The organism is Pseudomonas sp. PvP089, assembly GCF_017875165.1.
Lineage (GTDB): Bacteria > Pseudomonadota > Gammaproteobacteria > Pseudomonadales > Pseudomonadaceae > Aquipseudomonas > Aquipseudomonas fortuita.
Map to the genome: position 1 here is coordinate 5,872,755 of NZ_JAGGME010000001.1, position 115,343 is coordinate 5,988,097.

A 115,343-nucleotide genomic window follows, 5' to 3' on the forward strand; every position below is an offset into this window, starting at 1 on the left:
AAAGTGGTCAAGCTGTACCCATCGATCCTCAACCAGATCGCCATCGCCAAGACCGAGCCGGGCGACGAGAACAACCAGGACATTTCCGCCCTGGTCGGCAAGGTCGATATTCGCAAGCTTGAGGAATTCCCGCAGAACGACGCCGATGCCTACAGCTATTCGGGCGCGCTGTGCCGGGCCAACCAGGGCCTGATGGAATTCGTCGAGATGTTCAAGGCCCCGATCAAGGTCCTGCACCCACTGCTCACGGCCACCCAGGAAGGTAACTACAACAGTACCGAGGGGCTGGGTGCCATTCCGTACACCGGCATCCTGTTGGCCCACTCCAACGAATCGGAGTGGCACACCTTCCGCAACAACAAGAACAACGAGGCGTTCATCGACCGGATCTACATCGTCAAGGTGCCGTACTGCCTGCGCGTCAGCGATGAGATCAAGATCTACGACAAGTTGCTGATCAACAGCTCGCTGGCCAAGGCCCATTGCGCGCCAGACACCCTCAAGATGCTCGCCCAGTTCACGGTACTTTCGCGCCTCAAGGAGCCAGAGAACTCCAACATCTACTCGAAGATGCGCGTCTACGACGGCGAGAACCTCAAGGACACCGACCCCAAGGCCAAGTCGATCCAGGAGTACCGGGACTCGGCAGGCGTCGACGAGGGCATGAACGGCCTGTCGACCCGCTTCGCCTTCAAGATCCTTTCCAAAGTCTTCAACTTCGACCCACACGAAATTGCGGCCAACCCGGTTCACCTGCTGTATGTGCTTGAACAGCAGATCGAACAGGAACAGTTCCCTGCCGAAGTGCGCGAACGCTACCTGCGCTACCTGAAGGAGTACCTGGCACCGCGCTATATCGAATTTATCGGCAAGGAAATCCAGACCGCCTACCTGGAGTCCTACAGCGAATACGGCCAGAACATTTTCGACCGCTACGTGCTGTACGCCGACTTCTGGATCCAGGACCAGGAGTACCGCGATCCGGAGACCGGCGAAATCCTCAACCGCATCGCCCTCAATGAAGAGCTGGAGAAAATCGAGAAACCGGCCGGTATCAGCAACCCGAAAGATTTCCGCAACGAAATCGTCAACTTCGTGCTGCGTGCCCGTGCCAACAACAACGGGAAGAACCCGAGCTGGCTGAGCTATGAAAAGCTGCGGGTGGTGATCGAGAAGAAAATGTTCTCCAACACCGAAGACCTGCTGCCGGTCATCAGCTTCAACGCCAAGGCCAGCAAGGAAGACCAACAGAAACACAACGACTTCGTCACGCGCATGGTGGAGCGTGGCTACACCGACAAACAGGTTCGCCTGCTGTCGGAATGGTACCTGCGGGTCAGGAAATCGCAATAAAGCGGCAAGCTTCTAGCCGCAAGCTGCAAGCTGCCCGGCGTCGGCGCTTCTGTCTACGCCACAGCTTGCAGCCGCGGTGGCTGCTCTTTCTTGCAGCTTGAAGCTCGTGGCTTGCAGCTGCATCCAGTCACCGGAGGGACCATGAGCTACGTTATAGACCGACGCCTGAACGGCAAGAACAAGAGCACGGTCAACCGCCAGCGCTTCCTGCGGCGGTACCGTGAACACATCAAGAAAGCCGTCGAAGAGGCGGTAAGCCGCCGTTCCATCATGGACATGGAACATGGCGAGCAGATCAGCATTCCGGGCCGCGACATCGACGAACCCGTGCTCCACCACGGTCGTGGGGGTAAACAGACCGTTGTGCACCCCGGCAACAAGGAATTCACTGCCGGCGAACATATCCCCAGGCCCCAAGGTGGCGGCGGGGGTGGCGGCGGCCGCGGCAAGGCGGGCAACTCCGGCGACGGCATGGATGACTTCGTCTTCCAGATCACCCAGGAAGAGTTTCTCGAGTTCATGTTCGAGGATCTCGAACTGCCCAACCTGGTCAAACGTCACCTGACCGGCACCGACACCTTCAAGACCGTACGCGCAGGTATAGCCAACGAGGGCAATCCGTCACGCATCAACATCGTGCGCACCCTGCGCTCGGCGCATGCCCGGCGTATTGCCCTGACCGGCAGCAGCCGCGCACTGCTGCGCGAAGCACAAAAGGAACTCGACCGCCTGCGGGTCGAGGAGCCGGACAACTTCACCGATATCCAGGAAATCGAACAGGAAATCGAGCGCCTGAAGGCACGCATTAACCGCCTGCCCTTCCTCGACACCTTCGATCTCAAATACAACCTGCTGGTCAAGCAGCCCAACCCCAGTTCCAAGGCGGTGATGTTCTGCCTGATGGACGTCTCCGGCTCCATGACCCAGGCCACCAAGGACATCGCCAAGCGCTTCTTCATCCTCCTGTACCTGTTCCTCAAGCGTAACTACGACCGCATCGAAGTGGTGTTCATCCGCCACCACACCAGCGCCCGGGAAGTCGACGAGGAAGAGTTCTTCTACTCACGGGAAACCGGCGGCACCATCGTCTCCAGCGCGCTCAAGCTGATGCAGGAGATCATGGCCGAACGCTACCCGGCCAGCGACTGGAACATCTACGCCGCCCAAGCGTCGGACGGCGACAACTGGAATGACGACTCGCCAATCTGCCGCGACATCCTCTCCAAGCAGATCATGCCGCACGTGCAGTACTACACTTACGTCGAGATCACTCCCCGTGAGCACCAGGCGCTGTGGTATGAATACGAGCGCATCGGCGAAGCATTCCCCGACACGTTCGCCCAGCAGCAGTTGGTATCGGCCGGCGACATCTACCCGGTCTTCCGTGAACTCTTTCAGCGCAGGTTAGCCACATGACCGCCAGAGCACAGAGACGCCAACCCATTTCCACCGGGTCCGAGTGGACGTTCGAGCTGATCCAGACCTACGACCGGGAAATCAGCCGCCTGGCCGAGCGTTACGCCCTGGACACTTACCCCAACCAGATCGAGGTCATCACGGCCGAGCAGATGATGGACGCCTATGCCTCGGTCGGGATGCCGCTGGGTTACCACCACTGGTCCTACGGCAAGCAGTTCCTCAGCACAGAGAAGTCCTACAGCCGCGGCCAGATGGGCCTTGCCTACGAGATCGTGATCAACTCCGACCCGTGCATCGCGTACCTGATGGAAGAAAACACCATGTGCATGCAGGCACTGGTGATTGCCCACGCCTGCTACGGCCACAACAGCTTTTTCAAAGGCAACTACCTGTTCCGCACCTGGACCGACGCCAGCTCGATCATCGACTACCTGGTGTTTGCCAAGCAGTACATCGCCCAGTGCGAAGAGCGCCACGGCATCGACGCTGTGGAAGACCTGATCGACTCCTGCCATGCCCTGATGAACTATGGCGTGGACCGCTACAAGCGGCCCTACCCTATCTCCGCAGAAGAGGAACGGCGCCGACAGAAAGAACGCGAGGAGCACCTGCAGCGCCAGATCAACGACCTGTGGCGCACCATCCCGAAAAGCGCCGAGCGGGGTAATGAACGCGATGATGCGCGCTTCCCCGCCGAACCACAGGAAAACATCCTCTATTTCATCGAGAAGAACGCCCCGCTACTCGAACCCTGGCAGCGTGAGGTGGTGCGCATCGTGCGCAAGATCGCCCAGTACTTCTACCCGCAGCGCCAGACCCAGGTAATGAACGAAGGTTGGGCAACCTTCTGGCACTACACGCTGATGAACGACCTGTACGACGAAGGGCTGATCACCGAAGGCTTCATGATGGAGTTCTTGCAGTCGCACACCAGCGTGGTATTCCAGCCCGGCTTCGACAGCCCCTATTACAGCGGCATCAACCCCTACGCGCTGGGCTTTGCGATGTACACCGACATCCGCCGCATGTGCGAGAACCCGACCGAGGAAGATCGCCACTGGTTCCCCGACATTGCAGGCAGTGATTGGCTTTCTACCATCAAGTTCGCCATGAGCAGTTTCAAGGACGAGAGCTTCATCCTGCAGTACCTGTCACCCAAGGTGATGCGCGACCTCAAGCTGTTCAGCATCCTTGATGACGACCAGCGCGACGACCTGCTGGTGCCAGCCATTCACGATGAAGCCGGCTATCGGGTGATTCGTGAGCTGCTGGCCGCGCAGTACAACCTGGGCAACCGTGAACCGAACGTGCAGATCTGGAGCGTCGACCGTCGCGGTGACCGCTCGCTGACCCTGCGCCACCAGCAACACAACCGCAAACCGCTGGGCGACTCTACCGAGGAAGTGCTCAAGCACCTGCATCGCCTGTGGGGCTTCGATATCCACCTGGAGACCGTGCAGGGCGAGCATGTGATGAAAACCCACCACATGCCACCCCGTGGCGAGCATGGCGAAAGCGCGGACTACGGGCGCATGGACCTGGCAGTCATTCACCATCTCTAGTGCACCGCCATAACGGCCGACGGGTTATCCTGTCGGCCGTTATGGAGAGTTGCACATGCACATCTACAAAGTCGGCGGCGCCGTGCGCGACCGCCTGCTCGGCCGCCCCGTCAGCGATATCGACTGGCTGGTGGTAGGCGCCACCGTCGAAGAAATGCACGCCAAAGGCTATAGGCCGGTAGGCGCCGACTTTCCGGTGTTCCTGCACCCGAAAACCGGCGAGGAATATGCCCTGGCCCGTACCGAGCGCAAGAGCGGGCGCGGTTATGGCGGGTTCACTTTTCACGCCAGCCCTGACGTCACCCTGGAAGAAGACCTGATCCGCCGTGATTTGACCATCAACGCGATGGCCGAGGACGAAGCGGGGACGGTGTACGACCCCCACCATGGCAAAGACGATCTGGAAAATCGAATTTTACGCCACGTTTCTCCGGCATTCGCCGAAGATCCCTTGCGCGTTCTGCGCGTTGCGCGCTTTGCTGCCCGGTATGCACCGCTGGGTTTCCGGGTTGCCGAAGAAACGCTTGCACTGATGCGCCAGATCAGTGCCTCTGGCGAACTGCAGGCGCTGACTGCCGAGCGCAGCTGGAAGGAGATCGAGCGGGCGCTGATGGAGGCAAAACCCCAGGTTTTCTTCCAGGTGCTGCGCGATTGCGACGCCCTGCCGGCCATGCTGCCTGAGCTTGTTGACGATGCACAGGCCTTGGCGGCGCTGGAGCAGGCAGCGGCGCATGAACAGCCCCTGCACGTGCGCTGGGCCTGCCTGTTGCGCGGGCTGGCACCGGCCTCGATAAAAGCCGTCAACCAGCGTCTGAAGGCACCGCGTGAGTGCCAGGAACTGGCCCTGCTGACAGGCGAATGCCTGGCGCAGGCGAATCAGGCGTTGGAGCTGCCTGCCACGGCACTGCTGGAACTGTTGCAGAAGTTCGATGTTTACAGGAAGCCGCAGCGGTTCGAGGACTTTGTGGTGGTCTGCGAGATGGCGGCGCTGGGCGATGGCGAGCAAGGTTATCCACAGGCCGATTACCTGCGAGGCGCAGCAGCGGCGGCGCGAGCGGTGGATGTGAAACCACTGGTACAGGCCGGGCTGACTGGCCAGGCCCTGGGCGAAGCGCTCAAAGCCGAGCGGCTGAAAGCGCTTGAGGCTTACCAACTCGTCTGACCTTCCCGGCCCTTTCGCGGCTTTAGCCGCGAAAGGGCCGAAACTGGCTTAAGCGGGGGTCAGCTGCAAACCGCGCCACTCGAAGGCGACCGGGGCCAGTACCTGGTCAATCTGTGCCTCTTGCCACAACCGGGCCATGGTCTTGCCCGCGCCCGGATGCATCAGCTGAGGGGCCAGTAACGACAGCGGCCACAGCACAAAAGCGTTCTTCAGGATCTCGGCCCGAGGCAACACCAGCCCATCGAACGTGCCGTGCAGATCGTCATACATCAGCACGTCGATATCCAGCGGCAGCCCTTTGCGGTCCGGCGCGTAACGGCCATTCTCGGCCTCGATGAACTTCAATCGACGGTCCAGTTCGATCAGCGGCAGCGCGGTTTGCCCGGTCACCACGAAATTGATGAACGGCCCGCTCTTGATCCCCACCGCCTGGCTTTCGAACACCGGCGAGCAGCGCATGTCTGTGAGGATGCCCGTCAACGCATCGAGCCCGGCGCACAAATGCGCCTCACGGTCGATGTTGCTGCCAAGGCCCAGGTAAACCGTGCTCAGAGACATCCGCGCTCGATCTCCACGCCAACACCGCCACGGGCCGCTGGTACCGCACCCGGCTTGGTCAGCTTCAGCCGCACCCAAGGGATATGGAATTCTTCCATGAGCGTTGCCACCAGGCGCTCGGCAAAGGTTTCCACCAACTCGAAACGCGCCTGCTCGGCAAACGCCTGGATGCGCGCCGACACACTGGCATAGTCCAGCGCCAGGCTCAGCTCATCACCCGCTGCGGCCGGGCGGTTGTCCCAGGCAAAGCTCAGGTCCAGGCGCAAGCACTGGCGAATATCCCGCTCCCAGTCATAGGCACCGATGACGGTATCGACTTCCAGGCCTTCGATGAACACTCTGTCCAAGCACTTCTCTCCACAGCACGACAAGGGCGACTGGCGCCGTTAGAATCAGGGCGTCCTCGCCCGGAATAGTTAGCATGTTTTGGTTACTGGCGTTGCTCGCCTACCTGCTCGGCTCGCTGTCCTTCGCCATTCTCCTCAGCCGCCTTTCGGGCAGCCCGGACCCGCGTTCCAGCGGCTCAGGCAATGCCGGCGCCACCAACATGCTACGCCTGGCGGGCCGCAAAATGGCGATCCTGACCCTGCTTGGCGACCTGTGCAAGGGCCTTTTGCCGGTATTGCTCGCCCGCCTTGCCGGGCTGGACCTGCACGCGCAGGCCTGGGTGGGCGTATGCGCGGTACTGGGCCACCTGTTCCCCCTGTACTTCCGTTTCCAGGGCGGCAAGGGCGTGGCGACGGCTGCCGGCATGCTCATGGGCCTGTATTTTCCGGCCGCGCTGCTGGCGATCGGCGCCTGGCTGCTGACCTTCTACCTCACCCGTACCAGCTCGCTGGCGGCGCTGATTGCCACGCCATTGACCTTGCCATTGCTGGCCTGGCGCGAGCCCGAAGCCTTGCTGCCGATCACCGTGCTGACCGTGTTGATCGTATGGCGCCACCGCAAAAACCTGCGCGACCTGTTCGCGGGGCGCGAACGGCACTTCTGATCGTTCGCCATCAAACACTACAGCGGCGGTAACTGCTCCATCGGCCAGCGTGCCTGCACGCTGATCGCCAGGTCCTGCTGCTGCCCGGCCAGCAGGCGCTGGCAACCGGCGTAAGCGATCATCGCGCCGTTGTCGGTACAGAACTGCGGGCGCGCGTAGTACACGTTGCCCTTGATGCTGCCGAGCATGTCCTCGAGCGACGCACGCAAGGCCTTGTTGGCACTCACGCCACCCGCGATGACCAGGCGTTTGAGGCCAGTCTGCTTGAGCGCCCGCTTGCACTTGATGGTCAAAGTCTCCACCACCGCCTGCTGGAATGCCAGGGACAGGTCGCAACGGGTTTGCTCACTGTCGTCGCCAGCATTCTTGCATTGCTGCCAGGTGTTGAGGGCAAAGGTCTTGAGGCCGCTGAAGCTGAATTCCAGCCCCGGGCGGTCAGTCATCGGCCGCGGGAACACGAAGCGCCCAGGTACGCCCTGCTCGGCCAGGCGCGCGATTTCCGGGCCGCCGGGGTAGTTAAGGCCGATCAGCTTGGCGGTCTTGTCGAACGCCTCGCCGGCGGCATCGTCCAGGCTCTCGCCCAGCAGCTCGTACTGGCCGATGCCATCGACGCGTACCAGCTGGGTGTGGCCGCCCGAAACCAACAAAGCGACGAACGGAAACTCAGGTGGGTTTTGTTCCAGCATGGGCGCCAGCAAGTGACCTTCCATGTGGTGCACGCCAATCGCCGGAATGTCCCACGCAAAGGCCAGCGCCTGGGCGCACGAGGCGCCCACCAGCAATGCCCCGACCAGGCCAGGACCCGCGGTGTAGGCGATGGCGTCGATCTCGGTGGCGACGCAACCCGCCTCCTCCAGCACCTGGCGGATAAGCGGCAACATGCGCTTTACGTGGTCACGCGAGGCCAGTTCGGGCACCACACCGCCAAACACGCGGTGCAGGTCAATCTGGCTGAACAGTGCGTCGGCCAGCAGGCCGCGCTCGCTGTCGTATAATGCGACGCCAGTTTCGTCGCAGGATGTTTCCAATCCCAGTACTAGCATGGGCTCGTCCCTTGTGGGGGCTGAATTCGAAGGCGCGCATGATAGTCCCCGTGTCGGACGCCGACCAGCGGTTTTCGATCAGAGGCTTTGCATTCCGGCTTGCTAAGGGTTAACATCCGCAACCCTTGAAAACCGACGTTCTCCAGCACACCTTTGTTTTGCCAGGAGCACGTCTACCCCGGTAATGAATTAAGGTAGCCCTGGATGCCAGCCGTCAAAGTTAAAGAGAACGAACCCTTCGACGTAGCTCTGCGTCGTTTCAAGCGCTCCTGCGAAAAAGCCGGTGTACTGGCTGAAGTTCGTAGCCGCGAGTTTTACGAGAAGCCGACCGCAGAGCGTAAGCGCAAAGCAGCTGCTGCTGTTAAGCGTCACGCCAAGAAAGTTCAGCGCGAACAGCGCCGCGCCGTTCGTCTGTACTAATACAGGCGTTCTACGCAAAGCTTCTGCCCTGCCCGGTTAACCACCGGGCGATGGCAGCGGTCGCTTCAAACTTGAGCAGCTAGCTCAAGGCCCTGCACAAGCTCATGCGAACTGCATACGGGGCAACCTGCCTGAAACGTCAGAGCTGGTCTTTCTTGTTGTATGACCAGACGTGCACGTCCGACTGACGGGCCCTTAGGGGCTGGCGACGAGCACACACTCCCTCACACTTCCCCAATCAGCACTCGCCCTATTCGGCGCGTGAGCGATTAGACTTGCCAGTTGCCAGATGACGAGACTGCCATGGCCGGGCTGATTCCCCAGAGCTTCATTGACGACCTGATCAACCGCCTCGACATCGTCGACGTGGTGAGTTCGCGCGTCCAGCTGAAAAAAACCGGCAAAAACTACTCCGCCTGCTGCCCGTTCCACAAGGAGAAGACCCCTTCCTTCACGGTCAGCCCCGACAAGCAGTTCTACTACTGCTTCGGCTGCGGCGCCGGCGGCAACGCCCTGGGCTTCGTCATGGACCACGACAACCTGGACTTCCCCCAGGCTGTCGAAGAACTGGCCCGCGCCGCAGGCATGGAAGTGCCCCGCGAGCAAGGGCGCCGCGACCAGAAGCCTCGCCAGCCAACCGACTCGCCACTGTACCCGCTGCTGGACGCCGCCTCGGAGTTCTATCGCCAGGCCCTGCGCAGCCACCCGACCCGCAAGGCCGCAGTGGACTACCTCAAAGGCCGCGGCCTGTCCGGAGAGATCGCCCGCGATTTCTGCCTGGGTTTCGCACCGCCCGGCTGGGACAACCTGCTCAAGCACCTGGGGGCCGACACCCTGCAGCAAAAGGTGATGATCGATGCCGGCCTGCTGATCGAGAACGCCGAAAGCGGCAAGCGCTACGACCGCTTCCGCGACCGGGTAATGTTCCCCATCCGTGATAGCCGCGGGCGCATCATCGCCTTCGGCGGCCGGGTACTGGGCGACGACAAACCCAAGTACCTGAACTCCCCGGAAACCCCGGTGTTCCACAAGGGCCAGGAACTGTACGGGCTGTACGAGGCGCGCAAGCACAACCGCAACCTCGACGAAATCATCGTCGTCGAGGGCTACATGGACGTCATCGCGCTGGCTCAGCAGGGCCTGCGCAACGCCGTGGCCACCCTTGGCACCGCCACCAGCGAAGAGCACCTCAAGCGTTTGTTCCGGGTAGTGCCCAGCGTGCTGTTCTGCTTCGACGGCGACCAGGCCGGGCGCAAGGCCGCCTGGCGTGCGTTGGAGTCAACCCTGTCGAACCTGCAGGACGGCCGCCGCGCGCGCTTCCTGTTCCTGCCCGAGGGCGAAGACCCAGACAGCCTGGTGCGTGCCGAAGGCACCGATGCCTTCAAGGCCCGCATCAACCAGCACGCCCAGCCGCTGGCCGATTACTTCTTCGAGCAACTGGGCGCTGAAGCCGACCCGCGATCACTGGAAGGCAAGGCGCACATGGCGACCCTGGCCGCACCGTTGATCGAAAAGATCCCCGGGGCCAACCTGCGCCAACTGATGCGCAACCGCCTGAAAGAAATCACCGGCCTGGACCCACAACAGGTCGAGCAACTGGCGCAACAAGCTCCGCCAGCCAGTAGCGTGCCGGACTACGACCCTGGCTACGACTACGATGCCATGGCCAGCTACACCCCTGATTTCGGCGACATGCCGCCGCAGCACGACTTCGCCCCCGCTCAGCAGGAACCGGCATGGAAGCCGAACAAGGGCGGCGGTAAAAAGCAGTGGAGCGACAAACCCTGGGACAAGAACCGCAAGGGCGGCAAGCCCTGGCAGCAACGTGACGAAGCGCCACCGCGCGTGCCAGCACCGGTCGAACCACCTACCCTGGCGGCCCTGCGCACCCTGCTGCACCACCCGTTGCTGGCCGGAAAGGTCGAAGATGCCAGCCACTTTGCCGACGAAGAACACCTGTACAGCCAGCTGTTGGTGGCATTGATCGAAGCCGCACAGAAAAATCCTGGGCTAAGCTCAATGCAGCTGATTGCACGTTGGCATGGCACCGAACAGGGCCGCCTGCTGCGGGCCCTGGCGGAAAAGGAATGGCTGATCGTGGCCGACAACCTTGAACAACAGTTTTTCGACACTATAACTAGCTTGTCCGCCCGCCAACGCGAGCGCAGCCTGGAACAACTGCTCAGGAAATCACGTCAAAGTGAATTGACCAGCGAGGAAAAAACCCAGCTCCTCGCCTTGCTGAGCCGGAAAGTTCCCGCACAAACGCCGACCTCATCTGGCGCGTGAGGCCCATGCTCGGGTATAATCCTCGGCTTGTTTTTTGCCCGCCAAGACCTTCAGTGGATAGGGTGTTATGTCCGGAAAAGCGCAACAGCAGTCTCGTATCAAAGAGTTGATCACCCGCGGTCGTGAGCAGGGCTACCTGACTTACGCGGAGGTCAACGACCACCTGCCTGAGGATATTTCAGATCCTGAACAGGTGGAAGACATCATCCGCATGATCAACGACATGGGGATCAACGTATTCGAGAGTGCTCCGGATGCGGATGCCCTTCTGTTGGCGGAAGCCGACACCGACGAAGCCGCGGCCGAAGAAGCCGCTGCTGCGTTGGCGGCAGTTGAAACCGATATCGGCCGCACGACTGACCCGGTGCGCATGTACATGCGCGAAATGGGTACCGTCGAGCTGCTGACCCGCGAAGGCGAGATCGAAATCGCCAAGCGTATCGAGGAAGGCATCCGTGAAGTGATGGGCGCCATCGCCCACTTCCCGGGTACTGTCGATTACATTCTCAGCGAATATGACCGCGTCACCACCGAGGGTGGCCGCCTGTCCGACGTGCTCAGCGGCTACATCGACCCTGACGACAACATCGCCGCGCCGACCGAAGAGGTGCCGATCCCTGGCGCCAAGGCCGCAGCCGCGAAGGAAGAGTCCGACGACGAAGAGGAAGAGTCCGAAGGCAGTGACGACGAGGAAGAGACCGAGAGCGGTCCGGACCCGGTAGTCGCAGCCCAGCGTTTCGGTGCGGTATCCGACCAGCTTCAGGCGACTGTCAAGGTCGTGAAGAAGAACGGTCGTGCCCACAAGGAAAGCATCGAGGCCCTGCAAGCCCTCGCCGACCTGTTCATGCCGATCAAGCTGGTACCCAAGCAGTTCGAGGTGCTGGTAGAACGTGTTCGTGATGCACTGAACCGTCTGCGTCAGCAAGAACGCGCCATCATGCAGCTGTGTGTGCGTGATGCCCGCATGCCGCGTGCCGACTTCCTGCGCATGTTCCCCAGCAACGAAACCGACCAGACCTGGAGCGGTGACCTGGCCAAGCGCAACACCAAATGGGCTGCCGCCCTGGGTGAAAAGGACGCCGCCATCGTTGCTTGCCAGCAGAAGCTGATCGACCTTGAGACCGAAACCGGCCTGACCGTTGCCGAGATCAAGGACATCAACCGTCGCATGTCGATCGGCGAAGCCAAGGCCCGCCGCGCCAAGAAAGAAATGGTCGAGGCGAACCTGCGTCTGGTGATTTCCATCGCCAAGAAGTACACCAACCGTGGCCTGCAGTTCCTTGACCTGATCCAGGAAGGCAACATCGGCTTGATGAAGGCGGTGGACAAGTTCGAATACCGTCGCGGCTACAAGTTCTCGACCTACGCCACCTGGTGGATCCGGCAGGCGATTACCCGCTCGATCGCCGACCAGGCACGCACCATCCGTATTCCGGTGCACATGATCGAGACGATCAACAAGCTCAACCGTATTTCCCGCCAGATGCTGCAGGAAATGGGTCGCGAACCGACCCCGGAAGAGCTGGGCGAGCGCATGGAAATGCCTGAGGACAAGATCCGCAAGGTACTGAAGATCGCCAAAGAGCCGATCTCCATGGAAACCCCGATCGGTGACGACGAAGATTCGCACCTGGGCGACTTCATCGAGGACTCGACCATGCAGTCCCCGATTGATGTGGCCACGGTCGAAAGCCTCAAGGAAGCCACCCGTGACGTGCTCTCGGGCCTGACTGCACGCGAAGCCAAAGTGCTGCGCATGCGTTTCGGTATCGACATGAACACCGACCACACCCTCGAAGAGGTGGGCAAGCAGTTTGACGTAACGCGTGAGCGGATCCGTCAGATCGAAGCGAAGGCGTTGCGAAAACTGCGCCACCCGACTCGCAGCGAGCACCTGCGCTCCTTCCTCGACGAGTGATGACAAAACCCCGGCCCAGGCCGGGGTTTTTCTTTTCTGCCTTTTGAAGCACTCGCGGTCCCTGTAGAAGCAGCCTTGTGCTGCGAAGAGGCCATCCGGGTCACCGAACACCTCCGCCCATACCGGCCCTTTCGCAGCACAAGGCTGCACCTACACGTATCTCGCTTACCCCACGCTTGCGCAATGCCCGTCTACACTCGACGTCAGACCCCAAGAATGCGAGGCTGCTATGCCACTTATGCCGGCCATTCTGTTGCTGCTCCTGATTCTGTGGAACACGACGGCCGGCGCCCTGACCCTGACAGACGAGGAAAAAGCCTGGTTGGCTGCCCACCCGCAGCTGAGCCTGGGTGTAGACGCCTCTTGGCCACCGTTCGAGTTTCGCGACCAGGAGGGCCGGTACCAGGGATTGGCCGCCGATTACATCGCTGCGATCCAGCAACGCCTGGGCGTGACGCTCAAACCGGTCGAGCCCAGCAGCTGGACCGAGGTACTGGCGCAGGCACGGGATAACCGCATCGACCTGCTGCCAGGCATCATGTCCACGCCCGAACGCCAAGGCTACCTGGCCTTCACCCGTCCGTACCTCGACTTCCCGATCGTCATCCTCGCCCACAAAGGCGGTGTCCAACCGCGCAAACTGGACGACCTGTATGGCCTGAAGATTGCCGTAGTCGAAAATTACGCCCCGCACGAACTGCTGCGTACCCATCACCCCGACCTCAACCTGGTGGCGCTGCCCAATGTCAGCTCCACACTGCAGGCCTTGGCTACCGATCAAGTGGACGCGGTGGTCGGCGACCTGGCGTCAAGCATCTGGAGCCTGCGACAGCTCAAGCTCGACGGCCTCTACGTCAGTGGTGAAACGCCCTACCGCTATCAGCTGGCCATGGCCGCACCACGTGACAACAAAGTGCTGGTGGGCATTCTGGACAAAGTCATGGCTGACATGAGCAGCGGCGAAGTCAGCCAGATCCAGCAGCGCTGGGTGGGTAACGTGGTCGACCAACGGATGTTCTGGTCCGACCTGCTGGTATATGGCTTGCCAACAGTCCTTTTGCTGATGGCCGTTCTGGCCGTGGTCATCCGTATCAACCGCCGCCTCAGCTCGGAAATTTCCCGGCGCATCGCCCTGGAGCAGGAGCTGCGCAGCAGTGAGTACCACTACCGCGGCCTGGTCGAGAGCCTGTCAGCCATCGCCTGGGAAGCCGACGCCAACGACTTCACCTACAGCTATGTCTCACCGCACGCCGAAGACTTGCTGGGTTACCCGCTTGGCGACTGGCTCAAACCGGGCTTCTGGCGCAGCATCCTGCACCCGGAGGACGCGCTCTGGGCGCAGGCATACTGCGACAGCGAAACCGCAGCCGGACGCGACCACAGCCTGGACTATCGGGTGATACGGGCCGACGGTCAGCCATTGTGGATACGCAACATTGTCAGCATGATCGAACACGGGCACCAGCCGGTGATGCGCGGGCTGATGATCGACATCAGCGAAACCAAGCGCACCGAGGACGCCCTGCGTCTTTCCGAGCAAAAGTTTGCCTCGGTGTTCCAGCAGTGCCCCGACATTCTACTGATTGCCCGCCACAGCGACGGCTGCCTGCTGGAGGTGAACGAAGCCTTCGAAGAGCAGATTGGCCTGAACCCGGACCAGGTGCTTGGCCGCAGCGCCACCGACCTGAACCTGTGGGGCGTCGAAGGCTCCGGCCCGCCGCTGCTTGAGCGCCTGCACCAAGGTGGCATCCGCAACCTTGAGATGAGCTTTCGCCGCAGTAATGGCCAACTCTTCACCGGCCTGACTTCGGCCGAAACCTTCGAACTGGACGGCACCCCCGCGCTGGTTGTGGCAGTTCGCGACATCAGCCAGCTCAAGGAGACCCAGCAGCAGCTGCAAACTTCAGAAGAAAAGTTCGCCAAGGCCTTCCACGCCTCGCCCGACGGCCTGCTGCTGTCGCGCCAGAGCGACGGTTTGCTGCTTGAGGTGAACGAAGGCTTCTGCCGTCTGACTGGCTATGACCTGAACCCGACTATCGACCAGACCTCGCTGGACCTGGGTATCTGGGTCGACCTCAACGAACGCAAACGCCTGGTCGACCAGCTCAACCGCGACGGTTTCGTGCGTGACTTCACCTGCCACATCCGCCGCAGCGACGGGCAGGTCCGCCTGTGCGAGCTGTCCGCCAGGCCCCTGCCGATTGCCGGCGTCGACTGCATGCTGACCATCGCCCGCGACATCACCGAGCGCCACCTGATGCAGGAAAAACTGCAACTGGCCGCCACCGTGTTCGAGAACACTGCCGAAGGCGTGCTGATCACCGACATCGACCAGCGCATCAGTGCCGTCAACCGTGCCTTCAGCGAAATCACCGGCTACAGCGAAATCGAAGCCCTCGGCCAGACCCCGCGCCTGCTTGCCTCCGGCCAGCACGACAGCGCCTTCTATGCCGCCATGTGGCACCAGCTTACCGCCGAGGGTCACTGGCAAGGCGAGATCTACAACAAGCGCAAGAACGGCGAACTGTACCCCGGCTGGCTGACCATCAGCGCCGTGCGCAACAGCGACCGCGAGATCACTCACTTCGTGGCTGTGTTCGCCGACATTTCCAGCCTCAAGCATGCCCAGGCCAAGCTCGACTACCAGGCCCACCACGACCCGCTGACCGGCCTGCCCAACCGTGCCTTGTTCGAGAACCGCCTGCAGGCCGTGCTCACCTGCGCGCAGGTGTCCAACCGCCAGGGTGCGGTGCTGTTCCTCGACCTCGACCGCTTCAAGCACATCAACGATAGCCTCGGCCACCCGGTCGGCGACTTGCTGCTCAAGGGCATTGCCCAGCGCCTCAAGGAGCAGGTGCGTGACGTCGACACCGTGGCCCGCCTGGGCGGCGACGAGTTCATCATCCTGCTGCCCGGCCTGCACAAGCCCAGTGACGCCAGTACCATCGCCAACAAGCTGCTGGCCTGCTTCATCGCACCGTTCCAGGCCGGTGAGCATGAGTTTTTCACCAGCGCCAGCATCGGCATCAGCCTTTATCCACAGGATGGCAGCGACGTTGCCACACTGATCCGCAACGCCGATGCTGCCATGTACCGCTCCAAAGCCAAGGGCCGCAACCGCGTCGAGGCCTACACCCGCGACCTCACCGCCCAGGCCAGCGAACGGATTGCTCTGGAACACGAACTGCGCCGTGCCGTCGAACGCAACGAAATGAGCCTGTGCTTCCAGCCCAAGCTCAGCCTCAAGACCCAGAGCCTGGTCGGCGCCGAGGCGCTGATCCGCTGGAGCCACCCGACCTTTGGTGAAGTGCCCCCGGAGCACTTCATCCACCTGGCGGAGGAGAACGGCACCATCCTCCAACTAGGCGACTGGGTATTGGAACAGGCCTGCCAGCAGATGCAGGCCTGGAAGCAGCACTACGAACCCTTCGGCCCCTTGTCGATCAACCTCGCGGGCGCCCAGCTACGCCAGCCGCACCTGGCACGGCGCATCGAACAGTTGCTCAAGCATCACCAACTCAAGGCAGGTGACTTGCAGCTGGAGATCACCGAAAACTTCATCATGAGCCAAGCTGAAGAGGCCTTGGCCGTGCTGTACCAGTTGAAAAAACTGGGCGTGCAACTGGCCATCGACGACTTTGGCACCGGCTATTCATCGCTGAGCTATCTCAAGCGCCTGCCGCTGGACATTCTGAAGATCGACAAGTCGTTCATCCGCGGCCTGCCCGACGACCCGCACGATGCCGCCATCGCCCGTGCAATCATTGCCCTGGGCCGCAGCATGCAACTGACCATCATTGCCGAAGGTGTGGAAAACCAGGCCCAGCAACGCTTCCTGGCGGCCGAGGGCTGCGAGCAGATCCAAGGCTACATCGTCAGCCTGCCACTGCCGCCCGAGGAGTTCGCGACAGCGTTTCTTCGCATAGCACTATCGGATCTTTCAGATGGCACAGGTGCGAAACCCCCGTTATAATCCGGCCACTTACTGAGGGCCTATAGCTCAGTTGGTTAGAGCAGAGGACTCATAATCCTTTGGTCCACGGTTCAAGTCCGTGTGGGCCCACCACATACGAAAGCCGCGCAAATGCGCGGCTTTTTTTTGCCTGTAGACCAACTGCGCAAACACGCCCGCTTTTTCCGTGCACACCCTGCCCCGGGTCGCTGCTGCATGTGCCGGGCATGACGCCGGGCCAGGCCGCCGCGGGGGTCAAGAGAAAGCGCAGCTTGTTGTCCTTGAGTACACGGCACTCCGGCCTTGCCCTGATTGCCACTCGCTGGCTAGGCTAGCAGGCCAACCGAAGAGACTCGCCATGTCGGATTCCCGCTCCATCACGCTGGATGAAATCGATCGCCAACTGATCGCCCTGCTGCAAATCAACGCCCGCGAAAGTGTCGCCACCCTCGCCCGCCAGCTGGGTATCGCCCGCACCACCGTCAATTCGCGCCTGGAGCGTCTGGAGAAGAACAAGGTCATCTCCGGTTATGGCGTACGTCTGGGTCAGCGGGTGCTGGGTGGCGGGCTGCAGGCGTATGTGGGGATCAAGGTGCAGCCGCGCTCCGGCAAGGAAGTGGTGCGGCGCTTGAGTGCCATGGGACAGGTGCAGCAGCTGTGCGCGGTAAGCGGCGAGTTCGACTATGTGGCCTGGCTGCTTACGGACTCACCTGAGCAACTGGACCAGTTGCTCGACCAGATCGGCAGTGTCGACGGGGTGGAGAAGACCACCACGTCGATCATTCTCAGCAGCAAGGTGGATCGCGGTCAGCCGCTCTGATCAATCAGGCCTCCTGGCCGTCGAGCAGCCCCTCCAGAATCGCCGAAAGGCTCTCGGCAGAATGCTGCATCGACCAGACGATGTCTCGGCTACGCTCGGGGGCGTGGTGCTGGGCGTAGTCAGTGGCAATCTGGTTGAGGCCACGGGCCAGCAGGCAGGCGTGGACTAGAGCGTCGGCGGCGTCGATGCCAGGACGGATGGCGAATAGCGGCGGGTGGCTGGATTCGCAGTTGCAGAAGGGCTTTTCAGCGGTGGGTTGCAGTTTTACAGGTTGATCGGGCAAACGGTCAGTCATGGTATAGCCTCCAGATCACAGGGATGACTGGCGGCCAATCGCTTCCTTCTCACGGGAATTGGGTGGCAGCCATGCGCGAGGTGAGAACCGGCGAACTTGGAGGCGCATACCCGGCCAGGCAAAGCCTGCCCGCGCACAGCTGCCATAACAGTGCGCCTCTAGAAAGATCAGCGGGTTCTCACGCCCGATCACCGAATTTTCGGCGACCCGGTGAAGTTAACGATGAAGCCGTTCCCGCGATGCCAGACTGAGGCGATAGCGAGCGTAGGGTAATTCTTTATTCCGAGCGTTGGGTGTAGGAATTGGCTGATCAGAGCCCGTCCAAAGTGTACTTATGCCCGCCAGAGAGGCCGCATGAGGCCACCAGGTGCTTGCCTTGCAATTTACTGCGCCTATCAGATCGAGCGCCGCCCGCGCGGCGCATCGCGAGCTGCGCTCGACCTGATAGGCACAGCAAATCGCACTACAAGCACTTCGTCATAAATAATTTTAAACTTACTTTTTCGACGAAAAGTAATACATTAAGACGCCAATATGCACCTTAATTACGATTCCCCCACGCCTTAAAATGACCTCCAGCCATCTCCTATACTCAGGCTCCGCCACCCGCGCAGCCTCTCTGGCAAGGTCACTTCATGAACAAGAAAAACCGCCACCCCGCCGACGGCAAGAAGCCGATCACCATCTTCGGCCCGGACTTCCCCTTCGCTTTCGACGACTGGCTGGAACACCCCGCAGGCCTGGGCAGCATCCCAGCTGAGCGTCACGGTGAGGAAGTGGCAATCGTGGGTGCTGGTATCGCCGGCCTGGTGGCGGCCTATGAGCTGATGAAACTGGGCTTGAAGCCGGTGGTGTACGAGGCCTCCAAGCTGGGTGGCAGGCTGCGTTCGCAAGCCTTCAACGGCACCGACGGAATCATCGCCGAACTCGGTGGCATGCGCTTTCCGGTGTCGTCCACTGCCTTTTACCACTACGTGGACAAGCTGGGCCTGGAAACCAAGCCCTTCCCCAACCCGCTGACCCCGGCCTCGGGCAGCACAGTGATCGACCTGGAAGGCCAGACCTACTACGCCGAAAAAACCACCGACCTGCCCAAGCTGTTCCACGAAGTAGCCGACGCCTGGGCCGATGCGCTGGAAAGCGGCGCCCAGTTCGCCGACATCCAGCAGGCCATCCGCGACCGGGATGTACCGCGCCTGAAGGAACTGTGGAACAAGCTGGTCCCACTGTGGGATGACCGCACCTTCTACGACTTCGTCGCCACCTCGCGCTCGTTCGCCAAACTGAGCTTTCAGCATCGCGAAGTGTTTGGCCAGGTCGGCTTCGGCACCGGCGGGTGGGACTCGGACTTCCCCAACTCGATGCTGGAAATTTTCCGCGTGGTGATGACCAACTGCGACGACCACCAACACCTGGTCGTGGGCGGAGTGGAGCAGGTGCCGCAAGGTATCTGGCGCCATGTGCCTGAGCGCTGCGCCCACTGGCCGGAGGGCACCAGCCTGAGTGGCCTGCATGGCGGTGCGCCGCGCACCGGGGTCAAGCGCATTGCCCGTGCCGCCGATGGCCGCCTGGCGGTCACCGACAACTGGGGCGACACCCGCCACTACGGCGCCGTGCTCGCCACCTGCCAGACCTGGCTGCTGACCACCCAGATCGACTGCGAGGAATCGCTGTTTTCGCAAAAGATGTGGATGGCGCTGGACCGCACCCGCTACATGCAGTCGTCGAAGACCTTCGTCATGGTCGACCGGCCGTTCTGGAAGGACAAGGACCCGCAAACCGGCCGCGACCTGATGAGCATGACCCTCACCGATCGCCTCACCCGCGGCACCTACCTGTTCGACAACGGCGACGACAAGCCGGGTGTGATCTGCCTGTCCTACGCCTGGATGAGCGACGCGCTGAAAATGTTGCCGCACCCCGTGGAAAAGCGCGTCCAGCTGGCCCTGGATGCGCTGAAGAAGATCTACCCCAAGACCGATATCGCCGGGCACATCATCGGCGACCCAATCACTATTTCCTGGGAGGCAGACCCGCACTTCCTCGGCGCCTTCAAAGGCGCACTGCCGGGCCACTACCGCTACAACCAGCGCATGTACGCGCACTTCATGCAGCAAGACATGCCTGCCGAGCAGCGCGGCATGTTCATCGCCGGTGACGACGTGTCGTGGACCCCGGCGTGGGTGGAAGGCGCGGTGCAGACATCGCTGAATGCGGTGTGGGGTATCATGAACCACTTCGGTGGCCAGACCCACCCGGACAACCCCGGCCCGGGCGATGTGTTTGACGAGATCGGCCCGATCGCCCTGGCAGACTGACACAAGGAGGCACCATGCGCATTGCTCTGTTCCAGGGCGCTCCCAAGCCACTGGACGTGCCCGGTAACCTGCAACGGCTGCACCACCAGGCCCAGCTGGCTGCCGAGCGCGGCGCGCAACTGCTGGTGTGCCCGGAAATGTTCCTGACCGGCTACAACATCGGCCTGGCCCAGGTAGAGCGGCTGGCCGAAGCCAGCGATGGACCGGCGGCGATGGGCGTGGTGGAGATTGCCCAGGCGCACCGTATCGCTATTGTCTACGGCTATCCCGAGCGCGGCGATGATGGTGCGATCTACAACAGTGTGCAGTTGATTGATGCGCACGGCCGCAGCCTGAGCAACTACCGCAAGACCCATCTGTTCGGGGATCTGGACCGCTCGATGTTCAGCGCAGGCCCCGACCACTTCCCGGTGGTGGAACTGGACGGCTGGAAAGTCGGGCTGCTGATCTGTTACGACATCGAGTTCCCGGAGAACGCCCGACGCCTGGCGCTGGACGGTGCCGAACTGATCCTGGTGCCGACGGCGAACATGACCCCGTACGACTTCATCTGCCAGGTGACCGTGAGGGCGCGGGCGCAGGAAAACCAGTGCTACCTGGTGTATGCCAACTATTGCGGCTCGGAAGACCCGATCCAGTATTGCGGGCAGAGCAGCATCATCGGCCCGGATGGCAGCCTGCTGGCCATGGCCGGGCGGGATGAATGCCTGCTGCTGGCGGAGCTGGAGCATGAAAGGGTGGTGCAGGGGCGGGAGGCGTTTCCTTACCTGACAGACCTGCGCCAGGAACTGCACTTGCGTAAAAGCTGACTGGGGCCGGGCCTGCAAACAAATGGGTTAGCATGGACCCCAGTTACCGGAGTTCCCATGCCTGACACCACTCGCCATCTCACCCTCGCCAACGGCCTGCAGCTGACCCTGCGCCACGCCCCGCGCCTGAAGCGCTCGGCTGCCGCATTGCGGGTGCACGCGGGCAGCCACGACGCGCCCGCCAGGTGGCCCGGCCTGGCCCACTTCCTCGAACACCTTTTCTTCCTCGGCACCGCGCGGTTCCCCTTGGACGACGGCCTGATGCGCTACGTCCAGGCTCTCGGCGGCCAGGTCAACGCCAGCACCCGGGAGCGCGCCACAGACTTTTTCTTCGAAGTCCCGACCAATGCCTTGGCCGGAGGGCTTGAGCGCCTGTGCCAGATGCTGGCCGAGCCCGACCTGGGCATCGAGCGCCAACGCCGTGAACGCGAAGTGATCCACGCCGAGTTCATTGCCTGGTCGCGCGACCCGCAGGCTCAGCAGCAGTTCGCCTTGCTGCAATCGGTGTCGCAGGGCCATCCGCTAGGCGCTTTTCACGCCGGTAACCGGCACACCCTGGCCTTGCAGAACCCCGCCTTCCAGCAAGCCCTCGAAGGTTTTCACCAACGGTATTACCAAGGCGGCCAGATAACCTTGAGCCTGTGTGGCCCACAGTCTCTGGATGAGCTGGAACAGCTGGGCAGGCAGCATGCCAGCCTGTTCGCAACGGGCACGCCGGTGCCACAAACGCTGCCACCGTCATTGTCGCCAACGCGCGCGCGCCTGGTCTTTACCCATGAACAGCTCCCGGCAGGTGCCGAGCAGGCGCTGGAATTACTGATCAGCTGCCTCGGTGACAACCGCCCAGGTACCTGGCTGGATGCGCTGCGCCAACGTGGCTGGCTGCAAAGCTTCAAGGCCGAGATGCTGTACAACTTCGCCGGGCAGTTACTTTGGCGCATTGACTTGCAACTGAGCGCAAGCGCCAACCAGGAGGAAGCAGATGCCCTGCTGCAAGGTTGGTTCGGCTTCATCCGCCAGGCCGACCTTGAGCAGATCAACCACGCATTCGGCCTGCTGCAGCGCAGCCGCGCACGCAGCGCCGGCGCGCTTGAGCTGGCCCGCCGGGACAGCACGGGCCAGCCGTTCGCCAACCTGGATGCGCAAGGTCTGCTGGCCCTCAGAGCACTGCTGAAGGGCCTGCCGAGCCAAGCACACGGGCAATGGCAGCTGCCCCCGGTCGACCCCTTGCTGATGGCAGATGTGCCCAATGCCCCAGCGCAACCTCTACCGCCGGCCCTGAAAACCAGCGACGTGCTGCCTGGTACTCGTCAGTGCGCTGCGCTGTACCTGCGCTGGCACGTGCCTTCGCCTTTGCGCCAGCGCATGCAGGCGGTGCTGGAACAAGCGCTGGCCCCATTGCAGGAGCGTTGCGAGCGCGCCTCGGTGCAACTGCTGTTCAGTGCTGTTGGCGAATACTGGCAATTGCGCTGCGCAGGGCAACCAGCAGCAGTGCTTCGGGCTGTGGAGCAGGCCCTGGCACTCATGCTCATGCCAGGAGAAAACTGCTGGCGGCCCTACGCGGCAACGGCACCGCCACTGATCCCCATCAGGGCCTTGCTCAAGCAACTGCCCGATGCGGTACTGGGCGCCCACCCCGCCAGTATGCCTGCCTGCACGCCGGCACAGCCGCAACTCGACAGCCTGTGGCAGCACACGCACTGGCATGGCCTTGCCACAGGGTTCGACGATGTCGCTCTGGGCGCCTTGGGCACCGCGTTGCAGCAGTGCCCTGGGCAAGGCTCGCTGCCTGGCCCCTTGCCGAAATGGGCCAGACACCGTTGGCAGCACGCAGAAGTACCGGGAAGTGAACACGCCCTGCTGCTGTTCTGCCCGCTACCTGCGGCCAGCGAAGCCAGCGGGCGGCTGCTCGCACAACTGCTGCAAGGCCCGGTTTACCAAAGGCTGCGGGTAGAGCTGCAACTGGGCTACGCGGTATTCAGTACCTTTCGTCAGGTCGAGGGCGTCGGCGGCCTGCTGTTTGGCGTGCAGTCGCCGCATACCCGCCAGGCGCAGATCCTCGACCACCTGTTTACCCTCCTGCGCCAAGGCATCACGCTGGATCCGGGCGCTCGCCTGGCCTTGGCCGGGCAATTCGACGAGCCCGCCATGGCCAACGCCGACGTTGCCGAATGGGCATGGCAGACACACCTGGCTACACAACCTGGCAGGCTGGATGAGCTGCGCAAGGCTATCTTGAAGACGCGGCAGACGGATCTGGACCAGCTGCTGGGCACCCTGCTCGATAAGGATTGCCCTTGGCTCTGCTTGGCCAACGCTGCCGCGCCAGCCCTCGAATGGCCGTGAACAACCTCTCGATTGTTACGCCAATCGCAACGGCGCTTTTCGAATAATTAACCTTTCAGTACAAATTTTTCTTGTAAGATAGCGCAATCCCAGTTTCAGGGAACTGCCGAGCCATGGCGGTACCCAAGTAGTAGCTGAGCAACCCAACCCTCATTCGGAAGGAGTAATTCCATGTGGACCAAACCTGCTTACACTGACCTGCGTATCGGTTTCGAAGTCACCATGTACTTCGCAAGCCGCTAAGCCAGGCTTGCGCCTCAACGCCTCGGCCCGCCGGGGCGTTTTCGTTTTTACGATACGGTTTTCTGCATAGAGAGTGGCCATGTACATCCAGGTTCTCGGCTCCGCCGCCGGTGGTGGGTTCCCGCAGTGGAACTGCAACTGCGTCAACTGCAAGGGCTACCGTGACGGCACCCTGCGGGCAACGGCGCGCACTCAATCATCCATCGCCCTGTCCGACGACGGCGTGCACTGGGTGTTATGCAATGCCTCGCCCGACATCCGCGCCCAACTGCAAGGCTTTGCGCCAATGCAGCCGGCCCGGGCCCTGCGCGACACCGGCATCAACGCCATCGTCCTGCTGGACAGCCAGATCGACCACACCACCGGCCTGCTGAGCCTGCGTGAGGGCTGCCCACACCAGGTGTGGTGCACCGACATGGTCCACCAGGACCTGACCACCGGTTTCCCGCTGTTCAACATGCTCAGCCACTGGAACGGTGGCCTGCAGTGGAACCGCATCGAGCTGGAAGGCAGCTTCGTGATCGACGCCTGCCCCAACCTGCGCTTCACTCCGTTCCCCCTGCGCAGCGCCGCGCCGCCCTACTCACCACACCGCTTCGACCCGCACCCGGGCGATAACCTGGGCCTGCTGGTCGAGGACACTCGCACCGGCGGCAAGCTGTTCTATGCCCCAGGCCTGGGGCAGGTAGACGACAAGCTGCTGACGATGATGCACAGTGCCGACTGCCTGCTGGTCGACGGCACCCTGTGGGAAGACGACGAGATGCAGCGCCGCGGTGTGGGCACCCGCACCGGCCGCGAAATGGGTCACCTGGCGCAGAACGGGGCCGGTGGCATGCTGGAAGTCCTCGACGGCTTCCCGCGCCAGCGCAAGGTACTTATCCACATCAACAACACCAACCCGATTCTCGACGAAGACTCACCCGAGCGCGCCGAAGTCCTGCGCCGGGGCGTCGAAGTTGCCTTCGATGGCATGAGCATCGAGTTGTAACAACGAGCTCGCACAAGCAACTTAGTTCCCCTGTGGGATCGAGCCGAGACTCAGCTTTACAGGAGCCAGCCGAATGAGCGACGCACTGCCAATGTCACCTGCCGAATTCGAGCAGGCCCTGCGCGCCAAGGGCGCCTATTACCACATTCATCACCCGTACCACGTGGCGATGTACCAGGGGCGCGCCACCCGCGAGCAGATCCAGGGCTGGGTAGCCAACCGCTTCTACTACCAGGTCAACATCCCGATGAAGGATGCCGCGATCCTGGCCAACTGCCCGGACCGCGAAGTACGCCGCGAGTGGATCCAGCGCCTGCTCGACCACGACGGCGCACCCGGCGAGGACGGTGGCATCGAAGCCTGGCTGCGCCTGGGCCAGGCCGTCGGCCTCGACCCGGACCAGTTACGCTCCCAGGAGCTGGTACTGCCAGGCGTACGCTTTGCCGTGGACGCCTACGTCAACTTCGCCCACCGCGCCAGCTGGCAGGAAGCGGCCAGCAGCTCGCTGACAGAACTGTTCGCCCCGCAAATCCACCAGTCGCGCCTGGACAGCTGGCCGCAGCACTACCCGTGGATCGACCCGGCCGGCTACGAGTACTTCCGCACCCGCCTGGGCCAGGCCCGCCGTGACGTGGAGCACGGCCTGGCGATTACCCTGCAGCACTACACCACCCGCGCGGGCCAGGAGCGTATGCTGGAGATCCTGCAGTTCAAGCTGGATATCCTCTGGAGCATGCTCGACGCCATGAGCATGGCCTACGAGCTGAACCGCCCGCCTTATCACTCCGTCACCCAGGACCGGGTGTGGCACAAGGGGATCACCCTATGAGTTTTGATCGCAAGCAGGTGCCGAACTGGCGCCCTGGCTACCGCTTCCAGTACGAGCCAGCGCAAAAGGGCCATGTGTTGCTTTACCCCGAGGGCATGATCAAGCTCAACGAAAGCGCCAGCCTGATCGGTGGCCTGATCGACGGCCAGCGTGACGTGGCAGCAATCATCAGCGAACTCGAACAGCAATTCCCCGATGCTCCGGACGTAGCCGAAGACATCGAGCAGTTCATGGAGGTGGCCCGTGCCGAACACTGGATCGTCCTCGCCTGAGTTACCGCCCACGCCCGAGGTCGGGCTGCCGCTGTGGTTGCTGGCCGAGCTCACCTACCGCTGCCCACTGCAGTGCCCGTACTGCTCCAACCCGCTGGACTTCGCCGCCCAGGGCCAGGAGCTGAGCACCGAACAGTGGTTCAAGGTGATGGCCGAAGCGCGGGAAATGGGCGCCGCGCAAATCGGTTTTTCCGGCGGTGAACCGCTGGTGCGCCAGGACCTAGCCGACTTGATCGGCGAAGCCCGCCGCCTGGGTTACTACACCAACCTGATCACCTCGGGTATCGGCCTGACCGAAGCGCGCATCGCCGACTTCAAGAAGGCCGGCCTGGACCATATCCAGATCAGCTTCCAGGCCAGCGACGAGCAGGTCAACAACCTGCTGGCCGGTTCGAAGAAGGCCTTTGCGCAAAAGCTGGAGATGGCCCGTGCGGTAAAGGCCCACGGCTACCCGATGGTGCTCAACTTTGTCACCCATCGGCACAACATCGACAAGATCGACCGCATCATCGAGCTGTGCATTGCCCTGGAAGCCGACTTCGTCGAGCTTGCCACCTGCCAGTTCTACGGCTGGGCGCACCTCAACCGCTTGGGGCTGCTGCCGACCCGCGCACAGCTGGAGCGGGCCGAACGCATCACCAATGAGTACCGGGAGAAGCTCAAGGCCGAGGGCAGCCCGTGCAAGCTGATTTTCGTCACCCCGGATTACTACGAAGAGCGCCCCAAGGCCTGCATGAATGGCTGGGGCAACCTGTTCCTCACCATCACCCCGGACGGCACCGCGCTGCCCTGCCACGGCGCCCGCCAACTGCCGGTGCAGTTCCCCAATGTACGCGACCACGACCTGCACCATATCTGGTATGAGTCGTTTGGCTTCAACCGCTTCCGTGGTTATGAGTGGATGCGCGAACCATGCCGCTCCTGCGACGAAAAAGAAAAGGACTTCGGCGGCTGTCGCTGCCAGGCCTTCATGCTGACCGGCGATGCCAGCAACGCCGACCCTGTGTGCGCCAAGTCGGCCGACCACGGCATCATCCTCAAGGCCCGCGAGGAGGCGGAAACCGCCCAGCTCGCCATTGAACAGATGACCTTCCGCAATGATCGAAACTCCCGTGTCATCGCCCGCGGCTGAATTCAGCGCGGCCCAGGCGGTAGCCGCCGGCACCGACTTCACGGAACTCAAAGTCAGTGCCGACGGGCTGTTCTGGATTGAATTTCGCCCGGCCGATGGTGCTTGCCGTATCTGGCACTGGCTGTACCACCAGGCTAGATGCCTGACCCCGGATGGCTTCAGCGTGCGCAGCCGGGTCTACGAGTATGGCGGGGGCAGCTTCTGCCTGGGTGGCGACGGGCTGGTGTTCGTCAACGAAAAGGACCAGCAGGTCTACACCCAGCCGCTGGACGATTTGCCACCGCGTGCGCTCACCCAGGACGGCAGCTGCCGCTACGGCGATGTGCAGTGGCACGGTGGCCAGGTGCTGGCCGTCGAGGAACGCCATGCCGAGCAGGTGGAGCATCGTCTGGTTGCGTTGGGTGACAGCAGCCGCGAGGTGTTGGCCGAGGGCGCCGATTTCTATGCCTCACCCACTGTGAGTGCCGATGGCCAACGACTGGCATGGGTCGAATGGGACCGCCCGGCACAGCCTTGGACCGTCACCCGGCTGATGTGCCGCGTCCGCGACAGCAGTGGCCATTGGGGGCCCGCGCAGTGCGTGGCCGGCGATGACGAATCGCTGCAGCAGCCGCGCTTCGATGACGAAGGCCGTCTCTACTGTCTGTCCGACCGCAACGGCTTCTGGCAGCCTTGGGGCGAAGTCGATGGCCACTGGCAGGTGTTGCCTGCGGAGCTTGCCGACCACGCGGCAGCGCCTTGGCAAATGGGCACCTGCACCTGGTTGGCGCTGGGGCCGCAAAGCTACCTGGCCAGCTGGTTCAAAGACGGCTTCGGGCAATTGGGGCTGCGTGCTGAAGATGGCCGCATGGCGCGTTACGCCAGTGCCTACACACGCTTTCGCAGCCTGGCCATGGACAGCGAACACCTGTATGCCATCGCCGCCTCGCCCATCAGCCCGCCGGCAGTGATTGGCATTGACCGCCGCAACCACGAGGTACGCGTGCTGGCCGGTGGTGCCGAAATACTGCCGGCGGAACAGATCAGCCTGCCGCAGTCTTTCCACTACGGCAGTGAAGGCGAGCAGGCGCATGGTTTCTTCTACCCGCCATCACAGTCGCAGGGCGCTGCACCGCTGGTGGTGTTCATCCATGGCGGGCCGACGTCAGCCTGCTATCCCGTGCTGGACCCACGCATCCAGTACTGGACTCAACGCGGCTTTGCCGTGGCCGACCTGAACTACCGGGGCAGCACCGGCTATGGCCGGGACTACCGCCAGGCGCTGCACCTGCGCTGGGGTGAGAGCGATGTGGCCGATGCTTGCGCGGCGGTCGAATACCTGGCTGCTCAGGGCTTGGTCGACCAGCACAAGGCGTTCATCCGCGGCGGCAGTGCTGGGGGCTACACCACCCTGTGCGCCTTGGCGTTCCATGACGTGTTCCGCGCCGGCGCCAGCCTCTATGGGGTCAGCGACCCGGTTGCCCTGGGCCGTGCCACGCACAAGTTCGAAGGGGATTACCTGGACTGGCTGATCGGCGACCCGCAGCAGGATGCCGAACGCTATCGCCAACGCACCCCTCTTCTGCATGCAGACAGCATCAGGGCGCCAGTGATTTTCTTCCAGGGTGAACTGGATGCGGTAGTGGTACCGGAGCAGACCCGAAAAATGCTCGCAGCACTCCAGGCCAAGGGTGTTCAGGCAGAGGGGCATTTCTATGCACTCGAACGGCACGGCTTCCGGCAGGCAAGTAACCTGGCGCATGCGCTGGAACAGGAGTGGCTGTTCTTTAGCAACGTGATCAACCCTCAACACAATAAAGTTTAAGTGTGCTTTGCATTCGGCAAACCCACGATTACCTGGCAATTCTGTCAGTAGACGTGTCTTGGTTCAGGCCCTAACGTCGCGGTATTCGCGCCGCCCTTGAATCTGAATGGATGCGCTATCAGGGCGGCGGCTATTGTAAATTGACAATGGGCCGCCATGATGGAAAAAGACGAACACGAAGCACTCCTCAAAGATCAAAAAAATGGCCATAAGCCTTTTGTAATGCGGGCATGGGCGCTATGGCTGCAATGGTTATCACCGTATAAAACCCAAGGTGCAATCCTTGAAAAGAACCAGCCGGAAGTTAAAGAGGAGCGCTGCCCACCCAGTGTCCCTGACAACTTTCTGATGTGGGTCGGGTCAACCACACCCCTCGACCGCACCCAGGAAGATGAGCAGAAATCACCCAATGACCTGTTCAGAATGGTCGAAACAGGCGATGCGGACACGGGTGCCAGCCTCAAGGTAGTCCACGATACCGAGCGAGGGAAAGTCTGGCTGTTTGACAAACCCGCCCACCCGACCAATTACCGGTGCGAGTCAAACTCCATCAAAGTGAATGTGGCACCCTACGAGGTCTATGAAGGCTGGGAAGAAAATCAGATTTACGACTTCTGTTGGAGCAGCAAGTTTCCGGACGTCGACAACGCGCCCTATGGCGATTATGTAATCTTTCAGTGGAAGTCCGAGGGCAGCAATATCTACCCTTTCTTCATGAAGGTGCAGGCCGGCCGGTTTGAAATGACGCACTACAACACCCGGCTTGATGGTGAAAAACACAAGGTGGTCTGGTGGACGCGAATTGAAGCGGACAAGTGGTACGACATCCGAATTCGGGTTCTGCTCTCCAGTGACCAAGATATCGGTACCGTTCAGCTCTTTCTGGATAATGCGCCCCAGAAATTCACGGCCGACCGGGAAGGAAAACCCAGGGAACCCGATGAAAAAGATCCTTGTACCCTCGTGTGCCAGACATTCTCCCCTGCCCGGCATTACTTGAAATGGGGCGCTTACAATACCGGGTTCCCACTGAACGCGCTGAAACACTACGTCGACAAACTCATGGTAAAACGCATTGCATAGTCAGCTTCGAAACTGATGGCTGTTGCGGGGGTGGAAGACCGGCATGTCTTCAACCCCCGGCGCCTCAGCGCTTGGCGATGATGTATACCGCGTGCACGATCCCTGGAATGTATCCCAGCAGGGTCAGCAGAATATTCAGCCAGAACGCCCCGCCAAACCCCACCTGCAGAAACACCCCCAGCGGAGGCAAAAGAATGGCAATAATGATGCGAATAAAGTCCATGCGAGTCTCTCCTGAAGGGTTACATCAAAGACTAGCCGCTCGCCACAGAGGTTCCACCAGCCAAAAAAAACGCCCCGGGCCGAATGAAACAGGCCAGGGGCGATGCGCAGGAACGCCAGACGGTTCGTAGAATTCTCGGTCTTGCTAAACAGCTACGCCGGCACCTCGCGGCGGGCCTGCTGCTGGGCATGCAGGCGCGCAAAGGCGCGTGCCAGGCGCAACAGCATTTCATCGATGTTGCCCTTGCTCACGGTCAGCGCTGGCGAAAAACGCACCACATCCGCTTGCGGCGCATTGAGCAGCAGGCCTTCGTGCAGGGCGGCCGCCACCAGCTCGCGGGCTAGGCTTTCCTTTAGCTGCAGAGCCCACAGCAGGCCTTGCCCGCGTACTTCACCCTGGCCGTAGCGCCCGGCCAGGCGGCTCAGGCCTTCGCGCAGGTGGCGGCCGTTATCCTGCACCTGGGCAAAAAAGCCCGGCTCCAGCACGGTGTCCAGCACAGCCATGCCGGCGGCGCACATCAGCGCATTACCGTGGTGGCTGCCTTCCAGTTCGCCAGGCGCGGCGCAGCATGCTGTACCCCGGGCAAGCAACGCAGCCAGTGGCACCCCGCCGCCCAGGCCTTTGCCCAGGGTGATGATGTCCGCGCGCACTCCGTAGAGCTCCTCGGCCAGCAGCGCGCCACAACGACCGATACCGGTCTGCACTTCATCGAGGATCAGCAGGATGCCCAGTTCACGGCACAGCGTTTCCACACCCTTGAGGTACTCCAGCGTGGCGGGGATAACACCCGCCTCGCCCTGGATGGGCTCCAGCATGATGGCCACGGTGCGCGAATCCACTGCGGCGTGCAGGGCAGCCAGATCATTGAACGGCACCTTGCTGAAGCCCGGCAGGCCAGGCTCGCAGCGGTTGCACGGCAACGGGTCAGACGCCGACAACGCACCCAGGCTGCGGCCGTGGCAGGCCTGGCTGGCAGTGATGTGGTAAGCGCCGTTGCGGTGCAGTTGGCCCCACTTACGCGCCAGCTTGATCGCACCTTCACAGGCCTCCGCACCGCTGTTAAGCAGGTAGGCCTGCTCGCTGCCGGTGCTCTGGCACAGGCGGTTGACCAACCCCAGCAAGCCACGGCTATGAAAGCCCGAACCCGGGTTGATCAGTGCCTGGGCCTGGTTGCCCAGCGCTTTCACCAGCACGCTGGGGCTGTGGCCCAGGCTGTTGACCGCACCGCCCTGGGTAAAGTCCAGGTAGGCATGCCCTTCGTTGTCCCACAACCAAGAGCCCTGCCCTCGCACGAACACCTGCGCTGCACGTTCGGCGCCGGGCATCAGGCGATCACGCGACAACTCATCAGCCTGCGGCACGATCACCGGCGCACGCTTGGGCTCGGCGACAGCGGCAGGTGCCGAACGGCGCAGGTTGAACAGGTTCATCAGGGCTCCAACCAATCACGGTAAAGGGCGGCCACGGTGCGGTCTTGATGCCGACACTCTATATTTTGCCTTGCCTATCAAAAGTGTTTTTCATCCTGGGTAACAATCAGCCTGATGACTGCTGTAACCCTTTGGAATACGGCGATAGACTAGGCTTCACGAGGGTTTTCGACCATTTCGTTTTTCCAGCATTTTCGATAAGTGTTACTTATGGATTTCCGCCAACTGCGTTATTTCGTCGCGGTGTACGAAGAAGGTCACGTGGGCCGCGCCGCCGAGCGCCTGTCGCTTTCCCAGCCGGCGCTCTCCCAGCAGATCCGTCAGCTGGAACACAGCCTGGACCTGAGCTTGTTCGAGCGCAGCAACAAGCGCCTGCTGCCCACCCTGGCTGCCCATACCCTGTACAACCACGCCTTGCCATTGCTTGATGGCCTGCAACGCGCCCACGAGGCCATGCGCAACTTCAAGGGCCAGTCGCTGCGCACCCTGGCTATCGGCGTGTTGCAGACCGTGCGGCCCAGCCTGGTGCCACAGTTGCTCGAACGGCTGCGCAAAGCACAGCCGCACCTTGTCGTGCAGATATACGAGTTGTCGGGGCTGGAGATAGAACGACGGCTGCTCAACGGCAGCCTGGATATCGGCATCAGCTACCTGCCACCGCGCCAGCCAGGGCTGCATGGCCTGCTGCTGTACGAAGATGAACTGCAACTGGTCATACCCGATACCCACCCCCTGAAGGATTTCAAGAAGGTGTCCATCCGCCAGGCTGCCGAGTTGCCCATGCTGATGCTGGGTGAGGAGTTCCAGATCCGCCAGATCTGGCAGGCGCAACTGGCCAGCCAAGGCCGACGGCCACACGTGCAGGCAGAGATGAACAACATGGCGGGCATTCTCGACAGCCTGGCGCACACGGCACTGGCCACCATTTTGCCAGGGCGGGCCAAGGAGGCTGCCGAGGATGATCAAGGGCTGCTGTGGAAGCCATTGAGCGAGCCGCGGGTGCCGCTTAAGGTTGGCCTGGTGTTCCGCGATGCACAGCGCCAGCAGGCCTCTGTGGAACTGCTGCGCACGCTACTGGAGGAGGAGACGGACGCCCGCCTGTTGGGGGCGTCGCCGCTGGATGTGCTGGCCTGAAAAAACACGCGCACAAATAAAACCCCGCCGAAGCGGGGTTTTCCAGACTGTTTCCCTGTGACATCCGTATCGCCCCGCCATCCTGGCAGGTGGTCCTTCGTCGTCTTCCTTGATCTGTCCTTTGCGCTTCCTGCGCAACGTCCATGTGGTAAAGATTAACCGTGGATCCAATCTTAGAACAGTGGTGAAAAGTCACCACGTCGTGTAGGAAAATGCTTACAAAGAGGATTCGTTCCCAGAAATGCCATGGCTGGGGGCCGCAAAGCGGCCCAAAAACATGTCAGAACTGCTCGGCATCCAGCAGGAACAGCGACTCACTCCCCGCCTTCACCGAAGCCACCAGCGAATCCACACGTGGCAACAACCGTGCAAAGTAGAACCGCGCCGTCCCCAGCTTGCCCGAGTAGAACACCTCGTCCCCCTCACCCGCCTTGGCCGCCCGCGCCATCAGTGCCCACATGTAGGCATAGGCCACATAACCAAAGGCATGCAGGTACTCGACCGACGCCGCGCCGATTTCATTCGGGTTGCCTTTGGCCTGCTCCAGCACCCATTCGGTCAGCCCGTCGAGCTGGTCGAGGCTGGCAGCCAACGGCTTGGCAAACTCGTCCAGTTCGCTGCCTGCGCTGGCAATGAACTGGCGAATCTCGTCGGAGAACAGTCTGTAGTACGCCCCGCCGCTGGCCACCACCTTGCGCCCCATCAGGTCGAGGGCCTGGATGCCGTTGGTGCCTTCGTAGATCTGCGTAATGCGCACATCACGCACCAACTGCTCCTGCCCCCACTCACGGATGTAACCATGCCCACCAAATACCTGCTGGCCGTGCACAGTGCTCTCCAGCCCCAGGTCGGTGAGGAACGCCTTGGCCACCGGTGTCAGCAGTGCCACCAGCTCTTCGCTGCGCTTGCGCACGGCGGCGTCTTCGCTGTACTTGGCACTGTCCAGCTGCATGGCCACATAGGTCGAGAAGGCGCGGCCACCCTCGATCTGCGCCTTCATGGTCAGCAGCATGCGGCGCACGTCCGGGTGGACGATGATCGGGTCGGCGGCCTTGTCCTTGGCGTGCGGGCCGGTCGGGGCGCGGCTCTGCAGGCGGTCGCGAGCATATTCCACTGCGTTCTGGTAAGAGCGTTCGGCGGAGGCCAGGCCCTGGATACCCACGCCCAGGCGCTCGTAGTTCATCATGGTGAACATGGCCGCCAGGCCCTTGTTCGGCTCACCGACGATGTAACCGACCGCTTCGTCGAAGTTCATCACACAGGTGGCCGAGGCCTGGATGCCCATCTTGTGCTCGATCGAGCCGCATGTCGCCGGGTTGCGCGCGCCCAGGCTGCCGTCTTCATTGACCAGGAATTTGGGCACCAGGAACAGCGAAATGCCTTTCGGCCCCGCCGGGGCATCCGGCAGCTTGGCCAGTACCAGGTGGATGATGTTCTCGGTCAGGTCGTGCTCGCCGCCGGTGATGAAAATCTTGGTGCCGCTGACCTTGTAGCTGCCGTCGGCCTGAGGCTCGGCCTTGGTGCGGATGATGCCCAGGTCGGTACCGGCATGCGGCTCGGTCAGGCACATGGACCCAGCCCACACACCCGCATACATGTTCGGCAGGTACTTGGCCTTCAGCGCTTCGCTGGCGTGGGCATTGATCGACAGGCAGGCACCTGCAGTAAGCATCGGGTACAAGCCAAAGGCCAGGCTGGAGGCATTGACCATTTCCTCGACCTGAGCCGAGATGGCCTTGGGCATGCCCATGCCACCGAACACCGGGTCGCCGCCCACGCCTACCCAGCCGCCTTCGGCGTAGGTGTTGTAGGCCTCGATGAAACCGGCCGGTGTGCTTACCGCACCGTTGTCCCAGCGGCAGCCTTCTTCATCGGCGGCGCGGCTAAGCGGCGCGATGGTCTTGGCGGTGACCTTGCCGGCTTCTTCCAGCACGGCCATGGCGGTGTCGGCATCGACTACCTCTGCCAGCCCGGGCAACTGCGCCCACTGCTCGGCCACGTTGAAGACTTCATTCAGTACGAAGCGCATGTCGCGCAGGGGCGCTTTATAGTCAGCCATGACAACCTCTCACTAGTCGGGTCGGGGCGGTCTCGGGGAACCGCGACACTGGGGTTGATGGCAGTGTAACCGAACAACTTTTACGAGACATAGGGTCATCACTTGACCGTATAGTCTTCTACGGTCACGCCGTACGTACCGCCCCACGCTGCGATTGCTGCCCATGCACCATGACACAATTGCGCCCCGCGCCTTTAGCGCTGTACAGCGTCTGGTCAGCAGATTTCAGCACCGCTTCGGGGTTACGGTGGTCAACCTGGCGCTCGGCCACACCGATGCTGATGGTGACCGACACCGTCCCGCCGCTGCTGCCGGCCCGCCGCTGGCGCCCGCTGGTATCGTCCTGTGGACGGCTGTTCTGGTCGCGCAGGTGCATCACATAGTTGGCGATCACCTCGCGCACGGCCTCCACGTGGGGCACGCATTCCTCGGCCGTCTTGCCGGCGAACACCAAGGCGAACTCCTCACCGCCATAGCGATACGCGCGGCCACCGCCGGTCACCTTGGACAAGCGGCTGGCAACCAGGCGCAACACCTGGTCACCCACATCATGCCCGTGGGTGTCGTTGAATTTCTTGAAGTGGTCCACATCGGTCATGGCGATTACGTAGTTGCGCCCCAGGCGCTGCATGCGCTCGTTCAGCGCACGGCGCCCCGGCAGGCCGGTCAGTTCGTCACGGAAGGCCATCTGGTAGGCCTCGTGCGCAACCGCTGCGGCGATCATCAACATCACCTGGCTGCACATGATGTTCAGGGTGAACGGCAAGATGAAGGTTTGCGGCAGCATCCAGAAAATACCCAGCAACCCGGTTATCAACGCGGCGTGCAACGGCCGCGGTGCGCGCAGGTATTGCACCACCAGCAGGAGGAAAACGCCGATGAACAACGGGTAGACCATCTGGATCAGACTCATCCACTGGCCATGCAAGGTGGGCCAGCGGATTTCCGCCAGCCAGGTCAGCAACGCTTCAGGGTAGCTTTGTTCAAGGGCTACCGCCACGCTGCCCACTGCGAACAGCACGGCGCCGCGAGCGACCATGTCCTGTAGCAGGTGGGTACGTTCTTGCCAGGCGCCGTATAGCCCGAACAGAGCGGGCAGCAGCAGGCACACCAGGTGGAAGATCACGGCCGCGTCCTCGCGCACGCGGCCATGGTCACGGTAGAAGTCGGTCTGGGTGTCGAGCAGGTAGTAGGCGATGTACACCGTGAGCATCATGAACAACTCACGCTGGCGACGGTAAACCGCGCAGTAGGCACCGCCCAGCAACAGGACCAAGGTGGGCAGGACGTTGAACAGCGATGTGAAAAAGACACTGAGGTCTCTCACATAGGCTGCGGCGAGCCCTGCCAGCAACAGGAACAGCGAAGGCAGGAAGTGGCTTGCGCGAACAGCGTTAAGACGAAACAAGGGTAATCTCCAACCCGGCAGATCAATAGTGGCATTGTGCCCTCACTTCATCGGCAGCGCACATGAACAGTTGAATTTCGTTTCAGATGCCATCCGGTGCAGGAACGCGCTGAACCTGAAAAATAAAAAAACCCGCCTGCCGGTGAGGGCAGGCGGGTTTTCGCTACAGCGGATAGATCAGTACGACAGGCCGAAGTGCTCTTCGTCCATCGCCATCAGGTTGTTGGCACCCGACAGCATGGTCGCCACATGCGTACGGGTACGCGGCAGGATACGTTGGAAGTAGAAGCGCGCAGTCTGCAGCTTGGCAGTGTAGAAGGCCTCTTCGCTGGTGCCGGCTGCCAGCTTCTCGGCTGCCAGGCGGGCGATGTCGGCCCAGAAGTAGGCCAGGCAAGCGTAGCCGGAGTACATCAGGTAGTCGACCGAGGCCGCGCCCACTTCCTCGCGGTCCTTCATGGCGGCCATGCCCACTTTCATGGTCAGCTCGCCCCACTCCTTGTTGATGGCCGCCAGCGGTTCGACAAACTCCTTGACCGCTTCATTGCCTTCCTGCGCCTGGCAGAACTTGTGCACGATCTTGGTGAAGCCCTTCAGCGCCTCGCCTTGGGTCATCAGCACTTTACGGCCGAGCAGGTCGAGGGCCTGGATGCCAGTGGTGCCTTCGTACAGCATCGAGATACGGCTATCGCGTACGTTCTGCTCCATGCCCCACTCGGCAATGAAGCCGTGGCCGCCATAGATCTGCACGCCGTGGTTGGCCGCTTCGAAACCGACTTCGGTCATGAACGCCTTGGCGATCGGGGTCAGGAACGCCAGCAGGGCATCGGCCTTCTTGCGCTCCTCTTCGTCCTGGCTGTACTTGACGATATCCACCTGCTTGGCGGTGAAGTACACCATCGCGCGGTTGCCTTCGGCAAAGGCCTTCATGGTCAGCAGCATGCGGCGCACGTCAGGGTGCACGATGATCGGGTCAGCGGCCTTGTCCGGGGCTTTCGGGCCAGTCAGGGAGCGCATCTGCAGGCGCTCGCGGGCGTACTTCAGGCCACCCTGGAACGCCACTTCGGCGTGGGCCAGGCCTTGCAGCGCGGTACCCAGGCGAGCCGTGTTCATGAAGGTGAACATGCAGTTCAGGCCCTTGTTGGCCGGGCCGATCAGGTAGCCGGTTGCAGCATCGAAGTTCATCACGCAGGTCGCGTTACCGTGGATGCCCATCTTGTGCTCGATGGAGCCGCAGCTCACGCCGTTGCGCTCGCCCACACCGCCTTCGGCGTCAGGCAGGAACTTCGGCACGATGAACAGCGAAATACCTTTGGTACCGGCCGGTGCATCCGGCAGGCGGGCCAGGACGATATGGACGATATTGCCGGCCATGTCGTGCTCACCGGCCGAAATGAAAATCTTGGTGCCCGACACTTTGTAGCTGCCGTCGGCCTGTGGCTCGGCCTTGGTGCGCAGCATGCCCAGGTCAGTACCGCAGTGCGGCTCGGTCAGGCACATGGTGCCGGTCCATTCGCCGGACACCAGCTTGGTCAGGTAGGTGTGCTGCTGCTCGGCAGTGCCGTGCGCAGAAATGGTGTTCATCGCACCGTGCGACAGGCCAGGGTACATGCCCCACGACCAGTTCGAACCGCCAACCATTTCGCTCAAGGCCAGGCCCAGCGACTCCGGCAGGCCTTGGCCGCCATGCTCGATGTCATGCGCCAGGCTCGGCCAGCCGCCTTCGACGAACTGCTCGTAGGCTTCTTTGAAACCGGTCGGGGTTTTAACACCCGATTCGCTCCAGGTGCAGCCTTCCTGGTCACCCACACGGTTCAGCGGGGACAGCACCTGCTCACAGAACTTCGCACCTTCCTCAAGGATCGCGTCGACCATGTCAGGCGTGGCGTCCTGGCAGCCCGGCAGGCTCTGATAGTGCGCCTCATAGCCAAGCAGTTCGTCGCGAACGAAGCGGATATCACGCAAGGGGGCTTTGTAATCAGGCATTGCGATGAACCTCTGGGTCAGTTCTGTGGGGGTGACCAGCTCTTGGCGGCCGTCTATCAAACAGTTGTTTGAAACTTACGTTTAGCTCCGCCTTCTGTCAAGGTTGGACTATGGTGCCATTTACGCCACGAAAAATGGCGTTTACGCCACACCCAGAAAAATCGCCGCCTCTGTGGGAGCGGGCGTGCCCGCGAAAAGGGCCCGGCCAGACATTAAAGAAGCCTGACCTGACGCATTCGCGGGCACGCCCGCTCCCACAGGGGCTGTGTTTAATTGAAGGGGGATCTGTCAGGCGTAGGTGTCGATGATCCGGCCGAGCATTTCGTCGGATGCCTTGACCACCTTTGCGCCAAGTTCGACTTCGGTTTTGCCTACGGCCATTTGCACCACGCTGGTGGCCATGTCCATCTGCTGGCTGCGGTCGACCGAACGCAGGCGTTCTGCCTGAAAATCGCTGGACTGGCTGGTGGCGGTACGTTCGGCGGTGGTGTTGGCGATCTGGCCGGCGGCCTGATCGACCCGGTTCTGGCCGGTCTGGATAGCGCTCAGGCCCGCGTAATAAGCGGAGCTACCGGTGATTTCCATGTCAGGACTCCATTGACGCTGGATGACGAACAGGCCTAATTAAAACAGGCTGGGCGCGAAAAGGCCCGTTTAAAAGCATAATGGCCTGGTGCCAGTTGATAGGCCTTGGGTATTCCTGCACCGGCCCTATCGCCGGCAAGCCAGCTTCTACAAGAGCGGTTTCCCCCGCGAAGGGGCCGGGCGTGGAAACGGCTAATCCAGCAGATCCAGCTGAAGGTGTTCAGCCACCATATCGGCACTGGCTTGCTTCAATTTGGGCACCCGCCCAAGGCAAGGCGCCGGCAAGCGCTCCGCCAGGCTCGCCAGATTCTCTTCAAGTCGCGAAGTACGGGGCTCGATGATGTTGGCCACCCACCCGGCCAGTTGCAGCCCGTCACGCTCGATGGCCTCGGCGCTGAGCAAGGCATGGCTGATGCAACCCAAGCGCACCCCAACCACAAGAATCACCGGCAACTGCAGCGCAACGGCAAGGTCGGAAAGATTCTCCAGGCCCGACAGTGGCACGCGCCAGCCACCGGCCCCTTCGACCAAGGTGAAATCGGCATTTTGTTGCAGCACATTGCGCATTGCCGCCAGCAGCTCCGGAACAGCCAACGTAACCCCCGCCTCACGCGCCGCCACATGCGGGGCAATCGCAGGCTCGAAGGCAAACGGGTTGACCTGCTCATAGGGCAACTTGATCGTGCTTTCGTCGATCAACGCCTGGGCATCGCTGTTGCGCAAGCCTTTCGCTGTCATCGTGCAGCCGGAGGCCACCGGCTTGGCACCCAGAGTACTCATGCCCTGCAAGCGCGCCGCATGCAAAAGCCCAGCGGCGATGGTGGTCTTGCCGACATCGGTGTCGGTACCGGCAATGAAATAGGCCTGGCTCATCTCGCTCCCCTTACGCCTGTGGCTTGCGCAACACACCATAGACCACCTGATAGGTGGCTGGCAGCCCCTCGGGCTGGCGAAATGCCTCATAGGCCTGCAACAGGCCCTGCATGCGGGCGCGGCCGGTGAGGCCTGAGGGGCGACCCGGGTTGAGGTTATGTGCGCCCAGCGCCTTCAGTTCATGGGTCAGGCTGCGTACATCCGGGTAGTGCAGCACATGCGGGCAGCGCTGCAGCCCAAGTTGTTCAAAGCCACTGTCGGCACACAGGCGCTGGTAATCTTCAAACCGGCGGAAGCGGTTCACATGCACCAGGCCGTCCACCGCCTGCCAGCTGGCACGCAATTCGCCCAATGTCCCCACGCACAGGCTGCTGAAGGCCATTACGCCTCCCGGGCGCAGTACCCGCAACGCCTCGGCCAGCACACTGGCGAACTGGTCGCACCACTGCACGGCCAGGCTGGAGAACACAAGCTCGACACTGGCATCTCGCAGCGGCAAACGCTCGGCGTCACCGGCCACGTAGTAGCGCGCCCCACCCTGTTCATGCCGGGCGTGGCGCAGCATGCCTTCGGCGATGTCCACTGCCACACCGCTGGCCTGTGCGAAACGCTCGGCCAGCTTTCGGCTGAAATGGCCAGTGCCACTGCCCAGGTCCAGCCAGTGCGACGGCTGCATGCCTGCTGGCAACTGCTCCAGCAGGTTCAAACCGACAGCGCGCTGCAAGGCTGCCACGCTATCGTAGCTGGCCGCAGCGCGGGAGAACGAAGCCGCCACCTGGCGTTTGTCGGGCAATGCGCCGGGCAGGGTCGGACGGGAAAGGTCAGTCATCGCCACTCTCATGCAGGAAACTCTTGATGCCCGCCGCCAACTCCTGCGGGTACTCCAGCAGGAACGCGTGGGAACTGTCTTCGACCAGGCCCACTTCCACATCAGGCAGCAGCTCGCTCAACGCCGTCGCTGCCTCTGCCGGCACCAATGCATCGCTGCCTGCGAACAGGTGCAATTGCGGGCCGCCATAGGCCTGCAGTGCTTCGCGGGTGTCCAGCTTGGCCAGCACCTCAAGGCCGGTGCCCAGGTACAGCGGGTCGGTGTCCGGCACACCAACACCCAGTTGGCGTAGCAACGTGCGCGGCTGCAGGGCGCCATCACTGCATAAGGTACGGAAGCGTTTGAGGGTCACCTGTGTATGGCTGCGGCAGCCATCGAGGAAGGTGCCGAAGGTGTCTTCGGGCATGCCATGGGGCCAGTCTGGCCGGGCGACGAAACTGGGGTTGCTGGCCAGGGTCAGCAGGCCACAGCAGTAATCGCCGCGCTGTTTCGCCAGCGCGCTGGCCAGCATGCCACCGAGCGACCAGCCGCCCAGCCAGACATTGCTGGGCAGCTTGCGGTCCAGGTGATCCACCCAACCCTGCACATCGCTGTGGTCCAATTCCGGCAGTGGCATCAACTCTACCTGCAGGCGGGTATCCTGGGCGCGCAGGCTGGCCGCCAGCGGCTCCAGTGAAGCAGTACCCAGCCCCCAGCCGGGCAGCAGTACAAGACGATTACGCATCGGCGTTCTCCAGTTGTGGATAACACTCGGCCAATGCATTCAACAATAGCTGCACCTGCGCCTCGCTGTGCGCGGCGCTCAGGGTTACCCGCAGGCGTGCGCTGCCGGCCGGTACGGTGGGCGGGCGGATGGCGGTCACCAGCAAGCCGCGCTCGCGCAACATACGCGACAGGCGCAGGGCCTGTGCGCTGTCGCCAATCATGATCGGCTGGATCGGCGTCGGGCTGTGCATCAACGCCAGCCCGATCTGCTGCGCACCTTCGCGGAACTGGCGAATCAACGCTGTCAGGTGCTCGCGACGCCAGGTGTCACGGCGCAGCAGCTCCAGGCTCTTGAGCGTGGCGCAGGCCAGCGCAGGTGGCTGGCTGGTGGTGTAGATGTAGGGGCGGGCGAACTGCACCAGTGTCTCGATCAACGCTTCGCTGCCGGCAACAAAAGCGCCAGCCGTACCGCAAGCCTTGCCCAGCGTACCGATCAGCACCGGCACATCTTCCAGGCCCAGGCCGAAGTGCTCGACGATGCCGCCGCCCTGTGCGCCGAGGGTGCCCAGGCCATGGGCATCGTCGACCATCAGCCAGGCACCGCGGGCGCGTGCGACCTTGGCCAGCGCCGGCAGGTCGGCCACGTCGCCGTCCATGCTGAACACGCCATCGGTCACAACCAGCGTATTGCCAACGGCCTTCTCCAGGCGGCTTGCCAGGCTGGCCGGGTCGTTGTGAAGGTAGCGGTTGAAGCGTGCACCGCTGAGCAGCCCGCCATCCAGCAGCGAGGCGTGGTTCAGGCGGTCTTGCAACACCGTATCGCCCTGCCCCACCAGCGCGGTGATGGCGCCCAGGTTGGCCATGTAGCCCGTGGAGAACAACAACGCACGCGGGCGCCCAGTCAGTTCGGCCAGCGCCTCTTCAACCTGGTGGTGCGGCGTACTGTGGCCCACCACCAAATGCGAGGCCCCTCCCCCCACACCCCAGCGCTCGGCGCCGGCCTGCCAGGCGGCGATCACCTCAGGGTGGTTGGCCAGGCCCAGGTAGTCATTGCTGCAGAAGGCCAGCAGCCGCTGGCCGTCGACCACCACTTCGGGCCCTTGCGGGCTCTCCAGCAGTGGCCGCTGCCGATACAGGTCTGCGGCGCGCCGTTCGGCCAGGCGCGCCGCCAGGTCGAAGGCCATATCAGGCCGATGCAGCGTTGTAGAACATCTCGCTGCTGCGCTGTTCGACCAACGCCTGCTCGATGGCCGCCTGATGCACTTCGTCGGCATGCTCCTCACGCGCTTCTGGCTTGATGCCCAGGCGTGCGAACAATTGCATGTCTTTGTCGGCCTGTGGGTTGGCAGTGGTCAGCAGTTTTTCGCCGTAGAAGATCGAGTTGGCGCCAGCCATGAACGCCAAGGCCTGCATTTGCTCGTTCATCTGCTCGCGGCCGGCGGACAGGCGCACGTGCGACTTGGGCATCAGCAGGCGGGCGACGGCCAGCATGCGAATAAAGTCGAACGGGTCGACGTCCTCTTCTTCGGCCAGCGGCGTGCCGGCAACCTTGACCAGCATGTTGATCGGCACCGACTCCGGGTGCTCGGGCAGGTTGGCCAGCTGAATCAGCAGGCCGGCGCGGTCGTCCAGCGACTCGCCCATGCCCAGGATGCCGCCAGAGCAGATCTTCATCCCCGCATCGCGCACATAAGCCAGGGTCTGCAGGCGCTCGCTATAGGTGCGGGTGGTGATGATGCTGCCGTAGAACTCCGGTGAGGTGTCGAGGTTGTGGTTGTAGTAGTCCAGGCCGGCCTGGGCCAGGGCCCGGGTCTGCTCCTCGTCGAGCTTGCCCAAGGTCATGCAGGTTTCCAGGCCCATGGCCTTCACGCCTTTGACCATTTCCAGCACGTAGGGCATGTCTTTGGCCGACGGGTGCTTCCACGCCGCGCCCATGCAGAAGCGGGTAGAACCGATGGCTTTGGCGCGGGCAGCCTCTTCCAGCACCTTCTGCACTTCCATCAGCTTCTGTTTTTCCAGCCCGGTGTTGTAGTGGCCGGACTGTGGACAATATTTGCAATCTTCCGGGCAGGCGCCGGTCTTGATCGACAGCAGGGTCGACACCTGCACCCGGTTAGGGTCGAAATGCGCGCGGTGCACGGTTTGCGCCTGGAACAGCAAGTCATTGAACGGTTGCTGGAACAGCGCCTTGACCTCGGCCAGGGACCAGTCGTGACGTGTTGTTGCAGTTGTGCTGGCGCTCATCGGCGTTTCCTTGTTTAGGCTGAAGCTGGCGCCGGGACAGGAAAGCCCACAAGCGCATCACGGATAGCTCGCATAGTTACGGAAGGCCCATGAACTGTCAACCACACTGGAAAAGACTGGTTTACAAGTGCTCACTTATTAATCAATCGTGTTTATTGTGCGATGAGCCTGCCGAGCAGCACTACCCGTTGTGCATCGCCTGCGAGCAGGAACTGCCATGGCTGGGTGACCACTGCCTGCGTTGTGCCTTGCCCTTGCCCATGGCCGGCCTGACCTGCGCCCAGTGTTCCCGTCGCTTGCCGGCCTTCGATAAGGTCGTTGCGCTGTGGCATTTCGGTTTTCCGGTGGACACGTTGGTCAGCCGCTTCAAGCACAACCGTCAGTGGCCTCTGGGCCGGCTGATGGCTGAATTGTTGGGGCATGGGCTAATGCATCGCTTTGCCGAAGGGCTGCCCCGTCCTGACCTGCTGTTGCCTGTACCCCTGGCCAAGCGTCGACTGCGCGAGCGTGGGTTCAACCAGGCAGGAATGCTTGGGCGGTGGCTGGGGTCGCAATTGGGGGTAAATTGCGATGAGCGAATACTGGCGCGCACGCGCGAGACACCGGCACAGCAACGTCTGGACGCCAAGGCACGGCGGCACAATTTGCGTCAGGCGTTTGCTGTAACCCGTGAACTGGAAGGCAAGCATGTCGCCATCGTCGATGATGTATTGACCACCGGTGCCACTGCCCAAGCTATTGCCCAGGCACTACGCAGGGCAGGCGCGCGGCGGGTGGATGTGTATTGCCTGGCACGTACGCCCAAGCCGGGGTATATCTGACCAGGCGCGGATCGCCGCTCCTGCACACTATCCATTCTGACTATAACGACCGAACGCCCATGCCCCTACCCACGCTTCTCACCCAGCACATCGCCCGCCGCCCCCAGCGCATCGCACTGCTGCAGCACATTGCCGAGCAAGGCTCGATCACCCGCGCAGCGAAGGCAGCGGGTATCAGCTACAAGGCTGCCTGGGATGCCATCGACGAGCTCAACAACCTGGCCAGCCAGCCGTTGGTCGAGCGCAGCACCGGTGGCCGTGGCGGTGGTGGTGCGCGCTTGTCGCCGGAAGGCGAGCGGGTGCTGCGCCTGTATCAACGGCTGCAGACACTGCAGGCGCAAATGCTTGAAGCCGCCGAAGAATCCAGCGACCTCGACCTGCTCGGGCGCCTGATGCTGCGCACCAGTGCGCGTAACCAGCTGCAGGGCCAGGTCAGCGGCCTGCGTCGTGAAGGCCGATATGATCGCGTCAGCCTGGCATTAGGCGGCGGGCTGGAGATTGATGCGCTGATCACCCACGACAGCACCGCGCGGCTGGAGCTGACACTGGGGACGATGGTGGTGGCGCTGCTCAAGGCGGGATGGGTACGGTTGCTGGCGGAGGGGGAAGCCCCCGAAGCGGGCAGCAACTGCTTGAACGCAACGGTGGAAGAGGTGCTGGCAGAGGATGACGGGCCCAGTGAGCTCCGGCTGGCGTTGGGCAATGGGCAGACATTGTGTGCCATTGCCGAGGCGCACTGGTTGGCTGGGCAGCCGGTGGCGGCGGGCAGTGCGGTGCAGGTGCAGTTTCATCCGTCCTATGTGTTGATCGGGGTTCCTGCATAGCCTGGCCGCGCTTCAGCGCGGTTCGCGGGTAAACCCGCTCCCACAGGGAACGCGCCGCCTGAGACATGTGCACAAAACCTGTGGGAGCGGCTTTAGCCGCGAAGAGGCCGGTACAGGCATAACGCGTTACCATGGCCCCACGCTGCTTACCCTCCGGAGTCACCATGTCCCACCCCTTCGACACCCTCACCCCCGACCTGGTCCTGGACGCAGTGGAAAGTATCGGCTTTCTCAGCGACGCCCGGGTGCTGGCACTGAACAGCTACGAGAACCGCGTCTATCAGGTGGGCATTGAAGACGCTCAGCCGCTGATCGCCAAGTTCTATCGCCCAGGCCGCTGGACAGATGCGGCGATCCTCGAAGAACACAGCTTCACCGCCGAACTCGCCGACTGCGAGGTGCCTGTGGTTGCGCCGATGCAGCACGACGGCCGCACCTTGTTCGAGCACCAGGGCTTCCGTTTCACTCTGTTCCCGCGCCGCGGCGGCCACGCTCCGGAGCCCGGCAACCTCGACCAGCTCTACCGCCTTGGCCAGTTGCTCGGCCGCCTGCATGCCGTAGGCGCCACCAAACCATTCGAGCACCGTGAGGCCCTGGCTGTGGAGAACTTCGGCCACGCCTCGCTGAACACCCTGCTGGACGGTGGTTTTGTCCCGCGCGAACTGTTGCCGGCCTTCGAGTCCGTAGCACGCGACGTGCTCAAGCGTGTCGAGGACATCTACGCCCGCACACCGCACCAGCTCATCCGCCTGCACGGCGACCTGCACCCCGGCAACCTGATGCACCGAGACGAGGTGTACCACGTGGTCGACCTTGACGACTGCCGCATGGGCCCGGCAGTGCAAGATCTGTGGATGATGCTGGCGGGCAACCGCGAGGAGCGCCTGGGGCAACTGGCCGAACTGATCGACGGTTACAACGAGTTCCACGATTTCGATCCGCGCGAACTGGCCCTGATCGAGCCGTTGCGTGCCCTGCGCCAGCTGCACTATAGCGCCTGGCTGGCGCGGCGCTGGGACGACCCGGCATTCCCGCCCAGCTTCCCCTGGTTTGGCCAGCCACGCTACTGGGGCGACCAGATTCTTGCGCTGCGCGAGCAGATGGCTGCGCTGGATGAGCCACCCCTGAAATTGTTCTAGAGGTAGGGACGTCTCTGTCTACAATAGGGGTCGCTATATTTAGCTACCTAAGCAAGGATTCTGCATGCACGCCGCAAACCCGCGTCGCGGGTACATATTGGGCCTGAGCGCCTACATCATCTGGGGCCTGTTCCCCATTTACTTCAAGGCAATCCAGAACGTCCCGGCAGTGGAGATCATTGTCCACCGGGTGCTCTGGTCGGCACTGTTCGGCTCGCTGCTGCTACTGGTGTGGAAACACCCCGGCTGGTGGCGCGAACTGCGTGACAACCCGCGCCGGCTGGGCATTCTGGCGCTGAGCGGTGCACTGATCGCCGGCAACTGGCTGACCTATGTGTGGTCGGTAAACAACGGCCGCATGCTCGAGGCCAGCCTGGGTTACTACATCAACCCGCTGATCAACGTGTTGCTGGGCATGCTGATACTTGGCGAGCGCCTGCGCCGCCTGCAATGGCTGGCGGTGGGCATGGCCGCCTTAGGCGTAGCACAGCAGGTGTGGCAGGTAGGCAGCCTGCCTTGGGTGTCGCTGGTGCTGGCGTTGAGCTTCGGCTTCTACGGGCTGATTCGCAAACAGGCGCCAGTGGCGGCATTGCCGGGCCTGGTGGTGGAAACCTGGATGCTGGTGCCGCTGGCCCTTGGCTGGCTGCTGCTGCACCCGGCGGCGATGAGTGCCCAAGGGGCGTTTTACACCAGCAGCGAAGCCTTGTGGTTGATGGCTGCCGGGCCGGTGACGCTGATACCGCTGGTGTGCTTCAACGCTGCGGCGAGGCACCTGCCGTATACCACCTTGGGCTTCCTGCAGTACCTGGCGCCCACCTTGGTGCTGTTGCAGGCCGTCCTGCTGTTCGATGAACATTTGTCGTCGAGCACCTTAGTGGCGTTCATGTTCATCTGGGCGGGTCTGGCGATTTACAGCGTTGATGCGTGGCTGAGTTTGCGCAAGCGGAGCTGATCATTAAATGATCAAAACCATGCAGGCCACGTGGTTCGTGGCCTGCAGCGACATCTCCAAAGGTTATCCACACCCTCGTCCCCGTGCTTTGTGCACAAGCGGCTGGAACTTGGACGTTTTTTGATCAAAACCGTGCAAGGCACAGGGTACCTGGGCTGGAGCGCTACACCCCCAGGTTATCCACAGGGCCTTCCCCGTGATATCGGGATAACCGCAAGGGGGCGCAAAGCGGCCCCCGGCAATGTCGGCTCAATCCTCCGCCCGCAACTTCAACTCCACCATCAAATCATCCGCCAGGCTCTCCAGCTTCTGCTGCAGTTCATCCAGCGAAAGGGTCAACGGCAGCGCCAGCAAGGCATCTGCATGAAACAGTGGTTCGCTGCTCATCGGTGCCGGCCGTACCTCAGTGGTAAACCGCTCAAGGTTCACGCCCAGATCCGCCAGCAACCGGGTAATGTCGCGCACGATCCCCGGCCGGTCATTCCCCACCAGCTCCATGGCAATCGGCTTCCAGGTGCACGACGGTTCAATACCGCTCTCGGCAATCAGCACCCGAATGTCATACCTCGCCAACCCCTGCAACGACGCCACCAGTTCAGCATAATTCTCTGCCGGCACCGCCACCCGCAAGATGCCGGCAAACTGTCCGGCCATGCGCGACATGCGGCTTTCCAGCCAGTTGCCACTGTGGTCGGCGATGCACTGGGCAATGCGTTCGACCTGGCCGGCCTTGTCAGGGGCGATAACAGTCAGTACAAGATGATCCACAAGCCCTTCCTCGTGTCGGACCGCGCCCGGCGGCAGTAAATCGGGGGATCGACTCAGTATAGGCAAGGCGCGGCAACCTGCCGCAGGGCGGCCAGCACAACGAATCGTGTACTGTTTCAAGATTTATCTGGAACAATCCACCTGTTTTTTGCGAACATACCCACTCCCAGCGTGACCATACGCGACCAACGGGTCGCATAACGGCGCTTTTAGTCTGATTTTGCCCCGCCTACTGCTTCATGTAGTATCCCGTGGCGCGGACTACAAAACGTCGTTTGGATGTCTGCCAAGGCGCCTGTGAAAATACGCACACTGCCTGCCGGCCTGTCTGGCAAGCCGCACCCAGCCGCGCCCGGTACAACCCGGGGGCACGCACTGGTGCCGTGTTTAGAGAAGCGCTACAGGCTTAATACAGAAGAGCGAAATAGCTGAGCAGAGTGAGGCAAGCAATGACTGGATACGTTCAAGTCGGTGGCCTTCAGGTCGCCAAGGTCCTGTACGACTTCGTGAACAACGAAGCCATCCCCGGGACCGGCATCGTCGCCGAGCAGTTCTGGGCGGGTGCAGAGAAGATCATCAATGACCTCGCTCCAAAGAACAAAGCCCTGCTCGCCAAGCGCGACGAGCTGCAAGCCAAGATCGACGCCTACCATCAGGCACGCAAAGGCCAGGCCCACGACGCCGTCGCCTACAAAGCATTCCTCCAGGAAATCGGCTACCTGCTGCCACAAGCCGACGATTTCCAGGCCACCACCCAGAACGTGGACGAAGAAATCGCCCACATGGCCGGTCCGCAGCTGGTTGTTCCGGTGATGAACGCCCGTTTCGCCCTGAACGCCGCCAACGCCCGCTGGGGTTCGCTGTATGACGCCCTGTACGGCACCGACGCCATCAGCGATGAAGGCGGCGCCGAAAAAGGCCAGGGTTACAACAAGGCCCGTGGCGACAAGGTCATCGCCTTCGCCCGCGCCTTCCTCGACGAAGCCGCGCCACTGGCTGCGGGCTCGCACGTCGACTCCACCGGCTACCGCGTCGAAGGCGGCAAGCTGATTGTTGCCCTCAAAGGCGGCAGCAACACCGGCCTGCGTGACGATGCCCAGCTCATCGGCTTCCACGGTGATGCTGCTGCACCGACCGCCGTGCTGCTCAAGCACAACGGCCTGCACTTCGAGATCCAGGTTGATGCCAGCACTCCGGTTGGCAGCACCGACGCCGCTGGCGTCAAAGACATCCTGATGGAGTCGGCGCTGACCACCATCATGGACTGCGAAGACTCGGTTGCCGCCGTCGACGCCGACGACAAGGTCATCGTCTACCGCAACTGGCTGGGTCTGATGAAAGGCGACCTGGCCGAAACCGTGACCAAGGGTGGTAAAACCTTCACCCGCACCATGAACCCGGACCGCGAGTACGCCGCGCCCAACGGCGGCAGCGTGACCCTGCATGGCCGTTCGCTGCTGTTCGTGCGCAACGTTGGCCACCTGATGACCAACCCGGCGATCCTCGACGCCCAAGGCAACGAGATCCCCGAAGGCATCCAGGACGGCCTGTTCACCAACCTGATCGCCCTGCACAACCTCAACGGCAACACCAGCCGCAAGAACACCCGCAGCGGCAGCGTGTACATCGTCAAGCCGAAGATGCACGGCCCGGAAGAAGTCGCCTTCGCCGCGGAAATCTTCAGTCAGGTCGAAGACCTGCTGGGCATGCCGCGCAACACCGTCAAGGTTGGCATCATGGACGAGGAGCGCCGTACCACGGTCAACCTCAAGTCCTGCATCAAGGCAGCCGCCGAGCGCGTGGCGTTCATCAACACCGGTTTCCTTGACCGCACAGGCGACGAAATCCACACCTCGATGGAAGCCGGCGCCGTGGTGCGCAAGGGCGCCATGAAAAACGAGAAGTGGATCGGCGCCTACGAGAACAACAACGTCGACGTTGGCCTGGCCACCGGCCTGCAAGGGCGTGCGCAAATCGGCAAGGGCATGTGGGCCATGCCCGATCTGATGGCCGCCATGCTCGAGCAGAAGATCGCTCACCCGCTGGCCGGTGCCAACACCGCCTGGGTACCGTCGCCGACGGCCGCTACCCTGCACGCCCTGCACTACCACAAGGTGGACGTCCAGGCGCGTCAGCGTGAACTGGCCTCGCGCACCCCGGCATCGGTGGACGACATCCTGGCCATCCCGCTGGCCGCCGACACCAACTGGTCGGACGAAGAAATCCGCAACGAGCTGGACAACAACGCCCAGGGCATCCTCGGCTACGTGGTGCGCTGGATCGACCAGGGTGTGGGTTGTTCGAAGGTGCCAGACATCAACAACGTCGGCCTCATGGAAGACCGTGCCACCCTGCGCATTTCCGCCCAGCTGCTGGCCAACTGGCTGCGCCATGGCGTGGTCAGCCAGGAGCAGGTGCTGGAAAGCCTCAAGCGCATGGCCGTGGTGGTCGACCAGCAGAACGCCAGTGACGCACTGTACCGCCCGATGGCGCCGAACTTCGACGACAACATCGCGTTCCAGGCGGCTGTAGAGCTGGTGGTGGAAGGTGGCAAACAGCCGAACGGCTATACCGAGCCGGTGCTGCACCGCCGTCGCCGCGAGTTCAAGGCGCGTAACGGGTTGTAAACCGCAAGGGGCCGCTTTGCGGCCCATTCGCGGCACAAGGCCGCTCCTACAGGGGAACGCATAACCCTTGTAGGAGCGGCCTTGTGCCGCGAATGGGCTGCAAAGCAGCCCCTTTCTGCATCACTCTATTTTCAGTTCTTTCTTCACCAGTTCCAGCAGCTTGCCCAGGTCGACCGGCTTGAGCAGGAAATCCACCACCCCCAGGTGCATCACGTCCACCGCCTCTTTCACATCGGTGTCGCCCGACACCACGATGATCGACAACGCTGCGCGCTCCGACTCGCGAATCTGCCGGATCAGGTCCAGACCGTCCTCTGGCTGCATGCGCAAATCGGTGATCATCAAAGCAATCCGTTGCTGGTAATGCAGGTACAACCTGGCTTCTTCTGCCCCGTCCGCCCCCACCGCATCGATGCCCCGGCTTTTCAGGTACACGATCAGCGCCTCGCGGTTAACCGCGTTGTCATCCACCACCAGCACCAACGGCCTGGGTGCCACAGGTGCACTCACCACGGCCAATGCCTCACGCTCGGCGTCGCTCAAGATGTCGGTGTGCTCAGGCATGCTCATCTCGTCAAAAAAATTCCGCTTCAGCCTTAGGACCACATTACTCGCGTAACCCGTTTCGCCTTTCGTCGGGTCTTTGACAGGGGCCTTCATAGACTTACGTCCAATGGGCACCACCCCGCCGCAAGCCGACCATGGAGGCAGAAAACAACAGGGCCGGCACCTATATATAGATATATATAGTTCGGCATAGCGATACGGTCAGTTTCATGAGCAAAAAGGACGCCTACAGCCAGGCGGGCAGGACAGCAGTACTGCAGAACATTCAGGGCACCCTGCAGTTCCTGCAGCGCTTTCCGCCGTTCAACCAGATGGAGCACAGCCACCTGGCCTACCTGGTCGAGCAGTGCCAGCTGCGCTTCTATGCCTGCGGCGAGAGCATCGTCAAGCCTGCCGACGGGCCGATCGAGCACTTCTACATCGTCAAGCAGGGCCGCGTGGTTGGCGAGCGCCAGCACCTGGTCAAGCCTGGCGTGGAAACCACCTTCGAAATCACCAGTGGCGAGTGCTTCCCGCTGGCGGCCCTGCTGGGCGAGCGGGCCACCCGCACCGAGCACCTGGCCGGTGAAGATACCTTCTGCCTGCAGTTGAACAAGGCCGCGTTCATCCGCGTGTTCTCGATGTCTGAAGTGTTTCGGGATTTTGCCCTGCGCGGAGTCAGCAGCCTGCTCGACCAGGTCAACCAGCAGGTGCGACAGCGTGCCGTGGAAACCCTCGGCACCCAGTACTCGCTGAACACGCCATTGGGTGAACTGGCCATGCGTCATCCGGTGGTGTGCAGTGGCGACATGTCTTTGCGCGAAGCCGTGCGGCTGATGCACGAGCAGCAGGTCGGCAGCATCGTGGTGGTCGACCCGCAGCGCTACCCCACCGGCATTTTCACCCTGCGCGACCTGCGCCAGGTGGTGGCCTCGGCGGATGCCGACCTGGGCGCCCCCATCGAGCGGCACATGACAGTCAAACCCTTCTACCTCAGCCCTCAGGCCAGCGCTTTCGACGCGGCCATGGCCATGACCGAGCGGCATATCGCCCATGTGTGCCTGGTGGAAAACCGGCGCCTGTGCGGTGTGGTTTCCGAGCGTGACCTGTTCTCGCTGCAACGGGTCGACCTGGTGCACCTGGCGCGCACCATCCGCCATGCGCCGCGGCTGGACACCCTGGTCTCGCTGCGTGGGGAAATCAGCCAACTGGTCGAGCGCATGCTCGCCCACGGCGCATCGTCCACGCAGATCACCCAGATAATCACCCTGCTGAACGACCACACCGTGTGCCGGGTGATCGAGCTGGCGCTGGCCGAGCGCGGCGACCCGGGCGTGCCGTTCAGCTGGTTGTGCTTTGGCAGCGAAGGGCGCCGCGAGCAGACCCTGCACACCGACCAGGACAACGGCATCCTCTTCGAAGCGCTAGACCGTACCGAGGCCGACGCCATCCGTGCCCGCCTGCTGCCGCTCGCGCAATACATCAACCAGTGCCTGGCCCAGTGCGGCTTTACCCTGTGCAAGGGCAACGTCATGGCGGGCAACCCTGACTTGTGCCTGTCGCGCAGCGAGTGGGCACGGCGCTTTGCCGGCTTTGTGCGCGACGCCAGCCCGGAGAACCTGCTGGGTTCGAGCATCTACTTCGACCTGCGGGTGGTGTGGGGCGATGAGCAAGGTTGCGAGCAACTGCGCCAGGGCCTGCTGGAGCAGGTGGCCGACAACCGCATCTTCCAGCGCATGCTGGCCGACAATGCCCTGCGCCAGCGCCCACCGGTGGGCCGCCTGCGCGAATTCGTGCTGACCCGCCAGGGCAACGACAAGGCCGCCACCCTCGACCTCAAGGTCCAGGGGCTGACACCCTTCGTCGACGGCGCCCGTCTACTGGCGTTGGCCAATGGCGTCGGTGCTTGCAATACCCTGGAACGGCTGCGCCAGCTGGTAGCCAAGGGCGTGATCGAGCCACTGGACGGCGCGGCCTATGAAGAGGCTTACCATTTCATTCAGCAAACCCGCATGCAGCAGCACCAACGCCAGGCGCGCGACAACCTGCCCTACTCCAACCGGCTCGACCCGGACAGCCTCAACCACCTGGACCGGCGCATCCTGCGCGAGTCCCTGCGCCAGGCCCAGCGCCTGCAAAGCAGCCTGGCCTTGCGGTACCAGTTATGAGCCTGTTCGCGTGGCTGCGCCCCAGCGCGCCCGAGCTGGACCACAGCACACGCCAGCGCCTGGCCCGGTTACCCAAGCCCACGCCGCTGGGGGTGTGTACCCTGCGCGAACAGCGCTGGGTAGTGCTGGACCTGGAAACCAGCGGGCTCAACCCCAACCGGGACCAGGTGCTGTCGATTGGAGCAGTGGCCATCGAAGATGGCGCCATCGATTTTGCCCAGCAGTTCGAACGTACCCTGCACCGGCCTTTGCAGAAGACCAACGCCAGCGTGCTGATCCACGGCCTGGGCCCGAGCGCCCTGGCCGCCGGTTGCGACCCGGCCGAGGCCTTGCTCGATTTGCTCGACTTCATTGGCGACAGCCCGGTGTTGGCGTTTCATGCGCCATTCGACCAGCGCATGCTGGCCCGTGCGCTGAAAGAGAGCCTTGGGTATCGCTTGCAGTCACCGTTCCTCGACGTTGCCGAACTGGCGCCGATGCTCAACCCCGACACAGTGTTGCGCGAGGCCGGGCTGGATGACTGGGTGGCGCGGTTTGGTTTGCAGGTGGAGGAACGCCACCATGCCAGTGCCGATGCCCAGGTGACCGCAGAGCTGGCGCTGATCCTGTTCAGCCAGGCCCGGCGCCAGCAGCTGGACAGCCCGTTGCAGCTGGAGCAGCGGTTGCGTGGGTGGCGCAGGCGTAACGTGCAGAGTCACGGCCTTTAGCTTTGTATTGGCCTTGCTGGCCTCTTCGCGGGCACGCCCGCTCCCACAGGGATCTCACAGCCTTGAATACTGTGGAGTACCTGTGGGAGCGGGTTTACCCGCGAAGAGGCCGGCACAGGCAACACATCCCTAGTGGTGGCAATCCGATAAGCGTCCATTGCACCCACCCCCTCCCCTCTGCAACAATCGCGAATAATTATCGTTAGTTAATGCATTCGTTCCGGGGGGACGCTGCTTGTCTTCTGCACAGAGCCCACACGCCGATCTGGTCGGTGCGCTGTACCGCGACCACCGCGGCTGGCTGCTCGCCTGGCTGCAACGCAGCATGGCCTGTCGCCAACGTGCCGAAGACCTGAGCCAGGACACCTTCGTGCGCCTGCTCGGCCGAGACCAGCTGGATACCCCCCGCGAACCCCGCGCCTTTCTGGCCGCCGTGGCCAAGGGGCTGATGTTCGACCATTTCCGCCGCGCCGCACTGGAACAGGCCTACCTCGCCGAGCTGGCACTGATCCCGGAAGCCGAACACCCCTCACCGGAAGCGCTGCACCTTATCCTTGAAGACCTCAAAGCCATCGACCGCCTGCTCGGCAAGCTGTCGAGCAAGGCCCGCGCAGCGTTCCTGCACAACCGCCTGGACGGCATGGGCCATGCCGAAATCGCAGAGCGCCTGGGCGTTTCAGTATCACGGGTGCGCCAGTACATCGCCCAAGGCATGCGCCAGTGCTATGTGGCCCTGTACGGGGAGCCGACGTGAGCAATGCACCGGTTTCGTCCCAGGTCCTGGAAGACGCCATCGCCTGGAAACTCAGCCTCGGCGACGCCAGCGGCACGCCGGATGAGCGCAACGCGTTCATGCGCTGGCATGCCGCCAGCGAAGAACACGCACGTGCCTGGCGTCAGCTCGGGGCCATGGACCAACGCGTCAGCGCTGCGGCCGGCCCGGCACGCCAGGCTTTGCTGCAATCGCGCGCCGGCCTGCGTCGACGCATCGGTAAAGTTGGCAGCGGGCTGGCCAGCATGGTCCTGCTCGGTTCGTTGCTGGCCTGGGTCGGCGCACCGTCACTGGCCCCCAGCTACTGGCTGGCCGACCAGCGCACGGCCACGGGTGAGCTGCGGACCTTGCGCCTGGAGGACGGCACACTGCTGAGCCTGAACACCCACACCGCGGTAGACATCGACTACGCAGGCGAGCAGCGGGTCATCGTGCTGCATCAGGGCGAAATCTCGGTCGAAACCGGCCACCAAGACCCCCGCCCGCTGCTGGTACGCACCGACGACGGTCGCCTGCGTCCCCTTGGCACGCGTTTCCTGGTGCGCCGCGAAGCCGGCGGTACACGCCTGGAAGTGCTGCAAGCCTCGGTCGCCGCCATGCCGCATAACAGCGGCGATGAACAAGTGCTGCGTGAAGGCCAGCAAGTGCTGATGAACGCCAACGGCCTCGGCCAGGTCGGCGCAGTACCGGTCGGGGCCGATGCCTGGACCCGTGGCATGCTGGTGGTGAACAACGTGCGCCTGGGCGAACTGCTGGCCGCGCTGGGCAAATACCGCAGCGGCTACCTCGGGGTAGACGAGCAAGTCGCAGACCTGCGCGTGACTGGCAGCTTCCCGCTGACCAACACCAACCTGGCGCTGGAGTCGCTGGTGCCGGCCTTGCCGGTAAAGATCGAGCGGCATACCCAGTGGTGGGTGAACGTCGTTCCCAAGTAAACCTTCACTGCCCTGTTCGCGGGCTTGCACGCGAACAGGCCAGTACACACTCCAAATAATTCTCAATATTTTTCAGATTCGCCCTGTCACTTTTCAGATCTCGCTCGGCAAGGAAGCAGCAAGCACTTACCCGTCGAGGAACCGCCGCATGTCCCGTGCCGTTGATCGTATCCTGCGCCCCAGCCTCATGGCCCTGGCCATCGGCTTGGCTGCCCCGCTGTCCAGCCCTGCCTTGTTCGCCGCCGAGCCATCCACTGCGCGCGCCTACAACCTGCCCAGCGCGCCGCTAGCCACCACCCTCAACCAGATCGCCAGCCAGGCGGGCATCGCCTTGGCCATCGACCCGGCACTGGTCAGCGGCCGCACTTCGGCCGCGGTGAGCGGCCAGTACGACGGCCTTGGCGCCCTGCAAGCCGCCCTGCGCGGTACCGGCCTGCAGCTGCAACAGAGCACCGTGGGCAGCTACAGCCTGGTGGCGGTGCCGGATGGCAGCCTGGCGCTACCAGAAACCACCGTGGACGCCGCCAGCGTTTCTGAAAGTGCCTGGGGGCCGGTAGAGGGTTACCTGGCCAAACGCACCGCCGCTGGCACCAAAACCGACACCGCACTGGTGGAAGCCCCCCGCTCCATCTCCATTGCCACCCGCGAGCAGATGAAAGACCGTGGCGTGCACAGCCTGGATGACGCCGTGCGCTACATGCCGGGCATCGTGTCGGCCAGTTTCGGTAGCGACACGCGGTATGACTGGATGCGCGTGCGCGGCTTCGAGCCCACCCAGTTCCTCGATGGCCTGCCGCTGCCACGCGGCGTGTACGCCAACCCCAAAGCCGAAACCTGGAACCTCGACCGCCTCGCCCTGCTGCGTGGCCCGGCCTCCTCGATCTATGGCCAAACCCCGCCCGGCGGCCTGCTCGACATGGTCAGCCGCCGCCCGCAGGCCGAAAGCGCCCATGAGATCGAGCTGCAATATGGCAGCGACAACCATCGTCAGATCAACTTCGCCAGCACTGGCAAGATCGACGACGACGGCCGCTTTCTGTACGGCGTCAGCGGCGTGATCCGTGACAGCGGCACACAAATCGACCATATCGACAACAAGCGCTACAACATCGCGCCAAGCCTGACCTGGAACATCGACGAAGACACGACGTTGACCTTGTTGACCCAGTTCACCCGCGACGATACCGGCGCCACCAGCCAGTTCCGGCCCATCCAGGGCACCAAGATCGACATGCCGTTCGGCAAGATCTCGCACCACAAGAACCTGGGTGACCCGGATTACGAGTTCTACGACCGCACTTACTACGCGCTGGGCTACGCCTTCGAACACCGCATCAACGACGTATGGCAGTTCCGCCAGAACCTGCGCTATACCAAGTCGGACCTGTCGTTCCAGACCATCACCCCTGGCAGTTACTATTCGCCGGGCGGCCCGGTGCAAGACGACGGCACAGTCAGCCGCATGTCGACCAATACCGATGAAGACATCAGCCAGTTCGCGGTGGACAACAACTTCCAGGCTGACTTCGCCACCGGTGACATTACTCACACCCTGCTGATCGGCCTGGACCACCAGCGCGTCAATACCAACTACCTGTCGATCTTCGGCTTCAACGTGCCGGACAGCAACGTCAACAACCCGGTCTACGGGCTGCCGATCACCCGCCCGGATCGCTCGACCGCGTTTTATGACTACAACCAGAAAACCCGTCAGACCGGCCTGTATGTGCAGGACCAGATGGCACTCGGCAACTGGCGCCTGACGCTGGGCGGTCGCGAGGACTGGGTGCATACCGGCACCAAGTTCTTCAACCAGGACGATGCCACCAGTACCCAGCGGGACAAGAAGTTCAGCGGCAACGCAGCCATCAGCTATGTGTTCGACTCGGGCTTCGTGCCGTACCTGTCGTATGCCGAGTCGTTCCAGCCCTCCAGCAATGCCAGTGTGTCGGCAACGAACCCGCTCAAACCCACCGAAGGCAAACAGTGGGAGCTGGGCGTGAAGTACCAGCCGCCAGGCTCCAACACCCTGCTGTCGGCAGCCGTGTATGACCTGACCCAGAAAAACGTCGCGGTCACCGACACCGTTGGTGGGGTGACCATCACCAGCCAGACCGGCGAAGTGAAAGTCCGCGGCCTTGAGCTGGAAGCGGTTTCCGATGTGACCGAAAACCTGAAGGTGATTGCCGCCTACACCCTGGCCAAGTCCGAGGTGCAGGACGGCGATTTCAAAGGCAACCGCCTGCAGCTGATGCCGAACCAGCAGGCGTCCATCTGGGGCGACTACACCTGGCACTCGGGCGTGCTCGACGGCTTCGGCATCGGCCTGGGCGCGCGTTACACCGGCAACACCTACGGTGACCAGGCCAATACCTACCTGGGCAAAGCCAAGGCCTACACCGTATTCGACGCGTCGGTGCATTACGACCTGGGTCGCCTGAACAGCAGCCTGCAAGGCGCCTCGGTGGCGGTCAATGCCACCAACCTGCTGAACAAGGATTACCTCTCTACTTGCGACGGGTACTACTGCTACTACGGCGATGAGCGCAGCGTTGTCGCCAGCGCCACTTACAAGTTCTGAATGAGCGGGGGCCGCCTTGCGGCCCCAGGTTCCAACAGACAAAATCGGTACCGTGATGAAAAGCCCCACCATCCGCCGCTGGTCCGTGGTCCACACCTGGAGCAGCCTGGTCTGTACCCTGTTCCTGCTACTGCTGGCACTCACCGGCCTGCCGCTGATCTTCCACCACGAACTCGAACACCTGCTCGGCGACGCCCCCGAGCTGCGCGAAATGCCAGCAGGCACCCCGCACCTCGACCTGCAGCAGCTTGTAGTGAAAGCCGAACAGCATCGCCCCGGCGAGGTCATGCAGTACTTCGGCTACGACGAAGACGAACCCAACGGCGTGGTCGCCATCACCGCCGCCACTGCGGGCACCGACCCCAACCTGTCGCACACCTTCATGCTCGACGCCCGTACCGGCGAGGCAGTGGCCATGCCGGCCGCCAATGGCGGTTTCATGATGGTCATGCTGCGCCTGCACGTGGACATGTTCGCCGGCCTGCCCGGCAAGCTGCTGCTGGCCTTCATGGGCATACTGTTCATCGTCGCGATCGTCTCCGGCACCGTGCTGTATGCGCCGTTCATGCGCCGCCTGGCGTTCGGCACCGTGCGCCACGAAAAATCCCGCCGCCTGCGCTGGCTCGACCTGCACAACCTGCTCGGCGTGGTTACGCTGGCGTGGGCGTTGACAGTGGGCGTGACCGGTGTGATCAGTGCCCTGTCCGACCTGGTCATCGCCGCCTGGCGCAACGACAGCCTGGCAACCATGGTCGCACCGTATCGCAATGCCCCGCCGCTCACCGACCGCGCGCCAGCCACACGCCTGCTGCAGATTGCCGAACAGGCCGCCCCTGGCATGCGCCCGGACTTCATTGCCTTCCCCGGCACGCGCTTTTCCAGCGAGCACCACTACGCGGTGTTCATGAACGGCTCCACCCATCTGACCTCGCACCTGTTCACGCCGGTGCTGATCGACGCCCGTACCCTGGCAGTGACTGCCGTAGGCGATCGCCCTTGGTACATGGACGCCATGGGCCTGTCGCAGCCGCTGCATTTTGGCGACTACGGCGGGCGGCCGATGCAGATACTGTGGGCGGTCCTGGATGTGCTCACCCTCATCGTGCTCGGCAGCGGCCTCTACTTGTGGTGGGGCAAGCAGCGCAAACCCAGGGAGGCGCGGACATGAGCCACCAGTCGCAATCCACTGTGCGCCTTTTCGCCTGGCCAGCGTTGATTGCCCTGCTGGGCTTCGTGGGCCTGTTCGCCGCGCTGCTGGGCGACGGTGGTTGGGACGTGCTGGCCTGGGCCGGCCTGGGCCTTCCAGCCCTGCTGAGCGTGCGCGGGCTGTTCTGGCGTCGGCGGCGCTAGCCCGCTACCACCACGCAGTTGCGGGTATTGCCAAGCATGGGGTTTTCCTCAACCAAGGATCAGCCCCATGCGCCCCCTCGAACACCTGGAACAGATCGACCGACACATCGGTGACCTGCTCGACGGCCTCCCCACCATCGCCCTCAACCAACCCATCACCTCCGGCACGCGCACCTGGCTACACGGCGAGCTGGCCAGTTTCTGGGCCACAGCCGATGAACAGGGCAACACGCCCAGGCAGCAATTGCTGATACTGCGCAAGGCGCTGATGCTGGCCGAAATCGAATTGCGCGTGGCCGACCAGACCTTGAGCAACGGGCAAGCCGAACTCTTGCGCACCTGCCTGGAGAAGCCATTGCCCTCACAACGCAGGCACTTGCCTCTGGCCGAACGGCCACAGGTGTACCGCGTACTGCTGGAAGACCGGCGGCCCAACTGGCGCAGCTACCTCCCAGGCACTCTGGTCATCGTTGCCAGTACCGTCGAGGGCCACATGCTCACGGCAGAAGACGCCGCAGGCAGCGCCTTGCTGTGCAGCCTGTCACAGGGTATCGAAGCATTCGATTCCCTTGCCGCACTGCACAAAGAGCTCTGCGAACGCCTGGAGGATCCGCTCCAGAGCCGGCCACTGCTGCACCTGTACCTTGAGGAACAGGCAGACCGCGCGCGCCGGTCGCATCGCCTGCGCTATGACTGGTATGCCGACAGCCTGCTGGAGGCTCAGGTCGACAGTGTGATCGAAGCCCAGCGCCAGCGGTTGAGTGATCCCGGGTTATGGAGCGTCGACATAACCGACCAGCACGCCCGGCTGAACAGGGCCATGGCGCTTCGGCACGAAGTCGGCGCCAAACCCATCCTGCAGACGCGCTATTCGCAACTGCTTGAAAAGAACCTGCCGAACTGGCTGCGCAATACCTCCGCGCAAGGCCTGAGCCATATCATGCAGACCATGCAGGAGCTGGTGGCAACTGCCGAGCGGGCTGCAGCCCCCGGCGTGCTTAGCCTCAACGACTTCAAGCAACGCAACAGCCTGCTGAGCTGGGCCAATGCACGCCTGCGCGAGCGCCTGAGCTACGACCTGGGGTACGACGCGGATCCGGGCGAGATTCAGGTGAGTATCGTCCGCGCCCGCCGTACCGGCGCTGTCATGCATCCCTTCGCCACCTCCTCCTACGTCACTTACGCCGGCATGCAGCGCGTGGGCGATGAGATGGTGGAAATGGTCGAGGAAAGCAACACGCTCGAACAGCTGGCGCTGAAGAACCTGCCATGGTTCGACACCGACTACTGGCTTACCGCGCGCATGGTCCATGCCCGAGGGTGTGCCATACCACCTGGCCTAACGGCGGAGTATGTGAAAAACATGATCCGGGAACTGAACGTGGGCGACAGCTACGCAATGTACCTGCATACCCAACTTATCGGTTCCAGAACCGGCAAGTGGCGCCAGGCCGCACACAGCCGGGTAAACCTGGCGCGCATGCGTGCAGAAGCAGTCAAGGCACGCTACGCCGGGCACTTCGGCGAAGACCCTTTCGAGCACGGTTACAACTGGGTGTGCGCCGTGCTGGATCAACCGCACAATACCTTGCGCGCCCCGGTGGCGGGCTACCCGGTCACGGTTCGACAATTGAACATCATGGGCCACACCCTGCAGGGTGTGCTGCTGCTCAACAGTACCCCCTACAAGTCCCAGGCATGCGTGTTGTATACGCCGGATGCCCCGGACCGCAGGGCATGGCGCCGTTTTCGCACCACCCGCGAACTGCTTCGTACTGTGCGCCAGCAGCCCGGGCTGAAGGCGTACATTGCACAGCGCCTGCCATTGCTACCCGCAGCCACGGTGCAGCGCCTTCTGGACAAGGGGCGCCTGGGCACACATGTAAAAACCCCTGCAGTGAACGATGACCTGTTTTTTGTCTATTACCGGGCCGAGGTCCAGGCGCTGATCGCCCAGGCCGATGCCGACAGCATGACGACCCAGGAAGTGAATGCGCAAACGATCATCGCGCTGAGCTGGCGCCTGGTGGACTTCATCAGCCTGCTGCTGCCCAACCAAGCCCTGTTGGCATTGTCGATCGGCCGCATGGCCATCGACATCTGGGACGGCGTGCAGGCCTTCAAGCAGGAGGATGTGGAAGGGGTGATGCGCCACGCCTACAACGCCTTCAGCCACCTCAATGATGCAGCGATCAGTTATGTAGGCTCTGGCCTGCTGCGCCGTTCGCTGCGTGGCATGCCAAAGCAACCGCCATTGCCGTTGCCCGCGCGCTTCCAGGCGCAACCGGACAGCACCAACCTGCGCTATCGCATAGACGGCATCTACGGTGAAGGGGTATACGAACAGCCCACGGCCTTTGGCGGGCTGTCGCTGTACTTCGTCAAGGACAACGACAACCGCTACTACAAGGTCAGTTTCGACGGCTACCGCTGGCGGGCCATCGACCCTGACCAACCAGATGCCTACCTGCATCAGCCGCTCAAGCGCAGAGCCGACGGGCAATGGGTAATCGACTCATCGGTGCACTGGTACGACGGGCTGCCCGACCTGACGCAGCTGCTGCAGGACTGCTACCTGCAAGCGCCACTGGCGGGCACACCTTTGAACATCGAACAGGGGCTCTACCAGGCTGAAGATCAACTGTACCTGGTGCTCATGGGCGGGCAGTTACCTTTACGCCGCCACTTGCTGCCAGACCGTTACCACTTGCAGATGGCAGCCGCCAGCAGCGCTGGCGCGGCGCCGTGGGCGGTATTGCGCCACGAGAATGGCCAGTGGCTGATACGCGTTCGCCAGGCGGGGCGCAGCAGCGACTGGCTGGCATTGCCAGATCAGCCACTGCCAGCCCGCTGACTGCCCGCATCGACAGCCTTAATCGCCCAGCTTGGGCAATAACCGGTCCAGCCGCTGGTACAAGGCACTGCCACTCGGCCAGTTTCGCAACAGCCGCGCCCGATCCCGGGCGTAGGCCGGGGCGAAGCTGAGCTGGGTCGCGTGCTGGCACATGGCATCGAGGTCAATCAGCGACCACCGGCCATTGTCCCAGAACAGGTTATGGCCCTTGAAGTCGCCATGGCTGATGCGCTCGCGAATCAGCTGCTGCATCACATGCACCAGCGCATCCACCTGTTCCTCGGGCGCATCGCCATTTTCGACGTAGGGCGCAAAGCATGCCGTCAGGTCCGGGCCATCGACATACTCGGTGACCAGATAGGCACGGCTGCGCAGCCCCATGACCCGTTGCTCCAGCACCGCCAAAGGCTTGGGCGTAGCGATGTCGAGGAACTCCAGGCGGTGGCCTTCGATCCACGAATGCCAGGCACGGCTCGGGCGCCAGAAGCGCTTGAACCAGTGCGCGGTGTTCTTGATGTTGTAGCGTTTGAGCACAAGCTTGCGACCGTTCACCTCGATGCGCGCCACACTGGCGGCGCCACCGGTCTTGTACAGGTGGCCCCTGTCGATCAGTGCATCGGCCTGCTCCAGTACCGGCTGCATGGCCTCGACCTCACTGCGACGGATCGCCTGCAACCCCGAGAGTGTGCGCTGGACACTGAACAGGCTGCATTCGCGGCCCGCTTTGTCCAGGTAGTCCTTCTGGCGCCAGTTGCGCACCTTGTCCACCTGCTTTTGCAGGGCTTCCAGTGGCAACGCATGTTCGGCGTTGGCCAGCAGGTAGTGGACCAGCAGCTCTTCGATGAAAGGTTCCAGGCGCTTGGGCAGCTGGGCAAAGAATACGCCGAGGTTTTCCAGTACACGTGGGCGCGACAGCTGCTGGCCTGGCGTTTCAGCCTTGATACCGGCGCCATCGATCAGGTACAGCTTGCCGCCATGGCGCAGCAGGTTGTCCAGGTGCAGGTCTTCCTGCCAAAGGCCCTGAGCGTGCATGTGCGCGACAGCCGTGAGCGCTTCGCCCAGCACCAGGTGTTGTTCGTCGGCCAGCACCGGCAGGCTTTCCACCGCCGCCCAGGCATCGGCCAGGCTCTCAGCGCCGTCGAGGAATTCGAAGAGCAGCCAGCCGCCCTCGCCTTCCTTGAGGCCGTCGGCCAGCAGCTTCGGTGTGGTCAGGCCATGTTCGGCCAGCAATTTCACACCTTGCAGTTCGCGCTGGAAATGCCGGGCGGCGTTGCCGCCCACCAGCAGCTTGGCCAGCACCGGGATACCGCGCCACACACCAGCGCCCACATAGCGCTGCCCGGGCAGGACGCGCAGCAGGCTGAGCAGTTGCAGTTCGGCGCTGCCGGCGGCGTCCGCCAGGGTGATGCTCAGGGGCAACGACGGGCTGCGCCCGGCGTCCTTCAGTTCAGACAAACGCATCAGCGGGCCTCTTTTTCACGACGCCGTTGCGTCAGGCGTTGCAGCCAGGTATCGACCAGCGTGCTGTCAGCCGGCTGCGCCAGGTAAGTCGCCAGCATCGTGCGCACATCAGCCTCGCTCCAGGCGCGGGCGCGACGCAGCAGCGGCTCCAGGTCCTTGAGGCGGTCACGCATGCCAAACAGCAATGGCCGGGTCTTCTCCAGGTCGATCAGTTGTGCATCCCAGCCTTCTCGTCGCTGGCGCAGGAAAATGTGCTTGGGATAGAAGCAGCCATGCACCTGGCCGGCGCTGTGCAGGGTACGCGCCAGTTGGCCGCACGCCTGCAGGATGCCATTGCGTTCGGCATCGCCCAGCTGTGGCCAGTGGGCCAACAGGCTGTCGAGATCGGCCCACTCGTCCAGCGCGCGGGTCATCAGGATGGCGCGGTGCTTGCCGCCTTGCTTGCGCTCGCCATAGAACACCGCCTGCAAGGCCGGAATGTGCAGCTTCTGATAGCGGTTGATGTTGCGAAACTCGCGGGCAAAAGTGGGCTCGCCAAACGGCCGGTGCAGGGTGCGCGTCAGGTAGTCGCTCTGGCGCTTGAGGTAGTACCCCTTGCCTTCGAGTTCCAGGCGGAACACGCTGCTCCAGCCACCACGGCCGGTGTTGGGTTCATCCACCGCCTCCAGTTGCAGCGCCCACAGCGCCTCGAAGTCGTCCAGGCCATGGCGTTTGAGCAGCGCGAGGTCCGCGCTGGCCAGGTAATCGGTCATTCCCTTCCCTCGAAAAAGCCCAGCACCTGGCGAATGCGCTTTTTGTCGCGCACATTCAGCCGGTCGCGGCCACGGTATTGCAGATAGAAACGCAGGCGCTGGGTGGCCGACAGGTGGTATTTGGCCACCTTGTCCAGGCACGCCAGGTCCTTGATCATCCGGTGCCGCCACATGAAGCCGCGCCAGAAGTCGCCGGTGGGGCAATCGATGAAGAATAGCGTGCCCTGGTCGTCGACCAGCAGGTTGCGCCACTTCAGGTCATTATGGGCAAAGCGGTGCTCGTGCATGACCCGGGTGTGGCGCGCCAGCTGACGACTGAGATGGTCGACCCAGGCCCGGTCGGCCAGGCGTGTATCGTTGCGTTCGGCCAGCGCAGACAAGTCTTCGGTGTTCGGCAGCTCGCGGGTGATCATAGCCCCGCGCCCAAAGGCCAGGCCGTTGCGTTCCAGGCCCCAGGCCACCACTTCGGCAGTAGGGATACCCCACTTGGCGAACAGCTTGAGGTTCTGCCATTCGGCTTTGATGCGCGGCCGCCCCAGGTAGCGGCGCATGTGCTTGCCAGCCCCGGTGTAGCGCTTGACGTAGTAATTGACCCCGTCACGCTCGATGCGCACCACTTCGCTGAGCGGGTCGCGGGTCAGGCGCTCGCCTTGCAGGGCAAATACCGCATCGAGGCTGCCAAAGTCCGCCGCCAGGTGTTCGTAGCCTGGCGCCAGTGTCCAACCCGCCATCAGAGCGCGTCCCCATAGCGTTGTTTGCGATCGTAGAGTTTCTGCGCCTTGCACTCCAGCCAGGCGAGCAACCGGGCCTCGTCTTTGAGCACTTGCCGCAGCGGGCGCTGGAAGTACCCCTGCAAAAAGCGCAGCTTGTCGCGCCGGGTGAGGCCGATGTCCAGCGCTGAGAAGTACAGCGCGGCCAGGTCCTTGTCGCGCCAGCGGCGGCTGATTGTCGCCCGGGTCTGGGCGCGGTGCAGGTCAATGACCGACAGTTTGAAGTCATCCGCCGTCACCGGGCGGTCGGTGTGCAGCAGGAAATGGCAGATGTAGCAATCGCGGTGGTTGACGCCGGCACGGTGCATGCCGCCGGTCATTTTTGCCACTTCGGCGATCAGCGCACGCTTCAGACGCGGTTCGGGCGGCTGCTTGAGCCAGTCGATACTGAAGTCTTCCAGGCTGATGGTCGGCGCCAGCTCTTGGGTGATGATGAACGAGTGCTGCGTGGCCGGATTACTGCCACGCTCGCCATAGGCGACTGCGGTCATGGTCGGCACGCCCACCTCGTGCAGGCGCTGGATAGCCCGCCATTCCTGGCCGGCACCCAGCACCGGCAGCTTGGCGGTGAGCAGGTTTTTGAAGATCTCGCCCCATCCGATGCCGCGGTGGATCTTGACGAAAAAGCCCTCGCCAGCCACTTCGGTACGCAGTGTGCGCCGCCCTTCCAGCTCGCGATAGACCTCACCTTGCAGCGCCTCTACGGCATCGAAGGCATCACGCCCGGCCCACAGGCGCTTGAACGGTTCGGCCAGTATCAGCTTCATGCGGTTTTCTGCCCCAGGATCACGTCGGCAGCATGCTGCGGCATGCTGTACAGATCGGCGGTTTCAGCAAACGCCAGGCCGTTGCGCGACCAGCTGGCGCGGGCCTGCGGGTCTTCCAGCATGCGTTGCAGGTAGCCGTTGAGCTGTTCCTGTTCGAATGGCTCGTCCAGCACCAGGCCACAGTCGGCCTCGGCAATGTAATGGGCGTAGCCGCACACCTTGGACACCAGCACCGGAAGGCCAGCCACCAGCGCTTCAAGCAGCACCGTGCCGGTGTTCTCGTTGTACGCCGGGTGAATCAGCAGGTCGGCACCCAGCAGGAAACGCGGGATGTCGCTGCGGCCCTTGAGGAACTGCACCTGCTCACCCAGCCCCAGGGTGGCGCTCTGCAACTGGAACACCTTGGGGTCGTCCTGGCCGATCACCATCAGCTTCGTGCGCTTGCGCAGGGCCGATGGCAGCGCGGCCAGCGCCTTGAGGCTGCGGTCCACACCCTTGGTCTTGAAGCCCGAGCCAATCTGTACCAGCAACAGGTCGTCATCGCCCAAGTCGAATTCCTTGCGGAATTCGGCACGGATCTCGGCAGCATTGGCCGGCGCGCGGCGATCCTGGGAAATACCCGGTGGCAGCAGGTGGAAGCGCTCCACCGGGGTGCCGTAATGCTTGATGAACAGCGGCTGCTGCACCTCGGAAATCATCAGCACTTCGGTGTGGGCGTCCTTGGCGAACACCGCACGCTCGTACTCGGCAAAGTGCCGGTAGCGGCCCCAGCGGCGGTACAGCCCACCGCGCAGGGTCTGCGCCTTGTCTTCGAAGCAGCCGTCGGCGGCGTAGTACACGTCCAGCCCCGGCATCTTGTTGAAGCCGATCAGGCGGTCGACCGGGCGCTTGGCCAGGTCGGCGGCCATCCAGGCGCTGAGCTTCTCGTTGCGACGGTGGTTGAAAATGGCCTTGACCGGCGCCACCAGCACCTCGAAGCCAGGCGGAATGTCACCCTCCCAGATCAGCGTGTACACACGGATCTGGTGGCCCCGCTTCTGGCATTCCAGGGCAATGCGCATGAAATCGCGCTGCAGCCCGCCGAAGGGGAAATATTTGTAAAGCACGAAAGCCAGTTGCATCAACGGACATCCTCAGCCAGCAGCAACGCGCTCAAGCGGCCCGCCACATGCTCGGGATTCAGGCGAGTGAAGCACAGCGGCCACTCGCGTTTCAGATCGAACCGGCGCAGGTCGTCGGCGCTCGGTTTATAGGTGCACTTCTTCTGCAGGCAGGGAGCGCAAGGCCAGTCACTGGCCTGGTGAATCTGGGTCCGTCCGTAGGCACCGGTCAGGCCCGGGTTGGTCGGGCCGAACAGCGAAATGGTCGGCACATCGAGTGCCGCAGCCAGGTGGCCAAGGCCGGTATCGACCGCCACACAGGCTTTTGCCGCCGCCAATACACGGGCAACCCCGGCAAGGTTCAATTTGGGGAGCACCTGGCAGTTGTTCAAGCCCTGTGCAATGCGCTCGGCCCGCGCCTTCTCGGCGGCGTTGCCCCAAGGCAGGCGCACTTCCAGCTTGCGCCGGCCCATGCGCTCGGCCAGCTCGCGCCAGTAGGCTTCGGGCCAATGCTTGGTCGCCCAGGTGGTGCCATGCAAAAACACCACGTAAGGCGCTGCTGGCGGCAGCTGCAGGCGCTCCAGGTCCAGCCCGTAATCGCCTATGCCCTCTGGCAAGTCGTAGGCCAGGGCCATGGCAAACAGCTGGCGCACCCGCTCCACCGCGTGCTGGCCGGTGGCAACCGACAGGCGCCGGTCATAGAAGCGGCTGGCCCAGCCTTCGCGGGCCGAGTAGCGGTCCAGGCCGGCGACCGGGGCCTTCACGTAGCGGGTGAGCCAAGCCGACTTGACCAAGCCCTGGGCGTCAATCACCAGGTCGTACTTGCGCTCGCGCACACGCTGTTTGAACGCCTTCCACTCGCCACTCTTGAGGGTCTGCCAAAGGTTCTTGCGCCAGCGGCGGATGGCCACCGGTATAACCTGGTCGACCGCAGGGTGCCAGCCGGGGATTTCAGCGAAGCCTTCCTCCACCACCCAGTCGAAACGGATGCCCGGGATGGCATGGGCGGCATCGGTGAGCGCCGGCAGGGTGTGGATCACATCACCCAACGACGAAGTCTTGATGATCAGTACCCGCACTTAGTCGACCTCGGCCACGGTATCGATCAGGTCCGGCCCGCTCAGGCTGTGCAGGGCGGCGATGACTTTGCCGGGGTCCAGCAGGCGCAGGCAGTTGTAGTGGCCGAAACGGCAGGTCCGGTCGAAGCATGGGCTGCACTCGATACCGGTGCGCACCACCTCCACCTGGTCGGCCAGCGGCGGAGTAAAGCCGGGCGATGTGGAGCCGTACACCGCCACCAGCGGGCGGTTCAGTGCGGCGGCCACGTGCATCAGGCCGGAGTCGTTGGACACCACGGCATGGGCACAGGACATCAGGTCGATGGCCTCGGCCAGCGAGGTCTCACCGGCCAGGTTGGAGGATTCTTCGCGCAATCCCGGGATCAGCCGGTCACGGATCTGCTCGCCGACCGGGTGGTCGTTCTTCGAGCCGAACAGCCATACCTGCCAGCCCTGGCGGATCATCGCATCGGCCACGGCCGCGTAATGCTCGACTGGCCAACGCTTGGCCTCGCCGAACTCGGCGCCAGGGCACAGCGCCAGTACCGGGCGGTCCAGCTCCAGGCCGAACTTGGCCAGCGCAGCCTCGCGGCTTTGCGCTTCGATCTGCAGGCTGGGGCGCGGGTACGGCTGCGGCAACTCGGCCCCGGGCGCGTACGCCAAGGCCATGAAGCGTTCGATCATCAGCGGGTAGCGGGCCTTGTCCAGCTTGCGCACATCGTTCAGCAGGCCGAAGCGCATTTCGCCGCGCCAGCCGGTGCGCTTGGGGATGCCAGCGAAGAACGGCACCAATGCCGACTTCATCGAGTTGGGCAGCAGGATGGCCTGGTCGTACTGGCCGACCAGGGATTTGCCGATGCGCCTGCGCGTGGCCAGTTCCAGCGCGCCGTGGCCGAGCGGGAAGCTCAAGGCCTGACGGACTTCGGGCATACGCTCCAGGATCGGCCGGCTCCACTCGGGGGCCAGCACGTCGATCACGCAGTCGGGGTGCTGCTGTTTCAGGCACTGGAACAAGGTCTGCGCCATCACCATGTCGCCGACCCAGCTGGGGCCAATGATCAGTATTCTCATGCTTAGTCCAGAAACGCTCGGGGAGGCTACAGGCTGCGGTACAGCCTGGCCTCCCCTCTTTATATTCAGGCTATGTGGCGGACAGTGTACCACCGGTGGTGAGGCATGAGCCTTCAGGGCTGCTTTGCAGACCATTCGCGGCACAAGGCCGCTCCTACAGGAGATCGCATTCCCATGTGGGAGCGGCCTTGTGCCGCGAATGGGCCGCAAAGCGGCCCCAACAATCTCAAGTCAACCCCAGTTCACCCCAGATCCGCCGCACTTCACGGCGTTCATCGGCAAACTGCGTCGCATCGATCACCCAGGCCTGCTTCTGCAGGGCCTGGCGGTGCGAGGCCGAGCGGAACGCCTTGTACACTTCACGCAACAGCACCGCGTCACTGGCCGGCATCAGGTTCGCCTGCTCCAGCTCTTCCAGAATGCGGATGTTATCGGTCCATCGGAGTATGGCCGGGTGGTCATGAGACCAGGCCAAAGCGGCGTATTGCACCATAAATTCGATATCGACGATACCGCCGGCATCCTGCTTGATATCGAAGGGCACACCGGCCTCGAAGGCGTTGGCCGCAGTACCGGCAGCCGTGGCCTTGGTACCGAGGTTGCCGCGCATCTTGGCGCGCATTTCACTCACTTCGGTGCGCAGTTTTTCCAGGTCGCGCGCCTGGCCCAGTACCTTGGCGCGCACGCCTTCGAACGCCGTGCCCACCTGCTTGCAACCCACCAGCACGCGGGCCCGCACCAGGGCCTGGTGCTCCCAGGTCCAGGCTTCGTTCTGCTGATAGCGCTCGAAGGCGCCCAGCGAACTGACCAGCAGGCCGGCAGCACCGGACGGGCGCAGGCGCATGTCCACATCGTACAGCTGGCCCGAGTTGGTCTGGGTGGTCAGCAGGTGAATGATGCGCTGGCCCAGGCGGGTGAAGAACTGGGCACTGTCGATGGGCTTGGTGCCGTCGGTTTCCGCCTGCGGGTCGCCGTCGTGGATGAACACCAGGTCCAGGTCCGAGCCGTGGCCCAGCTCCAGGCCGCCGACCTTGCCGTAACCAATGATGATGAACCCTGGGTCGCACAGGCTGCCGTCGCTGCGCTTGGGCTGGCCGTGGCGGGCCATGGTCTGGCGCCAGGCCAGGGCGAGCACCTGGTCGAGGATGGCCTCGGCCAGCCAGGTCAGGTAGTCGCTGACTTTCATCAACGGCAGGTTGCCGCTTATTTCCGAAGCAGCCACACGCAGGCTGTGCGCCAGCTTGAAGTGGCGCAGCGCTTCCATCTGCTGCTCCAGGTCGTCCTCGGGGATGCGCGTCAGGCGTTCGCGCAACTCGCTGGCCAGCTCCGGGGCCAGTGGCGGGCTGAACAAGCGGCCTTCATTGAGCAGCTCGTCGAGCAACAGCGGGTACAGCGCAATTTGCTCGGCAATCCACGGGCTGGCAGCGCACAACGTCAGCAGACGGCGCAAAGCGCCGGGGTTTTCGGTCAGCAGTACCAGGTAGGCAGACCGCCGCGCCACCGCCTCGACCAGCGGCAACACACGCTCAAGCACCAGGTCAGGATTGTCATGCTCCACCGCCTGGGCCAGCAGCCGTGGGATGAAGGCATCCAGGCGCTCACGGCCGATACGCTGCATCGAGCGCAGCTGCGGGCTGGAGCGCAGGCCGGCCAGACGCCGCAGGGCTTCGACGGGCTGCTTGAACCCGGCCTCTTCCAACTGCCGGCCAGCGGCTTCCTCGTCCTGCGCCTGCTCCCATAGCGGCGACCATTCGCCCCCCACCACCAGTTCGCCCTCACCGTCTTCGTCATCCGGGTCGGCGATCACCTGGCGGAAGTGCCAGTCGATACGGCCACGCCAGTACATCAGCTGGTCGTGGAAGCTGTGCCAGTCGGCAAAGCCGAGCATATAAGCCACCCGCGCCTGGTCCGTTTCGCCTTCAGGCAACATTTGCGTCTGCCGGTCGGCGATGGCCTGGATGGCGTGCTCGGTATAACGCAGGAACTCATACCCCTCGCGCAGCTCGGCCACCACCGCCGGCGGCAGGTAACCCTGCCCCTCGAGGGTGGCCAGCACCTTGAGCAACGGCCGTTGCTGCAGGCTGAGGTCGCGCCCGCCGTGGATCAGCTGGAAGGCCTGGGCGATAAACTCCACTTCGCGGATGCCGCCGGCACCCAGCTTGATGTTGTCGGCCATGCCCTTGCGCCGCACCTCCTGCTGAATCAGCTGCTTCATGGTGCGCAGCGCTTCGATTGCGGAAAAATCCAGGTACCGGCGGTACACGAACGGCCGCAGCATTTCCTGCAACTGCGCGCCGGCCGCCTGGTCGCCCGCCACCACCCGTGCCTTGATCATCGCGTAGCGTTCCCAGTCACGGCCCTGGTCCTGGTAGTACTGCTCCAGGGCATTGAAGCTGAGCACCAGTGCGCCGGCCGAGCCATAGGGGCGCAGACGCATGTCGACGCGGAACACGAAGCCGTCGACGGTCACCGGGTCCAGCGCCTTGATCAGCCGCTGGCCAAGGCGGGTGAAGAACTCCTGGTTTTCCAGCGAGCGCTTTACCCCTTCGGTTTCACCGCCTTCGGGGAAACCGAAGATCAGGTCGATGTCCGACGACAGGTTCAGCTCCACCGCCCCCAGCTTGCCCATGCCCAGCACCACCATGTGCTGCGGCTGGCCGCTGCGGTTGCCGATGGGGGTGCCGAACTGCTGGCAATGGCGCGGGTACAACCATTGGTAGGCTTCGTCGATGGCGGCATCGGCAAGGTCAGACAGGTCGCGGCAGGTTTCGCCAAGCGCCGCCTGGCGGGTGATGTCGCGCCAGATGATGCGCAGCTGCTGGCGGTTGCGCGCGCGGCGCAGGTTACGTGCCAGCTCGTCGTCGCTTTGCGCAGCCTGGGCAGCCGCCGCGATTTGCCCGCGCAGTTGCCCCGGCGCATAACCCCGCTCCAGCTCGCCACTGGCCAGCAGATCGAAGAGCATGGCTGGCTCGCGCTGGGCCAGGCCCAGAACAAAGTCGCTGGCGGCAGCAACCTGATCGAATTGTTGCCGGTGCACCGTGCTCCAGGCGTTCAGGTCGAGGTCAGGGTGAGCGGCCACTGCATCGCTCAGGAATTGCTGGTTGCGAGCGACCAGTGGCTGGAGGGTGGCGGGCAGATCGGACGGCAAAGGCAGGCGCATGGTCTATCCTTGATCGGCGTGAAATAGAAGGGAAAAAGCGGCCAAGGGGAAGCCGGACCACGGTTGGACTGTCGTACAAAAGTTGGAAATAGCTGAAAAAAACGAAAACTTGGCAACAAACATCAAGAAGTACCCGTTCGCATCACAATGCCAACCACCATGAACGTTTTTCCTCACAAGCCAAGGTGCGACCAAACGTCGCAGAAATGTAGTTTTACTACTACTCATGTCGTGCAAAAGCATGAAATGCGCAAGCAAATGTAGTAAAACTACACGGCGCCGGATGACACCCCGGTATTCCAAGAATTCACGACGTCTGCCCATAAGGCCAGTCGCAATCTCAGGCAATCGATTCTGGTTGCCTTTCCGCCCTGGAGCAAGCCATGCAAGACCTCGATCCAATCGAAACCCAGGAATGGCTGGATGCCCTGGAGTCGGTCCTCGACAAAGAAGGCGAAGACCGCGCTCATTACCTGATGACCCGTATGGGCGAGCTGGCCACCCGCAGTGGCTCCCAGCTGCCGTATGCGATCACCACGCCATACCGCAACACCATCCCTGTCACCCACGAAGCACGCATGCCTGGCGACCTGTTCATGGAACGCCGCATTCGCTCGATGGTGCGTTGGAACGCCTTGGCCATGGTCATGCGCACCAACCTGAAAGACTCGGACCTGGGCGGACACATCTCCAGCTTCGCCTCCAGCGCCACCCTGTACGACATCGGTTTCAACTACTTCTTCCAGGCCCCGACCGAAGAACACGGCGGCGACCTGATCTTCTTCCAGGGCCACGCTTCGCCGGGCGTCTACGCTCGCGCCTTCATGGAAGGCCGCATCAACGAAGACCAGATGAACAACTTCCGTCAGGAAGTCGACGGCAACGGTCTGTCTTCGTACCCGCACCCATGGCTGATGCCTGACTTCTGGCAGTTCCCGACCGTATCGATGGGTCTGGGCCCGATCCAGGCTATCTACCAGGCGCGCTTCATGAAGTACCTGGAAGCCCGTGGTTTCATCCCGGCCGGCAAGCAGAAAGTCTGGTGCTTCATGGGTGACGGCGAGTGCGACGAGCCGGAATCCCTGGGCGCAATCGCCCTGGCCGGCCGCGAGAAACTGGACAACCTGATCTTTGTCATCAACTGCAACCTGCAGCGCCTCGACGGCCCGGTTCGTGGCAACGGCAAGATCATCCAGGAACTCGAAGGCGTGTTCCGTGGCGGCGGCTGGAACGTCAACAAAGTGGTCTGGGGCCGTTTCTGGGACCCACTGCTGGCCAAGGACACCAACGGTGCCCTGCAGCGCCGCATGGACGAAGTCATCGACGGCGAGTACCAGAACTACAAAGCCAAAGACGGCGCGTACGTTCGTGAGAACTTCTTCAACACCCCAGAGCTCAAGGCCATGGTCGAAGACCTGTCCGACGACGAGATCTGGAAGCTCAACCGTGGCGGCCACGACCCGTACAAGGTCTACGCGGCGTACCACCAGGCTGTGAACCACAAAGAGCAGCCGACCGTCATCCTGGCCAAGACCATCAAGGGTTACGGCACCGGTGCTGGCGAAGCCAAGAACACTGCGCACAACACCAAAAAGGTCGACGTTGAGAGCCTGCGTCACTTCCGTGACCGCTTCGACATCCCGGTCAAGGATGCCGACCTTGAGAACCTGCCGTTCTTCAAGCCGGAAGAAGGTTCTGCCGAAGCCAAGTACCTGGCCGAGCGCCGCGCAGCCTTGGGTGGCTTCGTACCACAGCGCCGTGCCAAGAGCTTCAGCGTACCGACCCCATCCCTGGAAACGCTGAAAGCGATCCTGGACGGCTCGGGCGACCGCGAAATCTCCACCACCATGGCCTTCGTGCGTATTCTGGCGCAGCTGGTCAAGGACAAGGAAATCGGCCAGCGCATCGTGCCGATCATCCCGGACGAAGCCCGTACCTTCGGTATGGAAGGCATGTTCCGCCAGTTGGGCATCTACTCGTCGGTCGGCCAGCTCTACGAGCCAGTCGATAAAGACCAGGTGATGTTCTACCGCGAAGACAAGAAGGGCCAGATTCTCGAGGAAGGCATCAACGAAGCCGGCGCCATGTCGTCGTTCATCGCTGCCGGTACCTCGTACAGCTGCCACAACCAGCCGATGCTGCCGTTCTACATCTTCTATTCGATGTTCGGCTTCCAGCGCATTGGCGACCTGGCCTGGGCCGCTGGCGACAGCCGCACCCGTGGCTTCCTGATCGGCGGTACCGCCGGCCGTACCACCCTGAACGGTGAAGGCCTGCAGCACGAAGACGGTCATAGCCACATGATGGCGGGTACCATCCCGAACTGCCGCACCTACGATCCGACCTACGGCTATGAGCTGGCGGTGATCATCCAGGACGGCATGAAGAAGATGACCGAAGAGCAGCAGGACATCTTCTACTACATCACCGTGATGAACGAATCCTACCAGCAGCCAGCCATGCCGGCCGGTGTCGAGGAAGGCATCATCAAGGGTATGTACCTGCTGGAAGAAGACACCCGCGAAGCCGCGCACCACGTACAGCTGATGGGCTCCGGCACCATCCTGCGCGAAGTCCGCGAAGCGGCGAAGATCCTGCGTGAAGAGTTCAACGTCGGTGCCGACGTGTGGAGCGTCACCAGCTTCAACGAACTGCGTCGCGACGGCCTGGCCGTAGAGCGCGCCAACCGCCTGAAGCCTGGCCAGAAGCCACAGCAGACCTACGTCGAGCAGTGCCTGAACGGTCGCAAAGGCCCGGTCATCGCCTCCACCGACTACATGAAGCTGTTCGCCGAGCAGATTCGCCAGTGGGTGCCGAGCAAAGAGTTCAAGGTCCTGGGTACCGACGGTTACGGTCGCAGCGACAGCCGCAAGAAGCTGCGTCACTTCTTTGAAGTCGACCGCCACTTCGTGGTACTGGCTGCCCTGGAAGCCCTGGCTGACCGTGGCGAGATCGAACCCAAGGTTGTGGCTGACGCCATCGTCAAGTTCGGCATCGACCCGGACAAGCGCAACCCACTGGACTGCTGAGGAGTATTTTTAAGTGAGCGAACTCATTCGCGTACCTGACATCGGCAGCGGTGAAGGTGAAATCATCGAGCTGTTCGTCAAGGTCGGTGACCGTATCGAGGCTGACCAGAGCCTGCTGACCCTGGAGTCCGACAAGGCCTCCATGGAGATCCCGGCTCCCAAGGCCGGCGTCATCAAGGAACTGAAGGTCAAGCTGGGCGACCGCCTGAAAGAAGGCGACGAGCTGCTGGTGCTGGAAGCTGAGGGTGCCGCTGCTGCGGCGCCTGAGGCTCCGGCCGCGGCCGCTGCCCCGGCAGCTGCGCCAGCGCCTGCCGCTGAGGCCGCTCCTGCTGCTCCGGCCGCAGCCCCGGCTGCTGCCAGCGTGCAGGACATCCACGTGCCGGATATCGGTTCGTCGGGCAAGGCCAAGATCATCGAAGTGCTGGTCAAGGTCGGCGACACCGTCGAAGCCGACCAGTCGCTGATCACCCTGGAATCCGACAAGGCCTCCATGGAGATCCCGTCGCCTGCCGCTGGCGTGGTCGAAGAAGTACTGTGCAAGCTGGAAGACGAAGTCGGCACTGGCGACCTGATCTTCAAGCTGAAAGTGGCGGGCGCTGCCCCGGCTGCTGCCCCGGCCCCAGCTGCTGCCCCGGCGCCAGCCAAGGCCGAGGCTGCTCCGGCCGCCGCGCCTGCAGCTGCTGCCCCTGCTGCTGCCCCTGCACCGGCTGCTACCGCACCGGCTGCTGGCAACAACGCCAAGGTTCACGCAGGCCCGGCTGTTCGTCAGCTGGCCCGTGAATTCGGTGTCGAGCTGGGCGCAGTTGCTGCGACCGGCCCGCACGGCCGCATCCTGAAAGAAGACGTGCAGGTTTACGTCAAGGCGATGATGCAAAAGGCCAAGGAAGCCCCGGCTGCCGCCGGTGCAACCGGTGGCGCTGGCATCCCGCCGATCCCTGCAGTGGACTTCAGCAAGTTCGGTGAAGTGGAAGAAGTGGCCCTGACCCGCCTGATGCAGGTCGGTGCCGCCAACCTGCACCGCAGCTGGCTGAACGTACCGCACGTTACCCAGTTCGACTCCGCCGACATCACCGAGCTGGAAGCCTTCCGCGTTGCACAGAAGGCCGTGGCCGAAAAAGCTGGCGTGAAGCTGACCGTGCTGCCACTGCTGCTCAAGGCCTGCGCCTTCCTGCTCAAGGAACTGCCGGACTTCAACAGCTCGCTGGCACCAAGCGGCAAAGCCATCATCCGCAAGAAATACGTGCACATCGGCTTCGCCGTGGACACCCCGGACGGCCTGCTGGTCCCTGTGATCAAAAACGTCGACCAGAAGAGCCTGCTGCAACTGGCTGCCGAAGCCGCTGCACTGGCCGAGAAGGCGCGCACCAAAAAGCTGTCGGCCGACGATATGCAAGGTGCCTGCTTCACCATCTCCAGCCTCGGCCACATTGGCGGCACCGGCTTCACGCCGATCGTCAACGCGCCGGAAGTGGCTATTCTGGGCGTCTCGAAGGCGACCATGCAGCCAGTGTGGGATGGCAAGGCCTTCCAGCCGAAGCTGATGCTGCCGCTGTCGCTGTCCTACGATCACCGTGTGATCAACGGCGCTGCCGCCGCGCGCTTCACCAAGCGTCTGGGCGACGTGCTGGGCGATATCCGCACCATGCTGCTGTAAGGCAGCCCGCTGCCCCTCCCCGGAGGGGCGGTACCCTTTTCGAGCTGCCACGCTCGTACCTCAACCCCGTCAATTGGCGGGGCTTTTTTTGTCCGGCGAAAGTATTCGGCGCCTGGGAGATCGAGCGCCGCGCGGGCGGCGCTCGATCTCCCAGGCGGCAAAAACCCCAAGGCGATCTAAGTTTTCCGCCCCACCCGCCGATAACCTGTCCACAGCATCAAGCATGGCCGCTTGCCAGCCCTCGGGACATGATGCAACCTTGCCGAATCCGCTGCCGCTACATGGCCGCGCTCCCTGTTCAAGCGAGTCTTCGATGAAAAGCCAAACCGATGCCGCCAGCCGTGTGGCGGCCGAGGTCGTCACGCCGTTACCCGTGCCCTCGCGGCTCGGTATGCTGCGTTTCGAAAGGCTCAACGAAGCCACCTGGGCCATGCTCTACCTGGACCCGGCCTGCGAGCGCCATTTTGGCCTGCACGCCGCCGACCTGTGTGCCCTGGTGGACGCGCCGTACGCCAGCCTGATGGAACCCGAGGCCCGTTACCGGCTGCACGACGAGATCCAGCTGCAACTGGCCCAGCGCGGCTACTACCGCGTGCGCTACTCCCTGCACACGCCAGGCAAGTTGCTGCGCCTGCTGGAGACCGGTGAAGCCTACAAGCAGCACAACCGCCAGCTGTTGCGCGGCTACATGAGCGTGCTCGACGACCAGCCCGACGACCCTGGCGAGAGCGCCAGCGACCTGGAGTCGCGCGACAACCGCCTGCAACTGGCCCTGCAACTGAACCAGCGTGCCCAGCAAGAACAACTGGAACACCTGGAGCGCGTACGCGGTCAGCAGGACCTCATCCTGCGCCTGGCGCGTCAGCGCTACAGTGCCGAGAACTCCCTGCTGGAAGCCGCCCAGCTGATCACCCAAAGCGCCTGCGAAATCTACAAGGTCGACAGCGCCAGCATCTGGCACCTGGACGACCAGCGCCTGGAACCGATCACCGCCTGGTACCGTGACGCACAGGAGCATCGCCAGCCTGAAGCTATCGATGCCAGCCGCTTCCCCGACTACCTCGAGGCGCTGCACGCCAGCCGCGCCATCGACGCCCACAACGCCGGCCACGACCCACGCACCCGCGCCCTGACGCAAAGCCTGCGCCCGGAAAACAAGGCCATGCTCGATGCCAGTATCCGCGTTGATGGCCAGGTGGTCGGCGTGCTGTGCCTGGAGCAGAGCGGCCAACCACGGGCCTGGCAATCGGACGAAATCGCCTTTGCCGGCGAGCTGGCCGACCAGTTCGCCCAGGTCATCACCAACCACAACCGGCGCGCTGCCGCCAGCGCATTGCACTTGTTCCAGCGTGCAGTGGAGCAAAGCGCCAGCGCCTTCCTGCTGGTCAATCGTGATGGCCGGGTGGAGTACGTGAACCCGAGCTTCACCGCCATCACCCAGTACAGCACTGACGAAGTGCAAGGCCGCCACCTGGGCGAACTGCCTGCACTGGAAAACCTGAGCGAACTGCTGTTCGACTCGCCCTCCAGCCTGGCCATGGGTAATAGCTGGCAGGGTGAGTTCAAGAGCCGGCGCAAGAACCTGGAGCCCTACTGGGGCCAACTGTCGATTTCCAAGGTGTACGGCGACAATCGTGAGCTGACCCATTACATCGGCATCTACGAAGACGTCACCCAGACCAAGCTGGCCCAGCAGCGCATCGAGCGCCTGGCCTACACCGACAACCTGACCAACCTGGGCAACCGCCCGGCGTTCATCCGCAGCCTGGACGAGCGCTTTGTCCGTGATGGCGAAAGCGCGATGTGCCTGCTGCTGGTGGACATCGACAACTTCAAGCGCATCAACGACAGCCTCGGCCACCAGACCGGCGACAAGCTGCTGATCAGCCTGGCCCGGCGCCTGCGCAACAGCCTGCACAGCGGTGGCATCCTGGCGCGCTTTGCCAGTAACGAGTTCGCCGTGCTGCTCGACGACACCAGCCTGCAAGATGGCCAGGGCGTTGCCTTGCAGTTGCTGAGCACACTCGACAAACCCATGTTCGTCGACAACCAGCTGATCAACGTCACCGCCTCGGTAGGCCTGGCCTGCGCGCCGCTGCATGGCACCGACCCGGCCAGCCTGATGAAGAACGCAGGCCTTGCGCTACACAAGGCCAAGGCCAACGGCAAGCACCAGGTGCAGGTGTTTACTGAAGTGCTCAACGCCGAGGCCAGCTACAAGCTGTTCGTCGAGAACAACCTGCGCCGCGCCCTGACCCAGAACGAGCTGGAGGTGTTCTACCAGCCCAAGATCTGCCTGCGCAGCGGCCGCCTGCTGGGGCTGGAAGCGTTGTTGCGCTGGAACCACCCCGAGCGCGGCATGATCCGCCCGGACCAGTTCATCAGCGTGGCCGAGGAAACCGGCCTGATCATACCCATCGGCAAGTGGGTGGTCCGCCAGTCGTGCCGCATGAGCAAGCAACTGCGTGAGGCCGGCCTGGGCAACCTGCACGTGGCCATCAACCTGTCGCCCAAGCAGTTCTCCGACCCGGACCTGGTGGCATCAATCAGCAGCATCCTCAAGGAAGAAGCCCTGCCCCCGCACTTGCTGGAGCTGGAGCTGACCGAAGGCCTGCTGCTGGAAGCCAGCGAAGACACGCACCGCCAGCTGGACGAGCTGAAGGCCTTGGGGCTGACCCTTGCCATGGACGACTTCGGTACCGGTTATTCATCGCTGAGCTACCTGAAGAAGTTTCCGATCGACATCCTCAAGATCGACCGTAGCTTCATCAACGAAATCCCGGATAACCAGGACGACATGGAAATCACCTCGGCGGTGGTGGCCATGGCCCACAACCTCAAGCTGAAGGTGGTGGCCGAGGGTATCGAGACGCCGGAGCAACTGGCGTTCCTGCGCCGGCACCGCTGCGACGTGGGCCAGGGCTACCTGTTCGACCGGCCGATCCCTGGGCGCGAGCTGGCCGAACGGCTGAAGCGTTATCCGCGCGGACCAGTGGCCTGACAGCAGCTCAAACCTCGGGCACTATAGGACCCATTCGGGCCCTTTCGCGGGCGCGCCCGCTCCCACAGGAACACCACAATCGTTGGAACCTGTGCTGTACCTGTGGGAGCGGGCCTGCCCGCGAATGCCCAAACACCTATCCCACTGAATAAACACAGAGGAACGGCCATGGTCCTGCGTTCGGAAATCCTGGTGAACAAAAACGTCATGCCAACTGCGGAGCAGGCCCTGCCTGGCCGCGAAACGCCAATGAGCCTGCCCGAGTTCCACTACGTGTTCGAAGGCACCCCGCTGCTCGGCCCCTTCTTTGAAGGCGCCATCGACTTCGCCATCTTCGGCCTGGGTTGCTTCTGGGGCGCGGAGCGGCGCTTCTGGCAGCGCGAAGGCGTGGTCAGCACCGTGGTCGGCTACGCCGGCGGTTTCACCCCGCACCCTACCTACGAAGAAGTCTGCTCGGGCCTGACCGGCCACACCGAAGTGGTGCTGGTGGTGTTCGACAAAGACAAGGTCAGCTACCGCGAGCTGCTGGCGATGTTCTGGGAACTGCACAACCCCACCCAAGGCATGCGCCAGGGCAACGACGTCGGCACCCAGTATCGCTCGGCCATCTACTGCACCAGCCCTGAACAGCTGGAACAGGCCAAGGCCAGCCGCGACGCCTACCAGGCCGAACTGACCAAAGCCGGCTTTGGTGAAATCACCACCGAAATCGACCAGGCACCGACCGTGTATTTCGCCGAGGCGTACCACCAGCAGTACCTGGCCAAGAACCCGGACGGCTACTGCGGCATCGGCGGCACCGGTGTATGCCTGCCACCCAGCCTGCAAGGCAACTGAACCATGACCACGATGACCCTGTTCCACTCGCCCTTGTCACCTTTTGTGCGCAAGGTCATGGTGGTGCTGCACGAGACCTCGCAGCTTGAGCGGGTAAAGCTGCAAGCGGTAAACATCAGCCCGGTGAGCGGCGACCCGCAGCTCAACCAGGACAACCCGATCGGCAAGATCCCGGCCCTGCGCCTGGACGACGGCACCGTGCTGCATGACAGCCGGGTGATCTGCGAGTACCTCGACCTGCAACACGTCGGCCTGCCACTGCTGCCCCGTGAAGGCTCGGCGCGCTGGCGGCGCATGACCCTGGTGTCGCAGGCCGATGCGATCATGGATGCGGCGGTGTCCTCGCGCTATGAAAGCTTCTTGCGGCCAGAGGATAAACGCTGGGATGGCTGGTTGCAGGCGCAGAGTGACAAGATCCGCCGTAGCCTGGCCAACCTGGAGCAGGAGCACCTGCCCGAGCTGATGTCCAGGTTCGACCTGGCGGCGATTGGCGTGGCCTGTGCGCTGGGGTATCTGGATTTGCGTCAGCCGGAGTTTGGTTGGCGGGAACGCCAGCCAGGCCTGGCTGCCTGGTATGCCGAAGTGGCCAAGCGGCCGTCGATGGTCGCCACATCTCCAGTTACCTGACAGGGCCTCTTCGCGGGCACGCCCGCTCCCACAGGTAGAGTGCTGTGGGAGCGGGCGTGCCCGCGAAAGCTTCACCTAGGTAATGCAGGAAACAGCTGCCCAATCCTCAGGGCCAGCCACCGCCCGATTTCTCTGTCCTCCCTCATGCCGACCTCCCCACCCGCGCCCAGTCCAGCCGACGGGTCAGCACCATGAACACCCCCAGCAAGCCAAAGCACAGCAGCGATCCCATCAGCAGTGCATAGTCTTCGGCACTCAGCAGTCCATAAAGCAGCGCATACAGCGCCGCCAACCCAGCCGCAAACCCGACCCCTCGTCCCAGGCTGCGCAACACATGGCTCAGGTAGAAGCCGATCAGCAGCACACACGCCGAAGCCGACAGCCCGTACGCCAGGCCAAAGCCAATGTGCTCGGACAACGACAGCAGCAGCAGGTAGAAGAACGCCAGCGCCACGCCGACCAGGATGTACTGCACCGGGTGCACACTCAGGTTCTTCAACACCTCGAACAGAAAGAAGCCGGCGAAGGTCAGCGCAATGAACAGCAACGCGTATTTGATCGCCCGCTCACTTTTCAGGTACTGGTCCACCGGGTCGACAAAGCTCACGCCGAAGCTGCGCTCGCTGAAATCTGCGCACTGCCCGGCGGTGGCGCACTGGCGCAGGGCATCCTCAAGGTTGGTGGCGAAGAACGACGTCTGCCAGTGGGCGCTGAAGCCCTGGGCATCGATGTCACGGCGGTTGGGCAGGTAGTTGCCGACAAAACTCGGATGCGGCCAGTTGGCGCGCATGTCCACGTTGCTGGTGCGCCCCACCGGCACGATGTGCAACTGGCCGGTGCCCTGTAATGCAAGGTCGAAGCCGTAGCTGAATTCCCGTGCCTGCATGCCGTCCAGCCCCGGCAGGCTGGCATGCACGCCACCGCGCATCCAGTCGAGCTGGGTGCCAGCCTCGAACGGCACCTTGTGTTCGTCCAAGCTCAGCTCCAGGCCATTCTCGATGCCGCGGATATCGCTGATGCCCACCACCAGGAAGGGTTTGTCGAAGCGGTAGTCGTCGAAGTCCTTGTCGATGCCCCAGCGCTCCGGGAGCTTGAAACGGCCGCTGATACGCCCCTTGGCGTGGAACAGCCGGGCCTGGTAGATGCCGCGGGCACGCAGTTCGGTGTCCACGCCCAAGTCGGCGTCGAACGTTTCCGGCAGGAAGTACAGGTGGCCGGCAATGGTGCTGGTTTCCTGTGTGCGCTCGCCGTCCTTTTCGATCCAGCGGCGCTGGTACTTGCGGTACGGCACCACCAGCAGCGGGCCGCTGAGCTGTTGGTCGAAGCTGGCACTTTGGGCAATGTCGCGCAGTACGTTGTCGCGCAGGGCCTGGCGTTCATCGATCAGGCCGTTGATCAGCAACAGCGGGATGAGCAGCAGCAATATGAGCACGGCGATCATGCCGAGTTTGTAACCGAGGGTCTTGTTCATGGGGCCTCCAGTGGCAGTGGGCGCAGTGTCTGCGTCTTGCGTGGAGGCTGTGTGAAGAGCCTGTGTGGTTTGAGTGTATTTGGGGCTGCTGTGCAGCCCCGGCAATCTCAGCTGATACGCCGCACCGGCAGCCACAACCGCACCCGCACCCCGCCATCGACGTTATCCACCGCCAACGCCCCGCCATGCAGTTGCATCACCTCGGCCACAAAATTCAGCCCCAGCCCGGTGCTCTTGCGCCCGCTCCCCGGCCGCGGCAGCGAGTAGAACCGCTCGCTGACCCGCCCGATGGCATATGCCGGTATCGCCTGCCCCTGGTTGAACAGGCTCAATGCCACCCGCTCGCCGTCGCGCTCCAGGTCAAACAGCAGGGCGCCACCTGCGGGGGTGAAATCCAGTGCGTTATCCAGCAGGTTGGCCAGCGCCTGGCGCATCAGGAACGGATCACACAGCAATCGCAAACCCGCCGGCACCCGCTGACGCACGTGCAAACCGGCGCCTTCGATCCGCGCCCCATGAGCCAACAGCAACTCGTCCACCAGCGCCGCCAGCGCCACCTGCTGTTCATCCTCCAGGGCCTGCATCTGCTCGACCCTGGCCAGGTTGAGCAGGCGCTCGACCATCTGCTGCAAACGCTCGCTCTCGCGCTCGATGTTGCCGGCAAAGCGCGCGCGCTGGTCGGCGGGCATGCCCTCGTCCTGCAGCAGCTCGCAAGCCCCACGAATGGCCGCCAGCGGGCTTTTCAGTTCGTGCGTCAGGGTATGCACATAGCGCTCGACATAAGCCTTGCCCTCCAGCTGGGTGCGCATGCGTTCCACCGCCTGGGCCAGGTGCGCCAGCTCGCCGCCCTTGTAGTGCGGCAACGCGGCACGCTCGCCCTCACTGACCGCCTGGGCATAACGCGCCAGCCGGCGCAGCGAGCGCGCCAGCCACCACGATAACGCCGCGCCGATCAGCAAGCCGAGGACGATCAGCCCTAAGCCCAGCGTGAGCAGGCGCCGCTCGGAACGGTCGATGTACGGCTGCAGCGAGCTATTGGGTTTGGCAACAGTGACCACGCCGATGATCTTGCCGTCGTCGATGATCGGTGCGCCAACGTGCATCACCGAAGTGCTTTCATCATTGGGGTCGCTGCGGGTGGAGCGGGCGCCGTACTGGCCGCGCAGGGTCAGCAGCACGTCATTCCACTGCGAGTAATCTTTGCCCAACGCCTCACCGCTGGAGTCCAGCAGCACGATGCCCTTGGCGTCAGTCACATAGATGCGGTGGCTGACCTGGTTCTTGGCCAGGCCCCAGATCTGCGCGCCCGGGCTGCGCGAGCCGTAGGCCTTGAGTACTTGCGGCAGGCGGCTCTGGCTCAAGGTGCCGGCCTTGACGTCATCGCGCAGGATCTCGGCCAACAGGTTGGCGGTGTCGACCAGTGTTTCTTCGGATGACTGGCGCACCACCGGGCGGATCTGTTCACGCACCGTGTTGAGCAGGAAATAGCCCGCCAGGCCGACGAACAGGAAGTACACCAGAAAAATCCGGATGCCCAGGCGCATCAGGCGTGGTCCGGGCTGTAGCTGTAGCCGAGGCCGCGGTGGGTCTGGATCGGCTCGGCGTCACCCGCTACCTGGCGCAGCTTGGCGCGCAGGCTTTTGATATGGCTGTCGATGGTGCGCTCGTAGCCTGCATCGGAGGCCACCCCCAGGGCATCAAGCAGCTGTTCTCGGCTGAACACCCGCTGCGGTTGCTCCAGCAGCGATTGCAGCAGGCGGAATTCGTGGCGGGTCAGCGTGAGTGGCTGGCCGCGATAGGTGATCTGCATGCGCAGGGTGTCGAGCTGGAACAACGCCGCATCGGTGGCAGACTCGGCCCTGGGGCCCATGCGTTTGAGGATCGCCCGCACTCGCGCAGCCACTTCACGCGGGCTGAAGGGTTTGACCACGTAGTCGTCGGCACCGATTTCCAGGCCCACCACCCGGTCGATTTCACCGTCGCGGGCACTGAGGAACATCACCGGCACTTCGGTGAAACGGCGCAATTGGCGGCAGGTTTCGAAGCCACTGATGTCGGGCAGGCCGATGTCCAGGATGATCAGGTCGGCTGGGCGCTGTCGCTGCTGGTCGAGGGCGGCGCCGCCCAAGGTCACCCATTCGGTGCTGTGGCCGTCGGCCTGCAGGGCATAAACCAAGGTGTCGGCGATGGCGGCTTCGTCTTCGACGATGAGGATATGGGGCATCGAGCTACAAGCCTCAAGCTGCAAGCTTCAAGTGGAAGCGGATCACGTGAACTTACACTGATCTGTTCTCACTTGCAGCTTGCAGCTACTGCTTAGCAGTCAGGCTTGCCAGCGGTAAACTTCTTGGCCGGGTTGACCGCGGCCTTGAACTCGCGCAGCGCCTTGGAGCCCACGAGCAGCGGGTAGTTGAAGCTGCTGCGGTCGACCAGGTTCACCTCCACGGTGCGTTTCACATCACCCAGACATAGCTCCAGGTCCACTACCGGGCGCTTGGAGATTTCCGGCGCATCGCCTTCTTCCTCTTCATCGGCACGGCCTTTGATCTTGCTGATGCGCGAGACCTTGTGCTCATACACCTTGCCATCGGAATCCTTGGTCGCCAGGCGGAAGCGCACCCATTCCTCGCCATCGCGGGTGAACAGCTCGATGTCCTTGGCCGACAGCGACGCGGTGAAGGCACCGGTGTCCATCTTGGCTTTCAGGGTTTCGCCCAGCTCGGGCAGGGCGATGTTCTCGTACCGGCCGTATATCGTAGGCTCGGCGGCCATGACTGGCAGCGCCAACAGTGACAACATGGCAAACAGAGATTTCACAAGCAGGCTTCCTTGAGAAGGGTCAGTGCTTAGACTGCACTGGCAGGATAGGTTCGCTGTGCCAAGCCTAATCAACATAATGTGAAACATTTGTTGCCGCCGCAGGGCATTGGACATTTGGCGTAGGCCACGGCCCTGCTTATCATTGCCAACCGTTAATCTCCCACAACAAGAGTCTCTTTATGCGTCGCCTGCTGACCGGCATTCTCACTGCCACTCTGCTGCTGCTCAATACGGTGGTGTTGATCTGCCCGCTGCTGGTCTTCGCCCTGCTCAAGCTGGTGTTGCCGGGCCGTGGCCGCGACTATGCCTCGTGGGCGGTGATGTGGGTGGCCGAAACCTGGTCGGAAATCGACAAGGCCATCTTCGCCCTGTGCATTCCTACCCAGTGGGACATCCGCGGCGTGGAGAACCTGCGCAAGGACACGTCCTACCTGGCCGTGAGCAACCACCAGAGCTGGGTCGATATCCCTGCGTTGATCGAAAGCCTCAACCGCCGCACGCCGTTCTTCAAGTTCTTCCTCAAGAAGGAGCTGATCTGGGTGCCGCTGCTCGGCCTGGCCTGGTGGGGGCTGGATTACCCGTTCATGAAGCGCTACAGCAAGGCGTTTCTGGAAAAGCACCCCGAGCTCAAGGGCAAGGACCTGGAAATCACCAAGGCGGCCTGCGAGCTGTTCAAGCGCCAGCCGGTGACCGTGGTGAACTACCTGGAGGGCACCCGGTTTACCGAAGCCAAGCGCCAGCAGCAACAGTCGCCGTACCGCTACCTGCTCAAGCCCAAGGCAGGGGGCGTGGCGTTTGTGCTCGCGGCATTGGGCGAGCAGCTGGATGCGTTGCTGGACGTGACCATCGTGTACCCCGGCAACCAGGCACCGGGGTTCTGGGCGTTGCTCAATGGCAGCATTAGCCGGGTGATTATCGACATTCAGGTGCGGGAGCTGGACCCGGCACTGTGGGCGGGGGATTACGAGAATGATCCGGCCTTCCGCCAGACTGTGCAGGCCTGGGTGAATCAGGTGTGGGTGCAGAAGGACCAGCGGATCGAGCAACTGCGCTCGGAGATTGGCTAAGCCGTCATTCTGGACCGGCCTCTTCGCGGGGCAAGCCCGCTCCCACAGATACTCCACCCTTCCCAAGGTGTGTGCGGTACCTGTGGGAGCGGGCTTGTCCCGCGAAGAGGCCAATGAATACCCGACAAATGCCCGATTAAAACCCAGGCTAATAATCGACATTAGGATTACTTCTTTGTCACACCCCACCTAAGTGGATAAAAATCGATCAAAGCACAATTACAAAAAGCCTGGATCGATCAATGGCCAACCCATCTAGCTCCACCCCCGCCCAGCTTCGCCGTGTCCTCGGCCTGCCCGCTCTGGTGTTCTTCGGCCTGGTCTACATGGTCCCACTGACCATCTTCACCACCTACGGCATCGTCACCGAACTCACTGGTGGCCGCACCGCCGGCGCCTACCTGGTCACTCTGGTGGCCATGCTGTTCACCGCTGCGTCCTACAGCGTCATGGTCAAACGCTTCCCGGTTGCAGGCTCGGCCTATTCCTACACCAACATGGCCTTCGGCCCCAACATCGGCTTTCTCGCCGGCTGGTCGTTGCTGCTCGACTACCTGTTCCTGCCGATGATCAACTACCTGCTGATCGGCCTGTTCCTCAACATCGCCTTCCCGGCAGTACCCGCCTGGGCTTTCGTGCTCGCCTGCATCGCCCTGGTGACAGTGCTGAACGTGGTCGGCATCAACTCGGTGGCAAAGACCAGCAACCTGATCGTTGGCGCGCAGATCGTGTTTATCGGCGTGTTTGTCGCGCTGTCCTGCCAGACATTGGCCGGCCAGCCGCTCGACCTGCTGTCGCCGCTGCTGGGTGACGGCAGCAAACCGGGCTTCGGCCACTTGATGGCGGGCGCAGCGGTGCTGTGCCTGTCGTTCCTGGGCTTCGACGCTGTGTCGACCCTGGCCGAAGAATGCCGCGATGCACGCCGCGACGTGCCAAGGGCGATCATCCTCACCACCCTGTTTGCCGGTTTGCTGTTTACCCTGCTGGCCTATGTCAGCCAGCTGGTGCTGCCGGGCAGCAGCTTTGCCAATGCCGATGCAGCGGCCAACGAGGTGATGTTCAAGGCGGGCGGGCAGTTCCTCACCAACTTCTTCACCGCCGCGTATGTTGCGGGCAGCCTGGGTTCGGCGCTGGCCTCGCAGGCGGCGGTGTCGCGCATCCTGTTCACCATGGGCCGCGACAACGTGCTGCCACGCCGTAGCTTTGGTTACCTGTCGCCGCGCTTTGGTACGCCAGTGTTCGCTATTTTGCTGGTGTCAGCCTTCTCGCTGCTGGCGCTGGTGATCGACCTGGCTACCCTCGCCTCGCTGATCAGCTTCGGCGCGCTGGTGGCGTTCTCGGCGGTAAACCTGGCGGTGGTGAAGACGCATCTGTTGGATGATGCCAGCCAGCGTAATGCCAAGGGGCTGCTGAGCTATGGCGTGGTGCCGCTGGTAGGGTTGGGGCTGACACTGTGGCTGTGGACCAGCCTGTCGGCGCTGACGCTGGTGATTGGCCTGTGCTGGTTTGCCTTGGGCCTGGCCTACTTGGCGATACTGACCGCCGGCTTCCGCCGCCCCGTGCGCCTGGTGGACTTCACAGAAGCCGCCTGACCCAATAGCCCAAGGCCTGCGCGGCCCCTTGTAGGAGCGGCCTTGTGCCGCTCCGCTCCTACAGGACGGCGCCAGCCTTCCACAGCGGTGATACCCACACTGCCCCTACAACCCCCTAGACCGAAGGCTGGGCCAACGGCACCGGCGTAGTCCACAAACTACCCAAATTCTGCAATAACGACCCGGCAATCCCCTGCTGCCCCAGGTACTGCAGAATCAACGGCGCAAACTGCCCGATCATCCCCGTGTCCATCCCCAGCGCCTTGAACGCACTGTCCAGGTCGCTGCGGTTTTCCACGTTATTGCCCAGCGCGTTGCTCAGGGCCGACTGGCTTTCGCTGTTCTTGCCCAGCAAATCGCCCAGGCCACTCAAGCCGCCCAGCGCATTGGCCCCGGCCAGCAAGTCCAGGCCAGGTACCGCTTTGGTCAGTTGCCCATAGTCATCGGTACTCAGGTTATTGCGCGCCAAGCCCAGCATTGCCCCTGCCCCACCCACGGCCTGTTCGGGGGTGATCTTCAATTCGCTGCCCAAGGTGTTAAGCAAATTGGCCTGTGCCTCGGGTGCCTGTACTTGGCCCTGCTGCTTCTGAGTTTGCATGGCGGACACGGCGTTGGCAGCGTCGCTGAGGTTGAAGGCGAACACCGGGCTTGCGGCCAGGGTCATAAGGGTTGCCAGGGTGAATGCTTTCATTGGGGGGACCTCGTGGGCCGGGATGACCGGGGAAACGAGGCTTTTGACTCGGCGTTCCGGGGTTTGTTCCGAGCCGGTTGTCGAGGCTATCAAGCAGCCCAGGTCAGTGGTACCAACCTGTCATTTCTATCAGTAGCGCTATGCGCTCGACATCCTAATACTGGTAACAACAATTCACATCAAGCAGGCCAAGATGATGAAGAAGCACCCTGACTCTGACCGCATACCTCATTCCTCTGCCTACACCCCCTACGGTTACGCAATTAATGCACCCGAAGAGCAACGTCTCTTGGCGTTCAATGGCCAGCTGCGAGATGCATTGACAAGTTTCTATACCCTTGGTAACGGTCATCGCATTTACAATCCCGTCCTGCAGCGATTTCACTCAGCTGACGGGTTAAGTCCGTTTGACGCAGGTGGTATTAATGCATATGCCTACTGTAGCGGCGATCCAGTCAATCGGTTAGATCCATCAGGTCAAAGCTGGCTGAGTCCATTTAAAGGCATCGCCAACCTATTCGGGCGGACCAGAAGTCGTGATAGAGTTCAAACCCAAGCACAACTGCAACCCAAACTCACCCCAGAAGAACTACAATCTGCTCGACGACAGGGCAAAGAGCCCCCATCCTTTGCTCAAACTGAATCGGAGGATCTACTGCTTCCGAACTATCAATACATTGAAGACAAATTGCCTCCACGGGTACAGCAACAACTTTCCCAGATTCGGGAGCGTAGAAGAATAATCAATGCTGACTTGAGATATATGAGAAGACATCCCGACAACGCCCCTGAGCACATGAGGGCAGAACTGAAGCGTCTCGGTGAATCATCGTTGCGCCTTCGCAGTCGCTTACGCAGCGATCTCACGCAACCCGTCAGTTTCTCGCCAAAGTATTCAACTGCCATTAATGAAATTTCGTCCTCAACTCCAGACGCTAGTCTCATCAGGCGTTAGTGTTCCGCGGGCGTGTTTACTGCGAAGCTTCCCCAAGAACTTGGTGCAAGTGCTCATATCGTCGGGGGCTGCTTCGCAGCCCTTTCGCGACACAAGGCCGCTCCTACAACGGGCGATGCAGACTTTAAAGTCGGTGATGCAACCTTAAAAAAGCCCCTCGACAGGAGGGGCACTTGTTACTCGATGCTGATTACGCCGCACCCCACATCTTGTGCGGGTCAATCACAAACTTCTTCGGCACACCCGCATCAAACTCGCCATACCCTTCCGGCGCCTGATCCAGGTTGATCACCTGCACCCCCACCACTTCAGCAATGTTGATACGGTCCCACATGATCGCCTGCATCAGCTGGCGGTTGTACTTCATGGTCGGGGTCTGGCCGGTGTGGAAGCTGTGCGATTTTGCCCAGCCCAGGCCAAAGCGGATGCTCAGCGCGCCGATCTTGGCGGCGGCATCTACCGCGCCTGGGTCTTCGGTCACGTAAAGGCCCGGGATACCGATGTTGCCGGCAACGCGGGTCACTTGCATCAGCGAGTTCAGCACGGTAGCCGGGGCCTCATGCTTGGCACCTTCGTGGCCATGGCCGCGGGCCTCGAAGCCGACGGCGTCGACGGCGCAGTCCACTTCCGGCTCGCCAAGAATGTCGATGATCTGCTCGTGCAGCGGGGTGTCCTTGGACAGGTCGACCACTTCAAAGCCCTGGGACTTGGCGTGGGCCAGGCGGGCCGGGTTCAGGTCACCGACGATGACGCAGGCAGCGCCCAGCAGGCGGGCCGAGGCTGCAGCGGCCAGGCCGACCGGTCCAGCGCCTGCAACGTATACGGTGCTGCCTGGGCCTACGCCAGCCGTCACGGCACCGTGGTAGCCGGTGGGCAGGATGTCGGACAAGCAGGTCAGGTCACGGATCTTTTCCATGGCCTTGTCGCGGTCCGGCAGTTTCAGCAGGTTGAAGTCGGCGTATGGCACCAGCACGTACTCAGCCTGGCCACCGGTCCAGTCGCCCATGTCGACATAGCCATAGGCACCACCGGCGCGGGCTGGGTTGACGGTGAGGCAGACGCCAGTGTGCATCTCTTTGCACGAGCGGCAGCGGCCGCAGGCAACGTTGAAGGGTACCGACACCAGGTCGCCGATTTTCAGGCGTTCGACGTCACGCCCCATCTCGACGATTTCACCGGTGATTTCGTGGCCCAGGACCAGGCCGACCTGGGCAGTGGTACGGCCGCGGACCATGTGCTGGTCGGAGCCGCAGATGTTGGTGGAGACCACCTTCAGAATGACGCCGTGTTCGATCTTCTTGCCGCGCGGATCCTGCATTTTCGGGTAGTCGATGTGTTGCACTTCGACCTTGCCGGCGCCGAGATATACCACTCCACGATTGCCAGACATTGCTTTTACCTCGCTTGATTTTTATTTATGCAGCGTTGGTTGAAGCGCCGCCATCCGTGGGCGGCATGTGTTACTGGAATGCAGGAGATTGTGGGCCTGATAGGGCGGGTTGCACTGACTGGAAGCGACAGAGGGATGTCTTTTAGCGGCAGGCACAAAGGTGTGAGGCCATTCGCGGGACAAGCCCGCTCCCACAGGCTCACCGCTCTTTCGAACATGGCGATGAACCTGTGGGAGCGGGCTTGTCCCGCGAAGAGGCCGGTACAGGATGTCAGAGAACGACAGTCCGATTTGCGTTGAGGAACACCCGCCGCTCGATGTGATACCCCACAGCACGCGCCAGGGTCAGGCATTCGATATCCCGCCCCTTGGCAATCAGGTCTTCCGGATAGTGGCTGTGATCCACCACCTCGACCCCCTGGGCAATGATCGGCCCTTCGTCCAGGTCGTTGTTGATGTAGTGCGCCGTGGCGCCCACCATCTTCACGCCCTTGTTGTAGGCCTGGTGATAAGGCTTGGCGCCCTTGAACCCTGGCAACAAGGAGTGGTGAATGTTGATCGCCCAGCCATCCAGGCGCCGGCACAGCTCGGGCGACAGCACCTGCATGTAACGGGCGAGAATAACCAGCTCGGCGCCGGTTTCCTCGATCACCTGCAGGACCTTGCGCTCTTGCCCCGCCTTGTCATTGGGGTCGAGGGCGAAGTGGTAATAGGGGATCTTGTGCCAGTGCGCCAGGGGTTCGAGGTCGGGGTGGTTGGACACCACTGCAACCACGTCCATGCCCAGCTGGCCGATGCGCTGCCGGTACAGCAGGTCGTTCAGACAGTGGTCGGCCTTGGACACCATGATCACCACTTTCGGGCGGTGGTTCGGTGCGGTCAGCTCGAAAGCCATGCCGAACGCTTCGCTGCGCTCGGCCAGGCCGGCACGGAAGCCCGTTTCGTCGAAATCGTCCGGCTGGCGGAATTCGACACGAATGAAGAAGCGCCCCGACTGCCGGTCATCGAAGGAGTGGTGCTCCGTCACGTAGCAGCGCTGCTCGAAGAGGTAACGCGTCACCACGTCGACGGTGCCGAGCATGCTCGGGCAGTCGGCGGTGAGAATCCAGGTATCCGGTGCCCGACTCATGTTCTGCTCTCCTTAAGCCTCGATGCTCAGGCCGTATTCGGCCGAAGCGTCCTGCAACCACAGCCACCAGTAGTCGGCGAAGCTGCGGCGAATCACCAGCTCCCAGGTGTCTTCGGCGGTACGGCGGATCACCAGTTGCGACTTGGCGAACACAGTGCCCACGGCCTTGCCCACCGGGAAGTTGTTCGGGTGAACATCATAGCTGGTGGATTTCATCAGCACTTCGCGCACGTTCGGGCCGCGCAGTTCCAGCAGGCTTTGCCCGCCGCTGACGTTGACCACCTGAATATGCTGGCCTTCAAGGGCTGCACGCAGCTTTTGCTCGACCGCCAGTTCCTGGCCACCGGGCACGATCAGCAGCCACTCGTCGGGGCCGACCCATTGCAACGACATGTCGTTATTGGCGACCACAGTCAGGGCTACTGGCAGCTCCAGGCCCAGGGCCTTGTGCACGCCGGCGGCGAATTCCGGGTTGTGGCCGTCGCCACGCAGGGTCAGGTGGCCAAGGAACTTGCGTTCACGCAGGGTCACGCCTGCGTTCTTGCGGCCTTTGCCAACCAGGCTGGCCAGGTCGGCGTGGTGCAGTGGCGACTGGGCCTTGGCCTCGGCGCCGGGTTTTTGCTGGAAGACGTTGATAGCGCTCATTTCTTACCTGCCTTGAATTCTGTTGTCCGTAAGACCAGAGGTCACATGCAATGCCCGAATGCTAGCGGTGGCCTGTGGGAGCGGGCTTGTCCCGCGAAGAGGGCGGTGAGGCCACCATCGCATTCGCGGGGCAAGCCCGCTCCCACAGGGCTTGGATTTCAAGCAGACCTATCTCAGGGCCTTAGACGTTCTGCCGCTCACCCTTCGGATCGAAGAACACCGAAGACACGATTTCCGCTTCGATCACGCTGCCATCTGCCTGCGGCGAGTAGACACGCTCGCCCATGCGCTTGAGGCCGCCTTTGACCACACCCATGGCGAATGAATAGCCCAGGGAGTTGGACGCGTAGCTGGAGGTGACGTGGCCAACCATGTCCATCGGGATCGGCTGTTTAGGGTCGAACACCAGTTGGGCGCCTTCCGGCAGCCACTTGGTCGGGTCGACCGGCTTCAGGCCTACCAGCTGCTTGCGGTTCTCGCGCACGCAGTCTTCACGGTTCATGCCACGCAGGCCGATCCACGAGAACGGCTTGTTACGGCCAACGCACCAGCTCATGTTCAGGTCGTCCGGGTTCATCGAACCGTCGGTGTCCTGGCCCACGATGATGAAGCCCTTCTCGGCACGCAGTACGTGCATGGTCTCGGTGCCATACGGGGTCAGGTTGTACTTTTTACCGGCTTCGATGATCTGTTCCAGCACGCCCATGGCGTAGTTGGCCTGCACGTTGACTTCGTACGACAGCTCACCGGTGAACGAGATACGGAACACTCGGGCGGGCACGCCGCCGACGTTGCCTTCCTTCCAGGTCATGAACGGGAAGGCTTCCTTGTCCATGTCGATGTCGGTCAGCTCGCTGAGCAGCTTGCGGCTGTTGGGGCCGGACAAGGTCATGGTGGCCCAGTGGTCGGTAACCGAGGTGAAGTACACCTTCAGCTCTGGCCATTCGGTTTGGTGGTACAGCTCCATCCACTGCAGCACGCGGGCAGCGCCGCCGGTGGTGGTGGTCATGATGAAGTGGTTGTCGCCAACGCAGGCGGTTACGCCGTCGTCGAAGACCATGCCGTCTTCCTTGCACATCAGGCCGTAGCGGGCCTTGCCCACGTCCAGCTTGGTCCAGGCATTGGTATAGATGCGGTTGAGGAACTCACGGGCGTCCGGGCCCTGGATGTCGATCTTGCCCAGGGTCGAGGCGTCCAGCAGGCCCACGCTGTCGCGCACGGCCTTGCACTCGCGGGCCACGGCGGCATGGATGTCTTCACCGGCTTTGGGGAAGTACCAAGGGCGCTTCCACTGGCCAACGTCTTCGAACTCGGCGCCGTTCTTCACGTGCCAGGCATGCAGGGCGGTGAAACGCACGGGCTCGAACAGGTGGCCACAGTGGCGGCCCGCTACCGCGCCGAACGTGACCGGCGTGTAGTTGGGGCGGAACATGGTGGTGCCCATTTCCGGGATGGTGATGCCGATCGAACGGGCGGCGATGGCCAGGCCGTTGATGTTGCCCAGTTTGCCCTGGTCGGTACCGAAGCCCAGCGCGGTGTAGCGTTTTACGTGCTCAACCGACTCGAAGCCTTCACGGGTGGCCAGCTCGATACCGGCGGCGGTCACGTCGTTCTGCTGGTCGACGAACTGCTTCGGCCCCTTGGTGCCTTTGTCGTGCGGCACCTGGAACAGTGCCACGGTGGCCTCTTCCTTGCGCGCCACGGTTTTTGGCAAGGTGCCGACAGAGGCTTTGAAGCCCGCCTCGGTGGCTGCGCGAACGCCGCCTTCGAAACCGTCGGCAATCACATCACCAAGGGCGTAGACGCCGTTGATACCACCCACGCACTCACGTTTCTGCGGTGCATCGCCCGGCACGAAGCCGAGGATGTCGTCACGCCATACCGGGCGACCGCCCAGGTGCGAAGCCAGGTGCACGATCGGGCTGTAGCCACCGGAGGTTGCGATCAGGTCGCACTCAAGGGTTTCGCCTGGGCTGGTGACTTTGTGCGCCTGCACATCGATGGCCGCCACGCGGGCGCCGGTGACATGCTTGCTGCCTTTGGCCTCGACCACGGCGCTGGAGGTGAGGATGCGGATGCCTTTGGCACGCGCCTCTTCAACCAGCGAGCCCCGTGGGTTGTGGCGGGCATCGGCGATGGCGACCACTTGCAGGCCAGCGTCGTGCCAGTCCAGCGCGGCGCGGTAGGCGTGGTCGTTGTTGGTCGACAGCACCAGCTTGCGGCCCGGGGCCACGCCGTAGCGGCGAACGTAGGTGGAGACTGCACCGGCCAGCATGTTGCCCGGTACGTCGTTGTTGCCGTACACCAGCGGGCGCTCGTGGGCGCCGGGCGCCAGTACCACGCGTTTGGCGCGTACACGGTGCACACGGTGGCGTACCTGGCCGATCGGAGCGCGGTCGCCGAGGTGGTCGGTGAGGCGCTCGTGAATGGTCAGGAAGTTATGGTCGTGGTAGCCGTTGACCGTGGCACGTGGCAGCAGGGTTACGTCCGGCAGCCCTTCCAGCTCTTTGATCACGGCGTTGACCCAGTCGGCGGCAGGCTTGCCGTCGAGGGTTTCGCGGCTGTCGAGCAGGCTACCGCCAAACTCTTCCTGCTCGTCAGCCAGGATCACACGGGCGCCGCTGCGCGCAGCAGCCAGTGCAGCGGCCAGGCCAGCAGGGCCGGCGCCGACGATCAGCACGTCGCAGTGCTGGTTCATGTAGTCGTAGCTGTCCGGGTCGTTCTGCAGCGGTGCACGGCCAAGGCCTGCAGCTTTGCGGATGTACTTCTCGTACGTCATCCAGAACGATTTCGGGTACATGAAGGTTTTGTAGTAGAAGCCCGGCGGCATCATGCTGCCGCCCACCTTGCCGAGGATGCCCATCACGTCGTTGTTGACGTTCGGCCAGCCGTTGGTGCTGGTGGCGACCAGGCCGGCGTACAGCGCCTGCTGGGTGGCGCGCACGTTCGGGATCTGGGTGGCTTCGCTGGAACCGATCTGCAGGATGGCGTTCGGCTCTTCAGTGCCGGCAGCGATGATGCCGCGTGGGCGCGAATACTTGAAGCTGCGGCCGACGATGTCTACGCCGTTGGCCAGCAACGCAGCGGCCAGGCTGTCACCGGCATAACCCTGGTAGGTCTTGCCGTTGAAAGTGAAGTTCAGGACCTTGCTGCGGTCGATGCGGCCGCCGCTGGCGAGGCGATAGGTCTGGCTCATACTTTTTCCCCTTGGCCTTTGACGGTCGACGGTGCGTTCGCAGCTTTACCGTTGGCGGTCACTTGCGGCTTTTCGCCAATCTTGTAGGTTTCCAGAATTTCGTAGGTCACGGTGTCGCGGGTGACGTTGAAGTACTGGCGGCAACCGGCAACGTGGTCCCACAGTTCATGGTGAATACCGCGTGGGTTGTCACGGTAGAACATGTAGGTACCCCACTCCTCGTCGGAGCAAGCGGCAGGGTCCAGCGGGCGGGCGATGTGCGCCTGGCCAGAGGCGTGAAACTCTTCTTCGGAGCGCAGCTCGCCGCAGTGGGGACAGAAAATATGCAACATGACGGTGTCTCCGGTTAGTGGGCGACGGCGGCGGCGCCGTGTTCGTCGATCAGTGCGCCGTTGTAGAAACGGTCCATGGAGAACGGCGCGGCCAGCGGGTGCATTTCGCCCTTGGCCAGGCTCGCGGCAAAGACGTTGCCCGAACCCGGGGTCGCCTTGAAGCCGCCAGTACCCCAACCGCAGTTGAAGAACATGTTCTTGACCGGGGTCTTGGTGATGATCGGGCAGGCGTCCGGCGAGGTGTCGACGATGCCGCCCCACTGGCGGTTCATGCGCACGCGCGAGAGGTTGGGGAACATCTCGACGATGGCCTGCAGGGTGTGCTCGATCACCGGGTACGAGCCGCGCTGGCCGTAGCCGACCCAGCCGTCGATACCGGCACCGATTACCAGGTCGCCCTTGTCGGACTGGCTGATGTAGCCGTGCACGGCATTGGACATGATCACGCTGTCGATGATCGGCTTGATCGGCTCGGATACCAGCGCTTGCAGCGGGTGCGATTCCAGCGGCAGGCGGAAGCCGGCCAGCTTGGCCATGTGCCCGGAGTTACCGGCGGTGACCACGCCGACGCGTTTGGCGCCGATGAAGCCTTTGTTGGTTTCCACACCAATGACCGCGCCGTTTTCCTTGCGGAAACCGATCACTTCGGTCTGCTGGATCAGGTCCACACCCAGGGCGTCGGCAGCGCGGGCATAGCCCCAGGCCACGGCGTCGTGGCGGGCCACGCCACCACGGCGCTGAACGGTTGCGCCAAGGATCGGGTAGCGGGTGTTCTTCGAGCAGTCCAGGTACGGGATTTCGGCCGCGACCTGGGCGGTGTTCAGCAGCTCGCCATCGACGCCGTTGAGGCGGTTGGCGCTGACGCGGCGCTCGGAGTCACGAATGTCCTGCAAGGTGTGGCACAGGTTGTAGACGCCGCGCTGGGAGAACATCACGTTGTAGTTGATGTCCTGGGACAGGCCTTCCCACAGCTTCATGGCGTGCTCGTACAACTGCGCCGACTCATCCCACAGGTAGTTGGAACGCACGATGGTGGTGTTACGGGCGGTGTTGCCGCCGCCCAGGTAACCTTTCTCGATCACGGCAACGTTGGTGATGCCGTGCTCTTTGGCCAGGTAGTAGGCCGTGGCCAGGCCATGGCCGCCACCGCCGACGATAACCACGTCGTACACCTTTTTAGGGGTGGGCGTGCGCCACATGCGCTGCCAGTTTTCGTGGTGGCTGAGGGAGTGTTTGAAGAGGCCGAAGCCCGAGTAGCGTTGCATGGTCGTTTACTCCACTCAGCGGTAAACAGGGAAGTCTGCGCACAGCGCCGCGACGTTCTTCGCCACATCGGCTTCGACGTCTGCGTCACCGAGGTTGTCGAGGATGTCGCAGATCCAGCCGGCCAGGGCCACGCACTGCGCAACCTTGAAGCCGCGGGTGGTGACGGCCGGGGTGCCGATGCGCAGGCCCGAGGTGACGAACGGCGACTGTGGGTCGTTCGGCACGGCGTTCTTGTTGACGGTGATGTGCGCGCGGCCCAGGGCGGCGTCGGCATCTTTGCCAGTGAGGCCCTGGCGGATCAGGCTGACCAGGAACAGGTGGTTGTCGGTGCCACCGGACACCACGTCGTAGCCGCGGTCGATGAACACCTGGGCCATGGCCTGGGCGTTTTCGATCACTTGTTGCTGGTAGGCCTTGAAGCCAGGCTCCAGCGCTTCCTTGAAGCACACGGCCTTGGCGGCAATCACGTGCATCAGCGGGCCGCCCTGGGCGCCGGGGAATACAGCGGCGTTCAGCTTTTTCTCGATCTCCTCGTTGGACTTGGCCAGGATCAGGCCGCCACGTGGGCCGCGCAGGGTCTTGTGGGTGGTGGTGGTAACCACATCGGCGAACGGGATCGGGTTCGGGTACAGGCCAGCGGCAACCAGGCCGGCTACGTGGGCCATGTCGACGAACAGCAGCGCACCCACCTTGTCGGCAATGGCGCGGAAGCGTGGGAAGTCGAGGGTCTTGGAGTAGGCCGAGAAACCGGCAACGATCATTTTCGGCTTGTGCTCGACCGCGAGGCGCTCGACTTCGTCGTAGTCGATCAGGCCGGTGTCGGTGTTGATGCCGTACTGCACGGCGTTATAGAGCTTGCCCGAGGACGACACTTTGGCGCCGTGGGTCAGATGGCCACCGTGGGCCAGGCTCATGCCGAGGATGGTGTCACCGGCCTGCAGCAGGGCCAGGTAGACGGCGCCATTGGCCGACGAGCCGGAGTGCGGCTGTACGTTGGCGTAGTCGGCACCGAACAGCTGCTTGGCGCGCTCGATGGCCAGGGCTTCTACTTTGTCCACGTGCTCGCAGCCACCGTAGTAGCGCTTGCCCGGGTAGCCTTCGGCGTACTTGTTGGTCAGGCCGCTGCCTTGGGCCTGCATGACGCGCTTGCTGGTGTAGTTCTCCGAGGCGATCAGCTCGATGTGATCTTCCTGGCGCTGTTCCTCGGCATTCATCGCCGCCAGCAGTGCGTCGTCGTAACCCTGGATCTGGTCTTGCTTGCTGAACATCGTGTATCTCCCGGCAGCGATCGTTTTTTTGTCGTGGGGCACTGTGGCCCTTTGTGGCGATGGTATGACTGGCGGGGTCGGGTCAGATGCCTGCGCACGCCTTGCAATGGCGCGTTTACGACATTGCCTTTGGGTTGATGCTGCCGGCCTCTTCGCGGGGCAAGCCCGCTCCCACAATGATTGCTGTATGCATGGCCATTGTGGGAGCGGGCTTGCCCCCCGAAGAGGCCGACGCAGATCCCACTGAAAGCAGCTTGTATAGGCAACCGCTGAATCGATGGTTTAGAGTGCTGTTCTGCGTCGTTCACAGGACCGTGTCATGACAGATAAGAGCCAACAATTCGCCAGCGACAACTATTCCGGTATCTGCCCCGAAGCCTGGGCGGCGATGGAAAAGGCCAACCACGGCCACGACCGCGCCTATGGCGACGATCAATGGACCGAGCGCGCCTCGGAATACTTCCGCAACCTGTTTGAAACCGACTGCGAGGTATTTTTCGCCTTCAACGGCACCGCCGCCAACTCCCTGGCCCTGGCCTCGCTGTGCCAGAGCTACCACAGCGTCATTTGCTCCGAGACCGCCCACGTCGAAACCGACGAATGCGGCGCGCCGGAGTTCTTTTCCAACGGCTCCAAGCTGCTGACGGCCGCCAGCGTCGACGGCAAGCTGACGCCAGAGTCCATCCGCGAAGTGGCGCTGAAGCGCCAGGACATCCACTACCCCAAGCCGCGGGTCGTGACCATTACCCAGGCCACAGAAGTGGGCACCGTGTACCGCCCCGACGAGCTGAAGGCGATCAGCGCGACCTGCAAGGAGCTGGGGCTGAACCTGCACATGGACGGCGCGCGCTTTACCAATGCCTGCGCATTCCTGGGCTGCAGCCCGGCCGAGCTGACCTGGAAGGCCGGTGTGGATGTATTGTGCTTCGGCGGCACCAAGAACGGCATGGCGGTGGGTGAAGCAATCCTGTTCTTCAACCGCCAACTGGCCGAAGACTTCGATTACCGCTGCAAGCAGGCCGGTCAACTGGCGTCGAAAATGCGCTTCCTGTCTGCGCCATGGGTGGGGCTGCTGGAAGATGGCGCCTGGTTGCGCCATGGCAACCACGCCAACCATTGCGCGCAGTTGCTGGCATCGTTGGTGAGTGACTTGCCGGGGGTGGAGCTGATGTTCCCGGTGGAGGCCAACGGGGTGTTCCTGCAAATGCCGGAGCCTGCGATTGAGGCATTGAGGGGCAAGGGCTGGCGGTTCTATACCTTCATCGGCAGTGGTGGGGCGCGGTTCATGTGTTCGTGGGATACCGAGGAAGAGCGGGTGCGCGAGCTGGCGGCGGATATCCGCAGCATCATCACCGCCTGACAGGCCGCATTCGCGGGCATGCCCGCTCCCACATGGTCCACACAAGGCTCAGGCCTGTGGTGATCCTGTAGGAGCTGGCTTGCCAGCGATGAAGCCCACACCGATCTAAAGCCTGAACCCCCCCATCTGCCGCGCCAGGTCATCAGCCAAGCCACGCAACGCCTGGCACTCTTCACGGCAGCCCTGAACTTCCGCCGCCGTCTCCCGGGCCAGGTCAGAAATCCCCTGCACCGTGCGGTTGATCTCTTCGGTCACCGCCGACTGCTCTTCGGTCGCCGTGGCCACCTGATGGTTCATGTCGCTGATGTGTTCCACCTGGTCGGTAATCGCGCCCAACGACGCCCCGGTACGCTGGCTTGATTCAACGCCACTGCCGGTCGCCTGCTGCCCCGCCTGCATCGAGCTCACCGCCGAACCCGCGCCCTGCTTCAGGCGCTGGATCATCTGCTGCACTTCGTCGGTGGACAGTTGCGTACGTCGCGCCAGCGTTCGCACCTCGTCGGCCACCACAGCAAACCCGCGCCCCATCTCCCCGGCCCGCGCCGCCTCGATGGCTGCGTTCAGCGCCAGCAGGTTGGTTTGTTCGGAAATGCTGCGGATCACCGCGAGAACTTCATCAATAGAGGCGACTTCGTTGGCCAGCTGGCTGACGGCATCGGCTGCCTTGACGATGTCGCCCGACATGCCCTCGATGCCCTGAATCGAACGCCGTACCACCTCACGCGCCTGCAAGGCTTCATCCCGTGCCGACTGCGAGGCCTGCGCCGCATCACCCGCATTGCGGGCAATGTCCTGCACCGTCAGGCCCATTTCGTGCACGGCAGTGGCAACCATTTCGGTCATTTCCTGTTGCCGCCCTGAGCGCTCGGCCGTGTTGTCCACCACTTGGGTTACCTGCTCAACCGCACGATGCAGCCGTTCGGAGGTGTGCAAAACCTCGCCAATCAGGCTGCGCTGGCTGTCGAGAAAGCGGTTGAAACCCCGGGCCAGGTCACCCAGCTCATCCTGGCGCGAGTCATCCAGGCGGTGGCTAAGGTCGCCTGCGCCACTGCCAATCTGCACCAGCGCAGCGGTAACGCGGCGGATAGGCCGCACCAGGCCGCGCGCCAGCAGCACCACCAGCAGCAGCGACACCAGGGCCACACCGCCACCGATCAGGCTGGTCAGCCATACCGCCTGATGCATTTGCGCGTAGATTTCCGACTCCGGCACCTCGGCCACCAAGGTCCAGTCAAGGTCGCGCAGGGGCAGGCCGAGTGCCAGATACCGTTCACCGTCACGGCTGAAGCGGCTGCTGCGCAGGCCTTCGCCGCCCGTCATTACAGCATTGGCAGCGTCCGTACCGAGTTGCTCGGTGAGCTGGCGCTTGCCACTGAGGGCAGCGTCCGGGTGCACCTGGATCAGGCCATCGTTACGTACCAGAAAGACCTTGCCATGCTCGCCAAAGCTGAAGTCGTGAATCAGCTTCGACAGCTCGGTCATGCGCAGGCCCATGCCGGCCACGCCCACCAGCTTGCCAGCCTTTTCCACGCGATAATCGATGAACAGCGCCAGCTCCCCAGTGGCTCCGTCGATGTCGATGTTGATAAACCGGTCGGCGCCGCTGTCGATGTAGCCGTAGAACCACTTGTCCTTGGGGTTGCTGCGGCTGAGGGTACGGTCCAGGCCATTTTCGTTGTAGTAATGGCCGGTTTCGGTCGAGGCAAACAAGGTGGTGAAGGCGCGGTTGCGCTGTTTGGCGGCGCCCAGGTATTCAATGAATGCCGCAGCCTGGGCGGGGTCTTCACCGGCAGCCAGCCAGTCGCGCAGCAGCGTGTTGCCGGCAATGTCCGCCGCAGCCACCAGTGGCTGGCCGAGCATGCGCTCGATGTCATTGCGGATGGCCTCGACACTGGCAGGCAGGGCAGTGTCGACCAGGTAGCGGTCGGTGAGGCGGTTGAGCGCCACGGTGAAGATGATGACCACCACCAGGATGCTGGCCAACAGGGCTGCGCCCATGCTGGTGATCAACTGCCACTGGATGCTTTTACGCCAGATACGCATGCCCCTACTCCCCCGCACATTATTGTTTTGCGAGAAGTGTATACACTTGCGTATCCAGTTAATCCAGTGACCTGGAACAATGAGTTGGGGCTTTGGGGCGCAAAGCGCCCCAGCTATCGATCAGGACTCTGCAATGGTCCGCACGATGGCGTCCACCGTGGCGTCGATCTGCGCCTGGGTACGCGCAAGGGTCTGCTGATGTTCTTTCTGCAGTTCAACCTGTTTGGAGCACAGGTTAAGGGCAGCCAGCACCAGCAATTTGTCACCGATCAGGGTCGGGTACTGACGCTTGGTTTCGTTCAGGGCGGTGTTGAGCATCCGCACCGCCTGGGCCAGGGTTTCTTCCTGGCCTTCGGGCGCCTTGATCGAATAGTCGATGCCGAGAATCGACACGACATTGACCGGCTGCTCTTGCAATCTCATGCGCCAGCAACGCCAGCGCTGGCGCGATCAACCAGGGCCTGCAGGCGGGCGGCGGTGCTGCCGTTCTTCTCTTCCTGCTCCATCAGCGACAGCTGCAGGGTTTCGTTTTCTTCCTTGGCCTGGGCCAATTGCGTGCCGAGGGCGGTGTTCTGCTCGGTGAGTTGAGCGTTCTTCTGCATCAGGTCGCTGACCAGTTGCTCGATTTGATTCAGGGAAGCTTCCAGCATGGGTCTATCTCAGGTTGTTGCGAGGGGCGCACACGATAAAGAAAAGCGCGGCCCATCGCCATTAAAAATCGGATTCACAAGGTGTCTGGCCCGCAGATTGACAGGGTAATCACCCCCTTGTTCCGACCTGGGTCAACCGCCGGTCAGGAAAAGGTTAGCGCGCTCACAAATTTAGCGGGGCGCGCTCAAGACTGGCCAGTCACGACCGATAGCCCGGCAAGTCATGTTTTGTCGCACTTCGCGCACTCTTTATCCCTTGCCTGGATCTTCCCCTCCATGTCTCTACGCAACATGAATATCGCCCCGCGCGCGCTGCTCGGCTTCGCGCTTATCGGCCTGCTGATGCTCGGCCTTGGTATCTTCTCACTGGTGCAAATGGGCAACATTCGCCAGGCGGGCGTGGCCATCGAGCAAGTCAACGTGCCCAGCATCAAGATCCTCGACGAAATCACCGCGCTCAACCTGCGCATGCGCACCCTGTCCTATCGACTGCTGATCAACCGCGAGCCTGCCATCCAAAGCGATACCCTCAACCTGCTGGACCAGCGCAACAGCCAGATCGACCGTGCGCGCCAGGCCTATTTGCCGATGATCGCCGCCGGTGATGAACAGGCGGCGTTCGACCAGTACGGCCAGTTGCTCAACCAGTACCGCCAGCTGGAATCGCGCATGCGCAGCCTGAGCCAGGCCGGCCGCGTCGACGAACTGCGCGACCTGCTCAACCGCGACCTGCTGGCCAACTCCGAGCAAATCAACAAGGTCATGGAAACCCTGGTGCGTATCAACACCGAACAGACCCGTTCCACCAACGAGAAGGCCGCCAGCCAGTACGACACTGCCTTCACCCTGGTGATCGGCCTGCTGGTTGCCGCTACCGTGCTGACATTCGCGTGCGCCCTTTTGTTGACCCGCAGCATCGTCAAGCCGATTGATGAGGCGCTCAAATGCGCCGAGCAGGTCGCCGACGGTGACCTGACCCACATCATCCGCGCCGAAGGCACCGACGAAGCCGCCCGCCTGCTGCGTGCCATGGCCCGCATGCAAGACAAGCTACGCGACACCCTGCAGCAGATCGCCGGCTCCGCCACCCAGCTGGCCTCGGCGGCCGAAGAATTGAACGCCGTCACCGACGAAAGTGCCCGTGGCCTGCAACAGCAGAACAACGAAATTGAACAAGCCGCCACTGCCGTGACTGAAATGACCAGCGCGGTGGAGGAAGTGGCGCGAAATGCCGTGAGTACCTCAGAGGCATCCAGTGAAGCCAGCCGTTCCACTGGCGACGGTCGTGACTTGGTGATGGAGACGGTGGGCGCCATCGAGCGCATGAGCGGTGACGTGCAGGCCACAGCAAAACTGATCACGCACCTGGCCGAACAGTCGCGCGACATTGGCAAGGTACTCGACGTGATCCGCGGCCTGGCCGACCAGACCAACCTGCTGGCGCTCAATGCTGCCATTGAGGCGGCGCGCGCCGGCGAAGCGGGCCGTGGCTTTGCCGTGGTAGCGGATGAAGTGCGTGCGCTGGCGCACCGTACCCAGCAGTCGACCAGCGAGATCGAACGGATGATTGGCAGCATTCAAGGCGGCACGGAAGAGGCAGTGGAGTCGATGCGCACCAGCACTGAACGCGCCGAGTCGACGCTGAACATCGCCCGCGGTGCTGGCTTGGCGTTGGACACCATTGCCGGGGCGGTGGCACAGATCAACGAGCGTAACCTGGTGATCGCCAGCGCGGCGGAAGAGCAGGCACAAGTGGCGCGGGAAGTGGACCGCAACCTGGTGAACATCAATGACCTGTCGGTGCAGAGTGCTACGGGGGCGCATCAGACCAGTGCGGCGAGTGCTGAGCTCTCGCGCTTGGCCGTGGACCTGAATGGGTTGGTGGCACGGTTCCGTACATGACAATGCTGGGGCCGCTGTGCGGCCCATTCGCGGGACAAGCCCGCTCCCACAGGCTCGGCGCTGGCTTGAGGGATTCTGTTAGCCTGCCAGAGGCTCGGCGCTGGCTTGAGGGATTCTGTTAGCCTGCCAGAGGCTCGGCGGTGGCTTGAGGGATTCTGCTAGCCTGCCAGAGGCTCGGCGGTGGCTTGAGGGGTTCTGTTAGCCTGCCAGAGGCTCGGCGGTGGCTTGAGGGATTCTGCTAGCCTGCCAGAGGCTCGGGGCTGGTGTGAGGGCTACGGTGAGCCTCCCCCAGGGTCTGTGCTGATCTGAAGGGTACGGTGAGCCTGTGGGAGCGGGCTTGCCCCGCGAAGAGGCCAGCGTTGCTACCCAACATCCAGAAAACATTCCACACCGCACGCCACTGACATCTCACCTAGTGTTGTCCCAGATCTCACATCAGGGACCCCACATGGACCGTGCCCAATCCCATCTGCTGCGCCGCGGCCGTTTTTCTCAGCCGGGGGGGCTTTACCTGCTGACCACGGTCACTCATGAACGTCAGCAGATCTTCACTCAATTCAACTACGCCCGTGGCGTGATCCAGCAACTGAGACAGGCGGAGCTCGATGGGCTTTGCCGGTCCCTGGCCTGGGTGGTCATGCCCGACCATGTGCATTGGCTGATTGAGTTGCAAAGTGGCACGTTGAGCTGCTTGATGCGCAGGTTCAAATCACGGAGTAGTCATGCGCTCTATCAGCGGGGCATGTCACGCAAGAAAATATGGCAGCCGGGCTATCAGAACCGGGCCTTGCGGCGGAAAGAAAGTGTGCTGCACGTGGCGAGGTACATCGTTGCCAATCCCATAAGAGCCGGGCTGGTTGACCGTGCGGGCGACTACTCACATTGGGATGCTGTATGGATCTGATGGCCCTTTCGCGGGACAAGCCCGCTCCCACAGGTTTACCGAAACCTTCAGACCAGGGGTAAACCTGTGGGAGCGGGCTCGTCCCGCGAATGGGCTGCAACGCAGCCCCGGCTTTACAGGATCAGTAATCGATCCGCACATCCCCTTTCGGCACGCTGCAGCACGACAGGATGTAGCCCTCGGCTTCATCCTCTTCGGTGATGCCGCCGTTGTGCTCCATCTCCACTTCGCCGCCCAGCTTGAGCACCTTGCAAGTGCCGCAGATACCCATGCCGCAGGCTTTCGGGATCATCAGGCCAACCTTGGCTGCGGCCGCATGCACAGTCTCGCCCGGGGCGATGCGGATGCTCTTGTCGCTGCCGATGAACTCCACCAGGTTGAGGTCGGATACATCCAGCTCCGGTGCGTCGGCCGCCTGTTCGGCGTGCTCCACCGCATCGGCCTTGGCCTCGGCCGGCGTCGCACCAAACGACTCCTCGTGATAATTCTTCATGTCGAAACCGACGGCTTCGAGCATGCGCTTGACCGCCGTCATATAAGGCGTCGGGCCGCAGCAAAACACCACGCGCTCCATGTAGTCAGGGGCGATCAGTTCCATGAGTCGCTGATTCAGGTAACCGCGGTACCCCGCCCATGGCTCGCCCAGGCCATGCTTCTCGCAAATGATATGCAGGCTGAAGTTGGGGATGCGCGAGGCCATCTGTTCCAGCTCGCGATGGTAGATGATGTCCTTCGGCGAACGGGCGCTGTGCACGAACACCATGTCGACGTTGGCGTTGGTGTCATAGAACCAGCGCGCCATCGACATGACCGGCGTAATGCCGACACCGCCCGACAGGTACAGCGCCTTGCCCGCCGGGAAGTCGATGGCGTTGAACAGCCCCACCGGGCCGTGTACCGGCAGTTCGGCGCCTTCGTGCATGGTGTCGTGCAAGAAGTTGGACACCAAGCCACCCGGCACGCGCTTCACTGTGATCGAAAAACTGTAGGGCACCGACGGCGAACTGGAAATGGTGTAGGAACGCATCACCGGCTTGCCTTCGATCTCCAGCTCCAGGGTGACGAACTGCCCGGGCTTGAAGAAGAACATGATCGGCTGGTCGGCCATGAAGCAGAAGGTGCGCACGTCCCAGGTCTCCTGGATGACCTTGACGCAGCGCACGATGTGGCGGCCGTTGGCCCAGGTCTGGGTGGTGACCGGATTGAGGAAGGTATCGGACATGTTCATCTCCAGCAGCCGACTAGTGGGCTTTTTATGGCTTGGATAATGCGCAAGCTGAGAGCGACGTACATTCCTGCCAGCGACATCGGCGTGCTTATCGCGACCAGCCCCGCGCTACAAGGGCTGGCGCGTCGTAATTCAATTCGGCCATGTCGCCCATGGATACGGTTCGCGGCGTCTTCGGACGCACACTCCACGGCAAATAAACATGCCTGCTGTTTAAACAAAAAGCCGCTGATAACCGCCTTGCGGCAACAACAACGATTAGCCACCTTTTGCCGGCCGCACACGGCCCCGAGGAATACACGATGGACGTCACCGCAACCCTGAGCCTGGGCGATCCACTGGAACCTGCACGCAAGGCTACCGCCGAGATGCTGCAGACCCGCGAGCGCACCTACTCGCTGCCCCAGCCTTTCTACACCGACGAGCGTCTGTTCCAGATCGACATGCAGGAGATCTTCCAGAAAGAATGGTTGATCGCTGGCATGACTTGCGAAATTCCGGCGAAAGGTAACTACATCACCCTGCAGATCGGCAAAAACCCGATCCTGGTGGTGCGGGGTGCCGAAGGCAAGGTGCACGCCTTCCATAACGTCTGCCGCCACCGTGGTTCGCGTTTGTGCGTCAGCGACAAAGGCAAGGTGGCCAAGCTGGTCTGCCATTACCACCAGTGGACGTACGAACTGGACGGCCGCCTGCTGTTCGCCGGCACCGAAATGGGCGCCGACTTCGACATGAAGGAGTACGGCCTGAAGCCGGTGCATGTGAAGGTGGCCGGTGGCTATATCTTCATCAGCCTGGCAGAAAACCCGCCTGCCATCGACGAGTTCCTGGCTACCCTGGAACACTACATGGAACCGTACGACATGGAGAACACCAAGGTGGCGGTGCACACCACCTTGATGGAAAAGGCCAACTGGAAGCTGGTGCTGGAAAACAACCGCGAGTGCTACCACTGCAGCGGTTCGCACCCGGAGCTGCTGCAAACCCTGCTGGAGTGGGACGACACCAACGACCCGCGCGCCAGCCAGGAATTCAAGGACCACGTGGCCGCTTCGGCCGCCGCCTGGGAAGCCGAAAAAATCCCGTACCTGCACAAGAGCCATGGCCTGCGTAACCGTATCGTGCGCATGCCCCTGCTCAAAGGCACGGTATCGATGACCATGGACGGCAAACAGGCCTGCCAGAAGCTGATGGGCCGCATCAAGAACCCGGACCTGGGCTCGATGCGCATCCTGCACCTGCCGCACTCGTGGAACCACTGCATGGGCGACCACATGATCGTGTTCACCGTGTGGCCGATCAGCGCCCAGGAAACCATGGTCACCACCAAGTGGCTGGTGCACAAGGATGCGGTCGAAGGCGTCGATTACGACCCGGAGCGCATGCGCAAGGTGTGGGACGCTACCAACGACCAGGACCGCCGCCTGGCGGAAGAGAACCAGCGTGGCATCAACTCCACGGCGTACCAGCCTGGGCCTTACTCGAAGACTTACGAGTTTGGTGTGGTGAACTTCATTGACTGGTACAGCGACCGCGTGTTGGCCAACTTGGGCGCAGAGCCTGCTCCATACCTGAAAGAGGTGAAGGCGCAGTAAACCATCATAGGTGGCCTGGCAGCGCTCCCAACTTAACAGCGTGAGCGCGCCAGGCAAACCGTATGCTCGGAGATTTCCCTATACCTGGACATCATGAGGCACCGATCGTAACGACCTGATCCAGCTCGCAGCGGCTGCAAATCCTCTGCCTACATATGCCAACCCACGGCCTACGGTAGAGAGCATCTCGTCCAACATCGTCAAATCCATGAACGTATTCCCCAATAACCGGTGAGTGTCACGTGGATAAGTCCGCATGTAGTGGGCTACTTCACGTGCTGCGGCAAAATTTCCTGTCAAACCACCGCTCAGATTTGTGACCGTATTTCCTAGCGCGATGAGATCCACAGCGCTCTGAACGCTTGGGGTCACCCCGTTGGCAGCGGCGACCACCTGCCCGGCTACGCCAAAAGCGCCGGTCAAACTGAACTGCTGGTTCGAAATTCTGGCTGTAAGCGGTAGCTCCTGATAATCAGCGGGCACGCCGCTAGCCAACCGAGCAGCCGACCTGCGCCCGACCACATTCCTCATTGTTCGAACCGTCGCGCCCGAGAAGGTGGCACCGCTGGAGAGCAAGCCAATGCCCCTGAGTATGACGCCCCAGAATGCACCGTTTGGGTCATGCCGGTTTACCGGATCTCCGCCACAGTAGGCGTACCCATTGATACCCCCCTTGGAAAACGGGCTGAGCGAGTCACAGGTCGTAAAGCGCAAGAGGGTCGGGCTATAGAAGCGACGGCCATTGCCCAACGGATAATTGCCCGTGAGCGGATCACGATGCTGGCCACCAAAAGCCAGCACCGGTGCTGGGCTGGTTTTCATGAAGCCGTAAGGTGAATAAGCGTGCAGACCTGGCAACACGGAGCGCTGCAGGTCTGTCGTCAAAAAATGAGCCGCCATAGGTTATGCACAAGTTTTAATTGTTTGGAATACCGTAGCGGTGAATGAAAGGTGTGGCTACTGACATAAATATCAGGTGAATGACTGCTCATTTTTTGATCAAAGCCAGCAAGGCAGCCTAACTGTTGGGCCACAGAGGACTCCATACACCTTATCCACAGACTCACCAACAGAGTTTGTGAACAAAGCGCGAACATGCAGCGCGTCGGGTGTGGATAAGCGATTCAACGCCTTGAAAATCAGTGATCTGAAGATATCCATGCCCATTTGATCATTTCTTAATCAATCACTCACAAGCGAGTAGCTGCGCGGCTTTCAGGTAGCGCCGAACAGATTATCCACAGACCCGCTAACAGCGATTGTGGGCAAAACCTGCGGGACGCACGCATATCTGTGGCTGAGGAGCCGGCTCACATTTGATCAGTTTATGATCAAAACTCTCTAAGCCCCGTTATATATGGCCCCCAGCCATGCACCAACACTTTATCCACACCTTGGCGAACAGATTCCGTGGGCAAAACAGAGTTGCACCTGATGGTTGTGCCATTTCCGTCAAATCTGGCGGTGTGGTGGGGAAAAGGAGGGACTTATGCACAGGCGGAATGGGCCTGCAACAGATCAGGGGGTCGTTGTGGGAGCGGGCTTGCCCCGCGAAGCTGGCGACGCGGTGCATGGCACCGGCTGCGCCGGTGTTCGCGGGGCAAGCCCGCTCCCACAGAGTGAGGGGGGCTTGCCGAAGAGCGCGTAAGGCTTTAGCGCAGCACGCCCTCTTCCACCAGCAGCTTGAGGATGGCCTCAGCACCTTCCTGTGGCGAAACATCCTTCAGCACCTTGCCACCGCCGCCACTGGCCTTTGCCGTTGCTGCTTTCATGCGGTCCGCACCGCTCTTGGCCTTGATCACCTTCAGGCGCTTGGGCCGGGGACGGGCCGGTTGCAACTCGGCATCGGCCAGCAACTCATCTTCGACAATGGCCACATTACGCGCAGCCAGCACACCCCGTCGCGCGGGCCCGAATGCGCTCTGGCGCGGCTTGGGCGCAGCGTTATCCACAGTCGCCAGCAACGGCAGGCGCACTTTCAGCCGGCGCCGCTGGCCCCGCGGCAACGCCTGCAAGACCTGGGCGGTGCCGTTCTCGATCGACTCCACCTCGGCCAGCCCCACGATCAACGGCCAGCCAAGTTTTTCGGCCAGCAGGAAGGGCAGCATGCCCGAGCCTTCACCCGTCTCGGCCTGGCTACCGGTCAGCACCAGCTGTGCCCCGGCGTCGCGCAGGTAATCCCCCAGCACGCCCAGCACATCGGCACCGGCCGGCTGCTCCAGCACGTCAAGATGGTCCAGGCCCATGCCCAGGTAGGCGCGCAGCGCTTCTTCCTGTGGGTTGCCGGCATGGACCACCTGCAAGTTATCCCCAGCCAGCTGCAAACCCAGTTCCACGGCGCGGGCATCCTGCTCGGCGCGGCGGGCGCGCCCGGAGCTTGGGTGGGCACCGATGGAAACCAGGCTGATCACTTTCGTACTCATGCTCGTGCCCTTATGCCGCGTCGCGCTGGCCGCCGCTGCGGTAGTTGTCCACAGCCTCGATCAGTGCCTTGAGAATCGCCGAACTGTCGCCAATCACCGACAGGTCCGCCCGTTTGATCATGTCACAGCCCGGGTCCATGTTGATCGCCACCACCTTGTCGCAGGCGCCGATGCCCTGCAGGTGCTGGATGGCACCCGAGATGCCCACAGCCACGTACACGCGCGCGGTGACCCAGGTACCGGTGGCACCCACCTGGCGATTGCGCGGCATGAAGCCGTCGTCCACCGCCACCCGCGAGGCACCTTCGGTGGCGCCAAGGGCTGCGGTGGCCTGGTGGTACAGGTCCCAGTCCTTGACCCCATTGCCGCCCGAGATGATGAACTCGGCCTCGGCCATGGCAATGGTGGCCGGGTCCACGGCCACCGAGCCCAGGTCTTCGATGCGCGACAGGCTGCGCGCCACGCGTGTGGACAACTCCACCGGCAAGGCTTCGTGACGGGTTTCGCTGACCGGCTCCGCGCACTCGGCGGCCGCGAGGATCAGCCGTGGCACGGCACGTTGCAGGTCTTGCTGGCCAGCACCGGCGCGGCCGATGCACTGACCGTCCTTGACCTGCCACACCCGCGTGGCCGGGCGCTCGCCCAGCGCCGCGCCCAGGCGTCGGCCCAGTTCGCCGCCACCGGTGCGGCTGTCGGGCAGCAGCCAGTGGCGCGGGGTGAACTGGTTATCCACAGCCCGCAGGCCCTGCACCAGTTGCTCCGGTGCATAACCCTCGAAGGCCTCGCCCTCGATGACCAGCAGGCGGTCGACACCGGCTGTGGAAAAGTTGCTTTCCTTGTGCTCGTTAAAGACCACCGCCAGCACCGCGCCGTCACTGCCGGCCAGGCTGTGGGCCAGGCCGAGCAAATCGCGGTCGTGGCTGCTCAGGCGACCACCGACCATGTCCGGCACCACGGCGATGTAGAACGCCGGCGCCGGCACCTGGTGCAGCGGCAGCTTGACCTCTGCCGCCGCCGTGCGACGCCCGCCCACACCGGTACCCTGCTGGGCGCCGCTGCGGTCGATGCGCTTGATGCCGGCCGGGCCGATGAAGCCTGCGGCAATCGCATGGGGGTTCTTGCGGATCAGGCCATTGGGCCCCATCCAGCTGGTCTGTTGCGTCTGCATGGCCGCATGCAGCGGGTGCAGGCGGTTACGGGCGATCCACTCGGCGCGTGGGTCGCGGCGGATAATGTCGCTCATCAGTGCACCTCCGCAGGTTCACGTTTGGCCGTTTGCGGCTTTGCGGCAGAAGGCGCGTCCTCTTCGATCAGCACGTCGGCCACCAGCTCGGCCAGGTCCTTGATCTGCGGGCGCGGTTCGACCACGCCTTCGAGCATGGCGGTGCATTGTGGGCAACCCACGGCCACCAGCTCGGCCTCGGTCTCACGGATGTCGTCCATGCGCATGTCGGGGATACGCTGCTTGCCCGGGATGTCAGTGATCGGCGCCCCACCGCCACCGCCGCAGCAACGGGAACGGAAGCCCGAGCGCTGCATCTCGCGCACTTCAATACCCAGCGCCTTGAGCACTTCACGCGGTGCTTCGTACTCACCGTTGTAGCGGCCCAGGTAGCAAGGGTCGTGGTAGGTGACGCTGCCGCCCTTGTGCTGGCCGAGGTTGAGCTTGTTGGCCGCGATCAGTTCGGCCATGTAGGTGCTGTGGTGCTGCACCTGGTAGTCGCCGCCCAATGCGCCGTACTCGTTCTTCAGCACATGGAAGCTGTGCGGGTCGCAGGTGACGATGCGCTGGAACGTGTACTTGGCCAGGGTCTGGATATTGCGTTTGGCCAGTTGCTGGAAAGTCGCTTCGTCGCCCAGGCGGCGGGCAACGTCGCCACTGTCGCGTTCTTCCAGGCCGAGCACGGCAAAGTCCACGCCCGAGGCCTTCAACACTTTGACAAACGAACGCAGGGTGCGCTGGTTGCGCATGTCGAAGGCACCGTCGCCAACCCAGAACAGCACGTCGGTGGTTTTCACCTCCGACAGCAGTTGCAGGTTGAGGTCGGCTGCCCAGTTCATGCGCCCGCCGGGGGCGAAGCCGCCTGGGTTGTCAGTGGCGATCAGGTTGTCCAGCACCTCGGCGCCCTTGTTCGGGGTGGCGCCCTTTTCCAGGGTGAGGTGGCGGCGCATGTCGACGATGGCATCGACGTGCTCGATCATCATCGGGCATTCCTCGACGCAGGCACGGCAAGTGGTGCACGACCACAGCGTTTCGGCGTCGACCAGACCATTGACGATCGGCTGGTGCGGGTGGCCGCCATGCTCACCGATCGGCTTGCCCGGGTACGGGCTGCCGGCGAACTGGGCGTCCGTGCCGCCGGCCAGGCCGATGACCATGTCCTGAATGAGCTTTTTCGGGTTCAGCGGCTGGCCGGCAGCAAAGGCCGGGCACATGGCTTCACATTTACCGCACTGCACGCAGGCGTCGAAGCCCAGCAGCTGGTTCCAGGTGAAGTCCGCCGGCTTTTCCACGCCCAGCGGCGCGTTCGGGTCTTCCAGGTCCAGCGGCTTGAGACCGGTGGAGCGGCCGCCGCCGAAGCGCTCGGCACGGCGGTGCCAGGCCAGGTGCAGGGCACCGGCGAAGGCGTGCTTCATAGGGCCGCCCCAGGTCATGCCGAAGAACAGCTCCGACACACCCCACAGCACGCCCAGGCCGAGTACGGCGACCATCACCCAGCCGCCCGTGTTGGCGGGCAGGATGCCGGCGACCGGCAGGGTGGCAATGAAGAAGCTTGCGGCGAATACCAGCAGGCTCTTCGGCAAGCGCATCCACGGCCCCTTGGACAGGCGCGATGGCGGGTTGAGGCGGCGCTTGAAGACAAAGATGGCCCCGGTAAACATGATTACCGTGGCTACCAGTAACGCGTAGCCGAGGATTTTGCTCTGCAGGCCAAAGCCATGCACCAGAATCGCCAGCGCGGCCGACAGCACGAAGCCGCCTGCGGTAGCCACGTGGGTCTTGGACATGTACTTATCGCGCTCGACCACGTGGTGCAGGTCCACCAGGTAGCGCCGCGGCATGGCCAGCAGGCCGCCGATCAGGTCGACCTTGGAAGCCCGGCCACGCCGCCACATGCGCACCCGGCGCAGGGCGCCGAGCACTGCCAGGCCAAGGGCAGCGAACAGCAGGATGGGTAGAAGGGTGTTCAACATGGGAGGCTCCCACAACAACAGCTGAATTCTTGCGCCGCTATGCCCCTTGTGGGAGCGGGCTTGTCCCGCGAAGACGTCCGGCCTGACAACATCGTTGTTGGTGCTGACGCATTCGCGGGGCAAGCCCGCTCCCACAGGGGTCTACGGCGTTTAGGCGCGCGGGATCAGAAATCCTTGCACAGCCGCAAGGCGTCGTAGATCGCTGCATGCACGTTGCGCTGGGCCACGCAGTCGCCGATCCGGTACAGCAGGTAGCCCTCGCCCGGCTGGCTGAGGATCGGCTGCGGCTTGATGGCGAACAGCGCCTCCACATCGATCTGGCCCTTGTTGCGCGAGCCGTCCTTCAGCGCGTAGTACAGTGCTTCATCAGGCCGCACGCCGTTCTCGATCACCACCTGGTCGACCACGCGTTCTTCCTTGGCGCCGGTGTATTCGTTCTCCAGCACCGCCACCAGCTTGTCGCCTTCGCGGTAGACCTTTTCCAGCATCATGTCGCCGGTCATGATCACTTCTTTCGGGTACATGCTGCGGTAGTAGGTCGGGAAGGTCGTGCCGCCCATGGCCACGCCCGGCTTGATGTCGTCGGTGACGATTTCAACCTGGCTGCCTTTGTCGGCAATGTAGTCTGCTGCCGACATGCCGGTGAATTCACAAATGGTGTCGTACACCAGCACGTTCTTGCCCGGCGCAACCTTGCCGTCGAGTACGTCCCAGCTGCTGACCACCAGCCCTTCGGCAGCGCCCCAGTGCTCGTTCTGCTCGACGAACGGATGGCCGCCCACCGCCAGCACGATCACGTCCGGGCGCA

At 62.7% G+C, this 115,343-nt stretch carries 91 protein-coding genes, 1 tRNA gene and 1 pseudogene (2 of these 93 cut by a window edge); 47 read left to right on the forward strand and 46 right to left on the reverse strand.

The genetic code is table 11. The annotated features are described in order from the left end of the window. From J3A71_RS26870 to J3A71_RS26885, 4 genes are all read left to right on the forward strand, one after another. Nucleotides 1-1,353 carry the 3' portion of a PrkA family serine protein kinase gene (locus tag J3A71_RS26870; RefSeq protein ID WP_016484608.1) on the forward strand. Its footprint begins 570 nt before the window's first position, so the window shows 1,353 of its 1,923 coding nt (coding positions 571-1,923); its start codon lies off the left edge, out of view; it ends in the stop codon at nt 1,351-1,353. A 141-nt stretch (nt 1,354-1,494) separates the two neighbouring features. Continuing rightward, the gene (locus J3A71_RS26875) at nt 1,495-2,769 is read left to right on the forward strand and encodes a YeaH/YhbH family protein (RefSeq protein WP_016484607.1); all 1,275 of its coding nucleotides are present in this window, start codon (nt 1,495-1,497) and stop codon (nt 2,767-2,769) included. Next, a complete protein-coding gene (locus tag J3A71_RS26880) occupies nt 2,766-4,334 on the forward strand; it encodes a SpoVR family protein (protein ID WP_096425494.1) in 1,569 nt (522 codons plus the stop codon). Before J3A71_RS26875 ends, J3A71_RS26880 begins: the two co-directional genes overlap by 4 nt. Before the next feature lie 55 nt (nt 4,335-4,389). Beyond that, nucleotides 4,390-5,496, forward strand: a complete 1,107-nt coding sequence (locus tag J3A71_RS26885) for a multifunctional CCA addition/repair protein (RefSeq protein WP_096425493.1) — start codon at nt 4,390-4,392, stop codon at nt 5,494-5,496. 48 nt (nt 5,497-5,544) lie between these two features. On the opposite strand, the gene folK is transcribed toward J3A71_RS26885, so the two are convergent. Both folK and folB read right to left on the reverse strand, forming a co-directional pair. Further along, nucleotides 5,545-6,054 carry a 2-amino-4-hydroxy-6-hydroxymethyldihydropteridine diphosphokinase gene (gene folK, locus J3A71_RS26890; RefSeq protein ID WP_023048250.1) on the reverse strand — a complete coding sequence of 170 codons (510 nt, stop codon included), beginning with the start codon at nt 6,052-6,054 and terminating at the stop codon, nt 5,545-5,547. Beyond that, nucleotides 6,045-6,401: a dihydroneopterin aldolase gene (gene folB, locus J3A71_RS26895; protein WP_016484603.1), complete on the reverse strand. Its 357-nt coding sequence runs from the start codon at nt 6,399-6,401 to the stop codon at nt 6,045-6,047. The genes folK and folB overlap by 10 nt, the downstream gene beginning before the upstream one ends. Nucleotides 6,402-6,475: 74 nt before the next feature. Here folB and plsY point away from each other — a divergent pair, with 74 nt between their 5' ends. After that, a complete protein-coding gene (gene plsY, locus J3A71_RS26900) occupies nt 6,476-7,045 on the forward strand; it encodes a glycerol-3-phosphate 1-O-acyltransferase PlsY (protein WP_016484602.1) in 570 nt (189 codons plus the stop codon). Nucleotides 7,046-7,062: 17 nt separating this feature from the next. Here the strand turns inward: plsY and tsaD are convergent, their stop codons facing one another. After that, a complete protein-coding gene (gene tsaD / locus J3A71_RS26905) occupies nt 7,063-8,088 on the reverse strand; it encodes a tRNA (adenosine(37)-N6)-threonylcarbamoyltransferase complex transferase subunit TsaD (RefSeq protein ID WP_016484601.1) in 1,026 nt (341 codons plus the stop codon). 204 nt (nt 8,089-8,292) lie between these two features. Here tsaD and rpsU point away from each other — a divergent pair, with 204 nt between their 5' ends. The 6 genes from rpsU to J3A71_RS26935 all read left to right on the forward strand — a co-directional run bounded on the left by rpsU (nt 8,293) and on the right by J3A71_RS26935 (nt 17,487). Continuing rightward, complete coding sequence (gene rpsU / locus J3A71_RS26910; RefSeq protein ID WP_003255575.1) at nt 8,293-8,508, forward strand: 30S ribosomal protein S21; 216 nt, start codon at nt 8,293-8,295, stop codon at nt 8,506-8,508. A 303-nt stretch (nt 8,509-8,811) separates the two neighbouring features. Continuing rightward, nucleotides 8,812-10,797 (forward strand): DNA primase, encoded by a 1,986-nt coding sequence (gene dnaG / locus J3A71_RS26915; protein ID WP_016484600.1) that lies wholly within the window; start codon nt 8,812-8,814, stop codon nt 10,795-10,797. Nucleotides 10,798-10,864: 67 nt separating this feature from the next. Further along, complete coding sequence (gene rpoD / locus J3A71_RS26920) at nt 10,865-12,715, forward strand: RNA polymerase sigma factor RpoD (protein ID WP_016484599.1); 1,851 nt, start codon at nt 10,865-10,867, stop codon at nt 12,713-12,715. A gap of 229 nt (nt 12,716-12,944) precedes the next feature. Next, nucleotides 12,945-16,688, forward strand: a complete 3,744-nt coding sequence (locus tag J3A71_RS26925) for a bifunctional diguanylate cyclase/phosphodiesterase (protein ID WP_016484598.1) — start codon at nt 12,945-12,947, stop codon at nt 16,686-16,688. 16 nt (nt 16,689-16,704) lie between these two features. Then, nucleotides 16,705-16,781, forward strand: a tRNA-Ile gene (locus tag J3A71_RS26930). 244 nt (nt 16,782-17,025) lie between these two features. Continuing rightward, nucleotides 17,026-17,487 (forward strand): Lrp/AsnC family transcriptional regulator, encoded by a 462-nt coding sequence (locus tag J3A71_RS26935; RefSeq protein ID WP_016484597.1) that lies wholly within the window; start codon nt 17,026-17,028, stop codon nt 17,485-17,487. 4 nt (nt 17,488-17,491) lie between these two features. On the opposite strand, the gene J3A71_RS26940 is transcribed toward J3A71_RS26935, so the two are convergent. Continuing rightward, nucleotides 17,492-17,782, reverse strand: coding sequence for a hypothetical protein (locus J3A71_RS26940; protein ID WP_016484596.1), 291 nt, complete (start codon nt 17,780-17,782; stop codon nt 17,492-17,494). A 635-nt stretch (nt 17,783-18,417) separates the two neighbouring features. On the opposite strand from J3A71_RS26940, the gene J3A71_RS26945 reads away from it, so the two are divergent. The 10 genes from J3A71_RS26945 to J3A71_RS26990 all read left to right on the forward strand — a co-directional run bounded on the left by J3A71_RS26945 (nt 18,418) and on the right by J3A71_RS26990 (nt 29,609). After that, a complete protein-coding gene (locus J3A71_RS26945) occupies nt 18,418-20,100 on the forward strand; it encodes an NAD(P)/FAD-dependent oxidoreductase (protein ID WP_060517982.1) in 1,683 nt (560 codons plus the stop codon). Between the two features lie 14 nt (nt 20,101-20,114). Further along, nucleotides 20,115-20,909, forward strand: a complete 795-nt coding sequence (locus tag J3A71_RS26950; RefSeq protein ID WP_016484594.1) for a carbon-nitrogen hydrolase family protein — start codon at nt 20,115-20,117, stop codon at nt 20,907-20,909. A gap of 57 nt (nt 20,910-20,966) precedes the next feature. Continuing rightward, nucleotides 20,967-23,255, forward strand: a complete 2,289-nt coding sequence (pqqF, locus tag J3A71_RS26955; protein WP_096425492.1) for a pyrroloquinoline quinone biosynthesis protein PqqF — start codon at nt 20,967-20,969, stop codon at nt 23,253-23,255. Between the two features lie 171 nt (nt 23,256-23,426). Continuing rightward, a complete protein-coding gene (gene pqqA / locus J3A71_RS26960) occupies nt 23,427-23,498 on the forward strand; it encodes a pyrroloquinoline quinone precursor peptide PqqA (RefSeq protein WP_008365141.1) in 72 nt (23 codons plus the stop codon). A gap of 79 nt (nt 23,499-23,577) precedes the next feature. Continuing rightward, complete coding sequence (gene pqqB / locus J3A71_RS26965; RefSeq protein ID WP_096425491.1) at nt 23,578-24,489, forward strand: pyrroloquinoline quinone biosynthesis protein PqqB; 912 nt, start codon at nt 23,578-23,580, stop codon at nt 24,487-24,489. Between the two features lie 73 nt (nt 24,490-24,562). Then, complete coding sequence (gene pqqC / locus J3A71_RS26970; protein ID WP_209953516.1) at nt 24,563-25,318, forward strand: pyrroloquinoline-quinone synthase PqqC; 756 nt, start codon at nt 24,563-24,565, stop codon at nt 25,316-25,318. Continuing rightward, a complete protein-coding gene (pqqD, locus tag J3A71_RS26975) occupies nt 25,315-25,590 on the forward strand; it encodes a pyrroloquinoline quinone biosynthesis peptide chaperone PqqD (RefSeq protein ID WP_016484591.1) in 276 nt (91 codons plus the stop codon). Before pqqC ends, pqqD begins: the two co-directional genes overlap by 4 nt. Then, complete coding sequence (gene pqqE, locus J3A71_RS26980; protein ID WP_096425490.1) at nt 25,562-26,722, forward strand: pyrroloquinoline quinone biosynthesis protein PqqE; 1,161 nt, start codon at nt 25,562-25,564, stop codon at nt 26,720-26,722. The genes pqqD and pqqE overlap by 29 nt, the downstream gene beginning before the upstream one ends. Then, nucleotides 26,688-28,526: a S9 family peptidase gene (locus tag J3A71_RS26985; RefSeq protein ID WP_096425489.1), complete on the forward strand. Its 1,839-nt coding sequence runs from the start codon at nt 26,688-26,690 to the stop codon at nt 28,524-28,526. The genes pqqE and J3A71_RS26985 overlap by 35 nt, the downstream gene beginning before the upstream one ends. A 159-nt stretch (nt 28,527-28,685) precedes the next feature. Beyond that, the gene (locus tag J3A71_RS26990; protein ID WP_157754389.1) at nt 28,686-29,609 is read left to right on the forward strand and encodes a heparin lyase I family protein; all 924 of its coding nucleotides are present in this window, start codon (nt 28,686-28,688) and stop codon (nt 29,607-29,609) included. A 64-nt stretch (nt 29,610-29,673) separates the two neighbouring features. On the opposite strand, the gene J3A71_RS26995 is transcribed toward J3A71_RS26990, so the two are convergent. Together J3A71_RS26995 and J3A71_RS27000 are read right to left on the reverse strand one after the other, a co-directional pair. Next, nucleotides 29,674-29,832 (reverse strand): YqaE/Pmp3 family membrane protein, encoded by a 159-nt coding sequence (locus J3A71_RS26995; protein ID WP_003177654.1) that lies wholly within the window; start codon nt 29,830-29,832, stop codon nt 29,674-29,676. A 152-nt stretch (nt 29,833-29,984) separates the two neighbouring features. Then, nucleotides 29,985-31,262 carry an aminotransferase class III-fold pyridoxal phosphate-dependent enzyme gene (locus tag J3A71_RS27000; RefSeq protein ID WP_210021987.1) on the reverse strand — a complete coding sequence of 426 codons (1,278 nt, stop codon included), beginning with the start codon at nt 31,260-31,262 and terminating at the stop codon, nt 29,985-29,987. 210 nt (nt 31,263-31,472) lie between these two features. Here J3A71_RS27000 and J3A71_RS27005 point away from each other — a divergent pair, with 210 nt between their 5' ends. Then, the gene (locus tag J3A71_RS27005) at nt 31,473-32,396 is read left to right on the forward strand and encodes a LysR family transcriptional regulator (RefSeq protein ID WP_016484586.1); all 924 of its coding nucleotides are present in this window, start codon (nt 31,473-31,475) and stop codon (nt 32,394-32,396) included. A gap of 280 nt (nt 32,397-32,676) precedes the next feature. Here J3A71_RS27005 and J3A71_RS27010 read toward each other — a convergent pair whose 3' ends face one another. The 9 genes from J3A71_RS27010 to bioB form a co-directional block, all read right to left on the reverse strand. Beyond that, nucleotides 32,677-34,455, reverse strand: coding sequence for an acyl-CoA dehydrogenase C-terminal domain-containing protein (locus J3A71_RS27010; RefSeq protein WP_096425487.1), 1,779 nt, complete (start codon nt 34,453-34,455; stop codon nt 32,677-32,679). A gap of 124 nt (nt 34,456-34,579) precedes the next feature. Beyond that, nucleotides 34,580-35,863: a GGDEF domain-containing protein gene (locus J3A71_RS27015; RefSeq protein ID WP_209953518.1), complete on the reverse strand. Its 1,284-nt coding sequence runs from the start codon at nt 35,861-35,863 to the stop codon at nt 34,580-34,582. A gap of 177 nt (nt 35,864-36,040) precedes the next feature. Further along, nucleotides 36,041-37,846, reverse strand: a complete 1,806-nt coding sequence (locus J3A71_RS27020; protein ID WP_016484583.1) for a phenylacyl-CoA dehydrogenase — start codon at nt 37,844-37,846, stop codon at nt 36,041-36,043. A 288-nt stretch (nt 37,847-38,134) separates the two neighbouring features. Then, nucleotides 38,135-38,431: a hypothetical protein gene (locus J3A71_RS27025; protein WP_016484582.1), complete on the reverse strand. Its 297-nt coding sequence runs from the start codon at nt 38,429-38,431 to the stop codon at nt 38,135-38,137. A gap of 192 nt (nt 38,432-38,623) precedes the next feature. Then, nucleotides 38,624-39,304 carry a dethiobiotin synthase gene (gene bioD / locus J3A71_RS27030; protein ID WP_016484581.1) on the reverse strand — a complete coding sequence of 227 codons (681 nt, stop codon included), beginning with the start codon at nt 39,302-39,304 and terminating at the stop codon, nt 38,624-38,626. Between the two features lie 10 nt (nt 39,305-39,314). Next, entirely contained in the window at nt 39,315-40,133 is an 819-nt protein-coding gene (gene bioC / locus J3A71_RS27035) for a malonyl-ACP O-methyltransferase BioC (protein ID WP_096425486.1), read from the reverse strand. After that, on the reverse strand, nt 40,126-40,857 hold the full coding sequence (locus tag J3A71_RS27040) for an alpha/beta fold hydrolase (RefSeq protein WP_016484579.1): 732 nt from the start codon (nt 40,855-40,857) through the stop codon (nt 40,126-40,128). Before J3A71_RS27040 ends, bioC begins: the two co-directional genes overlap by 8 nt. Continuing rightward, nucleotides 40,850-42,022, reverse strand: coding sequence for an 8-amino-7-oxononanoate synthase (bioF, locus tag J3A71_RS27045; RefSeq protein WP_096425485.1), 1,173 nt, complete (start codon nt 42,020-42,022; stop codon nt 40,850-40,852). Before bioF ends, J3A71_RS27040 begins: the two co-directional genes overlap by 8 nt. Nucleotide 42,023: 1 nt before the next feature. Continuing rightward, nucleotides 42,024-43,082, reverse strand: a complete 1,059-nt coding sequence (gene bioB, locus J3A71_RS27050) for a biotin synthase BioB (RefSeq protein ID WP_016484577.1) — start codon at nt 43,080-43,082, stop codon at nt 42,024-42,026. Between the two features lie 89 nt (nt 43,083-43,171). On the opposite strand from bioB, the gene J3A71_RS27055 reads away from it, so the two are divergent. The 4 genes from J3A71_RS27055 (at nt 43,172) to rarD (ending at nt 46,818) form a co-directional block, all read left to right on the forward strand. Beyond that, nucleotides 43,172-43,903, forward strand: coding sequence for a ComF family protein (locus tag J3A71_RS27055; RefSeq protein WP_096425484.1), 732 nt, complete (start codon nt 43,172-43,174; stop codon nt 43,901-43,903). 59 nt (nt 43,904-43,962) lie between these two features. Next, a complete protein-coding gene (locus tag J3A71_RS27060) occupies nt 43,963-44,727 on the forward strand; it encodes a TOBE domain-containing protein (protein ID WP_016484575.1) in 765 nt (254 codons plus the stop codon). A 164-nt stretch (nt 44,728-44,891) separates the two neighbouring features. After that, nucleotides 44,892-45,866, forward strand: coding sequence for a serine/threonine protein kinase (locus J3A71_RS27065; RefSeq protein ID WP_070086413.1), 975 nt, complete (start codon nt 44,892-44,894; stop codon nt 45,864-45,866). Nucleotides 45,867-45,930: 64 nt separating this feature from the next. Continuing rightward, on the forward strand, nt 45,931-46,818 hold the full coding sequence (gene rarD, locus J3A71_RS27070; RefSeq protein ID WP_096425483.1) for an EamA family transporter RarD: 888 nt from the start codon (nt 45,931-45,933) through the stop codon (nt 46,816-46,818). A 249-nt stretch (nt 46,819-47,067) separates the two neighbouring features. On the opposite strand, the gene J3A71_RS27075 is transcribed toward rarD, so the two are convergent. Continuing rightward, on the reverse strand, nt 47,068-47,586 hold the full coding sequence (locus tag J3A71_RS27075) for an ACT domain-containing protein (protein ID WP_016484572.1): 519 nt from the start codon (nt 47,584-47,586) through the stop codon (nt 47,068-47,070). Nucleotides 47,587-48,035: 449 nt separating this feature from the next. Here J3A71_RS27075 and J3A71_RS27080 point away from each other — a divergent pair, with 449 nt between their 5' ends. Next, the gene (locus J3A71_RS27080; RefSeq protein WP_096425482.1) at nt 48,036-50,213 is read left to right on the forward strand and encodes a malate synthase G; all 2,178 of its coding nucleotides are present in this window, start codon (nt 48,036-48,038) and stop codon (nt 50,211-50,213) included. 120 nt (nt 50,214-50,333) lie between these two features. On the opposite strand, the gene J3A71_RS27085 is transcribed toward J3A71_RS27080, so the two are convergent. Further along, on the reverse strand, nt 50,334-50,873 hold the full coding sequence (locus J3A71_RS27085) for a response regulator (protein ID WP_060517998.1): 540 nt from the start codon (nt 50,871-50,873) through the stop codon (nt 50,334-50,336). Nucleotides 50,874-50,989: 116 nt separating this feature from the next. Here J3A71_RS27085 and J3A71_RS27090 point away from each other — a divergent pair, with 116 nt between their 5' ends. The 8 genes from J3A71_RS27090 to J3A71_RS27125 all read left to right on the forward strand — a co-directional run bounded on the left by J3A71_RS27090 (nt 50,990) and on the right by J3A71_RS27125 (nt 62,126). Beyond that, nucleotides 50,990-52,927 (forward strand): DUF294 nucleotidyltransferase-like domain-containing protein, encoded by a 1,938-nt coding sequence (locus tag J3A71_RS27090; protein ID WP_016484569.1) that lies wholly within the window; start codon nt 50,990-50,992, stop codon nt 52,925-52,927. Continuing rightward, on the forward strand, nt 52,924-53,634 hold the full coding sequence (locus J3A71_RS27095; RefSeq protein ID WP_016484568.1) for a 3'-5' exonuclease: 711 nt from the start codon (nt 52,924-52,926) through the stop codon (nt 53,632-53,634). The genes J3A71_RS27090 and J3A71_RS27095 overlap by 4 nt, the downstream gene beginning before the upstream one ends. Before the next feature lie 235 nt (nt 53,635-53,869). Further along, nucleotides 53,870-54,388, forward strand: coding sequence for an RNA polymerase sigma factor (locus J3A71_RS27100; protein WP_016484567.1), 519 nt, complete (start codon nt 53,870-53,872; stop codon nt 54,386-54,388). After that, nucleotides 54,385-55,341 (forward strand): FecR family protein, encoded by a 957-nt coding sequence (locus J3A71_RS27105; protein ID WP_096425481.1) that lies wholly within the window; start codon nt 54,385-54,387, stop codon nt 55,339-55,341. The genes J3A71_RS27100 and J3A71_RS27105 overlap by 4 nt, the downstream gene beginning before the upstream one ends. A 148-nt stretch (nt 55,342-55,489) precedes the next feature. Then, nucleotides 55,490-57,922 (forward strand): TonB-dependent siderophore receptor, encoded by a 2,433-nt coding sequence (locus J3A71_RS27110; protein WP_060518002.1) that lies wholly within the window; start codon nt 55,490-55,492, stop codon nt 57,920-57,922. A 55-nt stretch (nt 57,923-57,977) separates the two neighbouring features. Next, nucleotides 57,978-59,090 (forward strand): PepSY-associated TM helix domain-containing protein, encoded by a 1,113-nt coding sequence (locus tag J3A71_RS27115; RefSeq protein ID WP_016484564.1) that lies wholly within the window; start codon nt 57,978-57,980, stop codon nt 59,088-59,090. Continuing rightward, nucleotides 59,087-59,272 (forward strand): hypothetical protein, encoded by a 186-nt coding sequence (locus tag J3A71_RS27120; RefSeq protein WP_016484563.1) that lies wholly within the window; start codon nt 59,087-59,089, stop codon nt 59,270-59,272. Before J3A71_RS27115 ends, J3A71_RS27120 begins: the two co-directional genes overlap by 4 nt. A 67-nt stretch (nt 59,273-59,339) precedes the next feature. After that, a complete protein-coding gene (locus J3A71_RS27125) occupies nt 59,340-62,126 on the forward strand; it encodes a DUF6543 domain-containing protein (protein WP_096425480.1) in 2,787 nt (928 codons plus the stop codon). Between the two features lie 18 nt (nt 62,127-62,144). Here J3A71_RS27125 and J3A71_RS27130 read toward each other — a convergent pair whose 3' ends face one another. The 8 genes from J3A71_RS27130 to glnE all read right to left on the reverse strand — a co-directional run bounded on the left by J3A71_RS27130 (nt 62,145) and on the right by glnE (nt 72,265). Next, entirely contained in the window at nt 62,145-63,587 is a 1,443-nt protein-coding gene (locus J3A71_RS27130) for a lipopolysaccharide kinase InaA family protein (RefSeq protein ID WP_060518008.1), read from the reverse strand. After that, nucleotides 63,587-64,339, reverse strand: a complete 753-nt coding sequence (locus J3A71_RS27135) for a lipopolysaccharide kinase InaA family protein (RefSeq protein ID WP_096425479.1) — start codon at nt 64,337-64,339, stop codon at nt 63,587-63,589. The genes J3A71_RS27130 and J3A71_RS27135 overlap by 1 nt, the downstream gene beginning before the upstream one ends. Continuing rightward, nucleotides 64,336-65,070: a lipopolysaccharide kinase InaA family protein gene (locus J3A71_RS27140; protein WP_016484559.1), complete on the reverse strand. Its 735-nt coding sequence runs from the start codon at nt 65,068-65,070 to the stop codon at nt 64,336-64,338. The genes J3A71_RS27135 and J3A71_RS27140 overlap by 4 nt, the downstream gene beginning before the upstream one ends. After that, entirely contained in the window at nt 65,070-65,876 is an 807-nt protein-coding gene (gene rfaP / locus J3A71_RS27145; protein ID WP_023048018.1) for a lipopolysaccharide core heptose(I) kinase RfaP, read from the reverse strand. The genes J3A71_RS27140 and rfaP overlap by 1 nt, the downstream gene beginning before the upstream one ends. Further along, a complete protein-coding gene (locus tag J3A71_RS27150) occupies nt 65,873-66,997 on the reverse strand; it encodes a glycosyltransferase family 4 protein (protein ID WP_016484557.1) in 1,125 nt (374 codons plus the stop codon). The genes rfaP and J3A71_RS27150 overlap by 4 nt, the downstream gene beginning before the upstream one ends. After that, nucleotides 66,997-68,055 (reverse strand): lipopolysaccharide heptosyltransferase I, encoded by a 1,059-nt coding sequence (gene waaC / locus J3A71_RS27155; RefSeq protein WP_016484556.1) that lies wholly within the window; start codon nt 68,053-68,055, stop codon nt 66,997-66,999. Before waaC ends, J3A71_RS27150 begins: the two co-directional genes overlap by 1 nt. Next, a complete protein-coding gene (gene waaF, locus J3A71_RS27160) occupies nt 68,056-69,105 on the reverse strand; it encodes a lipopolysaccharide heptosyltransferase II (RefSeq protein WP_016484555.1) in 1,050 nt (349 codons plus the stop codon). It lies immediately after the preceding gene. A 226-nt stretch (nt 69,106-69,331) separates the two neighbouring features. Beyond that, the gene (gene glnE / locus J3A71_RS27165; protein ID WP_096425478.1) at nt 69,332-72,265 is read right to left on the reverse strand and encodes a bifunctional [glutamate--ammonia ligase]-adenylyl-L-tyrosine phosphorylase/[glutamate--ammonia-ligase] adenylyltransferase; all 2,934 of its coding nucleotides are present in this window, start codon (nt 72,263-72,265) and stop codon (nt 69,332-69,334) included. Between the two features lie 383 nt (nt 72,266-72,648). On the opposite strand from glnE, the gene aceE reads away from it, so the two are divergent. The 5 genes from aceE to J3A71_RS27190 all read left to right on the forward strand — a co-directional run bounded on the left by aceE (nt 72,649) and on the right by J3A71_RS27190 (nt 81,413). After that, nucleotides 72,649-75,294 carry a pyruvate dehydrogenase (acetyl-transferring), homodimeric type gene (aceE, locus tag J3A71_RS27170; protein ID WP_016484553.1) on the forward strand — a complete coding sequence of 882 codons (2,646 nt, stop codon included), beginning with the start codon at nt 72,649-72,651 and terminating at the stop codon, nt 75,292-75,294. A gap of 13 nt (nt 75,295-75,307) precedes the next feature. Continuing rightward, nucleotides 75,308-76,948: a dihydrolipoyllysine-residue acetyltransferase gene (gene aceF / locus J3A71_RS27175; protein ID WP_016484552.1), complete on the forward strand. Its 1,641-nt coding sequence runs from the start codon at nt 75,308-75,310 to the stop codon at nt 76,946-76,948. Between the two features lie 313 nt (nt 76,949-77,261). Next, nucleotides 77,262-79,949, forward strand: a complete 2,688-nt coding sequence (locus tag J3A71_RS27180) for an EAL domain-containing protein (RefSeq protein ID WP_209953520.1) — start codon at nt 77,262-77,264, stop codon at nt 79,947-79,949. Between the two features lie 168 nt (nt 79,950-80,117). Further along, a complete protein-coding gene (gene msrA, locus J3A71_RS27185) occupies nt 80,118-80,786 on the forward strand; it encodes a peptide-methionine (S)-S-oxide reductase MsrA (protein ID WP_016484550.1) in 669 nt (222 codons plus the stop codon). Nucleotides 80,787-80,789: 3 nt separating this feature from the next. After that, on the forward strand, nt 80,790-81,413 hold the full coding sequence (locus J3A71_RS27190) for a glutathione S-transferase (protein ID WP_060518012.1): 624 nt from the start codon (nt 80,790-80,792) through the stop codon (nt 81,411-81,413). Between the two features lie 142 nt (nt 81,414-81,555). Here the strand turns inward: J3A71_RS27190 and creD are convergent, their stop codons facing one another. The 4 genes from creD to J3A71_RS27210 form a co-directional block, all read right to left on the reverse strand. Then, nucleotides 81,556-82,884: a cell envelope integrity protein CreD gene (gene creD / locus J3A71_RS27195; protein ID WP_060518014.1), complete on the reverse strand. Its 1,329-nt coding sequence runs from the start codon at nt 82,882-82,884 to the stop codon at nt 81,556-81,558. Between the two features lie 107 nt (nt 82,885-82,991). Continuing rightward, nucleotides 82,992-84,428: a two-component system sensor histidine kinase CreC gene (gene creC / locus J3A71_RS27200; RefSeq protein WP_096425477.1), complete on the reverse strand. Its 1,437-nt coding sequence runs from the start codon at nt 84,426-84,428 to the stop codon at nt 82,992-82,994. Beyond that, entirely contained in the window at nt 84,428-85,108 is a 681-nt protein-coding gene (gene creB / locus J3A71_RS27205) for a two-component system response regulator CreB (RefSeq protein ID WP_023048955.1), read from the reverse strand. The genes creC and creB overlap by 1 nt, the downstream gene beginning before the upstream one ends. Nucleotides 85,109-85,200: 92 nt before the next feature. Next, nucleotides 85,201-85,701 carry an ATP-dependent zinc protease gene (locus J3A71_RS27210; RefSeq protein ID WP_016484545.1) on the reverse strand — a complete coding sequence of 167 codons (501 nt, stop codon included), beginning with the start codon at nt 85,699-85,701 and terminating at the stop codon, nt 85,201-85,203. A 182-nt stretch (nt 85,702-85,883) separates the two neighbouring features. Here J3A71_RS27210 and J3A71_RS27215 point away from each other — a divergent pair, with 182 nt between their 5' ends. Together J3A71_RS27215 and J3A71_RS27220 are read left to right on the forward strand one after the other, a co-directional pair. Next, on the forward strand, nt 85,884-86,771 hold the full coding sequence (locus tag J3A71_RS27215) for an acyltransferase (RefSeq protein ID WP_016484544.1): 888 nt from the start codon (nt 85,884-85,886) through the stop codon (nt 86,769-86,771). A 242-nt stretch (nt 86,772-87,013) separates the two neighbouring features. Beyond that, nucleotides 87,014-88,363, forward strand: coding sequence for an APC family permease (locus J3A71_RS27220; protein WP_016484543.1), 1,350 nt, complete (start codon nt 87,014-87,016; stop codon nt 88,361-88,363). Between the two features lie 115 nt (nt 88,364-88,478). Here J3A71_RS27220 and J3A71_RS27225 read toward each other — a convergent pair whose 3' ends face one another. Then, nucleotides 88,479-89,054, reverse strand: a complete 576-nt coding sequence (locus tag J3A71_RS27225; protein ID WP_060518020.1) for a DUF2780 domain-containing protein — start codon at nt 89,052-89,054, stop codon at nt 88,479-88,481. Nucleotides 89,055-89,292: 238 nt separating this feature from the next. Between J3A71_RS27225 and J3A71_RS31550 the strand changes: the two are divergent. Beyond that, a pseudogene (locus J3A71_RS31550) lies at nt 89,293-89,532 on the forward strand (RHS repeat-associated core domain-containing protein); the annotation flags it as partial. A 667-nt stretch (nt 89,533-90,199) separates the two neighbouring features. Here J3A71_RS31550 and fdhA read toward each other — a convergent pair. The 7 genes from fdhA to J3A71_RS27265 form a co-directional block, all read right to left on the reverse strand. Further along, nucleotides 90,200-91,399, reverse strand: a complete 1,200-nt coding sequence (fdhA, locus tag J3A71_RS27235; RefSeq protein ID WP_016484541.1) for a formaldehyde dehydrogenase, glutathione-independent — start codon at nt 91,397-91,399, stop codon at nt 90,200-90,202. A gap of 271 nt (nt 91,400-91,670) precedes the next feature. Then, a complete protein-coding gene (gene purU / locus J3A71_RS27240) occupies nt 91,671-92,528 on the reverse strand; it encodes a formyltetrahydrofolate deformylase (protein WP_016484540.1) in 858 nt (285 codons plus the stop codon). Nucleotides 92,529-92,540: 12 nt separating this feature from the next. Then, nucleotides 92,541-93,173, reverse strand: coding sequence for a sarcosine oxidase subunit gamma family protein (soxG, locus tag J3A71_RS27245; protein WP_096425475.1), 633 nt, complete (start codon nt 93,171-93,173; stop codon nt 92,541-92,543). A gap of 181 nt (nt 93,174-93,354) precedes the next feature. Further along, nucleotides 93,355-96,369, reverse strand: coding sequence for a sarcosine oxidase subunit alpha (locus tag J3A71_RS27250; protein WP_016484538.1), 3,015 nt, complete (start codon nt 96,367-96,369; stop codon nt 93,355-93,357). After that, nucleotides 96,366-96,701, reverse strand: a complete 336-nt coding sequence (locus J3A71_RS27255; protein WP_016484537.1) for a sarcosine oxidase subunit delta — start codon at nt 96,699-96,701, stop codon at nt 96,366-96,368. Before J3A71_RS27255 ends, J3A71_RS27250 begins: the two co-directional genes overlap by 4 nt. A gap of 14 nt (nt 96,702-96,715) precedes the next feature. Continuing rightward, complete coding sequence (locus tag J3A71_RS27260) at nt 96,716-97,966, reverse strand: sarcosine oxidase subunit beta family protein (protein ID WP_016484536.1); 1,251 nt, start codon at nt 97,964-97,966, stop codon at nt 96,716-96,718. Between the two features lie 15 nt (nt 97,967-97,981). After that, nucleotides 97,982-99,235, reverse strand: coding sequence for a serine hydroxymethyltransferase (locus J3A71_RS27265; RefSeq protein WP_016484535.1), 1,254 nt, complete (start codon nt 99,233-99,235; stop codon nt 97,982-97,984). Between the two features lie 319 nt (nt 99,236-99,554). On the opposite strand from J3A71_RS27265, the gene J3A71_RS27270 reads away from it, so the two are divergent. Continuing rightward, entirely contained in the window at nt 99,555-100,595 is a 1,041-nt protein-coding gene (locus J3A71_RS27270; protein ID WP_096425474.1) for a low specificity L-threonine aldolase, read from the forward strand. A 105-nt stretch (nt 100,596-100,700) separates the two neighbouring features. Here the strand turns inward: J3A71_RS27270 and mcpH are convergent, their stop codons facing one another. The 3 genes from mcpH to J3A71_RS27285 form a co-directional block, all read right to left on the reverse strand. Then, nucleotides 100,701-102,638 (reverse strand): methyl-accepting chemotaxis protein McpH, encoded by a 1,938-nt coding sequence (mcpH, locus tag J3A71_RS27275; RefSeq protein WP_060518024.1) that lies wholly within the window; start codon nt 102,636-102,638, stop codon nt 100,701-100,703. A 120-nt stretch (nt 102,639-102,758) separates the two neighbouring features. After that, a complete protein-coding gene (locus tag J3A71_RS27280; protein ID WP_016484532.1) occupies nt 102,759-103,061 on the reverse strand; it encodes a cell division protein ZapA in 303 nt (100 codons plus the stop codon). Next, a complete protein-coding gene (locus tag J3A71_RS27285; protein WP_016484531.1) occupies nt 103,058-103,288 on the reverse strand; it encodes a hypothetical protein in 231 nt (76 codons plus the stop codon). The genes J3A71_RS27280 and J3A71_RS27285 overlap by 4 nt, the downstream gene beginning before the upstream one ends. A 276-nt stretch (nt 103,289-103,564) precedes the next feature. Between J3A71_RS27285 and J3A71_RS27290 the strand changes: the two genes are divergently transcribed. Both J3A71_RS27290 and J3A71_RS27295 read left to right on the forward strand, forming a co-directional pair. Next, nucleotides 103,565-105,190: a methyl-accepting chemotaxis protein gene (locus J3A71_RS27290; protein WP_016484530.1), complete on the forward strand. Its 1,626-nt coding sequence runs from the start codon at nt 103,565-103,567 to the stop codon at nt 105,188-105,190. 448 nt (nt 105,191-105,638) lie between these two features. Then, entirely contained in the window at nt 105,639-106,094 is a 456-nt protein-coding gene (locus tag J3A71_RS27295) for a transposase (protein WP_095116632.1), read from the forward strand. Between the two features lie 121 nt (nt 106,095-106,215). Here J3A71_RS27295 and gbcB read toward each other — a convergent pair whose 3' ends face one another. Continuing rightward, nucleotides 106,216-107,316: a glycine-betaine demethylase subunit GbcB gene (gbcB, locus tag J3A71_RS27300; RefSeq protein ID WP_016484528.1), complete on the reverse strand. Its 1,101-nt coding sequence runs from the start codon at nt 107,314-107,316 to the stop codon at nt 106,216-106,218. 308 nt (nt 107,317-107,624) lie between these two features. On the opposite strand from gbcB, the gene gbcA reads away from it, so the two are divergent. Beyond that, on the forward strand, nt 107,625-108,917 hold the full coding sequence (gene gbcA, locus J3A71_RS27305) for a glycine-betaine demethylase subunit GbcA (protein ID WP_016484527.1): 1,293 nt from the start codon (nt 107,625-107,627) through the stop codon (nt 108,915-108,917). Between the two features lie 78 nt (nt 108,918-108,995). Here gbcA and J3A71_RS27310 read toward each other — a convergent pair whose 3' ends face one another. The 5 genes from J3A71_RS27310 to dgcA form a co-directional block, all read right to left on the reverse strand. Further along, entirely contained in the window at nt 108,996-109,802 is an 807-nt protein-coding gene (locus tag J3A71_RS27310) for an RHS repeat-associated core domain-containing protein (protein ID WP_231995297.1), read from the reverse strand. A 767-nt stretch (nt 109,803-110,569) separates the two neighbouring features. Continuing rightward, nucleotides 110,570-111,340 carry an electron transfer flavoprotein subunit beta gene (locus J3A71_RS27315; RefSeq protein WP_016484524.1) on the reverse strand — a complete coding sequence of 257 codons (771 nt, stop codon included), beginning with the start codon at nt 111,338-111,340 and terminating at the stop codon, nt 110,570-110,572. A 10-nt stretch (nt 111,341-111,350) separates the two neighbouring features. Next, nucleotides 111,351-112,583, reverse strand: coding sequence for an electron transfer flavoprotein subunit alpha/FixB family protein (locus tag J3A71_RS27320; protein WP_016484523.1), 1,233 nt, complete (start codon nt 112,581-112,583; stop codon nt 111,351-111,353). Further along, nucleotides 112,583-114,535, reverse strand: coding sequence for a dimethylglycine demethylation protein DgcB (dgcB, locus tag J3A71_RS27325; protein ID WP_016484522.1), 1,953 nt, complete (start codon nt 114,533-114,535; stop codon nt 112,583-112,585). Before dgcB ends, J3A71_RS27320 begins: the two co-directional genes overlap by 1 nt. A 164-nt stretch (nt 114,536-114,699) precedes the next feature. Continuing rightward, nucleotides 114,700-115,343: the 3' end of a dimethylglycine demethylation protein DgcA gene (gene dgcA / locus J3A71_RS27330; protein ID WP_016484521.1), read on the reverse strand. 1,417 nt of this gene lie beyond the right edge of the window; 644 of the gene's 2,061 nt are visible here — the last part of the coding sequence; the start codon falls outside the window, past its right edge; its stop codon occupies nt 114,700-114,702.

Coding starts and splice junctions, on each gene's coding strand:
- J3A71_RS26875 (WP_016484607.1), top strand. CDS start 1,495: ATGAGCTACGTTATAGACCGACGCCTGAACGGCAAGAACAAGAGCACG.
- J3A71_RS26880 (WP_096425494.1), top strand. CDS start 2,766: ATGACCGCCAGAGCACAGAGACGCCAACCCATTTCCACCGGGTCCGAG.
- J3A71_RS26885 (WP_096425493.1), top strand. CDS start 4,390: ATGCACATCTACAAAGTCGGCGGCGCCGTGCGCGACCGCCTGCTCGGC.
- folK (WP_023048250.1), bottom strand. CDS start 6,054: ATGTCTCTGAGCACGGTTTACCTGGGCCTTGGCAGCAACATCGACCGT.
- plsY (WP_016484602.1), top strand. CDS start 6,476: ATGTTTTGGTTACTGGCGTTGCTCGCCTACCTGCTCGGCTCGCTGTCC.
- tsaD (WP_016484601.1), bottom strand. CDS start 8,088: ATGCTAGTACTGGGATTGGAAACATCCTGCGACGAAACTGGCGTCGCA.
- rpsU (WP_003255575.1), top strand. CDS start 8,293: ATGCCAGCCGTCAAAGTTAAAGAGAACGAACCCTTCGACGTAGCTCTG.
- dnaG (WP_016484600.1), top strand. CDS start 8,812: ATGGCCGGGCTGATTCCCCAGAGCTTCATTGACGACCTGATCAACCGC.
- rpoD (WP_016484599.1), top strand. CDS start 10,865: ATGTCCGGAAAAGCGCAACAGCAGTCTCGTATCAAAGAGTTGATCACC.
- J3A71_RS26925 (WP_016484598.1), top strand. CDS start 12,945: ATGCCACTTATGCCGGCCATTCTGTTGCTGCTCCTGATTCTGTGGAAC.
- J3A71_RS26935 (WP_016484597.1), top strand. CDS start 17,026: ATGTCGGATTCCCGCTCCATCACGCTGGATGAAATCGATCGCCAACTG.
- J3A71_RS26940 (WP_016484596.1), bottom strand. CDS start 17,782: ATGACTGACCGTTTGCCCGATCAACCTGTAAAACTGCAACCCACCGCT.
- J3A71_RS26945 (WP_060517982.1), top strand. CDS start 18,418: ATGAACAAGAAAAACCGCCACCCCGCCGACGGCAAGAAGCCGATCACC.
- J3A71_RS26950 (WP_016484594.1), top strand. CDS start 20,115: ATGCGCATTGCTCTGTTCCAGGGCGCTCCCAAGCCACTGGACGTGCCC.
- pqqF (WP_096425492.1), top strand. CDS start 20,967: ATGCCTGACACCACTCGCCATCTCACCCTCGCCAACGGCCTGCAGCTG.
- pqqB (WP_096425491.1), top strand. CDS start 23,578: ATGTACATCCAGGTTCTCGGCTCCGCCGCCGGTGGTGGGTTCCCGCAG.
- pqqC (WP_209953516.1), top strand. CDS start 24,563: ATGAGCGACGCACTGCCAATGTCACCTGCCGAATTCGAGCAGGCCCTG.
- pqqD (WP_016484591.1), top strand. CDS start 25,315: ATGAGTTTTGATCGCAAGCAGGTGCCGAACTGGCGCCCTGGCTACCGC.
- J3A71_RS26985 (WP_096425489.1), top strand. CDS start 26,688: ATGATCGAAACTCCCGTGTCATCGCCCGCGGCTGAATTCAGCGCGGCC.
- J3A71_RS26990 (WP_157754389.1), top strand. CDS start 28,686: ATGGAAAAAGACGAACACGAAGCACTCCTCAAAGATCAAAAAAATGGC.
- J3A71_RS26995 (WP_003177654.1), bottom strand. CDS start 29,832: ATGGACTTTATTCGCATCATTATTGCCATTCTTTTGCCTCCGCTGGGG.
- J3A71_RS27000 (WP_210021987.1), bottom strand. CDS start 31,262: ATGAACCTGTTCAACCTGCGCCGTTCGGCACCTGCCGCTGTCGCCGAG.
- J3A71_RS27005 (WP_016484586.1), top strand. CDS start 31,473: ATGGATTTCCGCCAACTGCGTTATTTCGTCGCGGTGTACGAAGAAGGT.
- J3A71_RS27010 (WP_096425487.1), bottom strand. CDS start 34,455: ATGGCTGACTATAAAGCGCCCCTGCGCGACATGCGCTTCGTACTGAAT.
- J3A71_RS27020 (WP_016484583.1), bottom strand. CDS start 37,846: ATGCCTGATTACAAAGCCCCCTTGCGTGATATCCGCTTCGTTCGCGAC.
- J3A71_RS27025 (WP_016484582.1), bottom strand. CDS start 38,431: ATGGAAATCACCGGTAGCTCCGCTTATTACGCGGGCCTGAGCGCTATC.
- bioD (WP_016484581.1), bottom strand. CDS start 39,304: ATGAGCCAGGCCTATTTCATTGCCGGTACCGACACCGATGTCGGCAAG.
- bioC (WP_096425486.1), bottom strand. CDS start 40,133: ATGACTGACCTTTCCCGTCCGACCCTGCCCGGCGCATTGCCCGACAAA.
- J3A71_RS27040 (WP_016484579.1), bottom strand. CDS start 40,857: ATGCGTAATCGTCTTGTACTGCTGCCCGGCTGGGGGCTGGGTACTGCT.
- bioF (WP_096425485.1), bottom strand. CDS start 42,022: ATGGCCTTCGACCTGGCGGCGCGCCTGGCCGAACGGCGCGCCGCAGAC.
- bioB (WP_016484577.1), bottom strand. CDS start 43,082: ATGAGCGCCAGCACAACTGCAACAACACGTCACGACTGGTCCCTGGCC.
- J3A71_RS27055 (WP_096425484.1), top strand. CDS start 43,172: ATGAACTGTCAACCACACTGGAAAAGACTGGTTTACAAGTGCTCACTT.
- J3A71_RS27060 (WP_016484575.1), top strand. CDS start 43,963: ATGCCCCTACCCACGCTTCTCACCCAGCACATCGCCCGCCGCCCCCAG.
- J3A71_RS27065 (WP_070086413.1), top strand. CDS start 44,892: ATGTCCCACCCCTTCGACACCCTCACCCCCGACCTGGTCCTGGACGCA.
- rarD (WP_096425483.1), top strand. CDS start 45,931: ATGCACGCCGCAAACCCGCGTCGCGGGTACATATTGGGCCTGAGCGCC.
- J3A71_RS27080 (WP_096425482.1), top strand. CDS start 48,036: ATGACTGGATACGTTCAAGTCGGTGGCCTTCAGGTCGCCAAGGTCCTG.
- J3A71_RS27085 (WP_060517998.1), bottom strand. CDS start 50,873: ATGAAGGCCCCTGTCAAAGACCCGACGAAAGGCGAAACGGGTTACGCG.
- J3A71_RS27090 (WP_016484569.1), top strand. CDS start 50,990: ATGAGCAAAAAGGACGCCTACAGCCAGGCGGGCAGGACAGCAGTACTG.
- J3A71_RS27095 (WP_016484568.1), top strand. CDS start 52,924: ATGAGCCTGTTCGCGTGGCTGCGCCCCAGCGCGCCCGAGCTGGACCAC.
- J3A71_RS27110 (WP_060518002.1), top strand. CDS start 55,490: ATGTCCCGTGCCGTTGATCGTATCCTGCGCCCCAGCCTCATGGCCCTG.
- J3A71_RS27115 (WP_016484564.1), top strand. CDS start 57,978: ATGAAAAGCCCCACCATCCGCCGCTGGTCCGTGGTCCACACCTGGAGC.
- J3A71_RS27120 (WP_016484563.1), top strand. CDS start 59,087: ATGAGCCACCAGTCGCAATCCACTGTGCGCCTTTTCGCCTGGCCAGCG.
- J3A71_RS27125 (WP_096425480.1), top strand. CDS start 59,340: ATGCGCCCCCTCGAACACCTGGAACAGATCGACCGACACATCGGTGAC.
- J3A71_RS27130 (WP_060518008.1), bottom strand. CDS start 63,587: ATGCGTTTGTCTGAACTGAAGGACGCCGGGCGCAGCCCGTCGTTGCCC.
- J3A71_RS27135 (WP_096425479.1), bottom strand. CDS start 64,339: ATGACCGATTACCTGGCCAGCGCGGACCTCGCGCTGCTCAAACGCCAT.
- J3A71_RS27140 (WP_016484559.1), bottom strand. CDS start 65,070: ATGGCGGGTTGGACACTGGCGCCAGGCTACGAACACCTGGCGGCGGAC.
- rfaP (WP_023048018.1), bottom strand. CDS start 65,876: ATGAAGCTGATACTGGCCGAACCGTTCAAGCGCCTGTGGGCCGGGCGT.
- J3A71_RS27150 (WP_016484557.1), bottom strand. CDS start 66,997: ATGCAACTGGCTTTCGTGCTTTACAAATATTTCCCCTTCGGCGGGCTG.
- waaF (WP_016484555.1), bottom strand. CDS start 69,105: ATGAGAATACTGATCATTGGCCCCAGCTGGGTCGGCGACATGGTGATG.
- glnE (WP_096425478.1), bottom strand. CDS start 72,265: ATGCGCCTGCCTTTGCCGTCCGATCTGCCCGCCACCCTCCAGCCACTG.
- aceE (WP_016484553.1), top strand. CDS start 72,649: ATGCAAGACCTCGATCCAATCGAAACCCAGGAATGGCTGGATGCCCTG.
- J3A71_RS27180 (WP_209953520.1), top strand. CDS start 77,262: ATGAAAAGCCAAACCGATGCCGCCAGCCGTGTGGCGGCCGAGGTCGTC.
- msrA (WP_016484550.1), top strand. CDS start 80,118: ATGGTCCTGCGTTCGGAAATCCTGGTGAACAAAAACGTCATGCCAACT.
- J3A71_RS27190 (WP_060518012.1), top strand. CDS start 80,790: ATGACCACGATGACCCTGTTCCACTCGCCCTTGTCACCTTTTGTGCGC.
- creD (WP_060518014.1), bottom strand. CDS start 82,884: ATGAACAAGACCCTCGGTTACAAACTCGGCATGATCGCCGTGCTCATA.
- creC (WP_096425477.1), bottom strand. CDS start 84,428: ATGCGCCTGGGCATCCGGATTTTTCTGGTGTACTTCCTGTTCGTCGGC.
- creB (WP_023048955.1), bottom strand. CDS start 85,108: ATGCCCCATATCCTCATCGTCGAAGACGAAGCCGCCATCGCCGACACC.
- J3A71_RS27215 (WP_016484544.1), top strand. CDS start 85,884: ATGCGTCGCCTGCTGACCGGCATTCTCACTGCCACTCTGCTGCTGCTC.
- J3A71_RS27220 (WP_016484543.1), top strand. CDS start 87,014: ATGGCCAACCCATCTAGCTCCACCCCCGCCCAGCTTCGCCGTGTCCTC.
- J3A71_RS27225 (WP_060518020.1), bottom strand. CDS start 89,054: ATGAAAGCATTCACCCTGGCAACCCTTATGACCCTGGCCGCAAGCCCG.
- fdhA (WP_016484541.1), bottom strand. CDS start 91,399: ATGTCTGGCAATCGTGGAGTGGTATATCTCGGCGCCGGCAAGGTCGAA.
- purU (WP_016484540.1), bottom strand. CDS start 92,528: ATGAGTCGGGCACCGGATACCTGGATTCTCACCGCCGACTGCCCGAGC.
- soxG (WP_096425475.1), bottom strand. CDS start 93,173: ATGAGCGCTATCAACGTCTTCCAGCAAAAACCCGGCGCCGAGGCCAAG.
- J3A71_RS27250 (WP_016484538.1), bottom strand. CDS start 96,369: ATGAGCCAGACCTATCGCCTCGCCAGCGGCGGCCGCATCGACCGCAGC.
- J3A71_RS27255 (WP_016484537.1), bottom strand. CDS start 96,701: ATGTTGCATATTTTCTGTCCCCACTGCGGCGAGCTGCGCTCCGAAGAA.
- J3A71_RS27260 (WP_016484536.1), bottom strand. CDS start 97,966: ATGCAACGCTACTCGGGCTTCGGCCTCTTCAAACACTCCCTCAGCCAC.
- J3A71_RS27265 (WP_016484535.1), bottom strand. CDS start 99,235: ATGTTCAGCAAGCAAGACCAGATCCAGGGTTACGACGACGCACTGCTG.
- J3A71_RS27270 (WP_096425474.1), top strand. CDS start 99,555: ATGACAGATAAGAGCCAACAATTCGCCAGCGACAACTATTCCGGTATC.
- mcpH (WP_060518024.1), bottom strand. CDS start 102,638: ATGCGTATCTGGCGTAAAAGCATCCAGTGGCAGTTGATCACCAGCATG.
- J3A71_RS27280 (WP_016484532.1), bottom strand. CDS start 103,061: ATGAGATTGCAAGAGCAGCCGGTCAATGTCGTGTCGATTCTCGGCATC.
- J3A71_RS27285 (WP_016484531.1), bottom strand. CDS start 103,288: ATGCTGGAAGCTTCCCTGAATCAAATCGAGCAACTGGTCAGCGACCTG.
- J3A71_RS27290 (WP_016484530.1), top strand. CDS start 103,565: ATGTCTCTACGCAACATGAATATCGCCCCGCGCGCGCTGCTCGGCTTC.
- J3A71_RS27295 (WP_095116632.1), top strand. CDS start 105,639: ATGGACCGTGCCCAATCCCATCTGCTGCGCCGCGGCCGTTTTTCTCAG.
- gbcB (WP_016484528.1), bottom strand. CDS start 107,316: ATGTCCGATACCTTCCTCAATCCGGTCACCACCCAGACCTGGGCCAAC.
- gbcA (WP_016484527.1), top strand. CDS start 107,625: ATGGACGTCACCGCAACCCTGAGCCTGGGCGATCCACTGGAACCTGCA.
- J3A71_RS27315 (WP_016484524.1), bottom strand. CDS start 111,340: ATGAGTACGAAAGTGATCAGCCTGGTTTCCATCGGTGCCCACCCAAGC.
- J3A71_RS27320 (WP_016484523.1), bottom strand. CDS start 112,583: ATGAGCGACATTATCCGCCGCGACCCACGCGCCGAGTGGATCGCCCGT.
- dgcB (WP_016484522.1), bottom strand. CDS start 114,535: ATGTTGAACACCCTTCTACCCATCCTGCTGTTCGCTGCCCTTGGCCTG.